This is a genomic window from Sporosarcina sp. Y838, from assembly GCF_056786515.1.
In genome coordinates this window covers 1-88178 of the sequence record NZ_JBXCJD010000009.1, presented here as the reverse complement: position 1 = coordinate 88178, position 88178 = coordinate 1, and the positions used below count along the sequence as shown (strand labels likewise).

The 88178-nt window shown below is 43.0% G+C and carries 81 protein-coding genes, 1 tRNA gene, 2 pseudogenes and 1 riboswitch; of the genes and pseudogenes, 25 read left to right on the top strand and 59 right to left on the bottom strand.

Features of this window, described 5'->3' with window-relative positions; translation table 11 throughout:
• Positions 1 to 505: 505 nt before the first annotated feature.
• The 7 genes from AC1TO4_RS13100 to AC1TO4_RS13070 all read right to left on the bottom strand — a co-directional run bounded on the left by AC1TO4_RS13100 (position 506) and on the right by AC1TO4_RS13070 (position 8039).
• Positions 506 to 1210 carry a DNA alkylation repair protein gene (locus AC1TO4_RS13100; protein WP_482105693.1) on the bottom strand — a complete coding sequence of 235 codons (705 nt, stop codon included), beginning with the start codon at positions 1208 to 1210 and terminating at the stop codon, positions 506 to 508.
• A gap of 106 nt (positions 1211 to 1316) precedes the next feature.
• The gene (locus AC1TO4_RS13095) at positions 1317 to 2507 is read right to left on the bottom strand and encodes a glycine C-acetyltransferase (RefSeq protein WP_482105692.1); all 1191 of its coding nucleotides are present in this window, start codon (positions 2505 to 2507) and stop codon (positions 1317 to 1319) included.
• A 214-nt stretch (positions 2508 to 2721) separates the two neighbouring features.
• On the bottom strand, positions 2722 to 3789 hold the full coding sequence (locus AC1TO4_RS13090) for a hypothetical protein (RefSeq protein ID WP_482105691.1): 1068 nt from the start codon (positions 3787 to 3789) through the stop codon (positions 2722 to 2724).
• Positions 3790 to 3876: 87 nt separating this feature from the next.
• Entirely contained in the window at positions 3877 to 4509 is a 633-nt protein-coding gene (locus AC1TO4_RS13085; RefSeq protein ID WP_482105690.1) for a YczE/YyaS/YitT family protein, read from the bottom strand.
• A gap of 97 nt (positions 4510 to 4606) precedes the next feature.
• Positions 4607 to 5098: a Cys-tRNA(Pro) deacylase gene (gene ybaK / locus AC1TO4_RS13080; protein ID WP_482105689.1), complete on the bottom strand. Its 492-nt coding sequence runs from the start codon at positions 5096 to 5098 to the stop codon at positions 4607 to 4609.
• Positions 5099 to 5160: 62 nt separating this feature from the next.
• Positions 5161 to 5763, bottom strand: a complete 603-nt coding sequence (locus AC1TO4_RS13075; protein WP_482105688.1) for a hypothetical protein — start codon at positions 5761 to 5763, stop codon at positions 5161 to 5163.
• A gap of 101 nt (positions 5764 to 5864) precedes the next feature.
• On the bottom strand, positions 5865 to 8039 hold the full coding sequence (locus AC1TO4_RS13070) for a DNA topoisomerase III (RefSeq protein ID WP_482105687.1): 2175 nt from the start codon (positions 8037 to 8039) through the stop codon (positions 5865 to 5867).
• A gap of 1291 nt (positions 8040 to 9330) precedes the next feature.
• Here AC1TO4_RS13070 and AC1TO4_RS13065 point away from each other — a divergent pair.
• Together AC1TO4_RS13065 and AC1TO4_RS13060 are read left to right on the top strand one after the other, a co-directional pair.
• On the top strand, positions 9331 to 10407 hold the full coding sequence (locus AC1TO4_RS13065; protein ID WP_482105686.1) for a PseG/SpsG family protein: 1077 nt from the start codon (positions 9331 to 9333) through the stop codon (positions 10405 to 10407).
• A gap of 23 nt (positions 10408 to 10430) precedes the next feature.
• Positions 10431 to 10616 carry an SE1832 family protein gene (locus tag AC1TO4_RS13060; protein WP_482101188.1) on the top strand — a complete coding sequence of 62 codons (186 nt, stop codon included), beginning with the start codon at positions 10431 to 10433 and terminating at the stop codon, positions 10614 to 10616.
• 115 nt (positions 10617 to 10731) lie between these two features.
• Here the strand turns inward: AC1TO4_RS13060 and AC1TO4_RS13055 are convergent, their stop codons facing one another.
• From AC1TO4_RS13055 to AC1TO4_RS13045, 3 genes are all read right to left on the bottom strand, one after another.
• A complete protein-coding gene (locus AC1TO4_RS13055) occupies positions 10732 to 12192 on the bottom strand; it encodes a phospholipase D family protein (RefSeq protein WP_482105685.1) in 1461 nt (486 codons plus the stop codon).
• Positions 12193 to 12288: 96 nt separating this feature from the next.
• Positions 12289 to 12834, bottom strand: a complete 546-nt coding sequence (locus tag AC1TO4_RS13050) for an RNA polymerase sigma factor (protein ID WP_482105684.1) — start codon at positions 12832 to 12834, stop codon at positions 12289 to 12291.
• A 322-nt stretch (positions 12835 to 13156) separates the two neighbouring features.
• On the bottom strand, positions 13157 to 14395 hold the full coding sequence (locus AC1TO4_RS13045) for a hemolysin family protein (protein ID WP_482105683.1): 1239 nt from the start codon (positions 14393 to 14395) through the stop codon (positions 13157 to 13159).
• 180 nt (positions 14396 to 14575) lie between these two features.
• Here AC1TO4_RS13045 and AC1TO4_RS13040 point away from each other — a divergent pair, with 180 nt between their 5' ends.
• Positions 14576 to 15958: a dipeptidase gene (locus AC1TO4_RS13040; protein WP_482105699.1), complete on the top strand. Its 1383-nt coding sequence runs from the start codon at positions 14576 to 14578 to the stop codon at positions 15956 to 15958.
• A 134-nt stretch (positions 15959 to 16092) separates the two neighbouring features.
• Here the strand turns inward: AC1TO4_RS13040 and AC1TO4_RS13035 are convergent, their stop codons facing one another.
• Positions 16093 to 16689: a nitroreductase family protein gene (locus AC1TO4_RS13035; RefSeq protein ID WP_482105682.1), complete on the bottom strand. Its 597-nt coding sequence runs from the start codon at positions 16687 to 16689 to the stop codon at positions 16093 to 16095.
• Positions 16690 to 16855: 166 nt separating this feature from the next.
• Here AC1TO4_RS13035 and AC1TO4_RS13030 point away from each other — a divergent pair, with 166 nt between their 5' ends.
• Positions 16856 to 17701: a DegV family protein gene (locus AC1TO4_RS13030; RefSeq protein ID WP_482101193.1), complete on the top strand. Its 846-nt coding sequence runs from the start codon at positions 16856 to 16858 to the stop codon at positions 17699 to 17701.
• A gap of 77 nt (positions 17702 to 17778) precedes the next feature.
• Here the strand turns inward: AC1TO4_RS13030 and AC1TO4_RS13025 are convergent, their stop codons facing one another.
• The 3 genes from AC1TO4_RS13025 to AC1TO4_RS13015 form a co-directional block, all read right to left on the bottom strand.
• On the bottom strand, positions 17779 to 18264 hold the full coding sequence (locus AC1TO4_RS13025) for an amidase domain-containing protein (protein ID WP_482105681.1): 486 nt from the start codon (positions 18262 to 18264) through the stop codon (positions 17779 to 17781).
• Positions 18265 to 18557: 293 nt separating this feature from the next.
• Positions 18558 to 19526, bottom strand: a complete 969-nt coding sequence (gene glpX, locus AC1TO4_RS13020) for a class II fructose-bisphosphatase (protein WP_482105680.1) — start codon at positions 19524 to 19526, stop codon at positions 18558 to 18560.
• Between the two features lie 350 nt (positions 19527 to 19876).
• Positions 19877 to 19949, bottom strand: a tRNA-Ala gene (locus AC1TO4_RS13015).
• A 69-nt stretch (positions 19950 to 20018) separates the two neighbouring features.
• On the opposite strand from AC1TO4_RS13015, the gene AC1TO4_RS13010 reads away from it, so the two are divergent.
• Together AC1TO4_RS13010 and AC1TO4_RS13005 are read left to right on the top strand one after the other, a co-directional pair.
• Positions 20019 to 21038, top strand: coding sequence for a DUF2804 domain-containing protein (locus AC1TO4_RS13010; protein WP_482105679.1), 1020 nt, complete (start codon positions 20019 to 20021; stop codon positions 21036 to 21038).
• 147 nt (positions 21039 to 21185) lie between these two features.
• A complete protein-coding gene (locus tag AC1TO4_RS13005; protein WP_482101197.1) occupies positions 21186 to 21656 on the top strand; it encodes a YusW family protein in 471 nt (156 codons plus the stop codon).
• Between the two features lie 62 nt (positions 21657 to 21718).
• Here the strand turns inward: AC1TO4_RS13005 and AC1TO4_RS13000 are convergent, their stop codons facing one another.
• Together AC1TO4_RS13000 and AC1TO4_RS12995 are read right to left on the bottom strand one after the other, a co-directional pair.
• Positions 21719 to 23548, bottom strand: coding sequence for an ABC transporter ATP-binding protein (locus AC1TO4_RS13000; RefSeq protein ID WP_482105678.1), 1830 nt, complete (start codon positions 23546 to 23548; stop codon positions 21719 to 21721).
• Positions 23529 to 25271 carry an ABC transporter ATP-binding protein gene (locus AC1TO4_RS12995; RefSeq protein ID WP_482105677.1) on the bottom strand — a complete coding sequence of 581 codons (1743 nt, stop codon included), beginning with the start codon at positions 25269 to 25271 and terminating at the stop codon, positions 23529 to 23531. Before AC1TO4_RS12995 ends, AC1TO4_RS13000 begins: the two co-directional genes overlap by 20 nt.
• Positions 25272 to 25509: 238 nt before the next feature.
• On the opposite strand from AC1TO4_RS12995, the gene AC1TO4_RS12990 reads away from it, so the two are divergent.
• From AC1TO4_RS12990 to AC1TO4_RS12975, 4 genes are read left to right on the top strand one after another with little or no spacing between them, the layout of a single operon-like run.
• Positions 25510 to 25893 (top strand): GntR family transcriptional regulator, encoded by a 384-nt coding sequence (locus AC1TO4_RS12990; protein ID WP_482101200.1) that lies wholly within the window; start codon positions 25510 to 25512, stop codon positions 25891 to 25893.
• Positions 25890 to 26798, top strand: a complete 909-nt coding sequence (locus tag AC1TO4_RS12985) for an ATP-binding cassette domain-containing protein (RefSeq protein WP_482105676.1) — start codon at positions 25890 to 25892, stop codon at positions 26796 to 26798. The genes AC1TO4_RS12990 and AC1TO4_RS12985 overlap by 4 nt, the downstream gene beginning before the upstream one ends.
• Positions 26770 to 27519 carry a hypothetical protein gene (locus AC1TO4_RS12980; protein WP_482105675.1) on the top strand — a complete coding sequence of 250 codons (750 nt, stop codon included), beginning with the start codon at positions 26770 to 26772 and terminating at the stop codon, positions 27517 to 27519. The genes AC1TO4_RS12985 and AC1TO4_RS12980 overlap by 29 nt, the downstream gene beginning before the upstream one ends.
• Entirely contained in the window at positions 27519 to 28199 is a 681-nt protein-coding gene (locus tag AC1TO4_RS12975; RefSeq protein ID WP_482105674.1) for a hypothetical protein, read from the top strand. Before AC1TO4_RS12980 ends, AC1TO4_RS12975 begins: the two co-directional genes overlap by 1 nt.
• A gap of 730 nt (positions 28200 to 28929) precedes the next feature.
• Here AC1TO4_RS12975 and AC1TO4_RS12970 read toward each other — a convergent pair.
• A complete protein-coding gene (locus AC1TO4_RS12970; protein ID WP_482105673.1) occupies positions 28930 to 29829 on the bottom strand; it encodes a DMT family transporter in 900 nt (299 codons plus the stop codon).
• A 132-nt stretch (positions 29830 to 29961) separates the two neighbouring features.
• Here AC1TO4_RS12970 and AC1TO4_RS12965 point away from each other — a divergent pair, with 132 nt between their 5' ends.
• A complete protein-coding gene (locus tag AC1TO4_RS12965) occupies positions 29962 to 31620 on the top strand; it encodes a sensor domain-containing protein (protein WP_482105672.1) in 1659 nt (552 codons plus the stop codon).
• Between the two features lie 68 nt (positions 31621 to 31688).
• On the opposite strand, the gene AC1TO4_RS12960 is transcribed toward AC1TO4_RS12965, so the two are convergent.
• The 3 genes from AC1TO4_RS12960 to AC1TO4_RS12950 all read right to left on the bottom strand — a co-directional run bounded on the left by AC1TO4_RS12960 (position 31689) and on the right by AC1TO4_RS12950 (position 35228).
• Positions 31689 to 32144 (bottom strand): threonine/serine exporter family protein, encoded by a 456-nt coding sequence (locus AC1TO4_RS12960; RefSeq protein WP_482101207.1) that lies wholly within the window; start codon positions 32142 to 32144, stop codon positions 31689 to 31691.
• A gap of 19 nt (positions 32145 to 32163) precedes the next feature.
• The gene (locus tag AC1TO4_RS12955) at positions 32164 to 32910 is read right to left on the bottom strand and encodes a threonine/serine exporter family protein (RefSeq protein WP_482105671.1); all 747 of its coding nucleotides are present in this window, start codon (positions 32908 to 32910) and stop codon (positions 32164 to 32166) included.
• 173 nt (positions 32911 to 33083) lie between these two features.
• Complete coding sequence (locus AC1TO4_RS12950) at positions 33084 to 35228, bottom strand: beta-propeller domain-containing protein (RefSeq protein WP_482105670.1); 2145 nt, start codon at positions 35226 to 35228, stop codon at positions 33084 to 33086.
• Positions 35229 to 35828: 600 nt separating this feature from the next.
• Here AC1TO4_RS12950 and AC1TO4_RS12945 point away from each other — a divergent pair.
• On the top strand, positions 35829 to 37316 hold the full coding sequence (locus AC1TO4_RS12945) for a DASS family sodium-coupled anion symporter (RefSeq protein ID WP_482105669.1): 1488 nt from the start codon (positions 35829 to 35831) through the stop codon (positions 37314 to 37316).
• A gap of 240 nt (positions 37317 to 37556) precedes the next feature.
• On the top strand, positions 37557 to 38438 hold the full coding sequence (locus AC1TO4_RS12940) for an SDR family oxidoreductase (protein ID WP_482105668.1): 882 nt from the start codon (positions 37557 to 37559) through the stop codon (positions 38436 to 38438).
• Between the two features lie 270 nt (positions 38439 to 38708).
• On the opposite strand, the pseudogene AC1TO4_RS12935 reads toward AC1TO4_RS12940, so the two are convergent.
• The 11 genes and pseudogenes from AC1TO4_RS12935 to AC1TO4_RS12885 form a co-directional block, all read right to left on the bottom strand.
• Positions 38709 to 39062 (bottom strand): annotated as a pseudogene (locus tag AC1TO4_RS12935) (VOC family protein); the annotation flags it as partial.
• Between the two features lie 51 nt (positions 39063 to 39113).
• The gene (gene abc-f / locus AC1TO4_RS12930) at positions 39114 to 40988 is read right to left on the bottom strand and encodes a ribosomal protection-like ABC-F family protein (protein WP_482105667.1); all 1875 of its coding nucleotides are present in this window, start codon (positions 40986 to 40988) and stop codon (positions 39114 to 39116) included.
• Positions 40989 to 41154: 166 nt separating this feature from the next.
• The gene (locus AC1TO4_RS12925; protein ID WP_482105698.1) at positions 41155 to 41274 is read right to left on the bottom strand and encodes an RAxF-45 family protein; all 120 of its coding nucleotides are present in this window, start codon (positions 41272 to 41274) and stop codon (positions 41155 to 41157) included.
• Between the two features lie 202 nt (positions 41275 to 41476).
• The gene (locus tag AC1TO4_RS12920) at positions 41477 to 43210 is read right to left on the bottom strand and encodes an ABC transporter ATP-binding protein (RefSeq protein ID WP_482105666.1); all 1734 of its coding nucleotides are present in this window, start codon (positions 43208 to 43210) and stop codon (positions 41477 to 41479) included.
• A gap of 790 nt (positions 43211 to 44000) precedes the next feature.
• Complete coding sequence (locus tag AC1TO4_RS12915) at positions 44001 to 45182, bottom strand: aminotransferase class I/II-fold pyridoxal phosphate-dependent enzyme (protein ID WP_482105665.1); 1182 nt, start codon at positions 45180 to 45182, stop codon at positions 44001 to 44003.
• Between the two features lie 275 nt (positions 45183 to 45457).
• Positions 45458 to 46711 carry a serpin family protein gene (locus tag AC1TO4_RS12910; RefSeq protein ID WP_482105664.1) on the bottom strand — a complete coding sequence of 418 codons (1254 nt, stop codon included), beginning with the start codon at positions 46709 to 46711 and terminating at the stop codon, positions 45458 to 45460.
• Positions 46712 to 46891: 180 nt separating this feature from the next.
• The gene (locus AC1TO4_RS12905) at positions 46892 to 48082 is read right to left on the bottom strand and encodes an acyl-CoA dehydrogenase family protein (protein WP_482105663.1); all 1191 of its coding nucleotides are present in this window, start codon (positions 48080 to 48082) and stop codon (positions 46892 to 46894) included.
• 274 nt (positions 48083 to 48356) lie between these two features.
• The gene (locus AC1TO4_RS12900; RefSeq protein WP_482105662.1) at positions 48357 to 49523 is read right to left on the bottom strand and encodes a saccharopine dehydrogenase family protein; all 1167 of its coding nucleotides are present in this window, start codon (positions 49521 to 49523) and stop codon (positions 48357 to 48359) included.
• Positions 49524 to 49547: 24 nt separating this feature from the next.
• Positions 49548 to 51026, bottom strand: a complete 1479-nt coding sequence (locus AC1TO4_RS12895; RefSeq protein ID WP_482105661.1) for an aldehyde dehydrogenase family protein — start codon at positions 51024 to 51026, stop codon at positions 49548 to 49550.
• Positions 51027 to 51210: 184 nt separating this feature from the next.
• Complete coding sequence (locus AC1TO4_RS12890; RefSeq protein WP_482105660.1) at positions 51211 to 52254, bottom strand: YecA family protein; 1044 nt, start codon at positions 52252 to 52254, stop codon at positions 51211 to 51213.
• 171 nt (positions 52255 to 52425) lie between these two features.
• Positions 52426 to 53934 carry a DHA2 family efflux MFS transporter permease subunit gene (locus AC1TO4_RS12885; RefSeq protein ID WP_482105659.1) on the bottom strand — a complete coding sequence of 503 codons (1509 nt, stop codon included), beginning with the start codon at positions 53932 to 53934 and terminating at the stop codon, positions 52426 to 52428.
• A 278-nt stretch (positions 53935 to 54212) separates the two neighbouring features.
• Here AC1TO4_RS12885 and AC1TO4_RS12880 point away from each other — a divergent pair, with 278 nt between their 5' ends.
• The gene (locus tag AC1TO4_RS12880; protein WP_482105658.1) at positions 54213 to 55106 is read left to right on the top strand and encodes a TetR/AcrR family transcriptional regulator; all 894 of its coding nucleotides are present in this window, start codon (positions 54213 to 54215) and stop codon (positions 55104 to 55106) included.
• Between the two features lie 94 nt (positions 55107 to 55200).
• On the top strand, positions 55201 to 56001 hold the full coding sequence (locus tag AC1TO4_RS12875) for a TIGR00266 family protein (protein WP_482105657.1): 801 nt from the start codon (positions 55201 to 55203) through the stop codon (positions 55999 to 56001).
• Positions 56002 to 56245: 244 nt separating this feature from the next.
• Here the strand turns inward: AC1TO4_RS12875 and AC1TO4_RS12870 are convergent, their stop codons facing one another.
• Positions 56246 to 56293: an SEC-C metal-binding domain-containing protein gene (locus AC1TO4_RS12870; protein ID WP_482101409.1), complete on the bottom strand. Its 48-nt coding sequence runs from the start codon at positions 56291 to 56293 to the stop codon at positions 56246 to 56248.
• Positions 56294 to 56602: 309 nt separating this feature from the next.
• Between AC1TO4_RS12870 and AC1TO4_RS12865 the strand changes: the two genes are divergently transcribed.
• Positions 56603 to 57961: a sodium-dependent transporter gene (locus AC1TO4_RS12865; protein ID WP_482105656.1), complete on the top strand. Its 1359-nt coding sequence runs from the start codon at positions 56603 to 56605 to the stop codon at positions 57959 to 57961.
• Positions 57962 to 58053: 92 nt separating this feature from the next.
• Here the strand turns inward: AC1TO4_RS12865 and AC1TO4_RS12860 are convergent, their stop codons facing one another.
• From AC1TO4_RS12860 to AC1TO4_RS12850, 3 genes are all read right to left on the bottom strand, one after another.
• Entirely contained in the window at positions 58054 to 59145 is a 1092-nt protein-coding gene (locus tag AC1TO4_RS12860; protein ID WP_482105655.1) for an alpha-hydroxy-acid oxidizing protein, read from the bottom strand.
• An 82-nt stretch (positions 59146 to 59227) separates the two neighbouring features.
• The gene (locus AC1TO4_RS12855; RefSeq protein WP_482105654.1) at positions 59228 to 59641 is read right to left on the bottom strand and encodes a VOC family protein; all 414 of its coding nucleotides are present in this window, start codon (positions 59639 to 59641) and stop codon (positions 59228 to 59230) included.
• 70 nt (positions 59642 to 59711) lie between these two features.
• A complete protein-coding gene (locus tag AC1TO4_RS12850; protein ID WP_482105653.1) occupies positions 59712 to 60674 on the bottom strand; it encodes a 2-hydroxyacid dehydrogenase in 963 nt (320 codons plus the stop codon).
• A gap of 131 nt (positions 60675 to 60805) precedes the next feature.
• On the opposite strand from AC1TO4_RS12850, the gene AC1TO4_RS12845 reads away from it, so the two are divergent.
• The 5 genes from AC1TO4_RS12845 to AC1TO4_RS12825 all read left to right on the top strand — a co-directional run bounded on the left by AC1TO4_RS12845 (position 60806) and on the right by AC1TO4_RS12825 (position 66302).
• On the top strand, positions 60806 to 62416 hold the full coding sequence (locus AC1TO4_RS12845) for an ATP-binding protein (protein WP_482105697.1): 1611 nt from the start codon (positions 60806 to 60808) through the stop codon (positions 62414 to 62416).
• A complete protein-coding gene (locus tag AC1TO4_RS12840; RefSeq protein WP_482101230.1) occupies positions 62400 to 63092 on the top strand; it encodes a response regulator in 693 nt (230 codons plus the stop codon). Before AC1TO4_RS12845 ends, AC1TO4_RS12840 begins: the two co-directional genes overlap by 17 nt.
• A 140-nt stretch (positions 63093 to 63232) precedes the next feature.
• Positions 63233 to 64252: a Bug family tripartite tricarboxylate transporter substrate binding protein gene (locus AC1TO4_RS12835; RefSeq protein ID WP_482105652.1), complete on the top strand. Its 1020-nt coding sequence runs from the start codon at positions 63233 to 63235 to the stop codon at positions 64250 to 64252.
• Positions 64253 to 64307: 55 nt separating this feature from the next.
• Positions 64308 to 64757, top strand: coding sequence for a tripartite tricarboxylate transporter TctB family protein (locus AC1TO4_RS12830; protein ID WP_482105651.1), 450 nt, complete (start codon positions 64308 to 64310; stop codon positions 64755 to 64757).
• An 18-nt stretch (positions 64758 to 64775) separates the two neighbouring features.
• On the top strand, positions 64776 to 66302 hold the full coding sequence (locus AC1TO4_RS12825; protein WP_482105650.1) for a tripartite tricarboxylate transporter permease: 1527 nt from the start codon (positions 64776 to 64778) through the stop codon (positions 66300 to 66302).
• 119 nt (positions 66303 to 66421) lie between these two features.
• Here the strand turns inward: AC1TO4_RS12825 and moaA are convergent, their stop codons facing one another.
• From moaA to AC1TO4_RS12795, 6 genes are read right to left on the bottom strand one after another with little or no spacing between them, the layout of a single operon-like run.
• Complete coding sequence (gene moaA / locus AC1TO4_RS12820) at positions 66422 to 67432, bottom strand: GTP 3',8-cyclase MoaA (protein ID WP_482105649.1); 1011 nt, start codon at positions 67430 to 67432, stop codon at positions 66422 to 66424.
• 4 nt (positions 67433 to 67436) lie between these two features.
• Positions 67437 to 68009 carry a molybdenum cofactor guanylyltransferase gene (gene mobA / locus AC1TO4_RS12815; protein WP_482105648.1) on the bottom strand — a complete coding sequence of 191 codons (573 nt, stop codon included), beginning with the start codon at positions 68007 to 68009 and terminating at the stop codon, positions 67437 to 67439.
• The gene (gene moaD / locus AC1TO4_RS12810) at positions 68006 to 68239 is read right to left on the bottom strand and encodes a molybdopterin converting factor subunit 1 (protein ID WP_482105647.1); all 234 of its coding nucleotides are present in this window, start codon (positions 68237 to 68239) and stop codon (positions 68006 to 68008) included. Before moaD ends, mobA begins: the two co-directional genes overlap by 4 nt.
• Before the next feature lie 2 nt (positions 68240 to 68241).
• Complete coding sequence (locus AC1TO4_RS12805; protein ID WP_482101237.1) at positions 68242 to 68682, bottom strand: molybdenum cofactor biosynthesis protein MoaE; 441 nt, start codon at positions 68680 to 68682, stop codon at positions 68242 to 68244.
• Positions 68669 to 69181: a molybdopterin-guanine dinucleotide biosynthesis protein B gene (mobB, locus tag AC1TO4_RS12800; protein ID WP_482105696.1), complete on the bottom strand. Its 513-nt coding sequence runs from the start codon at positions 69179 to 69181 to the stop codon at positions 68669 to 68671. Before mobB ends, AC1TO4_RS12805 begins: the two co-directional genes overlap by 14 nt.
• Positions 69178 to 70434 carry a molybdopterin molybdotransferase MoeA gene (locus tag AC1TO4_RS12795; protein WP_482105646.1) on the bottom strand — a complete coding sequence of 419 codons (1257 nt, stop codon included), beginning with the start codon at positions 70432 to 70434 and terminating at the stop codon, positions 69178 to 69180. The genes mobB and AC1TO4_RS12795 overlap by 4 nt, the downstream gene beginning before the upstream one ends.
• Positions 70435 to 70495: 61 nt before the next feature.
• On the opposite strand from AC1TO4_RS12795, the gene moaC reads away from it, so the two are divergent.
• Positions 70496 to 70987 (top strand): cyclic pyranopterin monophosphate synthase MoaC, encoded by a 492-nt coding sequence (moaC, locus tag AC1TO4_RS12790; protein ID WP_482105645.1) that lies wholly within the window; start codon positions 70496 to 70498, stop codon positions 70985 to 70987.
• Positions 70988 to 71284: 297 nt separating this feature from the next.
• On the opposite strand, the gene AC1TO4_RS12785 is transcribed toward moaC, so the two are convergent.
• The 11 genes and pseudogenes from AC1TO4_RS12785 to AC1TO4_RS12735 all read right to left on the bottom strand — a co-directional run bounded on the left by AC1TO4_RS12785 (position 71285) and on the right by AC1TO4_RS12735 (position 79082).
• On the bottom strand, positions 71285 to 71806 hold the full coding sequence (locus AC1TO4_RS12785) for a MogA/MoaB family molybdenum cofactor biosynthesis protein (protein WP_482105644.1): 522 nt from the start codon (positions 71804 to 71806) through the stop codon (positions 71285 to 71287).
• Between the two features lie 9 nt (positions 71807 to 71815).
• Positions 71816 to 72835 carry a ThiF family adenylyltransferase gene (locus tag AC1TO4_RS12780; protein WP_482105643.1) on the bottom strand — a complete coding sequence of 340 codons (1020 nt, stop codon included), beginning with the start codon at positions 72833 to 72835 and terminating at the stop codon, positions 71816 to 71818.
• 59 nt (positions 72836 to 72894) lie between these two features.
• Positions 72895 to 73257 (bottom strand): annotated as a pseudogene (locus AC1TO4_RS12775) (PAS domain-containing protein).
• The gene (locus AC1TO4_RS12770; protein ID WP_482105695.1) at positions 73197 to 73520 is read right to left on the bottom strand and encodes a hypothetical protein; all 324 of its coding nucleotides are present in this window, start codon (positions 73518 to 73520) and stop codon (positions 73197 to 73199) included. The pseudogene AC1TO4_RS12775 and the gene AC1TO4_RS12770 overlap by 61 nt, the downstream one beginning before the upstream one ends.
• Positions 73521 to 73583: 63 nt before the next feature.
• Positions 73584 to 74231, bottom strand: a complete 648-nt coding sequence (locus tag AC1TO4_RS12765; protein ID WP_482105642.1) for a response regulator — start codon at positions 74229 to 74231, stop codon at positions 73584 to 73586.
• The gene (locus tag AC1TO4_RS12760) at positions 74228 to 75301 is read right to left on the bottom strand and encodes a sensor histidine kinase (protein ID WP_482105694.1); all 1074 of its coding nucleotides are present in this window, start codon (positions 75299 to 75301) and stop codon (positions 74228 to 74230) included. Before AC1TO4_RS12760 ends, AC1TO4_RS12765 begins: the two co-directional genes overlap by 4 nt.
• Positions 75301 to 75765, bottom strand: coding sequence for a GAF domain-containing protein (locus AC1TO4_RS12755; protein WP_482105641.1), 465 nt, complete (start codon positions 75763 to 75765; stop codon positions 75301 to 75303). Before AC1TO4_RS12755 ends, AC1TO4_RS12760 begins: the two co-directional genes overlap by 1 nt.
• Positions 75766 to 76173: 408 nt before the next feature.
• A complete protein-coding gene (locus tag AC1TO4_RS12750; protein WP_482105640.1) occupies positions 76174 to 76800 on the bottom strand; it encodes an ATP-binding cassette domain-containing protein in 627 nt (208 codons plus the stop codon).
• The gene (modB, locus tag AC1TO4_RS12745; protein ID WP_482105639.1) at positions 76793 to 77503 is read right to left on the bottom strand and encodes a molybdate ABC transporter permease subunit; all 711 of its coding nucleotides are present in this window, start codon (positions 77501 to 77503) and stop codon (positions 76793 to 76795) included. The genes AC1TO4_RS12750 and modB overlap by 8 nt, the downstream gene beginning before the upstream one ends.
• 16 nt (positions 77504 to 77519) lie before the next feature.
• Positions 77520 to 78350, bottom strand: coding sequence for a molybdate ABC transporter substrate-binding protein (modA, locus tag AC1TO4_RS12740; protein ID WP_482105638.1), 831 nt, complete (start codon positions 78348 to 78350; stop codon positions 77520 to 77522).
• 201 nt (positions 78351 to 78551) lie between these two features.
• Positions 78552 to 79082: a helix-turn-helix domain-containing protein gene (locus AC1TO4_RS12735; protein WP_482105637.1), complete on the bottom strand. Its 531-nt coding sequence runs from the start codon at positions 79080 to 79082 to the stop codon at positions 78552 to 78554.
• A 378-nt stretch (positions 79083 to 79460) separates the two neighbouring features.
• Between AC1TO4_RS12735 and AC1TO4_RS12730 the strand changes: the two genes are divergently transcribed.
• Complete coding sequence (locus AC1TO4_RS12730) at positions 79461 to 80105, top strand: alpha/beta hydrolase (protein WP_482105636.1); 645 nt, start codon at positions 79461 to 79463, stop codon at positions 80103 to 80105.
• Positions 80106 to 80133: 28 nt separating this feature from the next.
• Positions 80134 to 80541 carry a DoxX family protein gene (locus tag AC1TO4_RS12725; protein ID WP_482101250.1) on the top strand — a complete coding sequence of 136 codons (408 nt, stop codon included), beginning with the start codon at positions 80134 to 80136 and terminating at the stop codon, positions 80539 to 80541.
• A gap of 373 nt (positions 80542 to 80914) precedes the next feature.
• On the opposite strand, the gene AC1TO4_RS12720 is transcribed toward AC1TO4_RS12725, so the two are convergent.
• The 7 genes from AC1TO4_RS12720 to AC1TO4_RS12690 form a co-directional block, all read right to left on the bottom strand.
• Positions 80915 to 81076 carry a hypothetical protein gene (locus AC1TO4_RS12720; RefSeq protein WP_482101251.1) on the bottom strand — a complete coding sequence of 54 codons (162 nt, stop codon included), beginning with the start codon at positions 81074 to 81076 and terminating at the stop codon, positions 80915 to 80917.
• A 142-nt stretch (positions 81077 to 81218) separates the two neighbouring features.
• The gene (locus AC1TO4_RS12715) at positions 81219 to 82280 is read right to left on the bottom strand and encodes a ribonucleotide-diphosphate reductase subunit beta (RefSeq protein ID WP_482105635.1); all 1062 of its coding nucleotides are present in this window, start codon (positions 82278 to 82280) and stop codon (positions 81219 to 81221) included.
• Positions 82235 to 82675 (bottom strand): flavodoxin, encoded by a 441-nt coding sequence (locus AC1TO4_RS12710; RefSeq protein WP_482101253.1) that lies wholly within the window; start codon positions 82673 to 82675, stop codon positions 82235 to 82237. Before AC1TO4_RS12710 ends, AC1TO4_RS12715 begins: the two co-directional genes overlap by 46 nt.
• Positions 82660 to 84882 (bottom strand): ribonucleoside-diphosphate reductase subunit alpha, encoded by a 2223-nt coding sequence (locus AC1TO4_RS12705; RefSeq protein ID WP_482105634.1) that lies wholly within the window; start codon positions 84880 to 84882, stop codon positions 82660 to 82662. The genes AC1TO4_RS12710 and AC1TO4_RS12705 overlap by 16 nt, the downstream gene beginning before the upstream one ends.
• A 182-nt stretch (positions 84883 to 85064) precedes the next feature.
• Positions 85065 to 85248: riboswitch (cobalamin riboswitch) on the bottom strand.
• Positions 85249 to 85270: 22 nt separating this feature from the next.
• Complete coding sequence (locus tag AC1TO4_RS12700) at positions 85271 to 85429, bottom strand: hypothetical protein (protein WP_482105633.1); 159 nt, start codon at positions 85427 to 85429, stop codon at positions 85271 to 85273.
• Positions 85430 to 85849: 420 nt separating this feature from the next.
• A complete protein-coding gene (locus AC1TO4_RS12695; protein ID WP_482105632.1) occupies positions 85850 to 86353 on the bottom strand; it encodes a YndM family protein in 504 nt (167 codons plus the stop codon).
• A gap of 76 nt (positions 86354 to 86429) precedes the next feature.
• Positions 86430 to 87284, bottom strand: coding sequence for an MBL fold metallo-hydrolase (locus tag AC1TO4_RS12690; protein ID WP_482105631.1), 855 nt, complete (start codon positions 87282 to 87284; stop codon positions 86430 to 86432).
• A 195-nt stretch (positions 87285 to 87479) separates the two neighbouring features.
• Here AC1TO4_RS12690 and AC1TO4_RS12685 point away from each other — a divergent pair, with 195 nt between their 5' ends.
• Positions 87480 to 88031, top strand: a complete 552-nt coding sequence (locus AC1TO4_RS12685; RefSeq protein ID WP_482105630.1) for a spore coat protein — start codon at positions 87480 to 87482, stop codon at positions 88029 to 88031.
• Positions 88032 to 88178: the final 147 nt, after the last annotated feature.

The window sequence follows — 88178 nt, the reverse complement described above, 5'->3', positions numbered from 1 at the left end:
CATGGACACCCTTGCGTTAAGCTAACTGTTACTTCTGCCTTCACAGTTCGGGACTTGCACCCTATAGACTACGCCCATGCTGGGCGCACTCAAAAAAGCCCTCAATATTGGAGGGCTTTTCGTTTGTATAAGTATGTGCTTGAAATAGCAAGGTTACTCTTTTATTAACGAGGGCACTGAATAAGTCCGATTTCCTTCAATCCCGTTGATTTCCGTTCCGAGCGGACGCTTTCCGCGGGCACGGCTTCAGCCAATCGAACAGCAAAGGGTTCGATTTACCGCATTTCTGCGTTCTTTGCAGAAATTAAGGCATTCTTGCCCCGTGCTGCCAACGCTAACGCTTTTGGTCGCAAAAGCCGTACTGCGTGACGGCTTTTCCTGTGGGGTCTTCAGCTATGGAAGAGTGAACTTCTTTCTCTTCCTAGCTGTTCCCGCTGGAGTCGCCGCTCTTCACTACAATCAACTAGTACTTATTATTATAAAGAACTTTTTCAGTGGCCTCCTATTAACAGCGGACTGTTTTCTTTTTCTTCGGTTCACCGCGCTCAAGTATTTTGTTAATATATTCTGTTGCAAGCGGGACCTTACATGCCGTATTTCCAACGTCGACATGTACTTTCCCGACAATTTCTGCAACATTGTTTGCTGCATCACGAAGTTCAGGTACATAGGCCCCAACACAGATGATAAATTGATTCATATTGTAACGTACTCGATTTGGTGCGTCGTGTATTGAATCACGGATTTCCAGCAAGAGTGAATTTATTTCATCCAAGTCCAGTTCTTCCGCCCCTGCATACGTTACGTAGTTTGAATACGTGCTCCAACCCGCGACCGCTGTCATTTCACGGTCAGATTTCATCCATTCACGTGCAAGTTTTAACGCATTTGGACTTTCCGCTGTTACCCAACCGACTGCACTTTCTGCGATTAGATACCAAGTTGCCGCAGCACTCCACCGCCCGAGATCATCTTCAGTCATCAATTTCGGATCCACCGCAAGCGCTGCAAGGTACATTGCATCGGAATTACCTGTGTCGTAAAGACGAAGTACCAGTTCATGATCTTTTTTAATATGCTTCAAAACCTTTTTCAAATCCCCCACACGCACCCCAAATAATGGTTCAGTTGCACCGTGATTTAAGAACGTATTCTTCGTCTGTTCGTTGCCGAATTCTTTTAGTTGCTGCATCACTTCTTCGAATATCATGCGCTTCGCTCCTTTACCTAGATCATTTCCATAGTTATCTGCCCATCAAACCTCTTACCAAAGAACCCCAGATAGCTCATGTGCGCCACCTGGGATTCAATCTTTATTATGAAATTACATTGAGTTCTTTACCGACTTTTTCATAAATCGCAAGTGCTTCGTCGAGCATTTCTTTTGTATGTGCAGCGGTCGGCATGTTGCGGACGCGGCCTTTTCCTTTAGCGACCGTCGGGAAGACGATTGACTTGGCGTAGACGCCTTCTTCAGCTAGGCGTTTTGAAAATTGCTGTGTCAGCTTTTCTTCACCGATGATACATGGTGTGATTGGTGTTTCGGATACACCAATATTGAAACCTAATTTCTTAAGTCCTGCTTTTAAATAATTCCCATTTTCCCAAAGTTTATCATGTAGCTCTGTCGATTCTGATATCTTGTCCAACGCGCCCATGATTGCTGCGATATCTCCTGCAGGCAGTGACGTGGAGAATAGGAATGGACGTGAACGGACTTTCAACCAATCAATTAATTCCTGCGTACCTGCAACGTAGCCGCCAACGACGCCGATTGCTTTTGACAGAGTACCCATTTGAAGGTCGATCTCTTTTTCAAGACCGAAATGTTTGACGGTTCCTTTACCTTTACCGGTGACGCCTGAACCGTGCGCATCGTCAACATACGTGATCAAATCGAATTCCTTCGCGACTTCGACGGCTCCAGGAAGGTTGGCAATATTGCCGTCCATTGAGAATACGCCATCTGTAATATACATTACTTTTTCATAGAGACCGGACTCCGTCGCTTCTTTCGCTTTGGCACGGAGGTCGTCCATGTCTTGGTGTTTGACGCGGATAACTTTCGCACCAGAAAGGCGACAGCCGTCAATGATGGATGCATGATTTAATTCATCCGAAAGAATTGCATCTTTTTTAGTCATAACAGCGGAAATTGCCGCCATATTACAGTTGAAGCCTGATTGGTAAGAAATCGCCGCTTCCGTTCCTTTGAATTCAGCAAGCTTTTTTTCTAGCTCAACGTGAATATCAAGCGTCCCGTTAATGGTACGGACCGCTCCTGCACCTACACCGTATTTTTCAGTCGCGGCAATTGCTAGCTTTTTCAAATCTTCGTCTGTTGCAAGTCCTAAATAGTTATTAGAGGATAAGTTAATAAGGTCTTTACCTTTAATCTTAATAATGGGGCCGTTTGGTCCTTCAATAGGATCAATTTCATTGTAAAGTCCTTGATCACGAAGCTCTTTTAAATTTTCCTCTAAAAATGTATGGAGTACTTTTGACAAAGTAATCTTCCTTTCAAACAAATGATACCTTCATTTTACCATACGACTGGCCCTGTCGCAGAATGTGCATCCTAGATCAATCACGCCTCGCTGTGATTGATCTAGGATGCACTTGGGTTGGCGTCGCCTTTCCACTCCCTGAAGGCATAACTTAAGTGAGAGACTTCTATAGCTGAAACTTCACTTTCAGTAAAAAATGATTTTCTGAATGAAATTAAATCAAATCCAGAAGTGTTTTTGTTTTTTTCTCGAATACAGGGGTGATAATAGCAGAATCCATTATGACTTTCATGCTGTTCTCAGCTTGTGCATAGGACTGCATATAGCCAGTCGCATCAAGCATTTTTTCTGCATAGACTTCACGAATTATACCAATCTCCTCTTCTGCCCCTGCATCTTCTTCACACATACGCACAAGGTCAAGTATTTCGTCACCCGGGCGCTCCAACTCGTAAACATGCGGCATGGTTGCATCAATCAGACAAACCGATAGCTCAGGAAATAATACGAGATCGACTCCTGATGGATCTAGTCCACACCAGCCATATTGGACGTCAAATCCGCGTTTTTCCGCTTCAGCCCCTAGACTTTTCATGAGCGTCGATTTTCCTGTTCCCGGCAGTCCTTTTATAAGAATACGTCTTTCTGTTCGTTTCGTAATGGAGGTAATGAAATCCTTTGCCCCTCCAGATGTCAGCGATCCGATTAGTCTGTGGGAAATAGCGGTTTCCTTATTTAGCTTTATCTTCCCAAACAGTTCTTCTTTCAGCGCTTCTATTTGATGCACATGGACATCCCACATCATTCGTTTGATATTCACTGCTTCCCAATCGTCATGAATTCCTTTTGCATCCTCAAGTGACTGCAACGCTTTTTTTAGAGCAATACCCGATTCTTTCAATAATTTCACAATCGAACCATTCTGTTCGCGTAATTTCACTTCATCATACACATCGTAAAAACTGATCACTTTGTGTTTACCGCCAATATCCGTCGGCTCGAGTGCAACCGGATGAGAAGCTTGAAGAATCAGCACATCTGGTCCTTTTATATAGATTGCATCTGTTTTGTCAGGTTGTACAGGATCCATGAACCGTTCTACATTATAGCCTTGTTTAACGTAATATGCCGCCACTTCATTCAACACAGTTGAAATTGCGTTTGTCGGAGGACATTTTAGAAATAACGTTTGTGAGGCAGCTGTAATCAGATTGTCGTATTTGTGAGTGATTCCCGCACCTGTATAGGCTGTCCCCATATATTGGGTTATCGTTCCATTCATGCGTATCATCCTTTCTGTACATACGATTAACCTATGCACAGACAATAAAAAAAAGCACGGCTTGGCAGCACATGCTTAAATGTTTTTTCAGAATGTTATTTCCTCTTCACTCTTACCTATAATTCTCATCAAATACTTCCGGCTTTGCGGCAGAGTATAATGGGCGACCTGTCCTAAAAATAGCGCGATTAGTACCGTCCCAATTCCAACCGGACCACCAAATAGCCATCCGACGAGTGCTACAACGACTTCGAGTGTCGTCCGGATTTTCTTCACGCTTGCCCCTGTTTTCTGAACAAAGACGAGCATAAGACTATCCCGCGGGCCCGCGCCGATATTTGGTGAAATATAAATCCCAATGCCATATCCCATAACAATTACACCCGCTGAGAACATAAGTATTTGCGCACCCAACGAAGTGATATCCGGCAGCAGCCAATTGAATAAATCGATAAATAGACCAATTGAAATCATATTCAACCATGTACCAATCTTCGGCCATTCTTTCAAAACAGCGGCAGTTGCAATGATAATAATGAATCCCGTAATAATTCCCCATGTGCCAATCGTCAAACCGAAGTTTTTGTACAATCCAACATGCAATACATCCCACGGAGCAATTCCAAGTTTTTGACCTTTAATCGTCATTGAAATACCCAGTGACATGATCATCATTCCTATAAAAAAGAATGCCCATCTCCATATTAATATCTTTCTCATATAAGTCCTTCTTCCCATACTAAAAGACATTCACACCTTGCGTGAATGCCGTCCTCTTTGTCTATTCATTATAGCACGCCTCATGTCCTTGAAATTATTAATCCTTCACAATGTCGTGAAAAGATGCATCTGTCACACGAGACAGCTCTGCCGGAATCAGCTTCACCTGCAAGCCGGGTTTGCCTGCACTGACAATCATCCATTCTAGACTTTCTGCCGACTTATCGATGAACGTCGGGTACTTTTTCTTCATCCCAACTGCCGAACAACCTCCACGTACATAGCCCGTTTCCTTCGTCAAGTCTTTCAAAGGAAGCATCTCGAGCTTTTTCACACCTGACGCCCTTGCAGCTTTTTTCAAATCCAATTCTGCAGCTACGGGCACCAAAAAGACCAATAGTTCCCGAGGTCCTACAATTGTAACCAGCGTTTTATAAACTGTCTCGACGGATTGCTTCGTTTTTTCCGCAACGGAAATACCGTCCACCAATCCATCGTTCACTTCATACTCCATCAATTCGTAGGATACATTTTCCCCATCCAAAATGCGTACTGCATTCGTTTTCACTTTTTTATTCTGTTTAGCCATCCACTCATCTGTCCTTTCAAAAAACGAAAAGGCCGCCATTGTCAGGCGACCCTACTTATTCCTCATGCAATTTTATAGAAACTAGGTTGATCATTTTCGAATCCTTTCAGTTTCATTTGAACTTGGAAAGAGTAAGTTGAAATCGCCTGTTCATAACGTTTCTGCATGATAAGTACTTCACGATCGAGAGCAGAGGGAAGTTCCATGGATGCCATTTTTACTGACTCAGCTTCTTCACGTACAGTTGCAGACTCGATTTCAGATTGTGCTCGATTGTGTAGCATTATTTGAGCTTCTGTCCGCATGATTTTTGCCGATGCTGTTGCTGCTAGCTGGTAATCGGCCGTCGTCGGTTCAGGTTCTGAAATCGCTTCAGCCCGCACACTTCTCCAAACGTCAATCGTTTCTTCAAGGGTTTTTCCAATCGGCAATGTGATTTGCTTCATTTGCCCTCCGTTAAGTCGTTGAAATTCTTGACGCTCTGTGTGAACGATTCCTGAGTCTTTCTTCTCAGTCAATAAAACTTCCAGATTTTCAACTGTCTTCTGGTTCTGACCATTATATTGTACATTGCGACTGTAAGCATTCTCTGCATTTCTGCGCCTCAATGTATCATATCGCTGGATAGGATCACTCGCTGTCACTTGAGTCATAACGGCATTCATATAACTTCACCTCCAATTCAGTGTTATTCTCAAAATTCTAGTAACAATATTATACCCGACTATTACAGATTGATAAACCCAACCAAAGCGCTAAGCTAGTATTACTTATCGAATAGTTTCTTTAGCGCATCCGCCATTGCAGTATTCTCCAACTCTTCTGGCGCGCCCTGTTTCTTCATGTATTTCTGGACATCACGTTTGTCCGCTTTTTTGCCGCCCGAACTTGCCCTGCGTTTTTCAAATGCCGATAACTTCTCACGGTGCCCACATTTACAGACAAAAATCCGTCCATCTCCCTCTCCGCGCATCTCCAATTTCTTTTTACAAACTGGACATCTGGCATTCGTCAGCATGGAGACGTTCTTCCTGTGTCCACACTCACGGTCTTGACAGACAAGCATCTTACCGCGCTTACCGTTAACTTCTAACAATAGCTTTCCACATTCAGGACAAGCTTTGCCTGTAACATTGTCATGCTTGTATTTTTTATCATCTGTTTTAATTTCAGTGACGGTCTGTTTTGAAAAACCAATCATATCTTTCATGAACTCTTCTTTTTTCATCTGACCATTGGCGATTTTCGTCAGTCCCTGTTCCCATTCCGCCGTCAATGCGGGTGACTTTAAATCTTCCGGAACGAGTTCAAGTAGTTGGCGCCCTTTGGACGTCGTATAAATATCATTGCCCTTTTTCTCCATCACGAATGAGTTGAAAAGCCGCTCGATGACATCAGCCCGTGTTGCAACCGTGCCGAGTCCGCCTGTTTCGCCGATTGTTTTAATGAGTTCTTTAGATTCACCTTGCATGAACTGTGAAGGATTCTCCATTGCTGCGAGCAAAGTTCCTTCATTGAATCTCGCAGGCGGTTTCGTTTGACCATTCGTCATAACGATTGCCTGGATTTTCACTTCCTCGCCTTTTGAAAATGGAGGAAGCGTATCTGTATCTACCTCTTCTTCCTCTGTCGAATAAACTTTTTTCCATCCTTCATCCGTAACCGTACGGCCTTTTGCTTTAAACATTTCTCCACCAACTGCGAGTTCCGCCGTCACTTGGTTATAACGAAACGGACCGAAGAAAACAGCCAGAAAACGCTTGACGATTAAGTCATATAAACGCTGCTCTTTATCAGACAAGTTTTGAAGAATCGGAGTTTCCTCTGTCGGAATAATAGCATGATGATCTGAAACCCGTTTGTCATCGATGACACCCTTCTGCGGTTTTACAGTTCCTGCACGCAGCAATGTGTTAGTCGCCTTACGGTATGGTCCGATATCCACAGCTTTAATGCGCTCTTTCAATGTACTTTCCATATCCGATGTTAAATGCTTCGAATCGGTACGCGGATATGTCACGGCTTTATGGCGTTCATATAGATTCTGTAGCGTCGATAGCGTCTCTTTCGCTGACCACGACCAGCGGCGGTGCGCTTCTTTTTGCAACTCTGTCAAATCGAAAAGATGAGGTGCCGGCTGTGACTTCGGTGCCGTTTTCACGTCCGTTACTTTTCCTGCATTCACTCCATCGATTTTACCAAGCAACTTTTCGACTGTTTCTTTATCAAACGACTGTGTTTGGCCTGCTGAATCGCTCCAAGTAAATTTCGAGGTTTCCGTCAATGCCTGCATGCCATAGTAGGATTTCGGCTTGAAGTCTCGAATCTGATTTTCCCGTTCTGCAATCATAGCAAGTGTCGGTGTTTGAACGCGTCCCGTTGACAATTGAGCATTGTATTTCACCGTCAGCGCACGCGTCGCGTTAATACCGACAACCCAATCCGCTTCTGCACGAGCTACTGCCGCCTGATATAGATTTTCATAGGCACGTCCGTCTTTCAAGTTATTGAAACCGTCCTTGATGGCTTTATCGGTGACCGATGATATCCATAACCGTTTGACAGGCTTGCGGACTTTTGCCTGTTCCAAAATCCAGCGTGCCACAAGCTCCCCTTCACGCCCAGCATCTGTCGCGATAATGATATCCTTCACATCGTTGCGATTCAGCTGTGCTTTAACCGTATCGAATTGTTTCATCGTTTGGCGAATCGGTACTAGTTTGAATGGCTGAGGAATAATCGGTAAGTGCTCTAGCTTCCACTCTTTGAATTCATTGCCATAGCCTTCTGGATCTGCGTGTGTCACAAGATGGCCAAGTGCCCATGTGACTATATAATTTGTGCCTTCAAGAAATCCGTTCCCTTTTTTATTGCAACCAAGCACTCGTGCAATATCGCGAGCCACGGACGGCTTTTCAGCTAGTACAAGTGATTTAGACATAAGTATTTCCCCTTTCTTCATAGTTCAATTATACGGTAGAACGTGAAGGGATGCATGTCGGGTGAATGAAACCGGATTCTTTAGAGAGAAAATCGCTCCTAAACCAAGTAGGTAATTTTCCATATCTGTCTAAGTTGAACAAATGAATGCAGGAGAGAACTGGAAAAGTCCTAAGAGATAAGAGTGAATCAGAAATTCTGCTAATACCGCTTCAGCGCTTTGTGGATGCCTCCCGCGATAAGCCGGAAAGGAGCCCGCTTTCAGTCTTATCGCTCCGGCTACCACGAAGTCGCACCTTCGCTAGATGGTCTATGTTACAAAGCACATTTCTTTATCGGGGTTTAAACCTACAACCTATCTAATTCACTACTATTTAGGTTGCAATATAGAATACTGTACATAAACCGAGCGAATCCATTTAACATCAGTCCCAATACAATGGACAGGATTAGAAGTCCCGTTAACACCGCTTCGACGCTTTGTGGATGCCTCCCGCGCTAAGCCGGAAAGAAGCCCGCTTTCAGTCTTATCGCTCCGGCTACCACGAAGTCGCGCCTTCGCTAGATGGTCTTGTTAGAGAGTCAATTTCGTTGATGGGGATTAGGCTTGCAATCCATAATGCACCTTTCTTGAATAAAATTAGTATCAAATAGCGATCACATTATAATTTCAGTCTATACATCTCAAAATAAAAACTCCCCTGATAATGTACACCCTAGCGCAAGCGCGACAAGGGGTCGCCGAAGCCCTGAGACTGGATGCGAAGCGCTAATCCAGGCTCATGGCCAGAGGCATCCCCAAAGCGCCAAGCGGTGTAAAATCTACAATCCGACTCACAACTCTGTCAATAATGTACACACCAGCGCAAGCGCGACAAGGGGTCGCCGAAGCCCTGAGACTGGATGCGAAGCGCTAATCCAGGCTCAGGGCCAGAGGCATCCCCAAAGCGCCAAGCGGTCTACAATCCACACTCCGAATTACTGCTCTCACTTAATAATGTACACCCTAGCGCAGGCGCGACAAGGGGTCGCCGAAGCCGTGAGACTGGATGCGAAGCGCCAATCCAGGCTTAGGGCCAGAGGCATCCCCAAAGCGCCAAGCGGTCTATAATCCACACTCCGAACCACAACTACTTCTGAATATTGAGCACCGCAGCGGATTCAACTGGATTCTTCTTCTCAACATTTATAGTAAAAAAACCGTAGTTTACCATATCATTCATTTCAATCTATTAGATATATACATAACTCATTCGTCCAATACATATGGTAATAGGGATGAATTTAACAATTTGCATGAAAGGGTGATTCCAATAAACGAACAACAAAAGAAAATCGTAGCTATCCATATTTCCAGCTCGGACGGAAAGGGGACATACCCCGCACGCAGAGCAGCCATGATTGCAAAAACTTTGGCTGAAGAAACAGATATCATCTTCCTTTGTGGTGCGGATTCCCCTCCGGTACCTAAGGGATTTAAATCAGTGCCTACCGAAACGCATAACCTTTTGTTACAGGCACTTTCAACTATTAAACCAGACTTACTCCTACGTGATAGCGGCTCAACAATACTAGAAGAAGTTGAAAAGATTGCTGAGCTTGTTCCCTCCATCATCCATTTCGATGATTTCGGTGATGGCGGTAAGAGTGCGGACCTGGTTTTTCAGACACTGTATGCCGAAACAAATGATAGTGTTCCCGACCATTATGTGCTTGGATGGGAGAGCTTCATTGGCGACGAACAAATGGCTTCATATAAACATATTGGTCTTCGCAAAGGCCAATCCGGCCCTCTCCCCCATCTCGTCATCACATTCGGCGATGAGGACTTGGGAAACTTGACTTACCGTGCATTGCGACACATTATGCAACTTCAGATTCCACTAAAAGTGACGGTTCTCATCGGTGAACACTATTCCCACGATGCAAGTGCACTTCAGATGATGGCTCTTGGAAGACGCAACACAGCTGTCGTAGAGCATCCGTACAATACTGCAGAGATATATGCATCCGCAGATATTATTTTGTGCGCATCTAGCTACATGCCATATGAAGTCGCGGTACTTGGCATCCCTTGCATCGTCCTCGCACAAAACGACTTCGAGCTGGGACTCGCATTTCCAAAAGACCAACACGGGTTCATACATCTTGGCCTCGGCCGTAAAGTGAAACAGTCCAGCCTGTTGAACGCCATCATGGAACCATTGCTGCACGATCCGCTGCGAAAAAAAGCGATTGCACGCCAAGCTGCACTCGGAATGGGCGACGGAAAAGACGCTGTCTGTGAAGCAATTCGCTATTATCTTGAATACCCAAAGCGTAATACTAGTGGCGGAGCAGGAAAAAAGACGTTTAATATGCTACACTGAGTAAAAACGAGGTGCCTTACTCTATGAACAAACGTCAAGTGGAATCAGCGATTGCTGAACTCAAAATGGACTATATTAATCTACAAGGTGATATCGAGAAGCTTGAGTCGACAGGCAATAATAGTTACGTCAAAAAAGCCGAACTTCGTCTTGCGACAATGGAAAATAATCTCGCAGAACTGAATAAGCAACTTGACGAGTTTGAATAACACAGCGCTGGAGTCTAGACACTGTTCCAGTTGAGAAACTTATACTTTCAAAGCTCAAAAAGAAGACTATCCTATGAATAAAAGGATAGTCTTTTTGATTTATACATATAAAAACTCAATAACTCGTCAGTTTAAACAGCTTCTGTAAACTGTAAATACCACGTTGGAAGAATGTGAATTCATCTTGGTACTCTTCCACGTCAAGCGTGTACATCGCATCTTCATTGTTCCATAGTCTATCGAAATAGGTGTCTATCTCACCAGTTAACTTACTGTCATTCTTTGCAATAACCCGAAGATTTGCTTCCAAGTTATAATCATCAAGCGTGCGTTCCGTTAGATTGGCAGATCCGTTCGAAATATACGTTTCATCTTTCGTTTGGACGACAACCAGTTTCGTATGATACTGCCCAATTACCGTATTGTACCAACGGACATCAATCTTCCCATCCGAATCTTCCACCATTTCCTGCACAACAGGCCTGTTCGGCAACCCAGATTTTTCATGACCAAAGGAGTTTTCATTCGGATCCAAAATCATTTTCACATCCACCCCACGATTCGCCGCATCGACGAGCGCATTGACTAGGTCCCTTTTTGAGATGAAAAACATACCAAGACGAATTTTGTCTCCTTTTTGTGATTTCGCAATATCAGCAAGAAGTGCATCTAGTATTTTTTTCTCAGTCAAGTACTGGACGGCATATTCTCCACCATCCGGCTCAGGCTCTTCGACGCGCGGCAATGTCCCTCCATTCGTATAGCGAAGGATCGCTTCTTCCGCTTCTAAAATATCGTTCAAGATAGTCCCCTTTACCTTCAATGCGATATTCCCATGAAACCCACTGGCGTTATGCGGATTCCCCGATGAAACAAGCGCTTCCTTATCCGTTACGACAGTCTTCCGGTGATTCGCTTTAACGTTTAGTAATGTTATATAGGAAGCCAGTGTCATTTTCGGAGCCTTACTTGACATGGCATTTGCAATCCATCCTGTTTTTTCAAAATCCATCCAACGAAATAGCATCCTGTAAAGCCCTGAATAGATTGGCGTTGAATCGCGAAGCGGGTCCAAATCTGTGTATACGACTTCAATCCCAACGTCTTCCATCATTGCGAACCATTCCATTTCGTAAGAACCGTATCCCGTGTTCAAAGGATCCGTGATAAAGATAATCGGCATATCTGGATTTTTCTCCTTTTTTGCCACCAGTTTCTCAGTCATTGTCTGTGCGATTTTAGGAAACTCTACTTCTTCATCAACATAATGATCAAATAAGAAATAATCGAGTACGATAAATTGCTCAGCCCGGTCAATCATTTGGTAAACTTCATCGAAAATAGCAAGCTCATGCACCATACCATCCCCGTCTTTATTTTGTGCATATGTCAAATCGGTAAACATTTCAACATCGTCCGTCCAGTGGATATCTCCTTCGAAAGAAATACCTTCGGGAAGCGGTTTATATGTATGCCATAAGATTACGCCTATGTAAATTAGGACAAACAGTAACAGCACAATTAGGGCAACCCGCTTCCGCCTGCTCCATCCCTTTTTCTTTTCTTTCTTTTCCATGGACATTTCCTCGTTTCAGCTTAATCTATCACTTACAGCTAGATTCCCCTTTTTGCTTTTCGACAAACAAAAAGCACAGCCCATTCGGCTGCGCTCTTAGGCAGTGACGTAGTCTTGCACTGCTGTATCTGCAATCATTAATTCTTTCAAATACTTTTTAGCGCGGAACAGTCTGGATTTCACTGTACCGATTGAGACCTTCATCACATCTGCAATTTCAATCAATGAATATTGATAGAAATAGAAATACTCGATGGTTGTTCTGTAAATGGCATCAAGTTCACCTATTTTTTGTTGAACGATGGATTGAATGTCATTCCGCTCAAGTAATTCCGCTGGAGTCAGACTGTCACTTGGAACCAAATCTAAAATAGGCACATCCAACGTTTCCGGTTGGTTCATCACATGTTTACTTCTTCTAACGTCTTTCCGGTACCGATCTCGGAATGTATTCATGCAAATGGTTGTTAACCATGCTTTCATATGTTCGACGTCGTCCATGCGATTGCTGTACCGTACGACCTTCACCCATACGTCCTGCATGAGGTCTTCTGCCTCTTCTCTGTTACGCGTCAACTTAAGGCATAGATGATATATGTAACGTCCGTATTCTTCATGCACCCCATTAAGATTTAAGTTCATAATATAACGCTCCCGTCTTCTATCTGTTGTTCTCATTATCAACAATTGAGACCTTTCAAACCATCGTATTCTCTTTCAGTACACTTACAAAGATGTAAGCTTGAACTGAAAAGCGTAAGCGGCCGTATAGACGCGGCAGGCATAAGACGGTCTGGCGAAGCGGCGCACTTTGCCGCACAGCCGGAACGGTTTATGACCTAGCGTCTGGCCGCTGCAGCTAGACACGAAAAGCGAAAGCGGCCGAATAGATGCGACGGGCATAAGACAATCTGAAAAAAGAAAATCCTTGTAACCATCGCCTGGTTACAAGGATTTTCATGTTTCATTCATTTTCTTCAGATCGAATCGCAATAGTCATTCGTATAATACGGTTGCGTTCCATTTCCTCAATTTCAAAACGCATATGATCGTATGTAAATCGTTCACCTTCTTCAGGAACATGACCAAGCTCTTGCAGAACAAATCCGCCAAGTGTTTCATGATCGGTCGGTAATTCAACGCCTAACAAATCCATCGCATCAACGATTTCGAGCCTTCCGTGACAAGTTAACATGTGTTCCGTTTTTCCATAGACAAGTACTTCTTCATCATCGTCCGTCTCATCTTCAATATCCTGGCCAATCATTTCTTCGATAATATCTTCATGTGTAATAACGCCAAGTGTTCCTCCGTATTCATCCAGAACAATAGCCATATGCTTCTTCTTCGCAAGCATCATCTTGAACACTTTTTCAACGCTAGCGGACTGCACTACGTAAAATGTATTGCGGTCAATCAACTCTCCAAGTGTCTGTTTAGGATTCATCGACCATCCGATTAGCATCTTCGAATAAAATACGCCTAAAATCGTATCCATGCTCTCTTCATAGACGGGATAACGTGTATAGGAATGCTCGAGAATTATATCACGTACTTCTTCGTAGGTTGCTTCAATCGGCAGCCCGATGATATCCATCCGGTGTGTTTCAAGGACGTCAGATACATCCTTTTCCGCAAAATCGAGTACTTCTTTCAATCGATTTGATTCTTCCATCTTGAATGTTCCTTCTATAGATGCAATGTCAACCATCGACCGGAGATCATCCTTGGTAAGTGTAGCTTTCGTCACCGCACCTTTTGAAATGATGCGGATGAAAATATTTGTGAACGTGCTCAGTAGTGATGTTAGCGGAGTCAATATTGTAATAAGAAGTGTAATTGTAGGTGAAACCATATAAGCGACACGCTCACTGAACGTTGCAGCAATCGTTTTCGGCAACACTTCACCGAAGACAATAATAATAACCGTCAGTATCCCTGTCCAAATACCGACACTTAGACCTTTGTCGATTGCTATAGTCGTAACGAGGGTCGGCATCATAATATTCGCGATATTATTTCCGATCAGAATCCCTGTAATCATACGGTCCGGTTTCGAAATCAGTTTCTGCAGCCTGATAGCCTGCTTGTCTCCCTGATTTGCACGAAACTGGACCTTTCTCCTTTTTACTGCTGTAAGAGCCGTTTCACTACCTGATAGGTAAAACGACATGAATAAAAAGAAGCCAAGTGCAATAAACAAAAGCAATTCCTCCCGGAAATAATATCATATTTGTATATTCGTCCAATTAATAACTTTCAAACAGTATACCATACCCTTCAGGTTATCGTTCGTCTTTCACGCTCAAAATCCCCACTTATCTGCTATACTATCCCTAATCAAAATTACTTGAAATGAGGAATTATATTGAATCATTTAGAGATGATTGACGGGTATTTTAAAGAAAAACGGGATGTACATTTAGGCCTATTAAAAGACTTTCTACGTATTCAAAGTATCAGCGCTTTATCCGACCATAAGGACGATATGCAACAAGCTGCAAAATGGTTGCTCGCTTCTTTCAAAAAAGCAGGTCTTGAAAACCTTTCAATTGATGAAACAGATGGACATCCCGTTGTGTATGGCGATTGGCTCCACGCAGAAGGAAAACCAACCATTCTCGTGTACGGACATTACGACGTGCAACCGGTCGATCCATTGAATTTGTGGACAAGCGGGCCATTCGAACCTGAAGTACGTGATAACAAATTATATGCGCGTGGTGCCAGCGATGACAAAGGACAAGTATTCATGCATGTTTTGGCTGTTGAAGCGCTTATTCAGAAAACGGGCGGATTGCCTGTCAATGTGAAATTCATCATTGAAGGTGAAGAAGAAATTGGCAGTCCAAATCTCGAGAAGTATATTAAGGCTAACCAGGACAAACTTGCAGCCGATGTTATCGTTATTTCCGATACAGGCATGCAAGGACCCGGACAACCCGCAGTTTGTTATGGACTTCGCGGCCTGAGCGGCGTTCAAATCGATATACAGGGCGCAAAAAGCGATCTTCATTCCGGCTTGTATGGCGGTGGCGTCCAAAATCCAATTCATGTACTTGCAGAAGTTCTTGCATCATTCCGAGATAGAGAAGGAACCATTGCCATAGAAGGGTTTTACGACAATGTACGCCCTCTATTAGACGGGGAACGCGAAGCTTATCAAGCGCTTGGCTTTGACGAAGACGAATTAAAAGAAGAAATCGGCGTAACAGAACTGTTCGGAGAAAAAGGGTATTCGTACCTGGAGCGTACCTGGACACGTCCGACACTTGAAATTAACGGCGTATTTGGCGGATTTTCAGGAGAAGGCATTAAAACAGTATTGCCTGCAGAAGCAGGCGCAAAAATCACATGCCGCTTAGTACCTGACCAGGATCCCGATGAAATCGTCGAGAAGTTGAAAGCGCATATCGAGAAACACAAACCGGTGGGCGCAACCGTGACAGTGACTGAATTCGATAAAGGAAAACCATTTATCACACCGTTTGACCACCCCGCTATCCAGGCGGCCGGTCGTTCATACGAAAAAGTATACAATGTACCGACTGCTTATACGCGTGGTGGTGGATCGATTCCAATTGTGGCGGCATTCGATGAAATTCTCAAGTTGCCAGTGGTCTTAATGGGCTTCGGTCTTTCATCAGAAAACTTCCACGCCCCAAACGAACATTTCCACTTGGAGAACTTCGACCAAGGTTTGCGCGTCATCAGCGATTACTACTATGAAATTGCCGGTTTTAACAAAGATGAATTGAAGAAGTAGTCCTATTCCGGATTCCCATTATGGGGATTCGGTTTTTGCTTACACAGCAGGATCATTATAAAAACCAGCGTTAAACATAAAAAAGCGTCCGTATTGCATGATTAAATGCAATGCGGACGCAAATCATTTCTATTTTACACTTCTTTTGCTTCTCCACTATCTCGTCCGTAATAGGTAACTAATTCTTCTAGTGGTTTACGGGGAGCGGCCTTTGGTATTTCATCAAAATAACCGAATTGGAGCATGCTAATAATACGCTCTCCTTGTTTAACACCTAGTTCTGCTCTGAATTTCGGATTATCGAGGAATCCGGGAGTTTTCCAACAAGTTCCAATCCCTTTATCCCACGCAAGTAGGTGTGTGTTCATTATGAACATGCTTGCTGCTGCGTAATCTTCCAGGCGTTCTTTCTGGCGCGCATCTTCAGGAACGACAACGAATGCAACAGCACCTGGACCCGTAAATTTCTTCATTTGCTGCGCTAGTGATTCTTCCGAAAGCTCTTTCCATTTAGGTACGCCATATTCTTTCAACACATCAAGGAATTTCACATATTCCTTATCTGCAGCTACAACAAAGCGCCATGGATTGCGATTGCCATGATTTGGCGCCCACGCCGCATCTTCCAACATTTCTGCAATGTTTTCCGGATCAACCGGTTGACCATTAAAGTTCTTTATTGAACGACGCGTAATAATCGCGTCTCTAACTGATAAGGCTTGCTCATTCATAAATCATGTCCCCTTTACTTATACTCCGACTATTATACCTTACCCGTTCCTCTTTTGCGAAAATGGCTGAACAGCAACGTCATTATTGTTTTCTGAATACAATTAAATACTTTTCATGGTATAGTAATAAAAGCATATATTCTAATAAAAAAGGATGGTTTTAATCATGACTAAGAAACCGCTTGCATGGATTGTGGACAGTACTGCCTTCGTTTCCGAGGAACTCAAACAACACCCGGACTTCTTTTCCGTTCCTTTAAATATACATTTCGGTGAAAAACAGTTTGTCGACGGTGTCGATCTAACACCTGAACAACTTTACGGTAAAATTAAAGATGCAAAAGAGTTTCCGAAAACTTCTCAACCATCAGCAGGTGAGTTTTCCGAAAAATTCAAGGAAATCGCGGAACATTATGAACAGGCAATCGCTGTTCACGTGTCGAGTAAAATGAGCGGGACACTTGCTTCTTCGACTGCTGGCGCTGAAATCGCAGGATTCCCTGTAACATTCATCGACTCCCTTTCACTATCCTACGGAATTACCGGGTTAATTGAACGAGGCATGGAAATGTACGATAAAGGTGCAACTGTCTCCGAAATCGAAAAACAACTGAACAAAATGACCGGAACCCTGCACATCTACATATTGATGGGGCAACTGGAACAACTTTACAAAGGCGGTCGAATGAACGGTGCGCAGTTCTTCCTCGGCAGTTTGTTGAAAGTGAAACCAATCGTTACCATTACGGCGAATGGCGAATTGGAACCGGTCGAAAAAGTTCGGTCCGAGAAAAAAGCACTTCAATACCTGGTCGATAAAGTAGCTGCAGAGCATCATCCCGGCAGAAAGACAGTTCACTTAATGCACGGCAATGTCATGAATCAGGCAATCCATTTGAAAAACCTTCTTACGGAGCAAGTACCCGGCCTTGAAGTGAAAATCGGAGATATTAGTTCCGTCCTCGCGGTTCATGCGGGAGAAGGAACGCTTGCCGTTTTATGGTTTGACTGAATTTAATAAAGCAGTCCGTTATTAATCGACGGACTGCTTTTTTATGTCTTGCCCTAGGTATCTGACACTCGTTCCCCTTATGAAAATTGGTCATTGATTTTAAAAAAGATGTAGCGCGCATTGGGTGTGCTGGCATACGAATCTTTGTATGCCCAGTGCCGGTGCCTTGCGTTATAAGTATGTGCATTGACGAGCGGAACCGCACCATCTTTCGCCGTAACAATCGTTGTATGATCAAATCTTCCATCGCCTTGAAAGTCATAGGCAATGACATCCCCTAACCCTAACTGCTCGGCAGATGAAACTTGTGTGGCCGTCAACCCTTTTTTCGAACCCGCCAAATACCATCGCAATGAATGCGCTACAGACCAGCTAAAACTCCATGTGCCGCCGCCGATCCACCAACCCCGCTCCCGATTCGGAGATCCATGCATTGGCGCTCCGCCCGCCCGCAAGCACTGCGAAATATAATTGGTACAATCTACATCGAATGTTGGATATGCTGGATTACGACTATCCCACCACGTATCGGCATAGCGGACGGCTGCTTCCCTGTTATACATCTTCAAACCCCTCCCTACGCCATCCTATGAATACAAAGCGGTTAGAATGCGTTTGGAGTGTCATTCGATGAACCGGAAGAGACGTAAAACGCTATCTTAGATGGCATTCCGAGTTCAAGCAGTATTATATATTCCTCAACAAAAAAAAGTGCCCGATTATTCCGGACACCTTTTGAAAACTATATGGAGCTTAGGGGACCCAAACTCCCGACCTTCACATTGCCAGCATTCTTATCTAGACTTTCAATATAAATGCTGTGTACTGGTCCAGATGTACAACAATAAAGACATCATTACTCTCCCAATACATATGGTTTATGTTCAAGGTGATGATGGGTTTTTATATATCGAACAGTCTTTGTTTTCGCTCGCATTACGATAGAATCCGTTTCTACTAAATCACCTCCGAGAAAACGAACTTCTTGCAGAATATCACCGGAAGAAACACCTGTAGCAGCGAATATAGCATCATCACCTGCTACAAGATCTTCTAATTTTAATACACGAGTCGGATCTTCTATTCCCATTTGCTGACAGCGTTTATATTCTTCTTCGTTGTCTGGAAGAAGTCTCCCTTGCATTTCCCCGCCTAGACATTTTAATCCAGCAGCTGCAATGACCCCTTCAGGAGCTCCACCAATTCCTACAAATAAATCCACGCCTGTATTTGGAAGACCTGTAGCAATCGCTGCACTAACGTCATTATCCGAGAAGAGTTTAACCCTAGCTCCTTTTTCACGTACACGATCAATTAAATCCTGATGACGTTCTCTTTCAAGTATCATAACAGTTACATCTTTAACCCGTTTGTTCGTTGCCCCTGCTACAATATCAATGGTTTTTTCAATAGGATCAGCTAAATTTATCTTCCCTGCAGCTAATGGTCCTACGGCTATTTTTTCCATATACATATCGGGTGCGTGAAGTAAATTACCCTTATCCGCAATTGCTAAAACTGTAATCGCATTGGAATATCCCTTTGCCACTATATTTGTCCCTTCCAAAGGGTCAACCGCAATATCAACTTCCGGGCCTTGACCTGTTCCTAGCTCTTCACCGATATATAACATAGGGGCTTCGTCCATTTCCCCTTCACCAATTACCACAGTTCCACGCATATTAATAGAATCAAATATAGTTCTCATGGCGGTAGTCGCTGCATCGTCAGCAGCTATTTTATTTCCTCTACCCATCCAACTTGCTGCTGCTAAAGCAGCCCCTTCAGTTACACGTACTACTTCTAATGCTAATTCACGTTCCATTACATCCACTCCTTATAATTAAACAGACTGAAAAAATCAGATATACTAAATTTCTTATTGAGTATAGCAAAAAATGAGCATTCATCTTAGTTATGTGATTTCCCTATTCCGACAACCTATTTTTCTGAATTAATAATAAAACGAGAGGAATAAGTCTAAATCATTTTTCAAGATAATAATGGAGAGTTCCGTTTAAACCATCTAGTGACTTCAAGATGCACAGTATGTTCCAGATACCTTCTACATATTCTTCCGTATCACAATAAACGTGATTGGTAATCAACCCACTAATATTAATATTGCACAAAAAAAGAGTGCTCGGATAAACCGAAACACTCTTAACTACTATATGGAGCATAGGGGGCTCGAACCCCTGACCTTCACACTGCCAGCGTGACACTCTCCCAGCTGAGCTAATGCCCCGAATCTTTGGTACAATAAGGATTATAGCAATAATATTCGAAAAAGACAATAGGCAGGGGGCACATCTACATGCAGCATGCAGAAAGAGAAATCACAGGACCTGTTGCGTTGTGTGACGATAAAGGGTTATTGAATCCAGAAGCAATCGGCTTCGCGCGTCACCCGTACATCCAAAGCAATTTAAAAAATCATTTCATGCGGAAGAAAAAGTGGAATTATTGGTGCGTGTACGGGGAAGATTTGCTGTTTTCTGTGACAATTAGCCATCTCGATTATGCCGCTGTCTGCTTTGTCTATATCTTAAATTACGAAACGCAACGATTCTATGAGAAACAAATTACAATTCCAATTGGACGCGCTGTCAAGATGCCTGAAAATGTGCTAGACAGTGTTAAATTTGTGAATGATAACCTAACCGTTCAGATTTTACATATCCAAGGTGAAACACATCTCTCCGTAACGATTCCTGACTTCGATAATGAAGTACTTCATGCGGATTTCCACATCGTTCATCCAGTTGACGATGAATCGTTGAATGTTGTTATCCCAAGAAACAGGGAAATTTTCCAATTCACAGCTAAGCACCATTCATTGCCGACCTCTGGCTTTGTTAAGATTGGTGAAAGACGGTATGACTTCAATCCTGATTACAGTTTCGCGGTTCTCGATTACGGCAGAGGCATATGGCCCCGTAAATCAGAGTGGAACTGGGCAATGGCATCTCAGCGTCTTGGTGGCCGCCGCATTGGGCTTAACTTTGGTGGAAAATGGACGGACGGAACAGGAATGACTGAAAATGCTGTATTTGTTAATGGCTTAATGACAAAAATCCATGAAGATGTTGTGTTTACATATGACTCGAAAAATTACATGGCCCCCTGGAAAATCCAGACCAAGTTTTCCGACAGTGTCAACATCACATTTACACCCTTTTTCGAAAGAGTCTCTACGATGAATGTCCGCTTGGTCCGTACCGAAGTCCATCAAGTCATCGGTTATTTCGACGGAAAGATACGCTTACATGACGGTTCCATTCTACAAATACGTAAGATGCTTGGTTCATCCGAAGAACACAACGCAAAATGGTAAATGCAAGATCTGACTTCGCACGCAATATCTCATTTTACACGCCGGCATTCATGTCGGCTTTTTCATTTGATATATGTATTTTGTTTAGAAAGCTGTATTATAGGCAAAATACATAAGAAGCTAACTATATGAAAGGTTGTGTGTATATTGAAAAAACAATATAGAATAGGTACATTTCTTTTAATCGGTGCATTGGTGTTGGGTGCATGTGGTAACCTCGGGAAAAATGCCGATGAACCTAACCGCGAAGACGCGGATATTATTCTTGAACGTGAGAAAGAAGGCGGAACCATCAATACAGGTAATGGTTATGGCTTCTCTTCATTTGATCTTGACATTGACGTAGGTGGAAAAGATGCAATCGAGGCAGACTATAATGTCCAAAAAAGTGCAGAAGCAGAGTATGAAAACAAATTGGAAAACATCAAGTTAAAAGACAGCGCAGCTATGGATGAGCTCCATTTATTCTTTTTAGATATCCGTATTATGAAGGATACGCCTAAACAAGAAGTAATCGACAATATCCTTAAGTGGTATCAACTGGACACATACTCAAAATTCGATCTTGAAGTCGATTTTGACGATGGTACGCTTCTCGATATAGAAGAAAAGAAGTAATTTATTTAAAAGGCTGCAGAGACATTTTAATATGTCCTTGCAGCCTTTTAAATTTCTAATCGCTATACTTTCGATTCCAAAAGCATGTTGTAATAAACGCCTTGTCGCTCAATTAACTCTTCTTGATTTCCTGATTCAATGAGTTTCCCCTGTTCCATAACATAGACGGTATCGGCTTTTCGAACTGTGTTCAGTCTATGCGCAATAACGAAACTGGTTCTACCTACCATTAGACAATCGAGTGCTTCCTGGATTTCCAGTTCTGTGACGGTATCGATACTGCTCGTCGCTTCATCAAGAAGTAAGAGTACTGGATCTGCAACGAGTGCCCTAGCGATTGACAGCAATTGCTTCTGCCCTTGCGAAATTTCGCTACCATCCGATGTAAGCACAGTCTCGTACCCATCTTCAAGCCGGCTAATGAAGCTATGTGCATTGGCCTGTTTCGCAGCGATGATTACCTCTTCGTCAGTGGCGTCCAATTTTCCGTAACGGATATTTTCAAATACTGTCGCTTCAAAGAGAAAAGGATCTTGCAAGACGAATGCAGTCTGACTGCGCAGCGTTTTTCGCGGCAACTTGCTAATCGGAATGCCGTCGATATAAATTTCTCCTTTATCAACTTCGTAAAACCTAGCTAGCAATTGCATAATCGTTGTCTTTCCTGCCCCTGTCGCGCCGACAAACGCCGCCGTTTCACCTGATTTCACATGGAAAGATACATCGTCAATCGTATAGCCGTCAGTTTCAACTGCGTAACCGAATGACACATTGCGGAATTCGATATCCCCTCGCAGTGTTGTATTTCCAAATTCTGTTGCTTCGTCTTTCTCAACAGGCTCATCCATTATCTTGAATACCCTTTCAGCCCCCGCAATTGCCGATAGAACTGTGTTGAACTGGTTAGCAAGATCATTGAGTGGACGAGTAAACTGGCGTGCAAATTCCGAAAAGATAACGATTGTTCCAACTGTAACAACCCCATCTCCTTTTAATGCAAGTAATCCACCAACTCCTGCAACGACCGCAAAACTGGCATTGTTCAGCATGTTCATCACTTTGGGGATAAACCCGGAATAGGCCAATGCCCAGAATCCCGTACCACGAAGCCTGTCACTCTTCTGTGCAAATTCCTCCATCACACGGTCTTCCTGCGAGAACGCTTTGACTATACGCTGACCGGAAATGGTCTCTTCAATCATTCCATTCAATTCACCGACCGCCCGTTGTTGTTCTTTAAACAACAACCCAGTACGACGGGTAATCCATCGTATCGCTATGAACATGATAGGCACAATAATCATTGTCAGTAGTGTCAGAAGTGGACTTAAGTAAAGCATGACAGCAAATGTCCCCGTCAGTGTCAAAATACTTGAAAACACTTGGATGAAAGAGGAATTCAGCGTTTGGCTGACGTTCTCAATATCGTTTGTAATCCGGCTCATCAGTTCGCCGTGTTGCCGTTTATCGAAAAATGTGACCGGTAATTTTTGCAGATGGGCAAACAGGCTTGTTCGCAAACGAAAAACCGTCTGCTGAGCAATACCTACCATCCAATAGTTCTGAAAGTACATGGCAAACGATATACCAATATAAATTGCGATTAGCAATCCTATATTGCCGCCTAGACCTGCAAAATTCATCGGAATAATGTAGTTATCAATAATTTTTCCAATCATCAACGGTCCGAGCAACGCCAAAATCGAACTGACAAAAACAAGTGAGAGCACTGCAATTAGCAGACCTCGCTGTTCATCTACAAGTGTCCAAATCCGGTATAGGACTGACTTCCAATTACCTGCACGCTCTTTCTTCTTTTTTCCTTTACCTTGAATATCTTCTTTGGATAGGATCGGCTCGTAGCCGAACGGTTTACGAATTGCGCGTAACATCGGCAGCCACCTCCTCATCGGATTGAGATTCTGCAATTTTTCGGTACAATGCAGATTGCAGAATCAAGTCGTCATGTGTTCCGTAGCCGACAACTTTCCCTTCATCCAGAAGAAGAATTTTGTCTGCGCCTTGTGCAGTCCGGATTTTTTGTGTTACAACGAGCATTGTTGCCTCTTCCCCTTCAAGCGCATCCCATAACGCAGTTTCCGTTTTCATGTCAAGTGCACTTGTGCTGTCGTCAAGAATCAGGATAGATGGTTTTCGCACAAGCGCACGTGCGATGGACAATCGCTGCTTTTGACCGCCTGATAAGTTGACGCCTTTCTGTCCGACCCGTGTCCCATATTTTAGCGGGAACAAATCAATTGATTCATGGATTTGCGCTTTCTCCGCCGCCTCTTCCAACTCATCGACATGCGCTTCGGTATCTCCCCACGATAAGTTTTCCAAAATGGACCCTGTAAATAAAATCGATTGCTGTGGAACGAGTCCGATTGTATCCCGCAAGTCTTTCAACGGCCATTCATCCACTTCTGTCCCAGACACATATATTTCACCAGAACTCTTTTCGAAAATCCGAGGAATGAGGTTTAGTAAAGTGGATTTCCCAGAGCCGGTTGCCCCCATGATTGCTAGCTTTTCACCGGAGGATACATGGAATGACACATTATCCAAAATTGGTTCCATTTTACCCGGGTACATGAACGACACGTTTTCGAATCGTAAATCGCCTTCATTGCGCAGCAGTCCTGTACTTTCTGAACGATGGATTTCTAGGTCTTCATTTGCAAGTAATACTTCTTCCATCCTTTCGGAAGAGGCTTTCGCACGTGAGAATGCAATGATGATGAAAGAGAACATGGAAAATGCACCAGTCATACGCATCGCATAGTTGACGATCGCGACCAGCTCCCCCACTTGCGCTCCCCCGTCACGAACTTCAATTGCACCAAACCATAGCACAGCCATTAAACTGGCGTTCATAACGAACAGTAGAATTGGCAAGATAAGTTCCATCATCCGCATCGCTTTTACAGTATCTTTTCTTAACAGATCGGATACTTTGGAGAAGCGGCTCGCTTCATAAGCCCCGCGTAAAAAAGCTTTTATGAGCCGAACCGCTTGTAAGTTTTCTTGAATTACACGATTTACCCGATCTAGCCTTTTTTGGACGTGAGAAAAGTAACGAACTCCTTTCTTCGCCATGATATATAGGAAGACCAGCAAAAATGGTGCCCCTACCACAAGGAACAAAGCGAGTTTTACATTAACGAAAAAAGCCATGATTAAACTACCTATAACAAGCAACGGCGCACGCAACATGATTCGCAGCCCCATAAACAGGACGTTTTGTGCCATCGTTACATCACTCGTCAGACGTGTGATCAGTCCCGATGTTGGGAACCTGAGAAATGTAGCCATGGTAAACGTCTGGACTTGGCGGAAAAGTGCCTGACGCAAATCAAATCCAAAACTTTGTGCAGCATGTGCAGCAAAAAACGAATTGATAACCCCCGAAAAGAATGCCACAAAAGCCAGCCCCATCATGACGCTTCCCCACGTCCAAATAACAGTCTCATTTCCCGCCAAGATGCCATCGTCGATAATTTTAGCAATGAGAAGCGGCTGTATCAGTTCTACCGACAACTCCAGAAGCATAAGAAATAGTGCAATTACAATTGGCCATTTGTATGGCAATGCATAAGAAAAAACAGTTTTCATCTCACTGACCTCCAAAAACTCTTTCGTTTCACGAATTACTTCTTGATAAGCTAATTATGCCACAGGTACTAGGCTGTGTATAGCCAATACGACTGAATTGTGAGACATCTTAACCCAGGAAATATTGCATCTAAAGTAAATTGAATTAAAATGTTTAAATAATCGGATTGCATTTCATTTCAAATTAACGTATAGTACATTACAACAGTAATGCACTATTGAAAAGGAGGTCACGTGAATGCTCGATATGGGCGGCTCAAAACCGATTTACTTACAAATCGCGGAATGGCTTGAGACGGAAATAATCGATGGAACCCTTCCGCCCGATGTAAAAGTCTACTCCCAGTACCAATTGGCAGAACTATTTACGATAAATCCAGCTACAGCTGGTAAAGGACTGACATTATTGCTTGAAGCCGAAGTCGTTTACAAGCGCCGTGGTCTCGGCATGTTTGTTGCACCAGATGCACGCGACAAACTGTTAAAAAAACGCAAAGAAGAGAAACTACGGCAACTCATCATAGACTTACTCAACGAAGCCACGCTTCTCCAAGTCGACGATTCACATTTGCTGTCGCTGATCGAAGAGGAACGTTCGCGGAAAAAGGAGGAAAAATCATGAATGTAATTGATTTCACTGATGTCACAAAGAAGTTTGGTAGGCGCACTGTCCTGAACCAGATGAATTTCAGTATTCGGGAAAACGTTCTGACAGGAATCATCGGACGCAATGGCGTTGGCAAATCTACGTTGATGAAAATAGCCGCCGGACATATCCAAGCTACATCAGGAGATGTCCAAGTGTTTTCAGACAATCCTTTCAACAGTTTGAAAGTGTCTGCAAACTCCATTCTGATTGACGATACAATGAGCTTTTCTGACAAACTGACACTACAAGATATTTTAATAGAATCTAATCGTTTCTACCCAAACTGGGATGCGCCACTTGCGCAAGGGTTGTTCGATTATTTCAGTTTCCATTCAGAAGCTCGTCATATTGACCTTTCAAAAGGAAAGAAGAGTACCTTCAATGCCATTATCGGCCTGGCTTCACATTGCCCGCTGACGATTTTCGACGAACCCACTACCGGAATGGATACGATTGCTCGGAAAGACTTTTACCGTGCGCTCCTAAAAGATTATATCGCGCATCCCAGAACCATTCTAGTATCTAGTCATCACCTTGAAGAAATTGAAGACTTGCTTGAAGATATCCTTTTAGTTCATAACAAAACAGTTCTCTTTCACAATTCCATCACAGAGTTACAAGAAATGTTTGTCCGTCTGATTGGTAAAAGCGAGAAATTGCTTGAGTACGTTTCGATAAAAGAAACGTTTGGTAGCCAGATGAATGGTTCATATAGTGAATTCCTTTTTAAAAACACCTTTACTTCTGATGAATTGGTGCACCTCTCTCAACAAGACATTAAAATAGTGCCCGTCTCAGCAAATGATGCATACGTTGCATTGACTACCGGTACAAAAGGAGGGATTGATGATGTATTTAACGGAACCAAGCCTAAATGACATTGTCAAAAAACAATTTCTTCATAAATTGAATGCCTACACTAGCGTCTTCAGCTCACTACTCATTATACAACTGATTGGACTCTTTATAGGCTTTGAAAACGGGGGTGGAGGCGGATCCAGTGGAGGTACAGTAATAACTGAATATACCTTTTCAACCGGTGATGTACCTGTACTCTTCACACTATTTTGGGCTCTTTTAACGGGTATCCTTGTCACAACACTAGCCTATCGCAACGATGCTTTTTCGTTCGTATCAAACCGGATTAGCCACAACTTATCCAGCATTCTCTTTTTAATGCTCGCATCCGCCATTGCCGGTATTACAGCAGTCCTAGCGGGTTCCGTTATTAAGTTATTCGCATTATTCCAAAGTAATCTCTTGATTAATGAAGCTTCAGGGCTATTCAGTTCTCCAGCCGACTTTTTCATTAGGATTGCGACTTCCATTCTTTACACCTTGCTGTTTGCAAGCCTAGGTTATGTGACGGGTTCGTTCATCCAGCGTAGCAAGCTTGTCATTCCACTATTACTCGTTGCATTTTTCATAGTTCCCATGCTCCGATTAGATGTGGGAGGCATAAATTTAATGGAAAAAGTCGTCTTTTTCTATGGTACTGAAACGTCATTGCTTATTTTTCTTATAAAAATAGTTGTGACGATTAGTGTGCTCTTTGCTATTTCCATCGCACTTACGAATAATACGGAGGTGAGGAAATAATGTTGTCACTCTTGCCTTTGATAGTCATAGGTTTAATTGTCTGGTTCTTTTTGCGGGCGAAGAACAAACCAAAACGTCAAATCAATAAAAAATGGACGTATGTATTTTTGACAACATACGCCGCAATTTTGCTTATTGCGACAATCGCTGTAGAACTAATTGACACAGATTCTTTTACCACTCAACCTAGAGTGGGATCAGAGGAACAATTCGATCATGAAGGGGTTGCTATCTACGAGGGGGATATCAGTTCTATCGATCCTGCTGCGATTCTCGAAAAAAGATCGCATAATATAGCAGATACGCTTGCAATAACTGCAAGCTCCAATATGGATTCCATGATAATTGTTGAACGCAAAAGTGTAAACGATGGGCTTATTGAAGAGACACTCATTAAACCACTACTCTTAATAGGTGACTTTGACTTTTCAGATAAACTGAACTATAAAGTACCCGAATGGACAGCTGATTCCGTCAACTTTCCGCGACCCCCTGTGACGGAAATTAGCTATACCACTTATCAGGAAGCCTATTTACTAAATCAGTTCACAAAGGTACCGCGGCATAGAAGTAATTCCCATAATTCAGTGGAGCGCCCGCTTGCTATTCATCTACTCGTTCCAAAGGACTTAATCATTACAGCTGACGAAGATCTTTATATTAACTTTGTCGATAACTAAAACAAGAACCGGACCCAAAGTAAAATGTACCTTATAAGATAGACACTTTAAAAAGTCTCTCTTATGGGGTACTTTTATTTATAGTGGAAATAACAACGATTATATGTTGACATAAAGAAGCCTACCAACAACGCTTGGCGCTTGGGGATGCCTCCCGCAATAAGCCAGACAGAAGACCACTGTCAGTCTTATTGCTTCGGCTACCCCAGTTAGGCGCCTTCGCTGGAGATTACAAGGAGAACATAAGTCCAACAGCAGAACTTATGTCAAAGATATTATTTAATGATCAAGAACAAAGATTACTGAAGAAACATCCTTATGTAAAAGCTGTTAGTGAAAAGGGAATTACATATACAGATGAATTTAAGGCAATAGCTAGGTAAATGAAGAAGGAAAAAGTTCACGGAAGGTGCTTTCATCCACTCGGATCAAGGGGTTCACTATACCAGTCCCCAATTTCAAAAGCTTGTGAAGAAAATGGGTTTAGGTCACTTCTTCAAGTTTCCTAAATCTGTTGAATTTATGATTCTTACTCACTTCAGCTGATTGAAGCGGAGAGCGGCGACTCCAGCGCTAGCGTTGGGAGCACGAGGGAAGGATGCCCGCGGAAAGCGTCCTCTCGGAACGGAAATCAGCGGTTAGTTAAATTCTTCGGTTCAACTTATATAAGGTTTTTTTAAAATGTCCTTTACAAAGGGTACACTTTAAAGCGGGACCGGTTCTTTTGCTTTCATATTCTTGCTCTACTTCCCGCTATTGATAGCCACGCAACGCCTACCAGCATGATGATTGCTCCTGTGAGTTGCCAATTACCAAGCATTTGGCCGAACCATAGAACGGAAATAATCATTGCCGTAAGTGGTTCGAAGCTCGATAATACGCTCGTTTCCACAGCTGTTATATATTTCATGCTACCTAAGAACAAGACGAACGCTACTGTTCCCACAATGATCACTAGGAGAAGCATCATTGATAATTTCCAATCCATTAGATAATGTAATTCTGTTATGTACGTCACTGGATTCATAATAAGCAGGATACTACCGCCGATGAGCATACCCCAACCAACTACCAACAACACGCCCCATTCAGCCATTAGCCGTGCAGGATAAAGTGTATAAAAAGCAAATGTAAAACCTACTAATATACCCCAAATAATCGCTTCCTTACTCAAAGAAAAACCTGTTAAAGAGCCATTTGTAAGAAGTAAAAACAACCCTACAATGGTGACAGACATGCCAAGTACCTGGGCTCCTGGTGGACTGGCTTTCTGCTTCCAAGATACGAAGGCGATGATGTAAATTGGGGCTAAGAATTGAAATAACGTAGCAATTACCGCATTACTTGTACTAATGGAAGCCAAAAAAGCATATTGAACCGCCATCATCCCAAATATCCCGAAAATAATTATTTGACGCAACCATACTTTTTGCTGCAGCGGAAGCATTATTTTTATACCTTTTAACTTCAGAGGCACAAGTATAAATACCCCTGCGACAAGAAGACGTGTTATAAGCATGAATGGAATTGATAACTGACTGTTTGCTAGAATCCATTCCATCATAGGTCCTGTCGCTCCCCAAAGCATCGCTCCGAAGACAATCATAGTGATGCCTTTCAATCTCCCCATCTTGCCCCTCCTCCAATCTGACTATTTATCTACCATTATCGATATTCACTGTGAATTTAGCATTTCCATGATGTACAGACGCCATATCTTCATTATAATGGTAGTATCCCATACCCGGAAGGAGGCATTTATATGAAACCAGATTATGGACTATTCGTGCCGGAACTACCGGACATAATGAAAAGTCTTGAACAATTTTACATGGTAACCCGGACAAACGCCGAAGGTTCAATTATATATACTAACAAGAACTTTTTAGAAATAAGCAAATGGACACCAAAACGGGTAATTGGCAGATCCCTGTGGCAAATGTTCCCCGACACAGATCGTGGACAAGAACATGCTTATGTCATTTGGGATAGCGTAAAAAGTGGAAACACATGGTTTGGCACGGTGGAAAAGGTTACACGCTTCGGCGAACCTTACTTTGTCAATCTGATTGCAATTCCGATTAAGTCAGACAGTGACGATAAAAATAACTCTTTCACTTTTCTTGAATTGGACATTACTGCCGACATAGAATTACGTGACCAGCTTCAACAAATTGCTTTTATCGACTACGAAACAGGACTGATGAGCCGTTACAAGCTTGAGACGGTTGTAAATAATCATATTGAAGAGAAAAAACACTTCTCCTTAGTCTTCATAAGCATCGATCACTATTATACATTGAAGGATTTGCAATCATCGGAATCCAAGGCAGAACTAGTCAAATCATTTTCAAACCGACTCAAGCGTTACTTCCAGGATAATCTGATTGCCAGGGTCGGTGTCAATGAATTTATCGTTCTGACTTCTTTCGGTGATTGGTATGTACAGGGATTCCTAATATTCCTTGAAAAGAATCCAATTTACATCGACAACTTCGCCTTGTCACTACCTATTAGCGGAGGCATCGTTCGTTATCCTGAAGACCAACAAACGTATAATCATTTGATGAAAGCTGCACTCGCTGCCACTAAAGATGTTGTTGGAAACGGTGGAGGAAAAATATCTTCCTTATCTGCAGCATCGCACAAAGTATTAAATAGAAGGGCAACCATCGATAGAAAAATGCTCACTGCGCTTAACCACAATAATTTACAAGTCGCCTATCAACCGCAGTTGGATATCGCTTCAGGTAAAGTAACGCTATACGAAGCTCTTGTCCGATGGGAAGATGACGAATTAGGTACAATCATGCCTGATGAACTTATTCCAATCGCTGAAGAAAACGGTCTCATCCATGACATCGGAGCTTTCGTTCTCGAAGAAGCCGCAAAGCTTGCAGCATCTTGGTATAGGCAGAGATATAGCGTTGGTATTTCAGTGAACTCTTCTGTGAGGGAGTTTAGCAATGCTAATATGAAGGACAAAATAATTAATATCCTTGAGACAACTCAATGTCCCGCCAACTACATCGAACTTGAGATTACAGAGAAATTTGCTTTTCAGGCAGAAGAGGAAAATTCCATCAACCTTCAAATGAAAGCGCTACAAGACGCGGGAATCGAATTCGCACTCGACGACTTTGGTACAGGCTACGCATCATTCCGCTATATGCAACATTTACCGATTACAAAGGTAAAAATCGATAAGCTCTTTATCCACTCTTTAACACGACAGCCGAAAACGCAGCAACTCGTTGAAGGAATGATCCGATTCAGCAAATCAATGGGCCTCTATGTTGTTGCGGAAGGTGTTGAAACGAAAGAACAATTCGACCTTCTAAAAGAAATGGGTGTAGATGCTGTTCAAGGCTACTATATTGGTATACCCGTTACATCTGACAACATCACTTTCGGGGAATAATAATAATAATAATAATAATAATAATAATAATGAAACGGAGTGTCTCTTAGCAAAAGAGCACTCCATTTTTATGCTACCTTGCTTCTTTTCCTACCAATACCTGACCGGAAAATGAGCTGAATAATTACCTCTGCAAAAACGAGCCCCATTGCGATTGCACCGGACACCATGAAAGCCCCTGAAGCATAAGAAATTGCAGTGAGGTAATCCTTTTCAACAATATGACGCATCGCATTATAGGCCATCCCACCTGGTACGAGCGGAATGATTCCCGCGACACTGAATATGATCATCGGCGTTCGAAAACGTTTGGCAAAAATCGTCGCTACTAGCGCTACCATGAATGCGCCTAGGAAGGAAGCCAGCATTGGATCACCCGATAGCCCATTAAACACGCTATAAACCAGCCAGCCCGTCATCCCTACAAAACCACAATAAAATAGCATTCTACGAGGGGCATTGAAAATAATTCCAAATCCTGTCGCGGCGAGAAAACTAAGAACCGCTTGAATAATCCACGTCAAGACCTCACTCCTTTTTCATTCAAAAAGATAAGACGAGTGCTACACCTGCTCCGATTGCAAACGCAGTCAGAAAGGCTTCTGCCCCTTTTGATAATCCGGACATGAAATGCCCCGCCATCATGTCGCGCACAGCATTTGTGATTAATAGTCCTGGAACGAGCGGCATGACGGATCCAATAATTATCTTATCGAGCTCAGTTCCTAATCCAATCTGCACCACAACAAAGCCGGTTAGCCCTATGAAAAGTGATGCAACAAATTCAGCGAAAAACTTCACTCTAGTCAGCTCGTGAATTTTAGTCACAATGACGTAGCCAACACCCCCCGCGAAGATAGCGACAGGTACGTCCTTCCAAAGACCTTCATACATAATTAGAAAGCAGCCGCTTGCAATGGCAGCTGCGATGATTTGTAGCCATAATGGGAACATAACATTCGCTTTGTCGATTTCTTGAAGTTTCGTGTATGCTTCCTCGAGTGTGTAGTGATCAGTTGATAGTTTACGCGAAACATCATTAACGAGCGCTACCTTTTCAAGATCAGTCGTGCGGTCCTTTATCCGAACCAGTCTCGTATGGTGTGGGCTACCCGGCGAAAAGATAATACCTGTTGGAATCACAAAACTATGAGTAGCTGATAATTGCTGTGTTTCAGCCATACGTGCCATCGTATCTTCCACCCGATAGGTCTCGGCTCCAGCTTCCATCATTAAACGTCCCGCGAGCAAACAACAATCAATTGCCATCTCTTTATCCACTATCGGCATGATACACACCCCCTCTGTACTTGTAGACAATCGTTCAATTCCAATCTATTTAAATAATCTTATCGTTGCTGGCGGAAAATAACAATGAACAATTAGGTTATCATCCTCTCAGCTAAATTTGTCCATGAGAAAAGACCCGGCACATAACCGGATCTTTCTGACTCGATTTGCATTTAGTTAATTTGTATATTGCTGATTGGCGCGTACGTATCAAGTGAATAGTTGTTAATTTCTTTCATTGAAATCGTATACAGAACATCCTTATTGTAGAGCATACGCTGGACTTCGTATTCCCATTCCTCATATTGTTCTCCAGGGGTACTCTTTTTCAGCAAATCTCCTTTTAAAACGATACCGTTTTCCGGTGTAATTTCATAAACAAGTGCGCCTGAACTTTGGAACTCAATGCTGTCTTTCCCCTTTTCATCATAAATTGAGATGGGAAAGCCATATAATTTTCGTTCTTTATGTTGAAACAGCGCTTTGTGATCATATTGGAGTTGTGAATGGGTCCCTCGACCACCGATGATTTCAGTGTCCTTTTCAACTGGATTATTGAAATCGGATACGTCAAATAAAGAAATTTTCATACCCATCGTCATAATGAAGGGTTCTCCGCCTTGCGGATTCTTTTCAGCAACCGTTTCATAGCCAAAACCGATTAGATGGTTATCGTCAAGTGGATGCAGGTAATTGCTGAATCCCGGTATTTTCAATTCTCCGAGCACTTTCGGAGCAGCTGGATCGGCCACATCGATAACGAATAACGGATCCGTTTCGCGGAAGGTAACCATATAAGCCTTATCCCCCATGAAGCGCGCAGAGTAGATTCTTTCCCCTTTCGCAAGGCCTTCGACCGATCCTGTTTGTTTTAGGTTTTCATCTAAAATGAATAGATGATTTTGAGACGGCTTCTTTTCATCCCACATATTCCCCTCTGTTGTTACGACGCGGAAATAGCCGTTATGCTCATCCATTGAAAACTGGTTTAATAAATGACCTTTCAACGTGGCGGAGCTGTGGAACGCAACATCTGTTTTATTCAAATTAAATTTGAATAGTTCACTGTTTGCACTGCCTGGATTCCAAATCATTTTACTAGAAGTAGAGGCGTTCGTTTCGTAAATTGTCGCTGTAAGGTATAAGTTATCTTTGGACATATAAAGCTGCTCGCTACCGCCGAGATAACCTTTTGTCGTAACCTTGCTTTCTGCAGGTGATGATAGATCGATAGCCGTAATGACGGAGTAGGATGGTTCCATCGCTCCAGGAAGAATAGCGATATCTGTATAGTCTAGAAGTGTTGCCTCTTTGTCTTCCGTCGAGTCGTATACTTGCGGGCGGAGTAAGTCTCCTTCGACATTTTTCACACCCCAAAAATTCGGCCAAACATTTGTCACGAAGTACAGCATATTACCTGTCTTCCGCGCACCGTTTAAATGACCTTCTGTACCAATTTCGCGAATTAGTTTGGGTTTCTCGGGATTGGAAATACTATACATCCGGACGGTTGTCATTCCGTTCACGGGCCTACTTATTTCAGATTTCGCACTGCCTTTCTCATAATGATGCGGTACATATTTATCGCCTAAAACGATTAGTGTGTCGTCATGTAGAAACAATTGGTAAGGGTAATACTCGTCTTCCATTTTAATTTCTGCCACTTTTTTAACTTTCTTCGGGTTGCGAATATCGGTAATTGCAACTTTATTATTGCCAATTCCTACGGTGTAGATATAGTTGCCATCCGTCTTCACGGAGTCGGCTTCATCGACCCCTTCAACTTGGTTGTTCGTTGTTGAATGGTCTTCTCCTCCCACTCCAGCACTAGATTCAGCTGAATCAGCCTTAGAATTTGTTGACTCTTCCGTAGCCATTACATCTGTCGACTGCATAGATTTCGCTCGTTCGAAATACGCTATCAGCTCTTTTTCAGAGGCGACGGACTCGATTGTTTCATGCACTGTGAACTTAATTTCATCGATTGGAAGTGATGTAAGGTATTTCCCGTTTACTGCATTTTTATTGACATGGAGGGCATACGAGCCTGGCGTAAGGCCTTGTACGTGGAGCGTCTTGTCTGCATTGGTAAGCGCGATACCCGTGTCTATTCGCTTTCCATTTTGATCAGTAATGTATAAATCATCTGTTCCTAGCGCTTCTTTTTTCAAAGCCGTTGAGAAGGTTGCGCTCCATCCTCTTTCAGAAAGCGCAATACCCGACGCAGTGACGGTCACTTTATCCATTAATAAAGCTAGAGAAATTGCAGCTACAGTAACGAATGCCGTGATAAAAAGCCAAATTATCTTCTTTTTCAATTTGACCAACCCTTTCTTTGTTCTATTACATAATTAGACTGCAATAAATAGATTTCGTTACACTAAACAGAAAATTTTCCCACTTATCATTTTCTTCTATTAAATCCAGATTATTTATTAATGAAATAGTAGTAAATTCAAGGTTAATTTACACTCTAGGCGAACGCTTACTCGTCTCTAGTCAAATAGACTTTTATTAAGTTGGTAGAGGATAACAAGGATTAACCTAAAGCAGTTGCTTTTCGTTCCAGCGCTCGCTTTCCGCGGGCATGGCTTGAGCCTCCTCGTCCGCTTCGCTCCCTGCGGGGTCTCAAGGCTCATGCTATTCCCGCAGGAGTCGAGCGCTTCCACTACAATCAACGGTACTCATCCATGTTAACGAATATTCTATTAAGAAATCTCTTAAACGTTATAGTTTCTAATTAATAATACAGGTACAAGTGGTGATTCCTCATTTTACGATTCGAATAATGATGTATTTCAGGTGAATTTTTGATTTTTTCGTTTTTACAAATTTTGTAGTTTTTGCGTGTTTTATCGCCTATATAGTATGGGTACAATTAGTATAAGTACGTATAGAGCAGAAAGGTTTGATAACCGTTGGAAACCGCTGAAACGATTAAAAAGCCCAAACGTAATCTGAAGCCATATTGGATTGCCCTGGCGTTCATCGTCATGATTGTCATCATGCTTCTGCCTAATTCGGGTGAGGACTTGCCTGTTATGGGGCAGCGTGCACTCGCTATTTTGGCGTTTGCGGTCATTCTTTGGATGACGGAAGCGGTAGCTTATCCTGTGAGTTCAGCAATGATTATCGGCCTTATTGCTGTGACACTCGGTCTTGCACCCGATATGGCGAATCCCGATGTCTTGCTTGGCACAAAAGCGGCTCTTACATTTGCGCTAGGCGGGTTTTCAAACTCCGCGGTTGCGCTTGTTGCCGCTGCCCTTTTTTTAGCAGCGGCGATGCAGGCCACAAATCTTCATAAACGGCTCGCGCTATATATTCTTTCGAAAGTAGGCGTGAAAACTGGCGCTATCGTATTTGGTGCCATCATTGTATCGATTGTTCTGGCGTTCTTCGTGCCAAGTGCTACTGCACGTGCAGGCGCGGTTGTTCCAATTCTTCTTGGGATGGTTGCGGCGTTCGGTTTACCACATAATAGCCGTCTTGGTGCACTCCTTGTCATCACTGCCGTCCAATCAGTCTCAATCTGGAATATCGGCATCAAGACAGGTGCTGCACAAAATATGGTGGCGCTCGGTTTCATCGAAAGTGAAATGGGCGTGTCTATCTCCTGGGGAGCTTGGTTCATGTATGCCGCTCCATGGTCAATTATCATGTCCGTCGTCCTGTATTTCGTTATGATTAAACTAATTAAGCCTGAAACGCAAGTTGTTGAAGGTGGCGCGGAACTGATTCAGGGTCAGCTGAAAGAACTTGGCCCGATGAAATCTTCAGAGAAACGGTTGATTGTCGTCGCTCTCGCTCTTTTGTTCTTCTGGTCAACGGAAGAAGTACTTCACCCATTTGACACGACGACCGTGACGCTTGTGGCGATTGCGATTTTGCTCTCCCCAAAAATTGGCGTCTTCGAATGGAAAACGGTTGAAAAACTTATTCCGTGGGGAACAATCATCGTCTTCGCCGTAGGGATCGCACTTGGTACGGTCCTATTGGATACAGGAGGCGCCCAATGGTTATCCAATCGGGTGTTCGGCGCAATGGGCCTTGAAAATATGCCACTCCTCGCGACGATTGCCTTACTATCACTGTTTAACATTCTCATTCACTTAGGGTTCGCCAGTGCGACGAGCTTGTCATCGGCACTTATTCCGATATTCATCGCGCTTACTACAACGATTTCCTTGGATGCGAACAGTGTCGGTTTTGTTTTAATCCAACAATTCGTTATTAGCTTTGGTTTCCTTCTTCCAGTCAGCGCACCGCAAAACATGCTTGCTTATGGTACGGGTTCGTTTACAGTAAAGGATTTCCTGAAATCTGGTATCGTGCTTACGGTTGTCGGCTATTTACTTATCCTTCTATTCAGTGCAACGTATTGGAAATGGATTGGACTTCTATAAGAATCAGTCACACCTCGGAGTGATTGCGTCAAGATTTTGAATTGAGCTTTCTCAATTAACTCCTTTCAAATTCTGCGACATCCGCCTGAGGCTGCAACAGGAAGGAATTGAACTTCATTCCTCCTTGTTGAACGAAACGCCCAAATTGCCCCATTTACGGCAATTTGGGCGTTTTTCGTTTAGTTCATTAATTGACAGGGAATGATTTCTTAAGAAGACCATTCGTAAGGAGGAATTGCTTTGCCAGAAGATAAGTATGAGAAAATTGATAATAAGATTCCAGGACAGACACAAAACGAGCAACCCGGCGTGGAAGCAGAAATGAATCCAGCCCCGATTTATGACGATAAGAATTATAAAGGCTCAGGGAAATTAAAAGGAAAAACCGCATTGATAACAGGTGGAGACAGCGGTATCGGACGGGCAGTTGCTGTCGCATATGCAAAGGAAGGTGCAAATGTCGCTATCGCATATTTAAGTGAGCAGGAAGATATCGATGCGAACATGACTGTTAAATTGATTGAAGAATATGGCGGGAAAGCGCTAAAAATTCGAATCGACATCAGTGAAGAGGAACATTGTGAGCAATTAATCGATGAAGTAGTTAATGAATTCGGCAGTTTGAATATCCTTGTAAACAATGCTGGAAAACAGTTTCCGCAGGACGATATTTTTGCTATTTCAGCAGATCAACTCCGAGAAACATTTGAAACGAACTTCTTCGGATTATTTTATTTGACGAAAGCGGCTTTAAACCATATGACAAATGGCGATTCCATCATTAACACGTCTTCTGTAACGGCGTATAACGGTTCCCCCGGCTTGCTAGATTATTCCGCGACGAAAGGAGCAATTACTTCATTTACCCGCTCACTAGCGTTGAATTTAGCAGAAAAAGGGATTCGCGTTAACGCCGTAGCACCCGGTCCAATTTGGACGCCACTCATCCCAGCAACGTTCGATGCAAAAAAAGTGCAACAGCATGGATCGGATACACCAGTGAAACGCCGCGGCCAACCCGCAGAAAATGCACCTGCTTATGTATTTTTAGCATCTACAGATTCCAGTTATATGACAGGTCAAACGCTTCATGTAGACGGAGGCGGTTTTGTAGGATCATGAACAAGTGACTGTTTTGAAGATTGCTTTGGCTGTCTGTACCTGTGAGCGATAATTCGCATTTATTTTGCATATCCAACTTTAAAAACCCAGCTATCTTCTCGTGTGAAGATTAGCTGGGTTTCTTACTAATTTACATAAGTTACTGGCGAGAAGGGCTTGAAAACCGCCATTTTCACTGGACTATTTCCGGTCCGCTTTCGGCGAATGAATCACGACCCTTTTACCGAGGGGCAGGTTATCCTGTTATGAATAATTGCTTGCCGCTTAAAGTTACTGCTGTATTATCTGAATATGGTTTCCGCATGTATCGTCGAAGACAGCTATTGTGACTTCACCTGCTTTTGTTGGCTCTAAAGTAAACTTCACGCCGTGTTTCAATAACCTATCGTACTCTTTGCGAACATCCTCAACACCAAACATGGTTACAGGTATGCCTTCTTCAAACAGCTTCTTTTGATATTCTTTGGCTACTGGATGATTATCTGGTTCGAGCAGAAGCTCAGTACCTTCTTGCTCTCCTGGTGAAACAAGCGTAATCCACCTAAATTCTCCACTGGGAACATCATGTTTTTTTACAAAGCCTAGCGCTTCTGTATAAAACTTTAATGCCTTGTCTTGATCTTGTTGGTGACAATGATTTTCATATTATTTTTCCCACCTTCGATTGTTTTAATTTTACGAGTCTACTTCACTCGTCCATCTCTCATAACAAGACTCTAGCTCTTTTTGCAGTATTGCAATCTTCGTTAAGCTTAATTCATAGTTCACCCAATCTGTTTCGTCTGCCGCTTCTTTTTCCAGTGTTCCAATTGCAAGTTCAATCCTTATAATGGATTCTTCGACGTTTTCAAGATCTTCTTCTTTCACTTTTGCTAACTTCAGTTTTTCGACTACAGCAGGTTTAATCACTTCTTCTACCTTATTACTTTGAAACTCTTGCCACTTCTGGCGAGCCCAATTGTATGGCCCTTCAAATGTTGTAATAAGACCTTCTTCCAACCATGCCGTGCGGGAGAATAATTTATTTAGGAAATAACGGTCATGCGAAACCGCAACAATTGTACCCGCAAAATCTTCAAGTGCCTCTTCTAATACCTCGCGTGACTCAATATCCAAATGATTGGTCGGCTCGTCAAGCACTAGGAAATTAACATCCTGATACATCAGTTGCGCCAAACGAAGCCGCATCCGTTCTCCACCGCTTAAGTCTCCAATTCGCATGAATACATCTGGACCGTAAAACATGAATTTCGCTAATATATGTCGAGCTTCCCCTTCAGCTACGTTCACTTCCCCCCGAAAGACATCAATAAGACGTGCCTTCGGGTCTTTGATTTCAAAGTGTTGTGACAAGAATCCGATTTTCACGCTATTCCCTACTTTACTCAACCCAGCGTCAATTGGAAGTTCTCCCAAAAGAATTTTTAGTACGGTTGATTTCCCGCATCCATTCCGGCCGACAATCGCTGTTCGATCTTTCCAATATACATGGAAATCGGCACCCTTTAAAAGCTCCTGTTGACCAAATGATTTCATGACTCCTTCCATTACAACAACTTCCTTACCGCTTCTTGGCGCGGCTTCAAAAGACAAGGTCATCTTCTTCGGATCGATGAGTGGCTTCCTTACCTTTCCCATCCGTTCTAGCGCTCGTTCCATATTGCGCGCTTGCCGGTGCAATCCAGGATTCGGAGGATTGGCTTCATTTGCCCATTGGCGGAGCCGTTTAATGGATTCTTTCATTTTCCTGATTTTCTTTTGTTGCTCTTCGTAATCCTGGAACTCCCTCATAAGACGCTCTTCTTTTTCGTGGATGAAAGCGGAATAATTCCCGAAATATAGATTGAGCTCTCCTTCTTCAAGATCTGCAATCTTCATCACGACACTATCCAAAAAGTAACGATCATGCGAAATGATGACGACTGTTCCCGTATAATCCTTCAGATATTCTTCTAACCACTCGACAGCAAATAAATCCAAATGATTCGTCGGTTCATCCAATAGCAGCAAATCCGGCTTCGTCAACAAGAGCTTACCTAGCATAATCTTCGTCTGTTCACCGCCGCTTAATTGTCCGAAGGAACGTCCGACAAAGGATTTCAACTGTAATCCATTGATGACTTTGTCAATTTCCGAGTCCACCGCGTAACCATCACGACGCGCGAATTCCTCCTGTAAATCCCCATATACCCGAAGCAACTTATCCATGTCTTCGTTTCCGACATTGGCTAGCTTTGTCTCTAACTCCGACATTTTCGCCTGCAGTTCCTTCAGCTCTTTAAATGCACTATTGAGCACATCAAAGCCGGTCGTTTCTTTTTCAAATATAGGGATTTGCGCTAAATAGCCTATTTTCGTACCCTTTTTAAAATGAATTGCCCCACTATCTGGTTGTTCCATTTCCGATACCAGCTTAAATAACGTCGTTTTTCCGCTCCCATTTCTACCAACGATACCTAATTTATCACCTGTTTTTATCTCCAAAGAAAGATTTTCAAAAATTGTATTCCCACCGAGCATTTTGCTTACTTGTTGAATTGTACATATCATCGTTATTCACTTCCTTCCGTTTTATGTTCACAACTGGAAGCATCTCTAAAATAGCACGGAGCGCCCTATAGACACCCGAAATCTAGACATCAAAAAAAGACCGCGTGTAAGCGATCTCCCCCTTAAAAAATAATCGTAAGGAATGAAATGCCAAACAGCTGTGTGATTACTGAAATCGTCTAAAAAAGGACAGACTTGCCCCGTTGACTGTAATTTCATGAGTAATCGCACATGAAGTGGCTAAATATTCCAGTAAACATCCACGTGCATACACAGTATCTAACATCATTCCTCACCTCCGCTCACTAATAGTAAGAATAGTTTAACACAGTATAGCTCCAGAGTCATCTATCCTACCGTCCAACCTAAAAGGAACTTCTCTACTAGTGATTGTCTTAATGGGTTTAATGAATATATTTAAAGAATAAAAAGAGCCCGCATCCTGGTAAAAAGACACCTTCTGCGAGCTCTTAGTATGGGTTAAATCGTTAAGCCAGTTGCTGTTCCGCAAATTCACGATACAACGCATGTGTTTCTATCAATTCTTTATGTGTTCCACTGCCCGTTACTTGCCCATTCTCGATGAAAATAATTTTATCTGCATCGACAATTGTGGATAATCTGTGGGCGATAACGAATGTTGTACGCCCTTCCATTAATCGCGACAGTGCATCTTGAACAACACTTTCCGATTGACTGTCAAGGCTTGCTGTTGCCTCGTCCATCATCAATATCTTCGGATCACGTAGAAATGCTCGTGCGATGGCAATCCGCTGTCTTTGACCTCCCGAAAGTTTCACACCTCGTTCGCCAACTTCAGTGTCCAATCCTTTCGGAAATGTTTTGACGAATTCGTCAGCATAAGCCATTTCAGCAACTTCCCAAAGCCTTTCATCCGGAATACTTTCACCATCTTCTAAACCGTAGCATAAGTTTTCGCGAATCGTTCCGGCCATCATGGCACTTTCCTGCGAAACGTAGCCAATCTGACTACGCCACGATGCCATCGACAACTCATTTATGGGCGTGCCGCCAATTCGGATTTCACCAGCAGTTGGTTCGTAAAATCGTTCAAGCAATCCGAACATCGTCGTTTTCCCTCCACCACTCGGCCCTGCGAATGCAATCATTTCACCAGGTCGCGCCTCAAAAGACACATTCCCAATCACTGGCTCATCCGCTTCATAGGCAAAGGATACATCCACAACCTGAATTACTTTGTCAGTAATATCCATCACTAAGCCATCCTGACCTTCTTCCAATGGCAATTCCAAAATGTCGATAATACGCTCTGTTGCGCCTTTCGCCTTCTGCAATTGCGTGAAGAACATGGCAAATGATGTAATTGGAAAAATAATTTGGAATAGATACAGTAGGAATGCAATAAGTGTACCTGTCGACATTGTACCGTTCGCAACACGCATGCCGCCATATCCGATAATCATGACGATTACGACCATGACAACTAGATACATAAAAGGAGCAATCAGAGCAAAAATACGAGCTTCTTTCAAGCCAAATCCGAGTAATTTTCCGATTCCAGCTTTCCCACTTGCCTCTTCATTCTTTTCGGCATTTGAAGCTTTCATCAAGCGAATTTCGCCGAGCGTCTGCTGAATTTGACCTGTAAATAAAGCTGTTTCATCTTGTAGTCCACGTGAAATTTTAGCCATTTTGCTACCAAGCGGAATCATAATTCCTACTGTAATAGGAACTGAAATCAACATAATAAGCGTCATTTTCCAATCCATAATGAGTAGAATTGTCACCGCACCTATAATCGAAATGACACCCGTAATGAATTGTGGGAAATGCTGCGTAATCAATTCTTTCACGATTCCCGTATCATTAATGACACGGCTCACCGTTTCTCCGCTCGATTCCTTGTCAAAGTGACTGACAGGCAAACGAATCAACTTCGTCCACATTCGTTCACGCAATTTGGCAACCACTTTTTGCCCTACATAACTAAGTGAATAAATGGATACCCCATCGATTACCGCTTGAACAATAAACGCCACTCCGATAGCAATCATTAGCGGGATACTTAGCGAGGCAACCGAAAAGCCATCCACTAAGCTTTTCGTTAGCAAAGGGACTACCAACCCTGCAAGTGTCGTCAACACGCCTGCTGTCAAGCCGATAGTTAAAGCTAGCTTCGGGATCCCTGTTGATACAATTAGAGAGTAAAACGGCTTCAAGCCGCCTTTTTTCTTGTCCATAGTTTTTAACTCCATTCCGTTGAATCTATTTTCAATAAATAGGATAGCTATATAATAAAGAGTTCAAATGAATCCGATACGGCGCTTCGATTTGGCTAATTAAAACGCAATTCTACACCCAGCACCCTAGTATAGCATTGGTTAACCCGTCACTAAAGTTTAAGCTTTTTCTACCAGCTTTTCTAGGTATTCATTATTGAAGGAGTTTCGGTTCAGAGTGTGGATTGTAGATCGCTTGGCGCTTTGGGGATGCCTCTCGCCATGAGCCTGGATTAGCGCTTCGCATCCAGTCTCAAGGCTTCGGCTACCCCTTTGCCGCGCCTACGCTGGTGTGTATATTATTGAAAGTGATTTTAAGATGTATAGACTGAGATTATAATGTGATTATTATTTGATATTAATTTCATTGAAAACGTACGTACTACAAGCTGTAGGCCATATCCCCGATAATGAAATACGCTTTTCTACATAGAGACTATCTAGCGAAGGCGCGTCTACGTGGTAGCCGAAGCGATAAGACTGAAAGCGGTTTTCTTTCTGGCTTATCGCGGGAGGCATCCACAAAGCGCCGAAGCGGTATTAGAAGGATTCCCAACTCTATCCATATGTATTGGACTTATATTAATCGCCTTAGCAATCCCCGAAAAAGCAATATACTTTCCAACATTTACCATATATCGCAGGCGCGCCTACGCGATAGCCGAAGCGGTAATAGCAGGATTTCTAATTCATTCCACATAAAAAGGTTAGCAAGGGCGGTTATCTCCGCCCCTCGCTAACCTTCTTCTACTTACATACCTAAACTCCGTAGTCGTTCAATCGCTTTCTCTATCACATCCACCTTCTGAACAAGCGCCAACCGGACGAAACCAGCGCCTTCTGTGCCGAAGATACTACCAGGAACCATGACGACACCACATTGTTCAATCACATGAAAAACAAAGGCCTTGTCATCCATGTCATACGGATACTTAGCCCAGACGAACATGCCGCCGCTTGACGGAGTGGCTGACCATCCAATCTCCTCCATCCCTTTCATTAAAACCTTATGACGCGCTGAAAATTCTTCCCGCAAACGATCCGTAATTTCTTCGGCATTATCGAGAGCAACGATTGCAGCTTCCTGAATCGGACCGAACGTACCGTAATCCAGATTCGATTTAAGCTGTTTCATAATACCCACCATCTCTGCGTTGCCGGCAATATAGGCTATTCTTGCACCCGCCAGGCTGAAGCTCTTGGATAATGAGTTAATTTCCATTCCAACCTCCATCGCACCCGGTGTCGATAAGAAGCTGACTGGGGAATCACCTGAGAAATAGTATTCGGAATAGGCAGCGTCATGAAGCACGATGACATTATATTTCTTTGCGAAAGCTACTACTTTCTCAAAGTATTCCAGGCTCGGCATCGCCGGAACAGGATTTCCCGGTAAATTCAGAATGAGCAATTTAGCATTTTGTGCAACTTCTTCAGGAATTGCGTCCAAGTCAGGCAAAAAACCATTTTCCGCTAACAATGGCATCTCATATGGAACTGCACCCGCAAGCTTAATGCCCGCTTCATAAGCTACATAAGCCGGATTCGTTGTCAGCACAAAATCTCCTTCATTACAGAAAGCAAAAGGCAGATGGACAAGTCCTTCTTGGGATCCCATCGTTTGGATGATTTCTGTTTCAGGGTTTAACGCAACACCTGAACGTCGTTGGTAATAGTTAGCGACCGCCTCGTTAAAGCGTTTTGTACCGCCTAAAGTGTAACCATATGTACTTGCTAACGCACTTTGTTCCGATAAGACTTTTCTGACCTTTTCATCAGGCGGGAGATCGGGGCTACCCAGGCTCAAATCAAAAACTTCAGTACCTGTAGCTTTTTTTGCATTAGCGGCCGCTCTTAAATCACCAAAAATTGCCGGTGAAAAGATAGACATTTTTAAAGCAGGCTCTACTTTAAATGAAGACTCGACTTTCATATGGCATTTCTCCTTATTATTAAGTTAGTTATTTCAAGAGTTAGTTTATCATAAACTTTGGCACTATTGTAAATAAGGCTAGAATAGATGAAAAGCTCTCATCATTCGTAGCCTAACATTATAAGATAAATAGAGTTACCTTTTTCTCAGGTAATAGTTTGAAACAAGAAATCCTATTGATGCCGAAGTGAGAAGTAAGGGGAATTCTTAGTCCTATCATAACGATGGACTTCTTCATTGCCCCCCTCCTAAGCCTAGCTCATACGTCCCTAGTCTTACGGGTTCAAAATACTACCCATAAATAGAATGGTATTCGTTTCATCATCATTAATTGTAAAGAAGAATGGTCGATTCACTTCCATAAAAAATGAGTCATCGACGGATGCTGATTCTGTAACCACTTCTACCGACGTCACCGCTGCTGCCTCGGTACCAACTTCATTTACTTCAATGAATGTTTTCTGCTTTACCTTGCTAATTTTCAACGGATGGCCCTCTTTGATCATTTTTGAAAAGTCGGCGGAATCTGAAAATGCACTTCCCATACCAAGTTTCTTCAATGCATCATTCAACTGCGTTTCGTATTCCAATTGAAACTTAGGCAGTAATACGTTACCTTGTCTTGCGTTAAATTCCTTACTCCAATTCACCCAGTTCTCATTGGTCAGAAGTTTCTTGAATTCCTCTAAACTAGAGTCTTCCTTCGGTAAAAACACTTTCATACTCATTTCCCCATCGCCATAAGGGAGCTCAACTGCTTGAAAATGTTCATTTTCCATATAGGCAAGTTTTTCATTCAGAGACATCAGTGGGACATCTTTTGTAGAGCCGTCTAGCAAACGGAACGCTTGATCATTAGTAAAGTCCTTATTAAATTCATGTGTCCAGTCGCCCTTAAAGTAAATCGCATTGATGAGTAGCGTCACTAAGTCAGGATCTAATGGGGCTTCAACAACCCCATCTATCTTTTGATTTGTCGACTTTTTAACCCAGTCATTAATCCTTTTTACGGAATCACTGTCGGCAATGTCGATTTCCTGAATTTCAGCATTGAAGTAATCATTATTGTTTTTCGCAAAATCGTCCTGAAAATGAAAGACTTCATTCAACCAAATTGAATTGGCTATGTTCAATTGAATTTGATCATTTTCTTTCATAAGCTTCGTCAGCCATGAAGCATTCGCCTGATTCAGCTCGTCCGCCTCCATACCGTCTATATGCAATGTCTTCGCAATTTCCTCTTTCGTCTTGCCGTCCGCACCGTTATAAACCATCGACAGCGCCATGAATAAACTTGCCGGTGAAATGAAGACATTGTTATTATCATCTTCTTCGGCTACACTCAATAACTCGAATCCCAATTCATTATTGGCAGTGGTAATTTTCTTGTAATCCCCCTTACCAAACTTGACGTCATTCGAAATTGGCGGCGTACTGTTGGTTGTTTTTGGATTTGATCCCGTACTGCAGCCCGCGACAAATACTAGTAAAATTATCATCAATAAAGATAGCATCCTTTTCTTAAACATATCCTTTACCACCCCTTTAGCAGAATTAGACCGTTTCACACTATGGATTGTTACATAATATTGCTTCTTTCTTATAGAAGAAGTTGAATCAGCGCATCTATCAGAATTATCCATTATCACAGAATAACGAATTTCCCACGAAAAAAACCTGATGCATGTAGCACATCAGGGGTTGCCTATTCACTCAAACGGCCATTCCGGTAGCATTTTGCTCAATTTCTTGTCTTCCCTGTATCCAAGTACATATTCCGCCTGCATAATTGTATGAATTTCACGTGTCCCTTCGTAGATAACCGGCGCTTTTGAGTTCCGCAGGAACCTAGCGACTGGATAGTCATCCGAATAGCCATAAGCGCCGTGGATTTGTACTGCGTCGTCCGCCGCTTTATTGGCAAAATCGCATGCCTGCCATTTCGCTAGCGACGTCTCGCGTGTATTGCGTAAGCCTTTGTTTTTCATTTCTCCGGCCCGGTAGACGAGAAGACGGCTCATCTGATAACCCGCTTCCATATTGGCAATCATTTGTTGGACGAGCTGGTGTCTGCCGATTTCCTTACCAAATGTCTCCCTGGTATGACAATATTTCACGCTTTCTTCGAGACAGCCCATGATTAAACCGACTGCTCCTGCAGCGACTGTGAAGCGCCCATTATCAAGGGAAGCCATGGCAATCTTGAATCCGTCACCTTCTCCCCCTAACAAGTTCGCTGCCGGGATACGCATATCCTCAAAAAACAATTCGCCCGTATTGCCTGCACGAATACCGTACTTCCCTTTGATGGCTTTCGATGAAAAACCCGGCGTCGTTCGTTCGACGATAAACGCGCTGATGCCATGGTGCTTTTTCGTTTTATCCGTGTAGGCGAAAACGAGGAAATGATCCGCCACATCACACAGGGAAATCCATGTTTTTTGACCATTCAATACATAATCGTCCCCGTCACGAACGGCAGTTGTCGCCATTGCTGCGACGTCAGACCCTGCACCAGGTTCCGTTAAACCGAATGCACCGATTTTCTCACCCTTTGCTTGAGGTACAAGATACTTCTGCTTTTGCTCTTCATTTCCCCACTGCATAATGCTCATCGAGTTTAGACCGATATGGACTGATACCGCGGTACGAAAAGCCGTATCGCCTCGCTCCAATTCTTCACACAAAATAGCAAGTGAATTGTAATCCATCCCACTGCCGCCATATTGTTCAGGAATACAAACCCCCATGAAACCAAGATCTGCGAGCTTCTTCCAAATTGCCGGGTCGAATCCGCCATCCGCATCCCAATCTTGGATATACGGCATAATCTCTACATCCACGAATTGGCGTGCAGTTTTTCTCAGCATTTTCTGTTCATCCGTAAATCCGAAGTCCACTTCCCCATCCCCCTTTCCAGTCGCCTTCCACTTTTCTTGTTGTCTAGCTACATGCGCCAACTCCTCGGGTCATAAGTCGGTTCGGCTAGGAAGGATTGAACTGCATCCTTCCCGGGCAAAGAACGCCGCTCCGCCAACCCGTCTTATGCCTGTCGGATGCCTACAGGATGTAGGTCATGCAGTAGGGAAGGATTGAACTGCATCCTTCCTTATTGCCGCAGGACGCGGCGACCTTTGACTGCCTTCCCTTTCCAGGCGCCTTCCGCTTTTCTAATCAAATGTGTGCTTCGTTCGATTCGATACTTTCTACAATAACGACTCCGCGCTTTTTCATCTCTTTAATATATAATTCACCAGGTATGATGTTTTCTGGAGGATGGACACCTCGTTTAGTAATCGTGCCATTTCCTATCACTTGCGCAACGATGGAAACCGTATTCGCCGTTGCCCGTGCCATTGCAGTCTCGTTGACTGCTATATCTTTTTCAGTTATAAGATCGTATTGGTAGGTCACCGGCATGCCGCTTTTTTCACCACTGACGATAACACGTAGCAACACTGCATCGGATTTCTTACCCAGGAGAAGCCGCGGTGACAAATGCTCTCGCATAACGTCTCGTACCTTTACTTTATTGCCACCTACAGTCACTTCATTGTCCCTAGATAGTAATCCTAGGTCGACAAGCAGCTGGACCTTCTCAGCATGCCCTTTGTAGCGGATTGTCTTGTATTCTAGCGTATCGACGTTTGGGAACGACTCCGTCAATGTCGACGTACCACCTGACGTATGGAATGCTTCGAGTTCGCCGTATTTATCAAAAATGATGGTTTCGATTTCGGATAATGATGGGACTTCCAACAGTTGGCCATTCCGAATAACATGGGAAGGATCCGTATAGTGATCAAACACGCCTTCCAATGAAAATACGACATTATAATTAAGCGGCGGTTCCGGTTTTACTGGAATTCCTCCGACATATAATTTGATGGAATTGACTTTATCCAGTTTACTTGCCCCGTAGCCGGTAAGAATATTAATCATTCCAGGTGCTACCCCTAAATCCGGAATGATCGTCACACCCTTTGCAACCGCCTTATCAGCGAGGTCGAGCACCGCATCTGTTGCGCCTCCGATGTGCCCGCCAAGATCGATGGAATGGACGCCGATGTCGACAGCAATGCGCGCCACCTTCTCATTGAACGTATAGAAAAGCGCGTTGATGACGACATCTCCTAGGGCCATCACATCACTTAATTGCTCATCGTTTTTTGCATCAAGTAATAGGATATCAAGCTTGTCGGACATCAATTCTCCCGCAAAATCCTCTGCCTGTCTAACGTTCAAGTCAGCTAAATATACTCTTTCGACGTCGTCACTTTTTACGAGATCGCGTGCTGCTTCTTTCCCCATTAAACCTGCACCGAGTATAACAACCTTCATTTCCCCATCCCCTTACGCTAAGAATTATTCCGTGTCAATTTGAGCGCGCTGTAATTTCCCGCTGAAATCTATATAAATACTTTTCCATTCCGTAAAGACATCCAGTGCCGCAACACCGGAATCGCGGTGACCGTTACCCGTCCCTTTTGTCCCACCGAATGGCAGATGGATTTCAGCGCCAGATGTCCCAGCGTTCACATAGACGATTCCCGTGTCCAAATCACGCTGTGCACGGAATACTTTATTGACATCACGCGAGAAAATAGAACTGGAAAGACCAAACTTTACGCTATTGTTAACTTCAATGGCTTCATCGAGACTTGAAACTTCAATCAGTGACACAACCGGGCCAAAAATCTCTTCTTGTGCAATTCGGCTATCCCACTTCACATCTGTAAATAGCGTCGGCACGTAATAATGACCTTCCGCAAGTACTCCTTCAGTCAATATATTTCCGCCGACAAGAAGTTTCGCGCCTTCCTCCTGGCCAATACCTACGTAACCATGAATCTTATCAAGCGCTTTTGCATTGATGACCGGTCCAATTTTCACAGATTCATCCAATCCATCGCCAATGGTTAACACCTTCATCGCTTCCACCAATTTCTGCTCGAGTTCCTTCTTCACATCTTTATGCACGATGACGCGGCTGCATGCTGTACAGCGCTGGCCCGCCGTACCGAAAGCACTCCAAAGAATCCCTTCAACTGCAAGATCAATATCAGCATCATCCATTACAATGACTGCATTTTTCCCGCCCATTTCAAGGGATACTTTTTTCAGATGACGTCCGCCCAATTCTGCAACATGACGACCTGTTTCCGTTGAACCAGTGAATGAAATTACACGGACATCGGGATGTTCAATCATCGCTGTTCCAACTTCTGAACCTGATCCAAAAACAATATTTGCAACGCCTGCAGGAAGTCCTGCTTCTTCAAAAATAAGCGCCATTTCGTAAGCCATCATAGGTGTTTCCGTAGCTGGCTTCCAAACGAATGTATTACCCGCAACAATTGCAGGGAACGATTTCCATGTCGCAATTGCAACAGGGAAGTTCCAAGGTGTAATAAGTCCAACAACTCCAATTGGTGCACGGACACTCATTGCGAACTTATCCTGAAGCTCAGAAGGCACCGTTTCTCCAAACATGCGGCGACCTTCACCTGCCATGTAAAACGCCATGTCAATACCTTCTTGAACTTCTCCGCGTGCCTCTTCGATTACTTTCCCCATTTCTCTCGTCAACACTTGTGACAAATGCTCTTTCTTCTCCTTCATAATCCGGCCAATTTCATATAAAAAGTCTGCGCGTCTAGGTGCGGGAACGAGCGCCCATTTTTTTTGAGCTTCTTTCGCCGATTTTACCGCAAGACTCACATCTTCCTTAGTCGATAATCTTACTTGCGCCAGTTCTGTACCATTTGCCGGATTTTTGACTGCGGTATAAGCCGCCCCTCCAGCTTCCTGCCAAGAACCTCCGATGTAATTGTTCAGTTGCATTGCAACATTCCCCTTTCCGTTACACGCGGTTAATGAAACCGCTTCCATTATATTTATAATTCGACGTTTACCATCATATTCCTTTTATTTTATCAAAAATTAAAACCCCGGACTCATTTCCCCGTCCAGGGTTAATCCACTTCCATCCTATTCATCCTAAGTGCTATTGATGCTAAGAACTAGATTATTCCATAACCTTTTCCTGGCTTCTCTCGTACATATCAAGAACAAATTCACGAATATTGTCCGCGTGTTTGGTCATAGAACTAGTCGACACACCAAACAGCTTAGCAATTTCTGCATTCGTCAAAGCTACCTCATCCATTATCCCTAAATCGACCGTAACGAAGTATACTGCTGCAGCGATTACTCCTGCTTTTCTGAAATTAGGCTTTTCCTTCAAGAAGTATGTAACTGCAATATTCTTCAGTAGATCACGTGCATCTTGAGAACTATTTCTCTGTTCAAGTACAGTATCCAGATTCTCAATGACCTCTTGCTGCACTGGAGTAAAGTCATGTTCTATCAGTTCGTTAATTGTACGGGAATCTCTAGCCAATAGAATTTCATAGATATCCGTCATATGCTCTTTATAGAACTCAAGGCTCTTTTCAAATCCGCTAGACTCCGCGAGTTCAACTAGCTGCTTTTCAATTGAACCATTCAGATCCTTAATGAACATTAAAGATGAGATCACATAAATATCATTTTCCGGATCGCGATTGTCAGGCAACACGACGCCAAAAATGAATGAATGGTCTTCCACTTGCATGCCTTGATTCTTTTCCAGTTTGAATGTGCTGTTACCTAGTACTTCTTCGACAACAATATACCCTTCCCGGTCCTCTTTCACTTTACCAAACAGGACAAAAGGATCTTTCCATAATTCCAAAACGGATCGAACCGACTCTCGCACCGGACTATTCATCACTTTAAGGAGATGACGCTTCCAGAGATCACGACGTGCAATAAATAGGAAGTATTCACTAACCGTCTCATCAATGTCATCCTTGGCCATCAGCTTACCGAGCTTACTATTCCACAGTCTTTTGTGGTTTTCAAACTCTGCCATATCTGCCGGACTTGTTGCCTGTTCATATGCACCAAAGACAATGCGCTCAAGTTCCTCATCAATAAGCACCTCTAGAGAAACTTCATTTTTCCCTGAACAACACTTTTTATGTTTTCTTCCGCTGCCACATGGGCACGGATCATTTCTTCCAATCATTCGTCTCACACCTTTTTCTAAATCTATAGGACCACAATCAACCAGCCCAGTAGCCATTTTAGGTTACTATCCTTCTCAAGAAAATCCCACTTATCTCTTAATTGTACCAGAAACACAAAAACTCCGCTTAGGTATAGGAATACCCACGCGGAGCACATATTAATCTACGGCTTATTTTTGGTCTTTCAATGCTTCTTTATAGGACATATCCTTCTTCGGCGGTGTAACCCTTTTTATGAAGAACGTTAGAAGCAATGCAATAAAGGCAACGACGGTTGACACCAAGAAGGAGTAATTGATCCCGTCAAGCATTGCTGTCGTTTCAAGTTGTTGTTGCATCAACGCAAGCCCTTCTGCAGTGGTCGGTGCATTTCCGGAAGCTGCAGCTTCTGCAGCCAAATCTGCACCCGTACTTTCCATCCTCTTCGTCATGATGGTCATAAGGATTGCCGTACCAATTGCACCTGAAACTTGTTGTAACGTATTATTCATAGCCGTACCGTGCGGATTCGAAATCATCGGCAACTGATTCAATCCGTTCGTCATGACCGGCATCATCACTAAAGACATGCCTAGCATGCGAATCGTATAGACTACCATAATGTAATAATAACCAGACTCTAAACCGAGTTTACTTAATAAGAATGTCGTAACAATCGTAATCGTGAGGCCGATGATAGCCATAGCACGCGCACCGTATTTATCAAATAACCTACCCGTAATCGGTGACATGATTCCCATTAAAACTGCACCCGGGAGCATCAGTATGCCCGCTTCAAAAGGACCGATACCGCGGACGTTCTGTACGTAAAGCGGTGTAAGAATCATTGCCGAAAACATGGCCACTGACACGACTATCGAAATAGCCGAAGAGAGTGCGAACATCGGATACTTATAAATCTTGAAGTCTAACATCGGTTCATCCATACGGAGTTGACGTACGACGAATGCAATAAGTGACAATGCCCCAATGATAATCGTTCCGTAAACAATTGGTGATGACCATCCTTTATCCCCTGCCGAACTAAATCCATAAAGCAGGCCTCCAAAACCGATACTCGACAAAACAAGGGAGAATACATCCAACTTAACATCGCGGTTTGGAGTAATATTACGCAACTTGAAGATCGCATAAACAAGCGTACCAATCGAAAAAGGCAATACGATTAAGAAAAGCGTACGCCATGTGTAATGTTCAACAACCCATCCTGATAAGGTTGGCCCGATTGCAGGCGCCGTAAACATGACTAGCCCAAACATACCCATTGCAGCTCCACGGCGTTCAACCGGGAATGCCGTTAGCATGATATTCATCAGTAAAGGCACCATCATTGCCGATCCAGATGCCTGAATCATGCGGGCAACTATCAACAAACCAAATGTCGGCGTAATAGCCGCTATCAATGTACCTATTGTAAATAGAGTCATTGCTGATAAAAATAATTTTCTATTCGTAAATTTTTGTACAAAGTAAGCACTAGCCGGAATCATGATACCGTTCACAAGCATATAACCTGTAGTTAGCCATTGTACTTCAGATGGACTAACACTAAACTCTGTCATTATCGTTGGCAAAGCAACATTTAACAGTGTATTATTCAGAAACGCTACGAATGTCCCAATAAACAAAATCGCTATCATCCCATAAGGCGGTTTTTCGTGCATTTTATTAATATCCATTCTTACTTCCTCCAATTTAATACGTAACGTATAAAATTTGTACCCTGAGTACATCATGTTAAACATATTATACCGATAGTCCAAAACTTGCAACACAAGAAAACGCTTTCACATAAAAGAACTTTATTCCGTTGATATATCAACCTTTTAGAGATAAAATATAAGTGTACCCACGGTATAAGACGAACTTTACTTTTCATGAAGAGTTCATCAACCTTGAATTTTTAGACACTTATCTGATGAGCCGAATAGCTTCGAAAACCAACTATAGGATAAAGGTGATTATTATCAACGACCGTAAACGTCAGGTTATATTGACAGCGCAGCGACTTTTTATAGATAAAGGATTTTCCACCACGTCTGTTCAAGATATTTTAGATGAGTCCTGTATTTCAAAAGGGACATTCTACAATTACTTTTCATCCAAGAATGAATGCCTTATCGCGATACTAGGACATGCACGCGACGAAGCAACTGTAAGAAGGCGTGAATTACTTATTGGACATGATTTATCAGATAAGAACGTTCTGGTTGAGCAGATTTTAATTCGCATGCACGTGAATCGTGAACAGAATTTGTTACCAATTTACGAGGCGGTTTTCCATTCAGGCGATAGCGACCTGAGAACTCACATCAAAAACATGCTTTTAGCTGAACTTTCTTGGTTAACAAGAAGACTAGTGGATGTGTATGGCAAGGATGCTGCACCTTACGCAGCCGATTGCGCGGTCATCCTGTTCGGAATGATGCAGCAGACACTACATGTATGGTCTGCCGTTTCCAAAGAGGAGATTGACACGTCAAAACTTGTGAATTTCTTAATACGAAGAATCGATTCCATCATCCTCGGCATGATTAGCACAAAAGATGTATTTTTCACCGAAAATGTATTTTTCAAGCTGAGCGGTGATGTAGAAGAACAAACGGAAACAAAGGAGCAATTGCTCGAACGCCTTACAGGTTTTTCGGAATTACTCGAAGATGATACGCTCCCCGCCGGCAAACAATATGTCGAGTTTCTATTGGATGAACTACGCTCCGAATGCCCGCGGGTATTCGTATTAGAATCCGTCATTCGCTCATTCCGCGAGGCTTTCAAAGGGTCTTCTCACGAACCGGAAGCCCATGAACTAGCCTATACAGTTTGGCGTTACACAGACACGCTCAATTAATTAGACATTTCTCCTAACTATTTTGAAACTTTATTCGCTCTATTCCGTATGGTTGAGTAGTAGATAACTTATTTTAAAGGAGGAATAAGAAGCGATGAACAACCACGAAATCGATTACAAAATACATGGCGACGATATGCAATTTGTAGAGGTTGAGCTTGACCCCAAGGAAACGGTAGTCGCAGAAGCTGGCGCTCTTATGATGATGGAAGACGGAATCGATATGGAAACCATTTTCGGTGATGGTTCAGGTTCTTCAGGCGGAGGGATTATGGGGAAACTGATGGGGGCCGGAAAGCGGATGTTGACTGGCGAGAGTCTTTTTATGACGACATTTACAAATAACGGTTCAGGAAAGAAACATGTTTCCTTTGCCTCTCCCTATCCCGGAAAAATCATTCCGATGGACCTAAGTCAGCATAACGGCAAAATCATCTGTCAAAAAGATGCGTTTCTGGCTGCTGCTAAAGGGGTATCTGTTGGCATTGAATTTCAGCGTAAACTTGGTACTGGCTTCTTCGGTGGTGAAGGGTTTATCATGCAAAAACTTGAAGGAGATGGCATGACATTCATTCATGCTGGAGGAACGATTATCGAGAAAAGACTTACCCCAGGTGAAGTATTACGTGTGGACACTGGGTGTCTTGTGGCAATGACACATGACGTCGGGTATAACATCGAAATGGTGAAAGGTGTAAAAACGGCACTTTTCGGCGGCGAAGGTCTTTTTTTCGCAACTTTGCGTGGTCCGGGAACGGTTTGGGTTCAATCGCTTCCATTCTCAAGGCTGGCAAGCCGTGTTTTTGCAGCTGCACCGCAAATACCTGGTGGAAAATCAGTCGGTGAAGGCAGTATAACCGGCGGCTTGTTCGATTTGCTCGGCGGAAAAAAATAGTTTCTTTAAAAGTTTTCAATCTAACCTTCTCCATCGCAATAAGCTGACACTCAAAAAGGGTTGTCTCAAAAGTCTATTTTTGACTGATGAGGCAACCCTTTATTCTTATTCAATCACAGAACTATGTTTACTAAACGCCATCATCTTTCAGGTAATGATTAAAATAACCGACGAGCACGCGGTCAAGCTCTTCGTTGACAATCGTATCAAACAGATCTGTCCCTTTCGATCCACAACACTTCTTTTATTCCTTGCCGCTACCACAAGAACATAGGTCGTTTCGTCCGATCATTTAATTCTCCCCCTAGTAGATGCATTCTGACTATTTCTTTCTTTAATCATATTAGACAGAAGTCTGTCTGTCGGACTGATATGATTAAAGATGGAATTTATTTCAACCTAACTGTTTAGTCGAATTTGTAGCGTCTGACAGATATAATGAAGGCAAGTAGTTTTCAAAAAGGTAGGAAAGGGCGATGCTTTTAAAATGAAGTGATTTCAGCCTTTATAAGCATTTCTTGAATAATCTTATGCAACTTTAATCGAAACATGATAATGTAAGACCTTCATGATAAAGTAAAGAATTGAAAGGATTGACCATATGCCTCAACAAGAACATTGGAAATCAAAAATAGGATTTATATTAGCAGCTGCCGGTTCCGCTATCGGCTTAGGTGCCATTTGGAAATTCCCTTATGTAGCCGGAACAGGCGGAGGCGGTGCATTTCTTCTAATCTTTTTGTTATTCATACTTTTATTAGGCTTCCCTCTGTTAGTCGGGGAATTTATTCTCGGGCGTAAAAGCCAAAGCGATGCCATTACGACCTATAAAAAGTTTGCCCCCCAATCAGGTTGGCATATAACTGGAATTATCGGTGTTGTAACCTGTTTTTTAGTGTTGTCATTTTACAGTGTTATTGGAGGATGGATTATCCTCTACTTATTTAAAGCGCTAACCGGTGAACTTGCAGGACTTTCGCCAGATCAATTTGGACCATTGTTCGACGATATTATTTCGGAGCCTATCTCTACATTGACAGGTCAACTGATATTCATAGTGTTGACAATTGTTGTCGTAGCCAAAGGTGTTCAAAAAGGCATAGAGAAGACAAGTAAATTCATGATGCCCACACTTCTTATTTTATTTGTCATCATCGTTATCCGATCTCTCAGCTTAGACGGTGCTATGGAAGGTGTTAGGTTCCTTCTAGTTCCCGATTTCTCAAAACTGACCTCAGAATCGATTTTATTCGCTTTGGGACAGGCCTTCTTCACGCTCTCTTTAGGTGTATCGGTCATGGTTACATATGCTTCTTACCTTCCTAAAACACAAAATCTGCCGAGCTCTGCGATTTCAATCATCTCAATGAATATCGCCGTTGTTCTGTTAGCAGGCCTTGCTATTTTTCCGGGCGTATTTTCATTCGGAATGCAACCAGATGCTGGACCGACATTGATCTTTTCAGTCTTACCAGCAGTGTTCAATCAAATGCCCTTTGGTATGTTATTTTTCATTGCGTTCTTGATTTTGTTCCTATTCGCAGCTTTAACTTCAGCTTTTTCAATGATAGAAATTATCGTTGCGACGTTAACAAAAAACAATCCTTCTAAACGTAAGAAATTCACTTGGATTATTGGGATAGCTATTTTCATCGTTGGTATTCCATCTTCTTTATCGTACGGAGTAATGAGCGATGTGAAATTTTTCGATAAAACGGTATTTGACTTAGTTGACTTTACAGCGAGCAACATATTGATGCCCCTTGGTGCATTACTGATTTCCATCTTCATTCCATTAAAGATATCTAAAACGGAATTATTTGACGAAATGAAGCAAGGTTCGAAAGTTGGGAAGATCTTTTTCAACATTTGGTTCTACCTTTTAAAATATCTTACTCCCGTCGCAATCATTATTGTTTTCCTAGATGCACTGGGCGTCTTTAAATTGTTTGCAAACTAGTGAGAGTGATTGGTTGGGTGACGTACTAAACTAGAAGCCTAAAATTGAAAACGGAAGGTCCCCAACCAAGGACCTTCCGTTTTTTTTACATTTCATCTTCTAACTAGAATTGACTTATCCAATTCACGAATGGTTTTCGCACCTGTAAGTGCCAGCGACACATCAAGTTCATTTAGAAGTTGGGCGACTACACGCTCAACCCCTACTTCCCCCTCATCTGCCAATCCATAAATATACGGTCGGCCAAGCAACACAGCGTCCGCACCAAGGGCCAACGCTTTCAATACGTCCGTCCCACGCCGAATTCCGCTGTCCAGCAAGACAGGAATACGCCCTTTTATTACGTCACTGATATCTTTGAGGGCGTCCAATGAGGCGATGCAATGATCCAGCTGGCGACCTCCATGATTGGATACGATAATCCCGTCAACCCCATAATCCATTGCAAGCTGCGCATCCGCGGGATGTAAAATACCTTTTAGCAAAATAGGCAGCGTAGTAAAACGCCGGATTTCCCGCAAGTCTTCCCAATTCAAACTCGGGCGGTCGATAATTTCAATTTGTTTTACATATGCCGCTTCCCTATCTTCATCCGGGGACATGTCCAGCAGTTTGCAAAACGCCGGGTCCGTTATGTAATTTCCACTTCCATTCCCTTCACTGAGCGGGGAGTAGGCATTTACATGATCTGCCTCTCGGAAGCCAAGCATCGGGGTGTCCACTGTTATGACAATTGCCGAGTAACCATATGCTTCTGCACGTTTGACAAGACTTTCCGTCACGCTTTCTTCAAGCGAACAATAGAGCTGAAACCAGCGTGGTCCATCTCCCATTTCATTCGCAATTTCTTCCATCGAATATGAAGACACACTGCTCACAATATAAGGTATGCCCATGCCAGCGGCCGCCCTTGCTGAAGCAAGTTCACCTTCCGGGTGGGCAATTTTCTGCACACCAATCGGTGCAAGTAGTAAAGGGGATTGCATCTTCTGCCCAAATAGTGAAATTGAAAAATCGCGTTCCGATACATCTCGCAACACACGGGGACGGATTTGCCACTTATTAAAGGCTTCTCTATTTGCCTTCATTGTCGCTTCTTCCCCTGCGCCTCTAGCAATATAGTCGAAAGCCTCTTTCCTTAACTTCTCCCTGGCCTTCACTTCCAAACCACTTTCGTCCTTCAAATCCTATTCCACTCCTTCCATTTTGACAATAAAAAACGGAAGGGGCTTTTTTCAGAAACCTTCCGTTTTACTACTTTAAAAGTCAGCTGTCTTTCTCAAAGTTCAAATCCCACGTAAAACCAAATTTATCCTTCACTTTTCCGTACTTCGCGCCCCAGAACATATCTTGCAGTTCCATGAGCACTTTTCCTTCTTCACGGAGACCGTTATATAGACGATTCGCCTCTTCCTCACTTTCACAGTCGATGAGCAGTGTTACGTCTTGTTTGCCGCTTTCAACCGGCTTGTCCACAGAATCGGCAAGCATGATTTGAAAATCACCTTGTTTCAAATGGCAATGAAGGAGGTAATCCGCCGCTTCTGGTGGATGCGGGAAATTAGCGTCTGAGTATTTCTGTATTTTGACTTGCTCAAGCCCCAATACGTTTGTATATAATTCAGCCGCTTCTTTTCCTTCTCCATAGAACGTTAAATAAGGTATAGCTGCACCTTTCATATTGCTTTTTCCCTCCTTTAATTGAAATATACTTTAAATTAATTCGACACAGTTGTAACCGAATCCTTCATCAAACAATTCGATTTTCCGGGTCTCGCCCTTCAAGTACAGCAGTAATCGCCTGTGCGTTCAGGTTCATCATTGCAAGACGTGTCTTAATGCTGGCGCTACCGATGTGCGGAAGGACCGTAACATTCGGAAGTGTCAGAAGCGGATTATCGAGCGGGACGGGTTCGGTTTTGAATACGTCAAGCCCTGCCGCCCAGATTGTGCCCTCTTGCAGCGCATCAAATAAAGCTATCTCATCGACAATTCCGCCTCGTGAGACATTTATGAGAACTGCTGTATTTTTCATAAGCTTTAGCTCTCTCGCATTGATTAGACCCACCGTTTCAGGAGTAAGAGGCGTAAGGATGACAACGAAGTCTGCTTCTGCCAACAGTTCATCCAGCTCCATGAATTCGAAACCGTGCTCCGCTTCCGCTTCAAGTTTCCGATTGCGATTATTGTATAGGACACGCATATCGAATCCCTTCGCCCGTCGCGCAACAGCTTCACCAATCCGCCCCATGCCAATAATGCCAAGCGTCGCTCCGCCGACATCCATGCCTGTATAGCCCATTGGAGACCAAGACGTCCAATTGCCTTTACGAACAGCATTTTCCGCTTCCATCATACGTCGCGCTGTCGCAAGAAGGAGTCCGAATGTAAGATCCGCCGTCGTTTCCGTTAACACTCCTGGCGTATTCGTAACGATAATACCTTTTTCTTTCGCTGCCTCAATATCAATATTGTTGTAACCGACCGCCATATTTGAAACGATTTTCAAGTTCGGAGCCGCTGCAAATACTTCCTGATTAATGGAATCCGCTGTAACACTCCAAAGTGCAACGGCTTCCGCAACTTCTTTCAATAATATTTCACGCGGAACCTTCTCACTTTCCGATTCCCACATTCTTACATCGAAATTCTCCTGGAGCGGTGCTACCACTCGGTCTTCCAGCTTTCTGGTAATAAAGATTCTTGGTTTCATTCGGATCCCCCTATTCCCATAATTGACAATAGTGTAGCATATAAAGAGTGGCATTTGATCAGCAACTAGCTTCAAACAGATTGGTAGCTGCACTTAGAAATGTATTACTTCAAGATTCGGAGTTGAATATCATGTTACCTACTTCCTTACAGTCACGTATTTTTTCATATGGCGCATTGTTTGTTTCCGTAATTGCAATTATTATCGGCGTTTCCTTCTTCTTCACGATGTCGCAAGGTATTGAGCAACAGATTGGAGACCGGGCCTTGAGTATAGCCAGGACAACAGCGGATCGACCCGATGTTCGAGCAGCATTTGAACAGGCTAATCCAACGGACGCATTGCAACCCATTGCAGAAGCGGTGCGACTCAAAACGGAAGCTGAATATGTCGTAATTGGAAACAGCGAAAGCATCCGGTACGCTCATCCTGTTGCTGAAAGAATTGGACAAAAAATGGTCGGTGATGATAATGAACGCGCACTCCTTTTAGGTGAATCCTATATTTCTGAGGCGACCGGAACTCTTGGGGCTGCTCTGCGCGGGAAAAGCCCAGTATTTAACGAGGATGGTGAGATCACTGGGATTGTCTCCGTCGGTTTCTTAAGAGAGGATATTTCTTCGATCTTTTTTCAGTATGTAGATAACATATTCTACATCGTACTAATCGCAATTATCCTTGGTATCCTTGGTTCAAGCGTTCTGGCCCGCAATATAAAAAAAGAACTCTTCAATTTAGAACCCGCGGAAATAGCAAATTTGTTCACTGAACGGAATGCACTTATCGAGTCCGTGCGCGAAGGAATTATTATGGTAGACGCCAAAGGTATCATCACAACGGTGAATATGGCCGCTTATGATACGCTTTCGCTGCACAATCAGGCTGAACTAATCGGTCGAGCAGTTCAGGATGTTCTTCCAAACACTCTCCTTCCAAAGGTTCTTGAAACAGGAGAAAGGCATCTCGATCAACCGATGGAAATCCACGGAAAAAAGGTGATTGTAAACCGCAATCCGATTCTCATCGGTAAACAAATCGTCGGTGCAGTCTCAACTTTCCGATTACAATCGGACATCGACCAACTTACAATGGAATTATCACAAGTGAAACGCTATACAGAAGCACTTCGGGCACAAACGCATGAATACACAAATTTCCTGTATACCATTTCAGGACTTATTCAACTCAATTCATATGACGAGGCGCTAAGCCTGATCCACGATGAGACAGCCGAACACCAATCACTTATCCAGTTCGTAACAAAACGTTTACAAGACCCATTCCTCGGTGGAATCGTCATCGGTTTCTTCAATCGGGCAAAAGAATTGAAAGTTCGCTTCCTTCTTGACGAAGACAGTTTCTTAAAAAGTCTCCCAAAACACTTGGAAAAAAATCATTTCGTTTCGATCATTGGAAACTTGGTTACAAACGCCTTCGAAGCAACGGAATCTTGTCCTGAAGAGAAGCGGATGGTCCGCATCTTCATCTTGGATAACGGGGAAGAAATCTTAATTGAAGTGGAAGATTCAGGACTTGGGATAGCCGATGAAGTGTTGGATGTACTTTTTCAGGAAAAGGTATCTACAAAAGATCGGGAAGACCGCGGATACGGATTGGTGAAAGTAGAAGAAAATGTGAAGAATCTCGGTGGTTCCGTTACGCTTGAAAAAGGTGATTTAGGCGGAGCATTGTTCATCATTTCTATCCCGAAAGGAGGATTTCCGTATGTCGAAACTGATTGAAGTCTTAATTATTGAAGACGATATACGAATTGCAGACATCCACAAACGGTTCATTGAGAAAATAGAAGGCTTCACAATCGTAGGTTCCGCGCATACCGGCGACGAAGCGAAAGATTGGATTACAGCACTATTGCCAGATTTAGTATTACTGGACGTCTATTTGCCCGACACTCTTGGAACAGAGCTAATGGGATTCATCCATGAAAATAGCCCCGAAACGGATATCATTTTTATAACCGCATCGGCAGAAATCGAAATTGTGAAAAAGGCATTCCGCCATGGGGTGATAGACTACATTTTAAAACCTCTCACATTCGATCGTTTTAAAGAGAGCCTGCTTTCTTACAAAGAAAAGAGGAAAACACTTGCAGGTGAAGGGCTTATGCGAGAGGACTCCATCAAATCCCTTTGGAATAAAACAACATCCGTAGCATCGAATACAGAAATCATTCCGCCAAAAGGAATCGATCCCATAACGAAAGAAAAAGTAGTGAATCATATTAAAAGTATGGAAGGCGGTATTACTGCAGAAACACTTGGCTTGGAAATCGGCGTGAGCCGTTCGACCGCTAGACGTTATTTGGAATACCTCGTTACGGAAAAAAGGGCATATACAGAACTTATATACGGTTCTGTCGGGCGCCCGGAAAGAAGATACTTTATCAAAAAACCGTGAACAGAATGAACAGTATGACGTTTAACTTCATTATCGAACTTATAAACGTTAACTTTTAGTTATATAAATATTCTGATAGATTGGTGATAGCGAATGAAAGCGCTATCACCAATTTTAATTTAAAGGGGGATTTTTAGAGGATGGGAAAAAAATTAATAACAGTTGCCTTGGCAAGTATATTGGCACTCAGCCTAGCTGCATGTTCTTCGGGAGAATCTGAAGGGAAAGTTGAAAGCGCTACATCTAAGTATCCGGAAAGTAATATAACAATTGTCGCTCCATCCGGTGCAGGCGGTGGATGGGACTTAACTGCCAGAGCAATTTCAAAAACGATGAGCGAAACCAAGCTAATCGATAAGTCCATAGTAGTTGAAAACAAACCAGGCGGCGGCGGTGTTGTTTATATGGCGGAATTCGCAACTAAAGAAGCGAAAAATGATCACGTTCTTCTTGTAAAATCTCCACCAATTTTGATCAATAACAATAAAGCTGAAGGTAACAGTCCTTACGGCTATAAAGATACAACGCCTTTGGCACAGCTGACACGTGACTATGGAGCAATCGTCGTCAAGGCAGACTCAGAGTTTAAATCGTTGAAAGATGTGTTGGAAGCTATCAAAAAAGATCCAAAATCGGTTACACTTGCCGGCGGATCCGCTCCTGGATCGATGGATCATCTTGTCGGTATTTTACCAGCATTTGAATATGGAATTAATCCAAAAACAGTGAAATATGTATCATACGATGGCGGCGGAGAGGCTGTCGCAGCGTTACTAGGCGGAAATGCAGACGTTATCGCTACTGATGCCTCAACGATAGGCGCGTATATGAAATCCGGTGATGTCCGTGTCCTTGCTGTCAGTTCCTCAGAACGTCTTAGCGGTGAATTAACTGAAGTTCCTACTTTTAAAGAAGAAGGGATTGACGCCGAATTCACAATTTGGCGCGGCATTTTCGGTCCAAAAGAAATGTCTGCAACAGCTACTGATTATTGGTCTAAAAAACTAGCTGAGATGGTGGAAACAGATGAATGGAAAGAGGAACTCGAGAAGAATGGTTGGGAAAGTGAATACCGAAATGCTGATGACTTCACGACTTATTTGGAAGAACAGGACAAAGTTATAGTGGAATTGTTAACAGCACTCGGAATGCAAAAATAACATTATTCGGGCGGCTTCAGCAGCCGCCTTTTCTTTTAAGGAGGTGTCAAAGACTATGAGTAAAACATTCGATCGATACAGCAGCATCGCTTTTTTACTGATTGGCCTTTTATTTGTAATCGAAAGCCAGAGAATTTCGGACAGTGCGTATGGTTCATCAGTTGGACCTAAAATTTTTCCAATGTGGCTTGGCGTTATTCTAATTCTTTTAAGTCTCCGATTGCTATACGAAACATTTAAACACAAAACCGAAAAGACAGCTGGAATGAAGCTTCAATACAAGAAATTCCTTATTATCATTGTAAGCGCGGTTTTGTATGCATTTCTATTGGAAAAGGTCGGATACGTCATCTCAACGTTCTTGTTTTTACTTATTTCTTTCCAAACAATGGAACGTGGCCGATTACTCCCCTCCTTCATCATTGCAGCGGCATTTTCATTTGGAATTTATTATTTGTTCGCAAAACTTCTTGGTGGGTCATTGCCAGGATTTCCTGTATTTTAGCGTGAAGGGAGTTAAACTATGAGCACCTTACAGTTTTTAGCCGATGGTTTCAGTGTAGCTTTTCAATGGCATAATCTATTATTCGCATTCGTCGGGGTCATAATCGGTACGGCAGTCGGGGTGTTACCCGGCATCGGACCGATGAGCGGAGTCGCCCTCCTCATCCCCGTTACAGCAACAATTACTTCAGGAATGCCGACTGAGGCCGCGGCTGCCAGTTCAATTATTTTACTGGCCGGCGTCTATTACGGAGCAATGTATGGGGGTTCCACGACATCAATTTTATTGAACACCCCCGGTGAATCTTCGTCTGTCGTCACGACGCTCGACGGTTATCAAATGGCTAGGCAAGGACGTGCCGGTGCAGCTCTGGCTATCTCAGCAATCGGCTCATTTTGCGCCGGAATCATTTCGCTGATTGGCCTTGTACTACTTGCCCAACCGCTTTCCAACGTCGCCATCAAGTTCGGCCCTGCAGAATACTTTTCCTTAATGCTATTGGGTTTGGCTGCGGTAAGCGGACTCGCCGGAAAGTCGATGACGAAAGCGTTAATGATGACCGTTTTTGGTCTTATGCTCGGAACAATCGGCATTGACGCAGTTTCAGGAATTGCCCGCTTTACATACAATCAACCGATTCTCTTTTCAGGATTGGAATTCTTAACAATTGCTGTCGGATTGTTTGCGCTCGGCGAAGTATTCAAGACGGTATTGGAGCGTGATGAAGAGGACGGAGCGATTGCAAAAATTAACCGCATCCTTCCGACCAAACAAGATATGAAAGACAGCGCTGTTCCTATTGTACGCGGTTCTCTACTCGGTTTTTTCATCGGAGTACTTCCAGGTGCCGGTGCAACACTCGCATCTTTCTTCTCCTATATAACGGAGAAGAAGTTCAGTAAAAATCCCGAGAGTTTCGGGAAAGGTAACATTGCTGGAGTAGCCGGTCCAGAATCAGCAAATAATGCAGCTTCCGGCGGTGCAATGATTCCTTTACTAACATTAGGAATCCCGGGTTCCGGCACTACAGCTATATTAATGGGTGCACTAATTATGTATAATATTCAGCCAGGTCCTCTTCTCTTTGACGAGCACCCGGATATCGCATGGGGACTCATTGCAAGTATGTTTATCGGCAACTTGATGCTGTTGGTACTGAATATGCCACTCGTTCGTGTGTTTGCAAAAGTCATTCAAACACCTAAGAAATATTTATTACCAATCATCATTGCAATCTCATTTTTCGGAGTATACGCCGTACAGTATACGACATTCGATTTATACTTGTTGCTTGGTTGTGGTATAGCTGGTTATTTACTATCGAAAAATGATTATCCGGTAGCTCCACTAGTTTTAGCGCTTGTTCTGGGACCGATGATTGAAAATAATATGCGACGGGCACTCACCATTTCAAACGGTGAATTCAGCATCTTCTTCACAAAGCCGCTATCACTTATTTTCATCATTGTAGCTGCATTATGGCTTGTCATTCCAATGTTATTGAAACTCAAAGGACGGTCAGTTGTTGTGGAAGATGAAGGGTAATAAAGAACTTAAATTTCAAAAGCGGATTACCTTGGAGATAAGGTAACCCGCTTTTACTTTTTAATGGAGGAAGCAACGTTTCTAGTGTACTAAACAACGCCCGACACATATTGTCCTTCTCACCCACCTATATAACTCATCCCGATTTTCTTCCGGTTTTTCGCTGTTTGTTCAGTGCGTTCATCCGAATAACGATCGCCGCGACGTTCCCACACTCTTGTGATGGCATCGAGCAATTCTGCATCTGTCATTCCACTGCGGATCAATTCCCTTACATCGAATCCTTCCGACGCAAACAAACACGTATACAATTTTCCGTCCGATGACAGCCTAGAACGTGTGCATGTAGAACAAAACGACTCCGAAACAGAAGTTATGAAACCGACTTGCGCCCCATTATCCAAGTATCTATACCTCTTCGCAACTTCACCATAATAATCCTCTTCCGCCGGTTCAATATCGTGGATGGCAGAAATCATGTCATAAATCTCTTTTTTCGTGACGACCTTTTCGAAGCTCCATCCATTATCATTGCCGACGTCCATGAATTCGATGAATCGCAGCGTAATACCCCGCTCTTTAAAATAAGCGGCCATTGGTAGGATTTCGCCTTCATTGACGCCTTTTTGAACAACCATATTCACTTTGATTTCAAAGCCAATCTTTTGCGCATAATCAATATTCGAAAGGATTAGTTCCGGTTTAAACCCTCGACCATTCAGTTTCCCAAAAACATCTGAGTCAAGTGCGTCGAGGCTCATGTTCAACCTTCGAAGACCAGCTTCATAAAGGGGCTGGGCGTATTGTTTGAGCAACACGCCGTTCGTCGTTAACCCGATATCCTCAATCCCTTTGATTTTCATCAGTTTTTCAACCAATTTCGGCAGATCACGTCGCATAAGCGGTTCGCCACCTGTCAAGCGAAGCTTTTTCACGCCAAGTGAAGCAAACAATCTCGCGAGTCGCTCAATTTCTTCAAAGGAAAGAAGTTCGTTTTTCGGAAGAAACACATAATCATCACCAAAAACTTCTTTCGGCATACAGTAGGCACATCTGAAATTACATCGATCAGTCACGGATATCCGAAGATCCCGAATCGGTCGTCCGAGCTTATCTAGAATCGCTTCCAAAACTTCATCCCCTTTCCAGGGCTTCCGGTGTATTCACATTTGTAAACATTCGCTTTTCATCGTCGGTCAATACACTTCCATTTATCCACATAACATCGCTATGAGTCAGTAACTTCATAACACTCAGTTGACCGTTTTCCAAAGACTTCTTCACTGCCCGTTTTAATTGCTTATCCCAAATGGATACAAGCGGGTGATACCGTCCATCCGAAACAACCCCAGTAACCCCTTTGTCGTGGTGTTCCACCAACTTTAACATGACCTGGCTATCTATACACGGCATATCGCACGGCAACACCGCATAGCGGTCCGCTTCCACGGATTCCATCACGGACAGGATCCCTGCAAGCGGACCGAGTCCTGCATACTCAGGTTGATCGATAATAACTTCAACGTCTACCGGAAAACGCTCTAAAAGATTCTGTTGCGTCACGACAATGACCTCGTCACAGATTGTCTCCAGAGCATCCTTCGCTCTTTCATAAAAATACTGCTCTCCCAGTTTGGCGAACGCTTTCGGAGAACCGAAGCGCCTTGATTGTCCACCTGCAAGGACGATGCCAACCGTCTTCGTCATCCCCCGCTCACCGGTGGAATGAATGCACATATATCGCCCGACTGGATAACATCTTCTTTTAAGGCATACTCCTCATTCACTGCAACATGTACCGTATCTTTTCCAAAACCTGGATACGCTGTTTCCGCCCAGTCCAGCAGCTCGCGGACAGTCATTGATTCACGATTGATTGTTTCTTCAGGCTTGCCAGTAAGTTCACGCAACCTCGCAAAATAACTCACTTTGATCATATCTACTCAATCCCCTTTTCCGGATATTTCTTCTGACCACCAATCCATTCTTCCCCGTCTTCCCAGATTTCCTTTTTCCAGATGGGTACGACTTCCTTGATGCGTTCAATCGCATATTCATTCGCTTCATAGGCCGCTTTACGATGCGGTGAAGACACCGCAATGACGACAGCAATATCCGAAATATGCATCTCCCCAATCCTATGGGCGATTGCCGCTTTCACGCCAGGCCATTTCGCTTCCATTTCCGCCCCGATTTCCGCCAGTTTTTTTTCCGCCATCGGAACGTACGCCTCGTATGACAAATATAATGTACGGACTCCGTGTGTCCATTCCCGCACATGCCCTGTGAACACAGTGACAGCTCCAGCACCGGCATGGAGAACGTAATCGGAGTACTTTTGCGGTTCAATCGGTGTTTCAACAATTTCAAACGGTTTCATCACAATCCTCCTTTTCAATCCAGTTAAGTAACCACGAATCGAGCTGTTCAACATCCAGCGCGGATTCAATATGCGAACTATCTACTGTAATTTCTGGACACCCGATAACAAGCTGAATACCATCCAATTCGCTTAACGACGCCCAATCCAAAGCATCTCTAAGAAGGACTACTTTCTCTCCTTGTTCATTCTTATACCCTTCGATGAGTAAAATATCCGGTTTGTTGATTGCGGCCAGCATCTTAAGTTCGGTGAATTCAGGCTCTTCATTCAACAGTATTTGAACCGCACCCCCACCTGCAACAACTGAAACGTCTGCTCCACTCCCAAAAAACTGCATCGTATCTGTCGATGGATTTGGCATGGCAGGCTGTCCACCGTGGCCATGATGCTTTAATACGGCGACTGAAAAGCCATTGTTTTTCAATAAACAAATCCATCTCGATGTAAGTGTCGTTTTTCCGCTATTTTTATAACCAACAACTTGGAGTGTCTTCATAATACCCACTCACCAACCCCTTGTTCAGATCCTAGCAACAAAATATCAACTTGAGTTCCCGCTGTGTAACCGCGCGTCCCGCTTGAAAGTACGATTAAGCAATTCCCCCGGGCAATCGATGATACCGCATTGGATTTATTAAAACCTGCGGGTACTGCAACTAAACCTTCCGTCGTCATTTCCCAGAATGCACGAATGAAGCGGGTAAAAGGGTTTGGCTTTGCGAAATCTTCTCCTAATTTCGCTTGCATGCGCGGCATATAAGGCGTGTTGGCACCTTGCATACCAAGAATGGCGGGTCTAGCGAACAATTCAAATCCTGTGAAACAAGCGGACGGATTTCCCGATAGACCGAATAATAGCTTTTCACCAAGAACGGCTACCGTCGTTACACTTCCCGGACGCATCGCAACTTTGTTAAATAAAACCCTAGCTCCCAATCGTTCGTAGATTGCGGGTAAATAATCATAATCACCAACAGAAACACCGCCTGTCGTAATTAATAAATCAGTTTCAATGAGCGCTTTTTCAACGATTTCAGTGCACGCATCTAGATCATCTTCTTGCATGCCATATGATTTGTAGCTAATTCCCATACGTGTAAGTTGTGCTGCAATCATCGGTCCGTTCGAGTTACGAATTTTCCCCGGTACAAGTTCACCGGAAACTTCCAGCAGCTCCGTGCCTGTCGACAGTATGCCCACGTTGGGACGTTTCGCGACTTTGACTTCTGCATAACCGAACGTTGCCAGAAGTGCTATCGTACCCGGATGGATGAACGCTCCCGCTTCCACAAGACGCTCACCTTTCTTGGAGTCCTCGCCTTTAAAGGAAACATTTTCGTCTCGGCTGAATGGTTTTCGTATGGTGAAACTATCCTGTCCTTCAATCGTTTGTTCCAACATAATAACAGCATCTGCGTTATCCGGAATCGGAGCACCTGTCATGATTCTATACGCTTCTCCGCGACCGATTCCCCGAGCCGCTACATGCCCTGCGCCTATTTCACCTATCACTGTGAACTTGATGCGATTCTCTCCCGATGCACCCACCGTATCCGAAGCACGGACCGCAAATCCATCATACGGTGATCTATTGAATGAGGGTACATCGTGTTTTGCAATAACCGGTTCGGCTAGTATTCTTCCATATGTATGCTCAAGCGGAATCATCTCTGTTTTTGTTACGTGTTTGTTCTCCATGACAAGTGCGATAGCTTCCGATACTTGAATCGGCTTTCTCATTTCCACCATATATTTCCCTCCCCTTCTGCTATACTAATTTTATTATGTATTCTCGAAAGGAATGACTCCATTGTCAGAGCTCACACATTTCAACGAACAAGGACGTGCAAAGATGGTTGATGTTTCTTATAAAGTAGAAACCACAAGGACAGCTATCGCCAAATCATCCATCATTGTTAATGAAAAAATCCACTCCCAAATCTCTGAAGGTACAAACAAAAAAGGCGATGTTTTCGCTGTCGCTCAAGTCGCGGCAATCATGGCAGCAAAAAGTACTTCTTCCATCATTCCTATGTGTCACCCAATCCCTTTGACCGGTGTTAATATCCAGTTTGAGTGGAACATCGATGAAGTAGCCGCTCATTATGAAGTACTCATCGAAGCTGAAGTAAAGACAAAAGGCGTAACCGGTGTTGAAATGGAAGCACTGACTGCTGCCTCCGCTGCTGCACTCACTATTTACGACATGTGCAAAGCGGCCGGCAAAGAAATGGTCATTGGCCCGACAATGCTTTTGCGTAAAACTGGCGGAAAAAATGGCGATTATGAAAGACAATTGTAATTAGCTCTAAGGCTCACTTCAGGTGAGCTTTTTTATTGTCAGTCGAACTAATTTCATAATTGTTCATTTTGATTGAAGACTCTAATATTAATGAAATCTCGTAATCGACTATTCGTTTACGTGGATTTCCGTTGATTGTAACGGAAGGCGGCGACTCCAGCGGGAAAAGCGCGAGCTGAAAGCCCCGCAGGAACGCAGTGACGAGGAGATTGAAGCCGTGCCCGCGGAAAGCGTCCGCCTGGAGTGTAAATCAACCTTGTTCGGATTTTATACTAAATCTCCTATTTTGAAATTGACTCAGTCATTTAAATGTTTTGTAAGTTCATGCACTACATGGTGAATCTCAGGCAAAATTAGCTTGTCCATTGCAAGTTCCACTGCTTTCACGGATCCAGGAAGTGCGAAAAACGCCTTTTCTTTTACTACACCTGCTGCCGCCCTGCTTAACAACGCCTTCGATCCGACATCCTCCGTATAGCTCAAATAACGGAACAACTCGCCGAAACCATCTATTTTTTTCGTAAAATAGGGCGATACAGTTTCGATTGTGACATCACGGAAACCAATGCCCGTACCGCCTGTTGAAATAATTGCATTTACGTTAGGATTCCTCAACCATTCTTCGACAATAGATTCAATTTCCGTTGAATCGTCTTGACATATCCACGATTCAAATACATAATGTCCTGCGGATTCAAGCTTTTGACGAATTGTCCAACCACTTCGATCATTCGACACATTACGTGTATCACTCGTCGTCAAGACACAAAAAACTAGTTTTTTCTCTTTTTCAGTTTCACTTAAGTGCGACAAGCCCATTCCTCCGATTTACCCAAAAAGTTGATGGTATAATTTACGACCTATCATCATGTCCTTCAATCCGTGAATTAACAAGCGCCCATTCTTGAACAATATACAACGATAGCCCTCAGCGCTAAATTCCACAAAAAAAGGAGTCATTTTATAGGGTTTCCCCAGACGTTTAGCAACTATTTCTCCATCTACTAACGTCAATGAACGACCTGTTTCAGGTATAATCTGGACCGTATCACGACCGCATAATACCGCGTATCCGGTTCCTCCTGCACGATGTAGCGCTGGATACGTCGGCGTATTTCCGCATGTCTCACATACTTCGTTTCGCATACGGGAAATCCCTGCTTCTACATGAGTATTGTTCCACACATCGAAATGGAATAGCTTCTTGCGCATTGCATCTATATTCCCTGTTAACCATTTCAGTGCCTCTGCACTTTGATGTGCAGCTGTAATTTGCACTGCAGGTGCAATAATTCCCGACGTGTCGCAGGTTTCGTTAACTGACGGCAAGACTGGCAATAAGCAGCGGAAACATGCGGATTGACCGGGAACAAATGGGAATACCGTACCTGAACTACCAACACAAGCCCCGTAAATCCAAGGAATATTATTTTTCCATGCGATATCATTTATTAGCAGACGTGTTTCAAAGTTATCCGTCGCATCCATGATTAAGTCAGCGTCAGCGATAATTTGTTCCATAATAGGTCCATCTACATGATCAAGCACTGTTACAATGTCAATGTCTTCTCGAATCATTTTTAACCGAGCTTCAGCAGCAATCACTTTCGGTATACCGTCCCGCGCATCTTGCTCAGTAAACAGCTGTTGTCTTTGCAAGTTTGACGGTTCTACATAATCCCGATCTGCAATCGTCAGTTTTCGCACTCCTCCTCGGACAAGGGTCTCTGAAATAGCTGAACCTAAAGCTCCACACCCAATGACAACGACGTGGGAAGAACTTAACTTATCCTGCCCAATTTCCCCAATTGGCCTAAACAACGTTTGTCTTGAATAGCGATTTCCCAATGTCTACTCCTCCTACAAATTGAAGCGAGGGCTACCGTTCTCAACGACCGGATGCCCTCTTAGCCTCTCGGCGTTATATCACTGAATGTTCCAACGTAACGGGTTATATCTCCTGAACCGTCTTTCACTGCACTAATGGACAGGTGTTCTAGGTATTCCTCGCCATTTTTGCGTTTAATCCATATTTCACCTTACCATAAACCATCTTGGCCAATTTGACCCCACATCGATGTGTAGAATTCTTTCGTGTGTTTACCTGAACTGTACATATTCGGATTTCTTCCGACTACTTCTTCTTCGGTATATCCTGTTAGCTTCGTAAAAGCAGGATTCACTGATTGAATTGTTCCCGACGCATCCGTTACAACAATCCCTTGACCCGTCGAATTGAAGACTTCCGCAGACAGGCTAAGTCGATCCATATAATAGAGTCAAATGACAAGGACGTTGCATTGATCGGTCCCTGTTCCGAGCCAACGTATTGTGCAAGCATCGGAAACAAAAATTCCTCTTCTTTGTCTGTATGATTCTTTAATGGTTCGATGAAATCAATGATGAGTTTTCGAAGTGACACTAGCGCTACGTGACCTTCTTTGGCGGTATAGATATCCCGCTCAAAAGCCAGAACAATTGTATGCAAGCCGCTCATTAAATACGCTAGATAGTGATGTTCATTTTCTAACACGCGTAGAGCCGATAAGTCGAATTTAAACTTTTGAGCCTCAGCAATTTGAAACACGCCTTTCTACTAAAAGTTTAATAGTTTTTTACGTAGCGCATATTCAACGAGCTCAGGTCTGCTTTTCAACTGAAGTTTTTCCATTATTCTAGCTTTATGTGCTTCAACAGTCTTAACAGAAATATATAGTTTCTCCGCAATTTCTTTATTTCCAAAACCTTTCGCTGCAAGCGGGAGAACCTCAATTTCACGTTTTGTTAAAATCTTGAAGGGATCATCTTCTACCACTTCCGTGCCATGTTTAACAAACTCACGGACAAGTGAAGTGGCCATAGCAGGATGAATAAACGTATCCCCCGCGTAAACTGTACGTATCGCGGCAAGTAACTCACCATCGGGCGCATTTTTTAGAACATAACCCGATGCCCCATTTTTCAACACATGAAATAAATACTCTTCATCATCATGCATTGTCAGAATCAGAATTTTTGTTTCAGGAAAATCTTCATTAATTTTACCGGTAGCAATTAGTCCGCTCTCTCCAGGAGGCATGCTTAAATCCAGCAACAAAACATCTGGGCGGTGCTTTGCGACTAATGCATATGCTTCTAGACCGTCTGCGGCAGTGGCAACGACTTCCATATCACTTTGATAATTCAGAATATGCATAAATCCACTACGAACGACGGCATGGTCATCTGCAATAATTATTTTCATTTACTTTCCACCTCTTCTTCAGTTGCGATTAGTGGGATTTCCAAACGTACTGAAGTACCTTTGCCAATAATTGATTTAATAACGAATTGGCCATTCACCAGTTCTGCGCGTTCTTTCATACCATAAAGACCAAGACCCGTACCACTTGGGGTGATTTTATTTCTATCAAATCCTGTCCCTTTATCGTACACACTCAATTTCAGATGTCCTGAAGATTCAAACAGTCGAACGAAAACTTCGTCCGTTCCTGCATATTTAAGCGCATTTAGAACTGACTCCTGACAAATCCGATAGACAACTGTCTCAATTTCACCCTCATATCTTTTAGCTTCAAGTTCAGCAGTAAAATGTACGATTAAACCATAATTTTTCTCCACCCATTTAAAATGTGTTCTAAAAGCTGCTTCAAGGCCAAGGTCATCTAAAGTAGCAGGTCGTAACTCAACGGACAAGTGACGAATTTCATCCAGCAAACGCATCAATGAACCTTCCGTTTGTTGAATTTTTTTGAGTACCTCTGGATCGACATTCATGTACTTCAACACACGCAAATCAACAAGGGAGCTTAACATTTCCTGAGCTACGCTATCATGTAATTCTCTTGACAACCTCTTGCGTTCATCTTCTTGCGCTTTAATGATACTTTTCATCATGGTTTTCTGGTTAAGCGTTTCTTGCGTCTTGTACTGCTTCGTCAAATCTCTCAACATAAAGACACGGATTCCATTTTCTTCATCAATGGTTTGGTAACTTGCCGTGTACGGAGTTATTCCTTTGCCTTGCGTATCCAGGTAAACTTGAAATGAGCTGAAATCATTTTGTGGGCTTACCAAATAGCAGGATAGGCATGTCTGAAGTTCCGTTTCACTCGTATAGCCTTTGCATGTCGCGCAAATTGATTTTACATCTCCCGCAATCATTCCATCCAGTACTTCCGCGCCTATAATAAGTTTGGCTGCACTATTCATGTCAATTATTTTTCCAGCTGAGTCAAAAAAGAAGATGGCCTCAGCTGAATTGTCGTACATTTTCATTAACAAGTCTGTCAACTGAAAACTCCCGAAACGCATCACTGTTTTACCATCTCCTCATTATAATACGGACCGAATCTCAGACCGACATGATTTATAAATTCTAAAAATTCTTCTGCAGTCATCTTTTTTTTCTCTCGATAAGCTACAAGTAACACACCGTTGACGCGATTGTATTTATAAAGAGGTATCGCTCCGAAACTTTTTATGTCTTCTGAAACAATTAGCGGATAGTTAAACAGATCCATTGAATCAAGTTCGACGTCTACATCGTGAACAAAAAGTGGTTTTCCTGATTTAAAAACATGCCCGGCAACGCCTTTTCCTGTTTGCAAAGTGATACGTCTATAGCGGCTGCTGTGATTACCTGTTACGTATTTCCATTTATGGGCGAAACGCATTTCCGCTGTCTCAACTAGTGAAAGAGCGACAAAGTCGAAACCGAAAAATGATTGTAACCGCTCTATTTCTTGCTGGTAATTAAATCTTAATGGTTCATCCATTCCTATTTCTCCCTATATAGAAAAAAGGCAAAACTTCCTTTTTTCGTTCATTAGTTTTCATGGTTCCTTCTATACAGGATATAGCTTCTTCCTACATAATTCAACGGTACAAATTTTCACCCGTCGGTCTTGGAAGAGCCATTTGACTCTTCTTACCTGGCGTACGTGGGCGGAAGTGCCGGTTTGAAAACAGGCAGACCTTTCCCGTAATTCAGGAATAACTCATGGTCAATATAGAAATGCTGCCTTCCCGTTAATGTTCTGAACGGAACCCGCCGTTCGATATTCGTCGTGATTGGCGAGTTGCGCCATGTGGGGAATACCCTCATAAAAGAAAAGGTTAAAGCGCCTGGAGCTAGCTTTTGTTTCTATCTTCAAATAAAAGCCGCTTACTCTGTCCAAAGCGGACTAGATTAAGCGACCTTTTTCGAATCGATATATATGCGTTGCGACTTTCTCTGCCTCCATCAAATTATGCGTCACCATAATAATTGGGATATTCAATTCACCTTGAATATCTGTAATGACTTTAAGAGCGTCATGACGCGCCTTATCGTCAAGGGCAGACAGTGGTTCATCCAGAAGAAGGATATCAGGTTCCGTCGCAAGTGCCCGGGCGATTGCGGTTCGTTGTTTCTCGCCGCCAGACATTTCATGAGGGTACGCGTTTCGCAGATGATGGATTCCGAATCGTTCAAGAAGCAGTAGCGCTTTTTCAGTTTTCCCCGTAGACTTCATGCCGTATTGAACATTCTTCTCTGTCGTCATATGAGGGAATAAAGCATAGTCCTGCATGACATATCCGACGTTGCGTTTTTCAGTTCGGCGAGACTTTTCAGCTGCTGAAAAATAAGTGTTATCCCTCATACGAATATAACCCGAATCGGGATGAACGAGACCTGCAATCATATCGAGACAAGTCGTTTTTCCAGAACCCGATGGTCCAAATAAAACACCCACTTCGCCTTTAGCGGTTTTAAGTTCTACATTAATTGTAAAATCGGGCAGTTTTTTGACGAGATGTGCGTCAAGCATTTCGAGAAGTCCTCCCTTTCCTTTTCACAGTGAATCGGCGTAAATTGCGGTTCGACCACCAGCTAAGCCAAAGTATTGCGCTAAACCCTAGTGTAATGATGATAATTACCCAAAATGTCGCCGTATTCATGTCCCCAGCTTCAACCGCAAAGTAGATTGCCATTGGGATGGTGTCTGTCAGTCCTGGAATATAACCCGCTATCATAAGTGTTGCCCCAAACTCACCGAGCGCCCTGGCGAACGTTAAAACGACCCCCGCTAGCAAACCCGGCCATGCAAGCGGAAACGTAATCGTTCGAAAAACGCGCCATTTCGAAGCACCTAGTGTATGAGCTGCGGCTTCTAGCTTCCCATCGACTTGTTTAAATGCCGCCGATGCACTTTGATACATGAGTGGAAATGCGACAATAGTTGAAGCAATAACGGCCCCTATCCACGAGAAAACAATTTGTATATTTGCGTATTCATACAACCATTTCCCTAGAAGCTGCTCTTTACCGAAAAGGATTAGAAGTCCGAATCCAACGACAGTCGGCGGTAATACAAGTGGCAATAGGAAGAATGCTTCAATGATGGTCTTTCCAAAGAAGTTTTTCTTGGCAAATGTGTGTGCGAGGAACGTACCCACGAGAAAGACGATGATTGTTGCGATGGCCGCGACTTTGATAGAGAGTATGAGTGGCCCGTAACTGATGTCTTCCATTGGCATTGTCCCCCTTTTAGTTTGTAAATCCGTAGTCAGTCAGGACCTCTTGGACCTTCTGTGTCTTCATGTAGTCGAGAAAGGCATGTGCAGCTTCCGGCTGTTCTGTAGACGCCACAATTGCGCCCGGGTAATCAGCAGAAGAATGCAATTCCGGATTAATTTCCAAGATAACTTCTACTCTATCAGACGACTTGGCGTCACTTGTAAAGACAATGCCCCTCTCGGCGTTTCCTGTTTCGACAAACGTTAGTACTTGGCGTACGTCTTTGCCAAAGACTAAAGTTGGTTCAAGACCTTCCCATTCTCCCATTTCCACAAGCGCTTCCTTTGCATAGATTCCAGCTGGGACTGTATCCGGGTTACCTATAGCAAAGTGGGTCTCTTCAGTCATTAACGGATTCTCCGCATTCACCAGTGAATGCACTCCACCTTTTTGCTGAATTACAACCAACGTATTTTTTGTGATTGTTGCACGCGTGTTTGGTTCAATTTTATCTGCTTTCTCAAGTATATCCATGTCTGTACTGTTCGCAGAAATGTAAACATCGACAGGCGCACCGCCTTTTATCTGCTGGGCAAGTTTTCCCGAAGATCCAAAAGTAAACGTAACTTTAATATCTTTATTGGTCTCTTCGAATTTGGCGGCAATATCCGTTAACGCAGGTGTCATGCTTGAAGCGGCAGCCACAAGGATTTCCGTTTTTATACCGGCATCTGAGTTGGAGCACGAACCAAGGTTGAGTGTAAGTAGCATTGTAATTAGGAATGTAAGACGTTTCATGCTATCCCATACCCCTTCATATCTATTTTTATAATCATAACGGACTTCGCTAAACCGTTCCACGCTAAAAACCCACCTTTGAGAAAAAGGTAGGTTTTTTTACTTCAATCAATCTCGCTTCAGTAAAGTTAAATTACAGCGCAGCTCCGACACGGTCGAATGAGTTGTTGTTTTCGAGATGGACATATTCAGACGTATCTTTTTACATTAGAGCGAAAAGAGCTTTCCCTAGAACAAAGCTAGGACAGCCCTCATTTTTTCATCTTATAAATTATTATCCTCGGAATAAACAGCAATCAGCAGGATAGCCTCTTTTTCACCTATATTTTTAACAAAGTGGGGCACACAAGCATTCCAGCTGAATGAGTCACCCTCTTTCGCAATAACCGAGTCTTCGCCTTGTTCAGCAAGTACTGTGCCCTTTAGGACGACATGACTCTCTTCACCTTCGTGGGCAATCGCATCTCCGGTCGATGCACCTGGCGGTAGTTCAACGTGCATCACCCGCAAACCGCTTTGGGAAGTAAGATGTTCTATCTTAATGTCGTTAAAAGTTGTATACACTCGATCTGTTTTTCTTACGACTTTCATATGCTGCTTTTTTTCAAGAAGCAAATAGGGCAGCGGTACTTCTAGGTAATTAGCAATTGCTTGCAAAGTGTTAAGGGAGGGCGAGGTATTGTCGTTTTCGATGTTACTGATAAACCCTTTTGACAGGTCAATTTGTTCGCTCATTTGCGCGATTGTTATTTTCTTTCGCTTACGTATATCCCGTATTTTTGAGCCGATTTCCACGTCCATCCCTCCAAAAGTATTGATTTATATTCCTAATAGTAACACAAAATTGTTGACGTTTTCCGTGAAACGATGTTATGTTATAAAATACAAATATCCATACAAGAATACTTATTGTTGGTGAAGGGAGAAATAGGTTCTGGCAACACACTTAACTTTGGTAGTGGTAAGAGACGATGAATCAATTGAACAATGTAAGCGTGATGTGGCGCGCATGGTTAATTAGTCAATAGATATTCCGATACAAAACAAATAGCAATAAATCGTTTTACCGTCGGAAGTCAATTGAAAAGCGAAGTTTACTATTTTTTTAAATTCTATGTTCACTTATATGAATATATTATTTTCAAGAGAATATAAAATGGAGGGTTTGATAATATGGAAAATCAGCTAATTTATCAGCTTCGTACCCCTGAGAATATTGAACATGGAAAGAAATATCCAGTCATTTTCTTATTGCACGGTATGGGAAGTAATGAAAAAAATATGATGCCTCTCGTTTCCGGGATAGAAAAAGACCTGTTTGTTTTTAGTATAAGGGGTCCTCTCCAACAGCCGCCAGGTAATGCATTTTTCACTATTCAAGGATTCGGGAATCCACATAGAGACGCATTTGACGGTGCTGTAAATAAACTTGAAAACTTCATCGAATACGCGGTAGAAAACTACCCAATCGATGCACGTGAGGTCTTTTTCATGGGCTTCAGTCAAGGTGCAATCTTGTCCATGACTCTTGGATTGAAGCTTGGAAACCGTATAAAAGGAATTATTGCGCTTAGCGGTTATATTCCTGCTTTCGTAAAAGAAGAGTATGACATTCAATCACTTGATGGAGTCTCAGCATTCATCTCTCACGGCGAGCATGATCAAGTTCTTCCGTTTGAATGGGGCGTTGATGCCGAAGCATTTTACAGTCAAAATGGAGCCACTTCAACATTCAGTAAATATCCCGAAGGTCATACAGTTTCCAACGAAAACTTCAATGATTTCACAGCATGGTTCAATAATATATCCAATAAATAAAGAAAAGAAAAATTAGGGGGAAATAAAGATGAATAAATTAAGTTTAACTACATTTTTGCTAAGAATTGTTTTGGGAATAAGCTTCTTTGTACACGGATTTGTTAAATTCCAAGGTGGAATCGAAAATACTGTTGGTTGGTTTGATAGTATCGGCATTCCAGGATTTTTAGCGTATGTTGTTGCTTCGGTTGAATTGGTAGGTGGTGCTGCACTCATTTTAGGACTTGGAACAAGAATTGTTTCTGCACTGCTCGCTTTAATCATGGTTGGAGCAATACTGAAATCTAAACTCGCCATTGGATTCTTAGGTACTCCGGAAATGGCTGGCTACGAACTCGACCTTGCATTTTTAGTAATTGCGATATTTTTAGCTGTAAACGGAAGCAAGCTTTGGTCAGTGGATGAAGCTGTATTTAATAAAAAAACGGAGAAATAAGTTACTTGATCACATACTGGGCACTACGTGTATAGTTGTTTTAGTTTGCTTTGAATTAAACAACTTCTATACCATTATCGAAATGTCTTAAGTAAGTAGGGATGCGACTTCGTCGCATCCCTACTTATTTTTTCGGTAATCTTATGGTATTTGTTCATCCGTCGCTCTCCAAAGACACAGTACAAGACAGTGCTGAAGCTTTTTGGGACGAAAGAATAGCTCGCTTCTTACCTGGAGAGTAGCGGTCAAAGATACAATTTTGACCGCTTGAGCCTTCTATTATCGTATCCCTATTTGTATTTTAAGAAAGTGCCACTATCTTATTAAGCAAAGCAGAGAATACAATGTGTAACGTGCTAGAGTGCCCGAAATTTCATCTTCGGGCACTTACACTTTTTATAGATAGTTGTCTATTTTTTTCTTCCAAAGCAACTGCATTTTTCACTTGAATATTGTAGGTGCGCGACAGGCGATTAATCACAACAGGATAACCGAAAAAAGTGTGGCTAGAAGTGACGGAGTCAATTCTAGCCACACTTGTCCCCCGGTAAAAGTGGTGTGATTAATTCGCCGAAAGCGGGCCGGAAATAATCCACTGAAAATGGCGGTTTTCAAGCCCTACTCGCCGGTGTTTTAAGCTAGTTAATGGTTAATCAATAGACACCTACCTTGTTTAATTACAAATCATCAAACCCATTCAAATCACTGGTTTTAACGTATTGTCGTGAAGTTTGTTCAAAGAAGTCTGTTTTGGTGTCGTCAAAACTATCGACATATGCCCGAATCCACTTCATCGGATTATCGGTGAAGTCAGGATAGATTTCACTGAGACCAAGCATACGTAGCATTTTGTTTGCCCGGTATTTCACATACCCTTCCATTTCCACAAGGTCGATTCCTTCGATATCTGCTAATACATAACGACTCCAAATGACTTCCTGCTCGACTGAGTGCTTGAACTGGTCGTAAATCCACGCCGTGAATTCATCTGTATTTTGTACTGGGTTCTCCGCAAGTGCCGCACGAAATATGTCGCTGATGGCTTTACCATGCTGCAGTTCATCACGATTGATGTATGAAATCATTGTCGATGTGCCAACCATTTTTTGATTGCGCGCGAGATTGTAGAAGAATGCGAATCCACTGTAGAAAAACAACCCTTCAAGTAATGTCGTATAGACCATTGCTTTCAATGCCGATTCAATCGTCGGATGCTCTGCGAAATCGTTGTATACTTCGACGATGCGCTCATTGCGCTTCAATAATACTTCGTCTGAGCGGCCCATTTCAAATGAAGCCATCTGTTTATTTAACGTAGTCACTGAGGACAATACGTAAGCGTACGAATGATTGTGTTCACTTTCCTGATCGGCAATTGTCGCCATGATTGATTTGACGGAAGGATCGGTTGTGAAATCCGCCATTTTCAAAGCGATTGTCGTCTGCGGGCCGTCAAGTGTCGCAAGTAAGCCAATGATTTTGAGAAATGCATCTTGTTCCGGCTTTGTCAGTGTCGAAAACTGCTTTACGTCTTGCGTCAAATCGACTTCATTCGCTGTCCAGAATAGCGAACGAATTTGTTGCCTTAATGTATAGAAATGGGGATGTGCAAGGTCATTCCAGTTGAGCATACCGCTTGCTTTTCCACCGAAAATAGCTGTTGATTTATTGGGATGCATTGGTTCCAATACCTTTACCCGTTTAAGTTTTTCCAATGTTCCAGGACTCCCTTCGACCATTCAATTACTTTTTCCTCTTGTACACCGCGCGGACTTTGCTCGATTTTGAGGGGGTTAAATGTAGATCCATAAAATCGTGCCAACTTTACTGCCGCATGGCAAAATAGTGCATCGCCGCCGAATTGGGTATCACCCGTTCCAAAGACATAGACATTATCGGGTTTATAACCCACGTCAGCTACAAAGTCTTTTACTTCGTTAGGCGTTGCGCCCTGTTCCCACGTGAATGATCCGAGGAGCATCGCATCAAAATCACTGGGGTTCGGAATGACTCCCCCACCGATTCGATGCATTGTCACTTCAAGATTTTCAGTGGCCAACGTTTCCTGGATTAATTCGGCGACTTCCTGTGTATTCCCGCTCCACGTAGCGTAAACGATTAAGAATGACACCATTCACACTCTTCGATATCCGTCGCTGTTGAACGCGTATAATACGTTGTTTTCATGCCAGACTTCCAAGCCTGTAAATGAAGTTCGAGAAGAACAGACGCACGAATTGTATTTGGAACATAGATGTTGAAAGAAATTGCTTGGTCAATATGGCGCTGTCTTGCGGCGTTTTGTTTGATTGACCAGCGCTGATCGACGATATACGCGGAGCGGCGGTACACATCGTACGTATTGTGGTTAAGGTCAGGTGCAACGACCGGAAGCTTGTAATCTTTCTTTTCCTCATGATAAAACGGTTTGAATACGGGATCGATTGAAGCAGTTGATCCGGCAATGATGGACGTCGAGCTATTTGGTGCAATTGCCATCAAGTAACCATTTCGCATACCATTTGTTGCAACATCAATGCGGAGTTCGCGCCATTCCCTCGTATCGTATTTCTTATTTTCGAAATAGACTCCTGACTGCCAGTCCGACCCCTCATATAACGGGTAGGATCCCTTTTCTGTAGCCAGTTCCATCGAAGCTTTTATCGTCAAAAAGGCGATTTTCTCATATAGTTTATCTGCGTAATCCACAGCTTCGTTTGATTCCCATTGAATGTTTTGCAAGGCAAGTAAATGATGCCAGCCAAATGTACCGAGACCGATTCCACGGTAACGCGCGTTCGTTCGCTGCACTTGGACAACTGGTATTTTGTTAAGATCGATGACGTTATCAAGCATGCGCACTTGGATTGTAATGAGTCTTTCCAAAACGCTCGCCGGAACCGCTCGTCCAAGGTTGATGGACGATAAGTTACATACGACGAAATCGCCCGGTTTGGAACGCGTAACAACGATATCGTCTTCGAGCGTGACAGACTCAAATTGAGTTGGGCTCATATTTTGAGTAATCTCTGTACAAAGATTCGATGAATAAATCATGCCTTCATGCTTGTTCGCATTCGCGCGGTTTACTTCATCGCGGTAAAACATGTACGGCGTTCCTGTTTCCAATTGACTGCGCATAATTCGTTTCATAAGATCGATGGCCGGTACGATTTCTCGACTCAGTTCAGGATGATTGACGCACTCTTCGTATTTCTCACGGAATGAGCCTGTACCTCTTTTTTCGTCGTAGAAGTCCTCAAGGGAATACCCCATGATTGTTCGAACTTCATGCGGATCGAACAGATGCCACTCTCCCCGCGCATCGACTTGTTCCATATAGATATCAGGGAGACAGACACCCGTGAAAATATCATGCGCACGCAACCGTTCATCCCCATTATTTAGTTTAAGATCTAGGAACGTGAAGATGTCTTTGTGCCAAACATCGAGATAGACAGCGATAGCACCTTGCCGTTGACCCAATTGATCTACGCTAACGGCTGTGTTGTTCAACTGTTTAATCCATGGAAGTACACCGCTCGAAGCACCTTTAAATCCGCGGATAGAAGAACCACGACTCCGAACCTTCCCCATATATACACCGATGCCACCGCCATATTTAGACAAGTTAGCAATGTCCGTATTACTGTCGTAGATACCTTGCAAAGAATCATCGACTGAATCGATGAAACAACTCGATAATTGACCATGTGGTTTACCGGCATTCGACAATGTCGGTGTGGCAACTGTCATATACAAATTGCTCATAGCCCAATACGATTCAGCAACTTTTTCGAGCCGGTTCTCCATCTCATCCTGCATCAGTGTCATCGCAATAATAAGCCAACGCTCCTGGGGAAGTTCAACTGATTGTTTATTAAAATCAACAGCCGCATATCGGTCCATAAGCGTTTTTAATCCGATATATGTAAATAATTTATCCCGTTTCGGTTCAATGAGATTACCCAGAATGATGAGATCTTCTTTTGAATATTTCTGCGTTAACGTAGAAGTATATAACCCTTTATCGACAAGCCGGGCAACATGTCCTGCGAAGTCTGTGTAGACCTTTGCCCCCCGTCGCAGTTCCTGACGGTTGTAGACATCACGCAGATGAATTCGTGCAGCTACGAACGTCCAATACGACGATGCCTCGTCCATATTGCTCAGTGATTCTAACGTCATTGCCTTGGCCCATTCCGATGCAGCCCCCTCAGGGTATTTCAGGTACCATCGCTCACTTGCGATAAGCAATGGCCATAATTCCTCTCTTCCAAACTCATTTTGTAACTCATCAAGTAGCCTGTCCATATCGGTTCTCATCACTTTAGTTGTCATCATTATTGTCTCCTCTCATGATTGTATAAACAAAAAAACGATAGCTCCACCTTTTCGGTAGAGCCATCGCTCATGGGTTTTTTATAGGAAACAGAATGGGACCACACGCTACTAATCTCCGAGTATAGAAGGTAGACGGACGGTATCCCGTTCGCTTCCACCTCTCAACCCCCGAAGAAAGTGTCGCTTGACGATGGAAGGCAGGTCTCCTGGCTCACGCTTCACTCTCCCTGCCCAGCCTTCCCATGTAATTTCTCCACAGTGGCTCTTTCGGCGGTCGTCTGCGCTTACAGTTGCGGGGACAGCTCCGGATTTTCCGGATTCCCTTTTAAACCAATATCGGTACCATTCCATCGTTAAATACTATATGTAGTGTCTCGAACTCTTATTACACCCTAACATGTTGTGTTTTGAAATTCAATAGGCAATAAGCAGTTTGATGATTTGCGCCTGTCATTATATTAATGAGCACATCCGCCAATTTAATTGCTGCGGGATCGCATCTGATCGGTATCGGCTTGCTTGAAAGCACGTCGAGCCAATCCATTTCCTACATCCAATGGTTCTTATGGGGAGTGCCGTTTGCAGGGCAAAGTGCTTGTTGATACAGGTGCAGTCGTATTTATCTCAGGTTTGTTACTATTCAGTGAAACAATCGGAGTCAATCCGGTTACAATGTTTCCCTAAGTTTGATTGGTATGAATTACTATGTCACATTTCCCGTCAGTTCGAAAGCACTCCTTCTTTTCTTTGAGGAGGGGGATGTCTCCCTTGATGCCAAACAGTTGATTAAAATTAGTGCCACCCTTATGCCTCTTTATATAGTGGCAATCGTTGTATTCTACTTTACTTTTTGGAAGTGGAGGGGGATGGTTTTGTGAGATGAGATCATCAAAGATAATTCGATAAAATCGAAAAAACACCAGACCCTTTTGGAATTCTGGTGTTTTCATCATGAGGAGCCAATTTAATAAGGATTTTTCTTTCTCCGTTTTTTCGGTCTTTGTTTATGATTCTTGTCTGTCGGCTTATCCTCTTCTGGCTTCTTGATATCAACTTCCGATCCAAATTCAGTCTGCATATTACCTTTTTGGTAAGAAATATCATTTTTTTCAGGAGCCACTTTGTCATCAGTGAGAACCTGATTTAGTAAATATTTATGAAATACAAATTCCCCCGCAGCAATAATAATCGCGGATAGTAAAGCCGCCATGCCTAATTGGATGGGCTGTTCGTAAAAATAGATACCCACCAACCAGATCATAACGAGCGCCAAAATAAAATCGGCTATTGTGGCACCTATATTTTTAATACGGGGCAATATAAACATGTCTCCGAGAAATGAAACACCTGTCACTAAAACACTTGTGAGCATAATATCTCCAAATGAAACACCATAAAGCCCCAAAACAATCCATAACACAACTGTAATCATTATAAATTTAATTATCAGTGCTGTAATCGTTTTCACCAGTTACGTACCTCCAATCTGAATTGAATTATTCCAATACTTATAGGCTATTTCTAAGGTAAGCCAGGTTGAGTCACTAAAGATTTTTATCAACATATTTTCCATAGTCAGGTATCGCGATACGGTCAAACTCTTCTACAAGCTTCCGTAAATTGTCCGCCAACAAGTCGCCAGCCATCGGTAACCCATGTCCCGTTACTGCAACAGCAGGTTTTAAGCCTTCCAGTTTTTCCACTGATTCCCTGGCGGCTTTCCAATCTGTCGTCAGATACCTGGGAGGACCGCTAATTTCCTGCTCTTGCGTTAACACTTTATAAAGATATTCCTGTTTAACCGTAACAAAGGCATCACCGACAATTAAAGCTCTATCCTCTTCTCTAAACAGTGACACATGCCCCAATGAGTGTCCTGGCGTATGAATCCAACGAAAGCCTGGCATGTAAGGAACACTACCGTCTTCAGGTAATGGCAATACATGATTCCCTAAATTAATTGGCTCAACTGGGAACGTGGGCGACATTTTAGCAACCATACCGCCTTCTACGGTCGGATCCGGCTTGGGATAACTCGTTTTACCCGTCAGGAAAGGAATTTCCAATTCATGGGCGTAAACGGTCACACCCCAGCGTTGGACTAATTCTATAATCGCACCGACGTGATCAAAATGACCATGGGTTAAAATAATTGCCTTGGGTCGACTATCTTTACCAAAACGTTCTTCAATAACAGAGAAGATTTCATTCGCGGAGTGGGGCATGCCTGCATCAATTAACACGAAATCATTCGCGTCAGGAAGCCCAACCAAACTAATATTTACGATTTGAACAGTATGACTGTACAAATCCGGAAGGACCTCTTTTCCAGTTCCACTTTCTACCGATGTTACTGGGATTAGTTTGTAATCGGCCCCATAAGATAGATTATTGTCCACAACTTCGCCTCCTAATTACTCTGAATCGTCCCTATTGTGGTGCAATCCGCACTTTTTATACCAGTAAAAGTAAATTTTCTGGATTACTAATATAAAAGCAATTTCTAGTATTACCCTTTTTTAAAAACCGTATATACTTGCCCTTATTGCAAAGGATAATGTCGTGCGGAGAATGAGATTCGAGGAGGAAAAAGAATGAAATTGGCATCACATGAGTTATTCGAGTTAAGTGAATTGATTTTAGGATGCTTCAACACTGTTACATGTATGAGCGGATTTATTAACCAGGCCAAAGATCCAGAACTAAAAGAACTATTGACTCGTCACTTTCCGCAACATGTAAAAGACTATAATTTGAAAGTGGAGTTTGTGCAAAGCGAGACAACGCCAGATATCAGTAAGTTCAGGCCCGATGATTTAAATCCGACACTCCAGGATTTCACAAAAGCACCCGTCCCGCTTCAACCGGAACAACCGAGAACATCCATTCAAACCCACAACGACCGGGAAATCGCCGCTGCCTATTTACTCAATCAAAAAAGCTCAGCCAAAAATTACGGAGCGGCGACCCTCGAGTGCGCGAATCCTGATTTAAGACATTTTTTAGAGAATGCTTTCATGAATAGTAATCGTCATGCTTATGATATTTGGCAGTATATGGTTAAAAATGGTTACTACCCACTAATGCCGGCGACTGCAGAAGCAATTTCTGAAATCGCGACAATGTACTTGCCAATTCCCGAATGACAGTACCCCGATTATAAAAGCTCTGCCTATCAAAATTAAAAACGCCAGGAATTGTTGTGCACCCCAAAAGTTAGAGTCAAAATCTAACCTTTGGGGTGTTTTATTATGGCTAAATATAGCGATGAGTTTAAGTTGATGGTTGTGAAA

What these genes read in the sequence shown, in the direction of transcription:
- AC1TO4_RS13085 (WP_482105690.1), bottom strand. Translation starts at nt 4,509, where the DNA reads ATGAGAAAGATATTAATATGGAGATGGGCATTCTTTTTTATAGGAATG.
- AC1TO4_RS12725 (WP_482101250.1), top strand. Translation starts at nt 80,134, where the DNA reads ATGAATAAATTAAGTTTAACTACATTTTTGCTAAGAATTGTTTTGGGA.
- AC1TO4_RS12865 (WP_482105656.1), top strand. Translation starts at nt 56,603, where the DNA reads ATGCCTCAACAAGAACATTGGAAATCAAAAATAGGATTTATATTAGCA.
- AC1TO4_RS13050 (WP_482105684.1), bottom strand. Translation starts at nt 12,834, where the DNA reads ATGAACTTAAATCTTAATGGGGTGCATGAAGAATACGGACGTTACATA.
- AC1TO4_RS13000 (WP_482105678.1), bottom strand. Translation starts at nt 23,548, where the DNA reads ATGTTACGCGCAATTCGTAAACCGTTCGGCTACGAGCCGATCCTATCC.
- AC1TO4_RS13070 (WP_482105687.1), bottom strand. Translation starts at nt 8,039, where the DNA reads ATGTCTAAATCACTTGTACTAGCTGAAAAGCCGTCCGTGGCTCGCGAT.
- AC1TO4_RS12925 (WP_482105698.1), bottom strand. Translation starts at nt 41,274, where the DNA reads ATGTTAGATACTGTGTATGCACGTGGATGTTTACTGGAATATTTAGCC.
- AC1TO4_RS12785 (WP_482105644.1), bottom strand. Translation starts at nt 71,806, where the DNA reads ATGGGCTTGTCGCACTTAAGTGAAACTGAAAAAGAGAAAAAACTAGTT.
- AC1TO4_RS12765 (WP_482105642.1), bottom strand. Translation starts at nt 74,231, where the DNA reads ATGAAAATAATTATTGCAGATGACCATGCCGTCGTTCGTAGTGGATTT.
- moaD (WP_482105647.1), bottom strand. Translation starts at nt 68,239, where the DNA reads ATGATCAAAGTGAGTTATTTTGCGAGGTTGCGTGAACTTACTGGCAAG.
- AC1TO4_RS12955 (WP_482105671.1), bottom strand. Translation starts at nt 32,910, where the DNA reads ATGCCGATAGTGGATAAAGAGATGGCAATTGATTGTTGTTTGCTCGCG.
- AC1TO4_RS12855 (WP_482105654.1), bottom strand. Translation starts at nt 59,641, where the DNA reads ATGAAAGGTGCAGCTATACCTTATTTAACGTTCTATGGAGAAGGAAAA.
- AC1TO4_RS12750 (WP_482105640.1), bottom strand. Translation starts at nt 76,800, where the DNA reads ATGCTTGACGCACATCTCGTCAAAAAACTGCCCGATTTTACAATTAAT.
- AC1TO4_RS12685 (WP_482105630.1), top strand. Translation starts at nt 87,480, where the DNA reads ATGAAATTGGCATCACATGAGTTATTCGAGTTAAGTGAATTGATTTTA.
- AC1TO4_RS13030 (WP_482101193.1), top strand. Translation starts at nt 16,856, where the DNA reads ATGACTAAGAAACCGCTTGCATGGATTGTGGACAGTACTGCCTTCGTT.
- AC1TO4_RS12910 (WP_482105664.1), bottom strand. Translation starts at nt 46,711, where the DNA reads ATGTTTAAGAAAAGGATGCTATCTTTATTGATGATAATTTTACTAGTA.
- AC1TO4_RS12980 (WP_482105675.1), top strand. Translation starts at nt 26,770, where the DNA reads ATGTATTTAACGGAACCAAGCCTAAATGACATTGTCAAAAAACAATTT.
- modB (WP_482105639.1), bottom strand. Translation starts at nt 77,503, where the DNA reads ATGGAAGACATCAGTTACGGGCCACTCATACTCTCTATCAAAGTCGCG.
- AC1TO4_RS13025 (WP_482105681.1), bottom strand. Translation starts at nt 18,264, where the DNA reads ATGTATAACAGGGAAGCAGCCGTCCGCTATGCCGATACGTGGTGGGAT.
- AC1TO4_RS13035 (WP_482105682.1), bottom strand. Translation starts at nt 16,689, where the DNA reads ATGAATGAGCAAGCCTTATCAGTTAGAGACGCGATTATTACGCGTCGT.
- AC1TO4_RS12760 (WP_482105694.1), bottom strand. Translation starts at nt 75,301, where the DNA reads ATGCGTTTCGGGAGTTTTCAGTTGACAGACTTGTTAATGAAAATGTAC.
- AC1TO4_RS12975 (WP_482105674.1), top strand. Translation starts at nt 27,519, where the DNA reads ATGTTGTCACTCTTGCCTTTGATAGTCATAGGTTTAATTGTCTGGTTC.
- AC1TO4_RS13060 (WP_482101188.1), top strand. Translation starts at nt 10,431, where the DNA reads ATGAACAAACGTCAAGTGGAATCAGCGATTGCTGAACTCAAAATGGAC.
- AC1TO4_RS12710 (WP_482101253.1), bottom strand. Translation starts at nt 82,675, where the DNA reads ATGGTGTCATTCTTAATCGTTTACGCTACGTGGAGCGGGAATACACAG.
- AC1TO4_RS13075 (WP_482105688.1), bottom strand. Translation starts at nt 5,763, where the DNA reads ATGAATGCCGTTATGACTCAAGTGACAGCGAGTGATCCTATCCAGCGA.
- AC1TO4_RS12890 (WP_482105660.1), bottom strand. Translation starts at nt 52,254, where the DNA reads ATGATTGGAAGAAATGATCCGTGCCCATGTGGCAGCGGAAGAAAACAT.
- AC1TO4_RS12795 (WP_482105646.1), bottom strand. Translation starts at nt 70,434, where the DNA reads ATGGTGGAAATGAGAAAGCCGATTCAAGTATCGGAAGCTATCGCACTT.
- AC1TO4_RS12755 (WP_482105641.1), bottom strand. Translation starts at nt 75,765, where the DNA reads ATGGATGAACCATTAAGATTTAATTACCAGCAAGAAATAGAGCGGTTA.
- AC1TO4_RS12840 (WP_482101230.1), top strand. Translation starts at nt 62,400, where the DNA reads ATGTCGAAACTGATTGAAGTCTTAATTATTGAAGACGATATACGAATT.
- AC1TO4_RS12915 (WP_482105665.1), bottom strand. Translation starts at nt 45,182, where the DNA reads ATGAAAGTCGAGTCTTCATTTAAAGTAGAGCCTGCTTTAAAAATGTCT.
- AC1TO4_RS13100 (WP_482105693.1), bottom strand. Translation starts at nt 1,210, where the DNA reads ATGATATTCGAAGAAGTGATGCAGCAACTAAAAGAATTCGGCAACGAA.
- ybaK (WP_482105689.1), bottom strand. Translation starts at nt 5,098, where the DNA reads ATGGCTAAACAGAATAAAAAAGTGAAAACGAATGCAGTACGCATTTTG.
- AC1TO4_RS12715 (WP_482105635.1), bottom strand. Translation starts at nt 82,280, where the DNA reads ATGGTCGAAGGGAGTCCTGGAACATTGGAAAAACTTAAACGGGTAAAG.
- AC1TO4_RS12875 (WP_482105657.1), top strand. Translation starts at nt 55,201, where the DNA reads ATGAACAACCACGAAATCGATTACAAAATACATGGCGACGATATGCAA.
- AC1TO4_RS12995 (WP_482105677.1), bottom strand. Translation starts at nt 25,271, where the DNA reads ATGAAAACTGTTTTTTCTTATGCATTGCCATACAAATGGCCAATTGTA.
- AC1TO4_RS12830 (WP_482105651.1), top strand. Translation starts at nt 64,308, where the DNA reads ATGAGTAAAACATTCGATCGATACAGCAGCATCGCTTTTTTACTGATT.
- AC1TO4_RS12705 (WP_482105634.1), bottom strand. Translation starts at nt 84,882, where the DNA reads ATGACAACTAAAGTGATGAGAACCGATATGGACAGGCTACTTGATGAG.
- AC1TO4_RS13055 (WP_482105685.1), bottom strand. Translation starts at nt 12,192, where the DNA reads ATGGAAAAGAAAGAAAAGAAAAAGGGATGGAGCAGGCGGAAGCGGGTT.
- AC1TO4_RS12895 (WP_482105661.1), bottom strand. Translation starts at nt 51,026, where the DNA reads ATGCAACTGAACAATTACATCGGAGGTTCTTGGCAGGAAGCTGGAGGG.
- AC1TO4_RS12885 (WP_482105659.1), bottom strand. Translation starts at nt 53,934, where the DNA reads ATGGATATTAATAAAATGCACGAAAAACCGCCTTATGGGATGATAGCG.
- mobA (WP_482105648.1), bottom strand. Translation starts at nt 68,009, where the DNA reads ATGACGAAGACGGTTGGCATCGTCCTTGCAGGTGGACAATCAAGGCGC.
- AC1TO4_RS12965 (WP_482105672.1), top strand. Translation starts at nt 29,962, where the DNA reads ATGAAACCAGATTATGGACTATTCGTGCCGGAACTACCGGACATAATG.
- AC1TO4_RS13010 (WP_482105679.1), top strand. Translation starts at nt 20,019, where the DNA reads ATGCAGCATGCAGAAAGAGAAATCACAGGACCTGTTGCGTTGTGTGAC.
- AC1TO4_RS12700 (WP_482105633.1), bottom strand. Translation starts at nt 85,429, where the DNA reads ATGGATTGGCTCGACGTGCTTTCAAGCAAGCCGATACCGATCAGATGC.
- AC1TO4_RS12825 (WP_482105650.1), top strand. Translation starts at nt 64,776, where the DNA reads ATGAGCACCTTACAGTTTTTAGCCGATGGTTTCAGTGTAGCTTTTCAA.
- AC1TO4_RS12985 (WP_482105676.1), top strand. Translation starts at nt 25,890, where the DNA reads ATGAATGTAATTGATTTCACTGATGTCACAAAGAAGTTTGGTAGGCGC.
- AC1TO4_RS12730 (WP_482105636.1), top strand. Translation starts at nt 79,461, where the DNA reads ATGGAAAATCAGCTAATTTATCAGCTTCGTACCCCTGAGAATATTGAA.
- AC1TO4_RS12920 (WP_482105666.1), bottom strand. Translation starts at nt 43,210, where the DNA reads ATGGACAAGAAAAAAGGCGGCTTGAAGCCGTTTTACTCTCTAATTGTA.
- AC1TO4_RS12805 (WP_482101237.1), bottom strand. Translation starts at nt 68,682, where the DNA reads ATGAAACCGTTTGAAATTGTTGAAACACCGATTGAACCGCAAAAGTAC.
- mobB (WP_482105696.1), bottom strand. Translation starts at nt 69,181, where the DNA reads ATGAAGACACTCCAAGTTGTTGGTTATAAAAATAGCGGAAAAACGACA.
- AC1TO4_RS12970 (WP_482105673.1), bottom strand. Translation starts at nt 29,829, where the DNA reads ATGGGGAGATTGAAAGGCATCACTATGATTGTCTTCGGAGCGATGCTT.
- AC1TO4_RS13040 (WP_482105699.1), top strand. Translation starts at nt 14,576, where the DNA reads ATGATTGACGGGTATTTTAAAGAAAAACGGGATGTACATTTAGGCCTA.
- AC1TO4_RS12845 (WP_482105697.1), top strand. Translation starts at nt 60,806, where the DNA reads ATGTTACCTACTTCCTTACAGTCACGTATTTTTTCATATGGCGCATTG.
- AC1TO4_RS12850 (WP_482105653.1), bottom strand. Translation starts at nt 60,674, where the DNA reads ATGAAACCAAGAATCTTTATTACCAGAAAGCTGGAAGACCGAGTGGTA.
- glpX (WP_482105680.1), bottom strand. Translation starts at nt 19,526, where the DNA reads ATGGAACGTGAATTAGCATTAGAAGTAGTACGTGTAACTGAAGGGGCT.
- AC1TO4_RS13090 (WP_482105691.1), bottom strand. Translation starts at nt 3,789, where the DNA reads ATGAATGGAACGATAACCCAATATATGGGGACAGCCTATACAGGTGCG.
- AC1TO4_RS12835 (WP_482105652.1), top strand. Translation starts at nt 63,233, where the DNA reads ATGGGAAAAAAATTAATAACAGTTGCCTTGGCAAGTATATTGGCACTC.
- AC1TO4_RS12990 (WP_482101200.1), top strand. Translation starts at nt 25,510, where the DNA reads ATGCTCGATATGGGCGGCTCAAAACCGATTTACTTACAAATCGCGGAA.
- AC1TO4_RS12900 (WP_482105662.1), bottom strand. Translation starts at nt 49,523, where the DNA reads ATGAAGGTTGTTATACTCGGTGCAGGTTTAATGGGGAAAGAAGCAGCA.
- abc-f (WP_482105667.1), bottom strand. Translation starts at nt 40,988, where the DNA reads ATGATATGTACAATTCAACAAGTAAGCAAAATGCTCGGTGGGAATACA.